This window comes from Pseudomonas sp. yb_9, assembly GCF_043103635.1.
GTDB lineage: Bacteria > Pseudomonadota > Gammaproteobacteria > Pseudomonadales > Pseudomonadaceae > Aquipseudomonas > Aquipseudomonas monteilii.
Genome location: NZ_JBICKA010000112.1, coordinates 54835 through 162624, shown reverse-complemented (window position 1 = coordinate 162624; position 107790 = coordinate 54835). Strand labels below are relative to the sequence as shown.

Below are 107790 nucleotides of genomic sequence, written 5' to 3'. Positions count from 1 at the left end.
AATGGTTTGCCAACCCGCTGCTGGCCCTGGCCATCCTTGCCCATCGGCGGTTTCGCAGACTGGCCTTGCTGGCCGGGTTGGCAGCTGTGTACCTGGCCGCCAGCAGTTTCGGAATAGACCGCTTGCCGGACAACCAGAGCTACGCGTTCCATGAGCGGACCGGCTTTGGCGCCGGTTTTTACCTGTGGCTGGCGGCGATGGTGGTGTTTTGTGTAGGCCAGGCCTGGCATTGCTGTAAGGCACGCAGCGCCAACGACATGCCGGGTTGGAGCTGGCTTGATGTAGCGTTGATCGCAGCGTTGGCTGTGACGCTTTACGCGGCAACGCAGATGCCATCGTTGCGCTTCGAGCCGGGCAACGTACTGATGCCACCAGAGCAGCCGCAGACGCTTTGATACCCACAAGGAGGGGGCGCATGACCAAACATTATCTGACAGGCCTGGCACTGGCTTGTGTGCTGCCATTGGCAGTGGCGGACGACTACACGCCGGCCTACGGGCAGTGCATGGACAAGGCCTCCAGCACGGTGGCCATGAGTGCATGCATCCAGGCTGAAACACAGGTGCAGGACCAGCGTTTGAACCGGGTGTACAAACAGTTGATGGGCAAGCTGGAGACTGGGCAGCAGAAAAGCTTGCGTGATGTGCAGCGCAAGTGGATGGCCTACCGCGATGGCAATTGCCAGTTCCATGTGCAGGCCAGTGGCGGGACCCTGGCGCAGTTGGAAGGTGGGACGTGTGTGATGGCCATGACCCGCGACCGGGCGGCGGAGCTGGAGCGGGTGCTTAGCCCGGGGCAGTGAGGTTGCCTTTACCGGCCTCTTCGCGGGTTTACCCGCGAAGAAGGCGATGCGGTCTCAAGGATGACACTCGCGTAGCGCCCGGGCCTTGAGGTACTCGCGCACTTCCAAGGCATCCCCGGCAAACTCGATACGCTCAGCCTTCGCCGCACGCTGGTAGGCATACATCGGGTCGTAATACTCGTTCAACAAGCCTTCGATCCAGCCCCGGTGCAACTCCACCGCGCCGCTGCGCTGCTGTTCTTCCAGCGCCTGGGCCAGCAGTGTCGACAACCGCTGATATCGCTCGCCACCCAAGCGCTTGCAGATGTTGGCCATGCTTTGCAGCATGCGTTCGGCAAACAACCGGCGGCCTTCTTCCTCGCCATGCACAGCGGTGAACTCGGCACTCAGGTTGACCACGTAATCACGCAAGATGCGCTCAACGCGGTTGGCAAAACTGTCTTCCAGCCACACCAGCGGGTATTGCTGCATGCCCTGGTACAGCTCCAGCGGCACGGTGCAACTGCCGACAATGCGGCCTTCATCTTCCAGTACGAACTGTTCAATGCCTCGGTCGCGTTTCTTCAGTACGTCGATGGCCAGCTGGTTTTCGAAGTCGATCTGCGCCGGCTGCGCGGTGGCGCGTTTGCCGAAGCTGGAGCCGCGATGGTTGGCATGGCCTTCCAGGTCCAGCACGTTATCCAGCTGATGCAGCACGTCGGTCTTGCCAGTACCGGTAAGGCCGCCCAGCAGCACAAAATCGCACTGCGCCACCGCCTGTTGGGTGGTTTCCAGCAAGAAGGTCCGCATGGCCTTGTAACCGCCCTTGACGCGCGGGTACTGGATGCCCGCTTCATCACGCAACCAGCCCTGCACGATCTGCGAACGCAGGCCGCCACGGAAGCAGTACAGGTAGCCTTCGGGGTGGGCCTGGGTAAACGCCACCCAGGCGTCCAGCCGAGCCTGCCTAGTGGTGCCGCTGACCAGTTGGTGGCCAAGGGCGATGGCAGCTGTCTGGCCCTGCTGCTTGAAGCAGGTGCCGACCTTCTGCCGTTCCTGATCATTCATCAGCGGCAAATTGACTACGCCCGGAAAGGCGCCTTTGGAAAACTCGACGGGTGCCCGCATGTCCATCATCGGCACGTCGTCGAGAAACAGCTGGCGGAAATCGGTGCAGTCGGGGCGCATCAGATCACCTCGACCGCGTGGCTCTGTCGTTCGACCAGCTTGCCGATTGGCGACAGTTGCAGGCCCAGTTCGGCAGCGACTGCCAGGAACGCGTCTTCACCTTCAGGGCTGACCGCTACCAGCAGGCCGCCGCTGGTTTGCGGGTCGCACAGCAGGTGTTTCTGCTCGTCGCTGAGTGCGCCGAGTTTGTGGCCGTAGCTTTCGAAGTTACGCAGCGTGCCGCCGGGGATGCAACCTTCGGCCAAGTAATGCTCGACGCTGGGCAGTCGCGGTACGGCGGCGTAGTCCAGGTGCGCGGTAAGGCCGCTGCCTTCGGCCAGTTCCACCATGTGGCCGAGCAGGCCAAAGCCGGTGACGTCGGTCATGGCCTTCACCCCATCGAGTTTGCCGAAGCGGCTGCCGGGGGTATTGAGGGTGCACATCCAGTCTCGGGCCAGGCCCTGGTCCTGTGCACGCAACTTGGCCTTTTTTTCGGCTGTGGTAAGGATGCCGATGCCCAGGGGTTTGGTCAGGTACAGTTGGCAGCCGGCAGTGGCGGTGTCGTTGCGCTTGAGGTGGCGCTTGCTGACCACGCCAGTGACGGCCAGGCCGAAGATGGGTTCGGGGGCGTCGATGGAGTGGCCGCCAGCCAGCGGAATGCCGGCTTCGGCGCACACCGCACGGCCGCCACGAATCACTTCGCGGGCCACTTCCGGTGGCAGCACATTGACCGGCCATCCCAAAATGGCAATCGCCATCAGCGGGTCGCCGCCCATGGCGTAGATGTCGCTGATGGCGTTGGTGGCGGCGATGCGGCCGAAGTCGTACGGGTCATCGACAATCGGCATGAAAAAGTCGGTGGTCGAGACCACGCCGCGCTCGTCGTCCAGCGCATACACGGCAGCGTCGTCGCGCGAGGCGTTGCCAACCCACAGCTTCGGGTCCAGGGCCTGGGTGCCGCTTTCGGCAAGGATCACATCCAGCACCTTGGGGGAAATCTTGCAGCCACAGCCGGCACCATGGCTGTACTGGGTCAGGCGAATCGGCTCGCTCATACGCACCTCGGCAGGTCAGATTGTTGCGCGATTGTAGCAAAGCTGGCCTTTGGGCCTTGGCCTCTTATAATCCTTGGAGTCGACGGATTTGTCGGCATTTCCCCGCTATTGAACCGGAGAACACCCATGCTCAAACGCCCCTTGGCGCTCGCCGCCGGCCTTGTGCTGTCTTGCTGTGCCGTTGTCGTCCAGGCTGCTGAAGTGTTGCGAGTCAGCGCCATCCCCGACGAAGCACCCACCGAGTTGCAGCGCAAGTTCAAGCCGTTGGGCGAGTACCTGGCCAAGCAACTGGGCATGGACGTGAAGTTCGTACCGGTGGCCGATTACCCGGCTGTGGTCGAGTCGCTGGCCGCCGACCGGCTGGACCTGGCCTGGCTGGGAGGCTTCACGTTCGTTCAGGTGCACCTGAAGGATCCGACCGCCACGCCACTGGTGCAGCGTGAGCAGGACGCGCAGTTCACCTCCAAGTTCATCACCGCCAACCCCGACGTGAAAAGCCTGGCCGACCTCAAGGGCAAGTCGTTCGCCTTCGGCTCCATCTCGTCTACCTCGGGCAGCCTGATGCCGCGTTACTTCATGCTCAAGCAGGACAACATCAAGCCTGAAGAGTACTTCAGCCGTGTGGCCTACTCTGGCGCCCATGACGCTACCGTGGCCTGGGTGCAGGCGGGCAAAGTCGATGGCGGCGTGCTCAATGCCAGTGTGTGGCAGAAACTGGTGGATGCCGGCAAGGTCGATACCGCCAAGGTGAAAGTGTTCGCCACTACCCCGACCTACTTCGACTACAACTGGACCGTGCGCGGCAACATGGCACCGGCGCTGAAAGAAAAGATCAAAAAAGCGTTCCTCGACCTCGACCCGGCCAAGCCGGAGCACAAGGCCATCCTCGACCTGCAGGCCGCCAGCCGCTTCATCGAGACTAAGCCTGAAAACTATGTAGGCACCGAGCAAGCTGCGCGTGAGGCTGGCCTGCTCAAGTGACTGCTTCGAACGTGGCAATCCACCTGCACGGTGCCGGCCTGCGCCATGGCCAGGTACGCGCGCTTGACGCAATCAGCTTGCGCATCGCGCAGGGCGAGCGCGTCGCGATCATTGGGCCGTCGGGGGCGGGCAAGTCGAGCTTGCTGCACCTGATGGCTACGGCCATCCAGCCCAGCAGCGGGCGCGTGGAGTTGCTTGGTGAGCAGCCCTGGGCGTTGTCCGCCAGGGCACGCCAGCGCCTTCGGGCGCGGGTCGGCCTGGTGCATCAGGCACCGCCCTTGCCACCGCGCCAACGGGTGGTGACGGCAGTATTGGCCGGCCGACTGGGGCAGTGGGGGGTAACGCGTGGCTTGCTCAACCTGCTGTACCCCAGTGATGTGCCGGGGGCGCGCCAGGTGCTTGCAGAGCTGGGCCTGGCCGACAAGCTGTTCGTGCAGTGCGGGCAGTTGTCGGGTGGCCAGTTGCAGCGGGTGGGTATTGCCCGGGCCCTTTACCAGCGGCCACAGGTGCTGCTGACCGACGAGCCGGTGTCGGCCATGGACCCTGTGCTGGCCGACCACAGCCTGGCCTTGCTCAACCGCCATGCCCAGGCCAACGGCGTGACACTGGTGGCGAGCCTGCATGCGGTGGAGTTGGCGCTGGCGCATTTCCCCCGGGTGGTCGGTATCCGCGAGGGCCAGGTAGTGTTTGATTGCCCGGCAGAAGCGGTCACCGAACACATGCTGGAGGCGCTGTACGCGAATGAACAACTGGCTTCGCCGCCAACCCAGGGGCCAATTCTGACGGTGCAGATCCCGCGATGCTGAGGGCCGACACTCGCGACCCGGCCCTGCTGCCGCGGCTGCTGCTGGCTTTGCTGGGCGTGGCGATACTGTGGCCGGGTATCCAGTTGAGTGAGCTGAACCCCGGGGTGCTGCTGCAGGCAGAGAACCGACAGCAGATCGCCACTTTCACCAGCGCCTTCTGGCCACCTGCGCACGATGCCGATTTTCTCGTGTTGCTGTATGAAGCCACGCTACAGACCCTGGCCGTGGCCACCGCCGGCATGGCGTTGGCGTTGCTGCTGGCCGTCCCGGCGGGGCTGTTGGCCAGTCGCGCCTTGTCGTTGCGTGCTGCCTCCCGTGGTGGGCGTGCAGGGCTTTGGTCGCGTCTGCTGCGCCTGCCGGTGCGCGGGTTGCTGATTTTCCTGCGCAGCGTGCCGGAAATTGTCTGGGCGCTGTTGTTCGTGCGGGCCGTGGGGCTGGGGCCGACGGCGGGTGTGTTGGCCATCGCCATTACCTACAGCGGTATGCTGGGCAAGGTCTACGCCGAAATCTTCGAGTCGGTTGACCAGCGCCCGGCCCATGCCTTGTTGCAGGCGGGCAGTGGCCGGCTGACGGCGTTTCTCTACGGCATTCTGCCCAATGCGGCGTCCGAAGTGGTGTCCTACACCGTGTACCGCTGGGAGTGCGCGGTGCGAGCCTCGGTGGTGATGGGGTTTGTGGGAGCGGGGGGCCTTGGGCAGCAGATTGACCTGTCGATGCGGATGTTTGCCGGGGCGGAAGTGGCCAGCATGTTGCTCACCTTCCTGCTGCTGGTGATGCTGGCCGACTTGCTCAGCCGCCTGCTGCGCTGGAGGCTGGCATGAACCGGGTCATCAACCTGTTGCTGCTGGGCGCCATCGTGTTGGCGGTGTTGGCCTCGTTCGCATACCTGGAGTTGGACCTGCAAGCACTGGTCGGCAACGGTGGGCTGGGGCAGATGGGTGAGTACGCCGGGCGTTTCCTGCACCCGGACCTGTCTGCCGGGCACCTGAAGGCCGTGTGGCATGGGGCGCTGGAGACGCTGGCCATGTCTGGCCTGGGCACCTTGTTGGCGATGGTCATGGGGATGTTGCTGGCACTGCCGGCGGCAGGGCGATTCGGTTGGCCATTGCAGGGCGCGGCGCGGTTGCTGCTGAATGCCCTGCGCGCCATTCCGGAACTGGTGTGGGCTGCGCTGACAGTCCTGGCGGCCGGTCTTGGGCCCAATGCCGGCACCCTCGCGTTGGCGCTGCACACCGCTGGTGTTCTGGGGCGCTTGTTTGCCGAGGCGCTGGAGAATGCGCCGCCGGAGCCAGCGGCAGCGATTCGCTTGCAGGGCGGCAGCCAGGTGGCCGCGTTCTGTTTTGGTACCTTGCCCAACGTGTGGCCGCAGTTGCTGGCCTACAGTTTGTACCGCTGGGAAAACAATATCCGTATGGCCAGTGTGCTGGGCTTCGTCGGGGCGGGCGGCTTGGGGCAGATGCTGTACACCACGTTGAGCCTGTTCCAGGAGGCCCAGGCCAGCACGGTGATCCTGGGCATGCTGGTGCTGGTGTTGCTGGTGGATACGTTGAGTGATGTGTTGCGCCAGCGCTATGTGCGGGCCTAAGCGAGCTCCCCACACTGTGCTTCCCGTTGCATCGACTCCAGGTTCCGCTCGATCGTCTCGCAAATGGTGTCCATCTGGATCTGGTGCTCACTGAACTTGAACGGGCTCTGCAAATCCGTGCCGATCCGCTCGATGGCCAGCAACATGAACCCCACCACGGTCGAAGCCAGCGGCGTGAACCAGCCCAGCGACTCCACCAGCCCTACTGGCACGATCAGGCAGAACAGGGTGATGAACAGTCGCGGAAAATACACGTAAGGGTAGGGCAGCGGTGTATTGGCGATGCGCTCCATACCGCCTTGGGCATTGGACAGGTCCACCAGCGTCGATTCCAGCCGCGCCAGGCGAATGCTGTCCAGCCGCCCGGCCTGGTATTCCCGCGCCAGCAAGGCCGCCGAGCCACCGAGAATGTCATTGGCAAAGTTGTTCGAGCGGTTGCGCCGTTCGAACTCTGCCGGCGGGATGAAGGCCATCAGTTCATCCGGGCAGCTCTCACCCTTCAAGTGTGCAGCCAGGCAGTTCACATAGGCGATGTGCCGGCGCAGCAGGGTGGCCTTGACCGGGTTCAGGCCATCAGCCGGGTCATCGATCAGGTTTAGCGTCTGCCTTGCGAAGCTACGCGAACTGTTCACCAGCGCCCCCCACAACGTGCGAGCTTCCCACCAACGGTTGTAGGCGCTGCTGTTGCGAAAACTCACCAGCACTACCAGCGCCGAGCCCAGCAAGGTCAGGGGGATCAGCGGCAGGGTGAACTTGCTGTTGAAGAACAGCATGAAATCGATGGTGACCAGCACATCCCAGATCAGCAGCCAGAACAGCGACCAGCCGATGTAGCCGATGGTCTTCACGACCAGGCGGAACTTGCGGGTGATGATGTCTTTCACGCGGGGGGACCTCTAAGCGGGGGCATGCTGGATCGGACGTCGAGGGGCCTCGAAGGTTCGAATGCTGATTGTTGCAAGGGATTTTGCGACTGCAGCGACGCGAAAAATCTGACGACGTCATGGGATGTGCCTGAATTCCCAATGCAATTGAACACAGCCAAAGTGGTCCGCTTCAGCACTTGAATGGGCGTATCCATACGGATACGATGGGGCACCACTTGATGTATCTTGTTGAACAGACGGAGAGCTTTGCAGTTTGGCTATCCAGCTTGAGGGATTTGAAAGCCAAGCTTGCGATAGGTCGCAGGCTGGAGCGAGTTGCGATAGGCAACCTTGGTGACTTCAAGTGGCTTGGAGGCGGGCTAGGTGAGCTTCGCATCGACGTAGGTGCAGGCTATCGCGTCTATTTCACGCAAAAGGGGCACAGATTGGTTCTGCTGCTGGTTGGCGGCGACAAGTCCACTCAAGTCGCCGATATTCTCAAATCAAGAAAGCTGCTGAAGGAGATGATATGAGCGAAAAACTGATTCCGTTTGATATGGCAGCTTTGTTGAGTAGCGATGAGGCCATCAGTGAGTACCTTAGCCAGGTGCTATCAGATGGCGATACCGAAGAGATCATTCGAGCGCTCGGCCATATCGCGCGTGCACGAGGCATGACACACATAGCCATGGAGAGTGGTTTGGGCAGAGAAAGCCTCTACAAGGCCCTCAGCCCAGGCGCAAAGCCTCGTTTTGACACTGTGTTGAAGGTCATTCGAGCCTTGGGGGTAGACCTTCTCGTGCAGCCCCATGCGGTAGCCCGTTGATTCAAACGGGTTGAATCAGCACCTGCTTCATCTTTACCAGCGCCACCCGCGTGCCATCCCACCCCTGCCGTTCCTCGATTCCAAACGGCACAAAGCCCAACTGCGGATAAAGCAGCAAACCTGCGGTGTTGTGATTGAAGCATGACACCCATACTTCCCTGGCTGTGTATTGCTGGCGGGCGAGGGCGATCATGGTGGTAATCAGGTAGCGTGCTAAACCGTGACCCCGGGCGTTGGGCGCTACGACCACGTTGCCCAGGGCGCACACTCCGTCATGTTCAGCCTTGTAGAAGTTGGCGAAGGCCAAGATCTTGCCGTTGCCTTCCACTACCGTGGAGCCGCTGCGCTGGGCGATGGCATCGCTCAACTGGGCAGGGGTGAGGGGGTAGGTGGCTTTGGGGAACAGGTAGAACAGTTCGTCCGGGCTTTGCGGGAAGCTGCAGATGACGGGGATGTCGTCTGGCTGGACGGGGCGGTGGGTCAGGTGCATGGCAGGTCCTTCTTGCGCAGGTTGTCAGGGCCTCTCGCGGGTAAACCCGCTCCTACAGGACCTGCGCAGGTCCTGTAGGAGCGGGTTTACCCACGAAGAGGCAATCAGTCTCACATCATAAGCCGCTTTCCATCCACAAAACCCGACCCGCTCAAGGCTTGGCAGCAACCGCCACATAGCCTTTGACCGAAGCCGGTGCCTGAGGCTTGCCCTTGTGCGCCGTCAGGTACTGAAAGCGTCGCCATTCCTTGTCGATCTCGTTGAACGACATGAACACGCTGATCCGCTCCTTGCCAGCCAGGTCCGGGCGCTTGCCGGCATCGATCTCGCTGGTGGGGATGATGGCCACATTGATGCCGACCACCTTGCCGTCATCGGCGAACACAGGCCCGCCCGACATGCCCTTGGTGATCGGGCCGTCGTGCACCGAATAGAAGACGCTGCCTGGCGTGCCTTCAAGCCGCACCAGCGACGGCAGCGCATGGCCCTTGCCCTGCATCGGCATCATGAAACTGTTGAAACCCACCGCCGTCACGGCTTCGCCAGGCACATACTGGCGCCAATCCGGCACGTTGCTGGCCTTGTGCTTGAAGAACACCACATCACCGAGGCCCTCGTGGACCACGTTGCGCAGGAAGGGGGTGTGTTTGGCGGTTACGGCGTAATCCTCGTTCCACTGGATGGCACTGGCCATCAGCAACATGGGCAGCGGGGCACCGGAGGTGACCACGAAAGCCTGGCTGTAGACGGGATCGGAAACGTACGAGGTTGGCACTCCGTTGCACCCACTGAGCAGCATCATTGCCGCCATGCAGGGCGCGATTGTTTTCATGGGTCACACGGTGCGTGGTGAAAAGGGAGCGCAACTATGGCGAAGTGCCATTACGCTATCAATACTTTCGGCATATATCCGATGAATGACAGCTTAAGTAGTAGGAGACAGCATGGCTAATAGGCTTCATGCATGGCTGGAGGCCCCGCAGTCATTAGGGTGCCGTCAATTTTTACTTGTCACGGCGATAGGGCCAGCACAGGAATAATTGATCTGATAATCGTTATCATCTAAGGTGCCATCCTCGCCCGGAGGGATACCCGTGATTAACGACGATCTGAGTCAGGTCTATGCCGAGCACAATGGATGGCTCAAGCAGTGGCTATACCGCCGGCTGGGCTGTTCGGCACAAGCCGCCGACCTGGCTCAGGACACCTTCTTGCGGATCCTTCAGGCCCAGCAGAAGGCGGGTGCCAGCCTGAGCCTGCAGCGCCCCCGGGCCTACCTGGCAACGGTGAGCCGGCGGCTGGTCCATGACCATTTCCGCCGCCAGTCACTGGAGCGCGCCTACCTGGACATGCTCGCGCAATTGCCGGAGTTGTTCGCGCTGTCTGCCGAAGAACAGTGGGAAATGCGCGAAACCCTGCAGCAACTGGACGCACTGCTCGACACCTTCAAGCCGGTGGTGCGCTCGGTGTTCCTGCTGGTGCAACTGGAGGGCCTGACCTACATCGAAGTAGCCCGCCGCCTGGGCATTGGCGAGCGCACGGTCAAGCGGCACATGGCCAATGCCCTACAAGCTTGCATCCTGTTCGACGAAGACTTCTGATGCCCAGCCAGCAACCCCGCATCACGCCGGAAGTGGCCCGGCAAGCCGCCAACTGGCACATGCTGATGCTCGACGAAGCCGTCAGCCCGGCCCAGCGCGCTGCCTGTAGCCGCTGGCGCGCGGCGGCGCCCGAGCATGAGCGGGCCTGGCAGAAGGCGCTTCGGGTGCAGGCCCGGTTGGGCATGCTGCCGCAGCAACTGGCCATGGGCACCTTGAACCGTGAACGCCGGCAGGTGATGAAGCAGATGCTGGCGCTGGCCATCGTCGCGCCGCTCGGTTATGTCGGTTATCGCCAGCTTGTGCCGCAGACGGCTTATGCCACGGACGTTGGCCAGCATAAACAGATGACCTTGGCTGACGGCACGTTGCTGGACATGAACACCGATACCGCCGTGGACGTGGACTTCGACGCGCATCAACGGCTGATCAGCCTGCGCCGTGGCGAGGTGCTGGTCGACAGCGGGCCGGATGCCCACAGCACTGTTTACCGGCCACTGCGTGTTGCTACCGGGCAAGGCCTGATGGAGGCTCTGGGTACGCGCTTCATGGTCCGCCAGCGCGAAGGTACGACACAACTGGCCGTGTTCCAAGGGGCGGTACGGGTGACACCTGCCCGTGGGCCAGTGCAAATCCTTGAGGCCGGCCAGCAGCTGACCTTCGATGCCTCGGGGCAGGGTGCCTTGGTCGCAGCCCGTGAGCAGGACAGCCAGTGGACCCGTGGCCAGCTTGTGGTCGACGAGATGCCTCTGCGCGAATTCCTCAGCGAGCTGGGGCGCTACCGACCGGGCTGGCTACGCTGCCAGCCTGAAGTTGGGCATCTGTTGATCAGCGGCGCTTTCCAGCTGAAAAACACTGACGCCATTTTGGCCGCGCTGCCAGCCACATTGGCGGTGCAGGTGGACTACCGCACCCGCTACTGGGTAACGGTCAGCAAACGTTAATGAGAATTGGCCCGTTTTTGAAACTCGTCAGTCCTTATCTGTGGAACTGCCACACATAATAGGGACAACTTCTCAATGATCCACTCTTCTTCACCGGTCGCCACGACCGGCTTCGCCATGGTTCAACCACGCGTGCCCAGCTATCGTCGGATACTCGCCCTGAGCGCCCTGGCCATCGCCCTGCAAGGTGTTGGCGTGCACGCCCTGGCTGCACCTGTGCAGGCGCCGCAGGCCTACAGCATCGCGTCTGGCTCCCTGGCCCAGGTGCTTGCCCGGTTTGCCAGTGAAGGAGGGTTTACCCTGCAATACACCTCGGAGCTGACCCGTGGCCTCTCCAGCCCGGGGTTGCAGGGCCAGTATGGTGTCGAAGAAGGCTTGCAGCACCTGTTGGCCGGCACCGGTTTGCAGGCCGTGCGCCGGAGCAAAAACGTCTATGGCTTGCAACCCGTTCCCCTGAGTGCAGTGTCTGGCGGCGCCGCCTTGAACCTGGAGCCGCTGAACATCAATGGTGTTCAGGATGACGCAACCACCGAGGGCTCAGGCAGCTACACCGCCAACGCCGTCACCATTGGCAAGGGCACCCACCGCCTCAAGGACATTCCACAATCGGTCAGCGTGGTCACGCGCAAGGCCATGGATGACCAGCGCCTGGACACGTTGGATGAAGTGCTGGAAAAGACCACGGGCATTACCACCCTGCAAAGCCCGTCCGGCGGCAAGTACATCTATTCCCGTGGTTTCGAGGTAGAAACCATCCAGTACAACGGCGTGCCACTCGACCGCCGCTACTACGCCATCGGCAGCAGCTTCACGTCCGACACGCTGCTGTACGACCGCGTCGAAATCCTGCGCGGGGCCAACGGCCTGTTGCAAGGCAGCGGCAATCCCGGCGCAGCCATCAACCTGGTGCGCAAACGCCCGAAAGCCGAGCCGTTCTTGTCAGTGACTGCCAGCGCCGGCTCCTGGGACACCTATCGTCAGACCGTCGATGCCGGCGCCCCGCTCAATGCCGACGGCTCGCTTCGTGGCCGTGTGGTCGCCGGGCACGAAGACCAGAACTATTTCTACGACACCGCCGAAAGCCGCAAGAACGTGCTCTACGGCATCCTTGAATACGACCTCAGCGACGCGACGACGGTAGCGGCGGGCGCCAGTGTTGAAGACCTGCATTCAACGCCGTTCTTCAGCGGCCTGCCACGCAACAAGGATGGCAGCGCCTTGAACGTCAGCCGTTCCACCTACACCGGTGCTGACTGGAACACGTGGGACAACAAGCAGACCACCTACTTTGCCGACGTCACCCACGACTTCAACGAAGACTGGCGCCTGAAGGCTTCTGGCAGCTACATGCGCGAAACCAACTACATCCTCTACAGCTTCGGCCGTGGCGCTGTGGACCCGGCCACCGGCGACGGCATGCGCTCGCGTGCCTACATGTACGACTTCGAGAACATCAACAAGGGCGCGGACATCAACCTGACCGGCAAGTGGCGTGCCTTTGGCCGGGAGCACGAGGTGGTGGTGGGCGCCAACGCCAGTGACCTGCAGACCGACGACCTGCAAGGCGGTTTCCTGAACCTGGGCCCGATGAACATTTACGACCCTATCTCGCCACAGCGCCCGACCCAGGATCAACTGCTGGGCAACGGCACTACAAACACCTACCCCGGCACTTCCAAGGGCAAGATCCGCCAGAACGGGCTTTACGCGGTCACACGCTACAAGCTGGCCGACCCTGTGACTCTGGTAGTGGGCGGGCGCACCAGCAACTACACCTACGACTATGAACTGCACCGTTTCAATGGCGTGTCGCCAACCCCGGCCCACTCGCGTGAAAGTGGCGAGTTCACGCCTTATGGCGGCCTGATCTATGCGTTGAGCGACCAGTGGTCGGCCTACGTGAGCTACGCCGACATCTTCAAGCCGCAGACCGAGCTGAGCGTGGAGACCGCCCCGCTCAAGCCCATCGAAGGCGCCAACTATGAGTTGGGCCTGAAAGGTGAGCTGTTCGACGGTCGCGTGAATACCAGCTTCGCGCTGTTCCAGGTAGACCAGCAGAACCGCGCCCAGGCCGCCGAGTGCGGTACTGACGGTGGCGAAAACTGCTACGTGGCCGGCGGCAAAGTGCGCACCCAGGGCTTCGATGCGGAGATCAGTGGTGAAGTGCTGGACCGCATGCAGCTGTTTGCCGGCTACACCTACACCCACACCGAGTACCGCAACGACCCGGCCGATGGCGAGTCGCAGGCCGGAGGCACCTTCAACACCTACACACCCAAGCATCTGCTGCGCTTCTGGGCGGACTACAACCTGCCTGGCGAACTGGACCCATGGACCGTTGGCGCTGGCGCCAACATCCAGAGCCGCAACTACCACGGTAACTTTGGTGGGACAGACGGGGTAGGGAAGATCGAACAGGCCGGTTATGCGATCTGGAACGCTCGGGTGGCTTATCAGATCAACAAGAACTTCAGCGTGTCGTTGAACGGCAACAACCTGTTCGACAAGAAGTACTTCTCCAGCATCGGTTGGCTGTATGCGGCGAACTACTACGGGGATCCGCGTAATTACACCGTTACCCTGCGGGCGGATTTCTGAGGCCTACGCACGCACAGGTTGGGGTGGTTTGGTCATGATTGGCAACGTTCGTTGATTGCGCTACGGGGATGGTCGGCCCATACTGTGTATCCCATGGAATACATTTGAGCCGTGAAGACCATCCTCACAACCGATGATTTCGATGCTTGGTTTTCCAAGCTTAGCGATAAGCGATCTGCGATGCGCATCCAGGCGCGCATCGACCGTGCCGAAGCAGGGAATTTCGGTGATTGCCAAGCTGTGGGTGAGGGCGTCTCCGAGATGCGTATTCACTATGGGCCAGGATATCGTGTGTACTTCACCCAGCGCGGCCTTGAAATCGTGCTCCTGCTGGCGGGTGGCGATAAGTCCACTCAATCAAAAGACATCAAAACCGCCCTCGACATTGCACGACGGCTTTAGGAGGTACCCATGGGTAACGTCAAGTTGAAAAAATGGGACAGTGCCGAACACCTCAAGACGGACGAGGACATGGCGCTTTACCTCGAAGCTTGCATTGAAGAGGCGGGTGATGATGCGGCTTTTATCGCCAAGGCGCTCGGCACCATTGCGCGTGCAAAAGGCATGGCTCAGTTGGCCCGTGATACCGGGCTTGGGCGTGAAAGCCTGTACAAGGCGTTGTCCGGCGAGGGGAACCCAAGCTTCGCCACCATCCTGAAGGTGACCAGAGCGCTTGGCCTACAGCTTCATGCTGACGTTGCATCCACTCATACTGGCTAGCGTGAGCGGGCGGCAACCATGATCCCTAACGGTTAGGGTGCACAGAAAGTTACGTTATGTGTAACCTCTGTTGGGTGAAGGAAGGGCGGCTGTGCTGATGGCCGATCAACAGGCGAAAAAAAACCGACCATAAGGTCGGTTTTTTCCGGATCTTGGTGCCCGAGGGAGACTCGAAAAACATTGAATTCAAAGGGCTTGAGTGCATTGTTTTTCGGCCCCATACATGGGGCCATACAAGAATCTTTGCGCTGTGCCGGCCTAAGCTGCACCACGGGAATCCATCTGCACCTGAATCCATGCCTCGATTTCACCGAGCACAAAATACACCGCTGCCTGCCGCGTGACACCATCCTTGATCGGTCGCGGGAAGGTCGGGTCATTGTTCACTCGGCGGTTGACGGTCACCCGACTGACGCCGAGCAGCTTACAGGCCTCTTTCATGTGGATTAGGGTTCGAGCATTGGTCGTCATGTATGGGTCCTCAATCGACATTGTGATTCGATGCCTGACGCGTCAGGTTTTGGTTGTCACGCTGATCTGTTACGTCAGGTTCGTTTTGCTGGCGGCAGCGCAGGCTTCGACTCAATGAACGAACTGGCCGAGTGTTCGCCGCCAATGTGGCGGAAGTAGTCGATCTCAACCTTTGCGCTTTCAATCAGTACGCGGCTGATATCCGATACCGACTGGGCGCGCTGAACCTCCTTGGCCAGGGTGTCGTCATCGGCCTCCCGCACCGCTTCGAGCTGGGCGAACAGGTGGTCGCGAAGGTCGCTGAGCTTATTTTTCATTCCTGGTCTTCCTCTTGATCTCTTTTTTCAGTTCGTTTTGTAGGTGGAGAATGTCAACGATCTCCTCCGGCAAGCCTTTGTAGTGATGGTTGTTGCGCAACTGGTGCTCGGCACGTGTTCGTAGGCACAGATTGCTTAGGTCCGTGTTCTGCACGTCGCCGTCTTTGGCTGCCACAACCATCCCATCTGGAACAGGTCCGTTGATTTGCTCCCAGGTGTAGATATGAAGCGGTCTCCACACGTCGGGCTGCGCTACCTTGATCAGCGTGTACCTGCCCTTGCGGTGGGTGGCTCCAACCGGTCTTGGATCCTGGCCAATCTGGCCGCCTTTGGCCTCCAGCCTGGCAAGCAGGATTCGTCGATGCGTTTCCGATCTGTGGGCATCGGTCTTAACCAGCCCGAACAGGGCTGCCCGCAAGGTGATGGCTGTCTTTGTCCGCCCAGGCAGCAGCAGGCAAAGCTCCTTGTTGGTCTTGTTGGGATAGAGCAGGCGAAGGAGATCATCCTCTGCCTCGGTCCAACGCTTGACAGGCCCGCGTCTAGTCATGGCCCACTCCGGCCTGTAGCTCTCTGATCACCGATTGGATTCCGGCCACATAGCTCCCTGGGCGGCCTTCGGTAGCGCCGGCCAATCGCTCAATCACCACGTCGACCGGTGAGCCGCGCAGTGAGGCGACCAAGTCAATCGCCCAGTTCCTTGCTTCCAAGTACATGAAGCGGTTGATGGGGCCGGTGATGACTACCTCCAGGCTGCGCGGCTTGGCGTCTGGCGAAGGCGTGCTAATTTTCGGCGCCTTAGATGTAGGTGCTTTCGCTGGCTTCCCGCTGATCCGCCGGCGGGCGTGTTCAAGCGCCATTTCAGCGAGGCTGCCCATGGATGGCGCCCTCCGTGTCAACGACAGCCCGCAGGCGCAGCGTGATACCGCACTCACGGGCCAGCTGGTTGAGCCGGCCCACGCTGGTGGTGCTGTCCTGCAGCGCCTTGCCAAAACGCACCAGGCGCTCGCCCAGGTCTTCGAACTCGTTGCGGGCAGGCTTGAGCTTGGTCATGGCTGCTGCTCCTGCACCACCTGCTGCTCCAAGGCTTCCAGGCGCAGGGCGGTGTCGATCTCCTGATCTAGCTCTTCGGCGGAGAGCCAGTTGTCGCCGCGCACCACCAGCAGGTCTTCGTCAGGGTCTTCGATGCGCTCTCGGTCGCGCAGCCAGCGGTACCGGCGAGCATCGGCCACCAACTTGACGTGTTCGTCGATGCTGAAACCGGTCTCGGGGACGGATTTGTCCTTGTCGGCAGCCAGGGCTGGAGCGAGCCTTTCCAGCAATGGCCAGATATCGTCCAGCGCGGCGTGGTACTCGTCCCAAGCTTGTTCACTGGGCTCCATACCGTGATCAAGTGCTGCTGAAAGCCCGCCTACCTTGACGTTGATCAGGCGCAACAGGTCGTACATTTCGCGAGCGTGTGCCACCAGCAGCGGGTGCATGCCCAGGGCTCGCTCGCAGTACTCCATAGCCCAGCTATGCTGCTCCCGTTCAAGCCCAAGCTCGAAAAGCTTCTGCTCCAAGTACGCCTGCAGGTCTCCCTCGCTGGCGCCGGCGATCACAGCCAGGCCGCGACCGACATGGACGTGGGCGCCAAGCTGGGCGAACGGCAGGATCTGCTCCAGGCTTCCACCCTCGGGCGCTTTCAAGACCAAGGTGATGCGATCAGGCTGCGTCATGGCGAACTCCTTGGGCGGTGGCGGCCAGGGTCAGCGCATCAAGCAAAACGTTGGCGCGCTCGTTGCGGTCCAAGTACTCGCGGATCGCCTTCACGATCAGGCTGTTCATGCTGCGGTCGTCTGCTGCGGCCGCTGCCGCCACCTGGTCGCGCATGCCGTCGGGGAGACGTACAACGAATTTGTCGAGGCTGTGACTATCAAAGGCCATGGCGTGGCTCCTTCTGTTTGCGTTCGCGGATTTCTTCGCGGTCGACGGGAACACCTGCTGGCGCTTCAACACCGATGCGCACGATGCCGCCATTGATTTGCAATACCTGCACGGTGATTCCGTCACCGATGACGATGCGTTCGCCAATGCGGCGGGTGAGACAAAGCATGTTCAAACTCCTTTGGGTTAGGGGTGGTGATCGCCACCGCCCCTTTCTGTCATTGCGTCGTGCGCAGTTCGGTGCGTGGCACCCATCCGCTGTTGGTTCTCACCATGCAGCCAACATAGGGCGCGAACTTGGTCTGCCGCTCGGTCTGATAGCCGTACCACTGGCACGAACCCCAATTGAATGCCGCGCTCACTGCTAGGAAGGCCAGAGACACGGCCGCGATCAGCAGCACCGCCTTGCCGGGGTTGGCTCGACGGCGAGCGATCACAGGTAGTCCTTGAGGCGCAGGTTCAACTTGCCGGCGGCGCGCTCCAGCACTGCAACTTCGGCTGGCTCGATCTCACCGTCAGCCTCGGCGATGGTCAGCATGAAGTTGATCACCGTTTCTGCGTCACTCGGGGTGTGCGCCAGATCAGCCAGCTCGCGCTCGGCATTCATGCGGATGATGCGGGCGCCGCCCTCGTTGAAGTCAGCCTTAGCCTTGTCGATCAAGTTACCCAGCTCAGCGCCGAATCCTTGCAGCTTTGGCTCGTTGCGCAGCAGGCGGTCGATCTTGTCCAGCTCGGCCGGCTCGATCTCTCCGTCAGCGGCAGCAACATAGAAGCAGCCGTAGACAATGCCCTGGAGCAGGTCGCGGTTTTCCAGCTTGGCCATGGCCGCACGGGCTTCACGACCTTTACCGAACAGCTTTTTCAATCCGAACATGGGTGTTTCCTCTTGGTTGGTGGAGCTTTCTTCGGGCAAGCCGGTAGCCTGCCGAGTAACTTGGCTTTCGAGTGAAGCTGGGGGTGGTACTTGTTAGTTAGCGCAAACCATGTACATCCAGCAATTCGCACAATTCGTCGAACTTGCTTTCGTAAATATGAACTTGAACTTCAAGTTGGTTCTTCGGGTTCGTGACATTCTTGCCGTACTTCAATCCAGCATCGGTCAGCGACCAAAACTCCTTGATACCCTTGGTCTTGCTCGGGCGCTCTTTACGCTCGACTAGGCCGGCAGATTGCATACACAGGTACGCCTTGCGAGCGGTAGCCGGCAGGCCGGTCTTCTTGATCAGCGTGGCCAGGGCAGCAGTTGCGTGGCTGCTGGTGTCGCCATCCGGAGCGTCAATAGCATAGACAGGAAGCAAGTCAGCCTGACCGATCTTGGCGGCGTAGCGCTGATACATGCCGAGCGTGGCCGAAGCCGGCAGGTTCATGGTTCGCGCCATCGACTCGATCAGGATCGTCGCATCGTTCGCGCTCGGGAGTTGCTGCTGCTGGACCATCGAATAACTGCCGGTGCGGCGGATGGTTGGTAGTACCTCATGGGTCACCCAGCGCTTGAACGGCTTGGCTTCCGGTTTGCTACTCGTGAGGATCGCGGAGTAGAGGCCAGACTCATTGATCGTGGAAATTCCACGCCCGCCAGTGGCAGTACCCAAACCGGCGATTTGCCGGTTTGACTTCTCATCGTCATCCAGCTTTTTGGTCATCTCGTAGGCATCGCTGTAGCCCAGGACCTCAGCCACCTCCATCGCGATGAACCACGGTTCGCCGTTCTCATCCAGGATTACCTGGATCGAATGGCCGTTGAAGCTGCGTTGAATCAAGTTCATCTGGTATCTCCAAAAGGATGGGGTCGCGTTTCGCTACCCCATTCGCTCAGGCTTGGTCACCGCACAGGGCTCTCCCTGGAAAGCCCTCGACGCTGACCGGTCAATGTCAGCAGTACCCGTCCTTCTGCCGCGCTTCGACGATCTGGCGCACCTGGTCCTGGTCGAACACCAGCGCCGTTTGGAAGCCGCTGGACGCAGTACGCGCCCGCTTCGGCTCGTAACCCAGGCGCATCACGTAGCGACGAGCCGCACTGCGGTCCATCTTCAGGCGCTCGGCCAGCTCTTTCATGGTTGTCAGCTTCGGAGCTGAAATGCTTGGGGGAGGAGTGGCTGCCTGGGCGGTGATCCCGATCGTCAAACTGATCATGGTTTTGTCCTGATTTGGGTTGTGTGAGCTGGCGCTTACGCCGCCACCTGGAACTGTTGCTCGACCCGCCGTGCCGCAACGCGAAGCTCAACACGCTTCTCGCCACTCCCTCGACGAACCCGAAGTGCAACGTCATCAGCCATCAGGCCGTGGATCACCAAAAACAGAGCCAGGGCGGTTGCGGCGGGGCTGATGACGCCACGTTTGAATGCCTCAGCAACCAGGGCAGCGCGGCGGGTGACGCCCCACTTTGTACCCAGCGCGATCAGGCGCTTTTTCACGCCGTCTTCGCTGATGCCCAGGGCGCGGGCGGCTTCCTTGCCTGAGGCGCCACCAGCAATCGCCAGCAGGCACTCCAGCTCACGAGGGGCTGCGCCATGACCCAGAAGGCCTTGCCAGTTGCCTACGGTGATTGAGGTTGCGGGGGTCATGCTTGGAAGCTCCATTGCAAGTGCGATGGAATCAAGAGTACCAATTGGTAAATCTTTGTCAATCGAATGCCGAAAATTTACCAAAAAAAACCCGCCGTAGCGGGTTGTCTTGTTGATGTCAGCTATGTTCTTGATCCGCTCCAGATGTAGACGACACGCGCTACCACCGAGATTCGGTCCATCATGTCATGGGGTATGCGGACCTCTTTGAACTGCGGATTATCGGATAGGATACGGATCCCATCCATGTCCAACTGTATGCGTTTGATAGTGAGTACGCTGCCAATACGGACTACATAGACCGCATCGTATAGAGCCTCTGTCACCCCAACATCCACGACAAGGAGGTCACCATGCTTGATGGTTGGAGCCATACTGTCCCCGAGCCCTGTTGACATGCGTAGATTCGAGATGTCCGTCATGGACATGGATCTTCGCAGCCACGCCAGATCAAACACGGCAGTCCTAATAGGGGTTTCGCTTTCAGCGCCTTGCGCGTGTTTTCCCCAGCTTTCAGGGATCTCGAGCACGGGGATTGTGACGTTGTAGAACGGATACTCGTGGTCGTCAGTCGAGTCCCAGTTTCTCACGTCTATAGGCTCAGAGATTGCTGCAGCGCGGGATTGAGCGTCGTTTACCGCTGATATGGCCAGCTCCAAGCCCTTAGGATCATCTAACCATCCATTGGGCAAATGACACATGCCTTCAATCTGTCGCGCCAATGACTCCCCGATATTCCTTGAGTGCGCTGGATTGTCAGAAAACAGCCTGGCCACGTAGGAGGGAGAGCGCTCAATGGCTTCCGCGAAGGCTGATTGCTTTCCGCCAAAGCGTGTCAGCACGAGCTCCCGTAGCCGGAGCCTGCGTACATTTCTGATTTGGTTCGAGTCATTAGTGTCCATGCTTGACTGTACCTTTTATTTCCCTTTTGGAAAATTACCTTGAAATGGTGCATGAATCAGGTAGCCTGCGACATAAATGCACCAATAGGTAAATCTGAATGAACCTATCCGAGTACCTTTCGCAGCTCCCGCGGGGCGGCAAGAAAGTCCTTGCGCTCAAGCTTGGCGTTACAGCGTCGTATTTATCGAGGCTCGTCTCAGGCGACAGGGCGATCACTGCCGAAAGGGCTCTGCAGATTGAAAGCGCTACTGACGGCCTCGTAAGCCGCTGCGTACTTCGCCCGGATCTGCAGTGGGGGTTGACTCGCGATGAAGAGCAGCTTTCCAAGGCAAAGGCCCTGCCGACCTTGAACGCAAATGTACGCTCAAGATCACGGCCAAGTCAGTCCCCTGAAGTGGCTGGCGTTTTATCCAGTACCGGAGGTGCGCAGTGAGCAACGTAATTTCATTGCCATTCGAGGGCGAACCGGTGCAGTTCAATCTGGATGGCTGGATCAATGCTACCCGCGCCGCAGCACGATTTGGAAAGGTTCCGAATGAATGGCTGCGCCTTGCTTCCACCCGTGAATATCTCGAAAAGCTGGCCGCCAGGGCCTCAGCTAGTAATGCGGGGAAATCCCGCATTACGTTCGTGACCTCACGCCGAGGCAACTCCCCGGATAGCGGAACATGGATTCATCCACGGCTCGCTGTGAAGTTCGCACGATGGCTGTCCGTAGACTTTGAGCTTTGGGTTGACGAGCAGATCGACGCGCTTCTTCGGGGCAGCCTGTCTGCGATGGATGCCCTAAACCGCGCCTGCAAGAAATTTGACGATCACAAAGACGTAGCTAGTGCCGCCGGTCGTGCGCTGAATGCCTGGAAGCGTGCAAAACCAACCCTGATCGCTGAGGTCGAGCGCGGTCGTCAGTTGGTGCAAATGACCCTGGGCTTCGACGCCCCCAGTACCAATCTCAAAAAGCAGGCGCTGCCATGAAGGTCTGCCCATCCCAGTTTTTGTTGAGCGGCTAAATCGCGCGCAACAAAAAACCCGCCGTAGGAAGCGGGTTTCTCTAACCAGTCCACGCCAATGGACTTTTTGAATCTTCGTCGAAAGGAGACGAATTCATGCACCCCGAAAATAGCAAAACCAAACCAGCAGCGCAACTTCCTGCGTTGACTCCAATTGATTTCGGTTCATGCGAACCAGGCCTCTGCCACCTGTTCCGCATCCGCGAAGAAGGCTCGCTGGGCCACGGCCTGGAACTTGCGCAAGCGCTTTCCGAGGGCATGTATCAGCTCTCGAGCAGGGTGGCCGACTCGATCAATACCTTTGAGGATGTCAATCGGAGCGAGATTCGTGCCCTGGCGTTTCTGGCTGAAACCGTCGCTGCACTCACCTGCGGTGCACGACTCGCCATTGTTAAGGCTGGGGGTGCCCAATGACCGCACTTGTTACGCGTGCCGAAGGCTTCCTGATCTCCGGAGTAGGGCTGCAGGTTCTTCCTGGCACTAGCTGTTACGCCGCAATTGAGAGCGCTAGCTCAATTCTGTCCAGCGTGAATGCCTTGCTCGGGGCTCTTATGAGCGCGGCGCCTGATAACGGCGAGGAGATCTACGGCGTTTGGGTGCTGACGCAGCACTGTGAAGCGCTGCTCGACTCAGTGGCTCTTGCCATCCGCGAAGCCGAAGACCCCGCGCCACAAAACCTTACCTCTCCAGTTCGTGGCGCGGAGGTGCCCTCATGAGCCATCCCATGACCAAATTTTCCTCCCCAGCCAAGCGCGTAGAGGAGAGCCTTGAGTTGCTGGCCATCCTCTCGGAAGTGCTTGAGCACAATGGCGGCTTCAAGGGCAGCGAACCGGGCGAACACCCCGCAATGATCGGTGATCAGGGCGAGAACGGCATTGTCCGCGCCATGCGAGTAATCGCCTGGGCGGCTCACCGAGAGTTTTGTCAGATGGCTACGGACTTGGAGATCCCCCAATGAACCATATTGTCCCCGCGTGGAATCCAGATGGTTTGCATGGTGAGATCGTCCAGGGCGTAACCCTCACCGCCGCCGAAATCGCACGCTTCAACGAAGCCCGCGAGTCATTCAAATTGATCAAAGCCTTGTACTGGGCGCATGTCGTGCCTTCGCTCGGCGGATTCGGCAATCCTGTAACCGGGGAGCTTGAACGCCTGTTTGAGCGGGTCGTTTTCGACACCAGGAATTTCCTGTACCCGCACCGTAACGCAGCTGCCTTCCATGATGCAAAGGATGTGGGAGGTGCTGTATGAACCTGATCACCGCCACCGCACTCACTATGTCTTCTCGCGACATCGCGGACTTGGTTGGATCTCGCCACGACAAGGTGAAGCAGTCGATTGAGCGTCTTGTAGAGCGCCGCGTGATCGTCCAACCCCCAATGGGGGATGAACAGACTACCGATTCTCTTGGGCGCCCCCGTACCGAATCCGTCTACCACGTCAACAAGCGCGACAGCTTCGTTGTCGTCGCGCAGCTCTCACCCGAGTTTACCGCGGCGTTGGTCGACCGCTGGCAAGAGTTGGAAGCCCAGCTTACTGGTCGACCAATCGTTCCGCAGAGCCTGCCGGAGGCCCTGCGCCTTGCTGCTGACCTCGCCGAGGAGAAGGCAGTGCTGGCGCTGGAGAACCAGCAGCAGGCCAAGAAGATTGGAGCCCTGGAGAACCTGTTCATGCCCGGCGAGACGGTTCCGCAATTCGCTAAGCGGCTCAACGGCGTGAATTCCCAGCTGGTGCTGGCATTCCTGGCCGAGCTGAAGTGGATCTACAACGCCGAGACCGACCCAGACCATTCTCCCAAGTATCGCGTGTACGCCATGGCGCGTGACAAGCACCTGCTCACCGAGAAGCCATACAAAGTCAGCAGCGAGGGCATGACCGGTTTCATCCGGTACGCCCCGGTGATGCTGGAGAAGGGCGCACGGCGCCTGCACGACCTGTACATGGCCGGGAAACTGCCCATGAAGAAGACCTGGGACGGCCAGTTCCATTACGAAAAATTCACTCCGGAGAAGCCCCTGTGACGATCAAATCAACCAAGCACCAAGCGCGTGACCGGATCGTCCAGGCGGCAGTGGATGTGGTCGAGGCCGAGCACCACTTCCGCGCGGCCCGCGCCGAAATCAAGGCCATGTACGAGGTGTATTTCCGCGCCCACGGTCGCCCTGAAGGTGAGTTCCTGCCGTACACCGAAGCATGGGAAGGGGTGCGCCTTTTTACCGCTGCGGCTAATGACCGGCGCGCCAAGGCCCGTCGAGTGCTGCGCAATGCCCAGGCTCGTATGGAGCGTGCTGTGAATGCGCTGGAGCGTGCCCAATGAGCAAGGTGATCGAGTTCCCCCAGGCTCCAGAAGCCGTTGTCATCAACGAAGAGTTCTTCGAGAAGTTCGCCGACGCCGCGTTGCTGATGATGTGCTTTGAAAGCGTTGCCGATGCGGTCGAGGTGGTCGGGGAGGGCGTCAAGATCCACGATCGCGACGAGATCCACGTAAAGCTGATCGAGGCCTGCATGGCTCTCGCCGTTCTGTTCCGGCGCCGCACTGGTCACGACGTGCAGCAGGTATCTGCCGATCATCTCGACGAGGAGCGGCGTTGCCTGTTGGCCGGGGAGGTGGCGCGGTTACTCATCCCCATCAAGGCATCCCCTATCAACCCGCTGCCAGCCAGTGCTTTCGCCAGCCTGTCAGACCACGCGTTGGCACAGGTCAGCTTCAACTACGCCAGCAGGGTCAGCGACCACATCAAGGGCAATTGCCCCACGGTGATTGAGCTCGACCTCGCGCAGACCCACTCGATGGATGCCATGAATGCGCTCAGCGTGCTGATCTCCAGGCTCGCCCCAACGGCGCTGCAAGGCAAACCCGTGAGCGCGGACAAGATAAGCGTGCCTGGCCCGGAGACCCTGCAATGAACAACCCGTCTACCCCCCCCCAGGCGCTCCCGAAGCGCGCTGGAGCATTGATCGTGCCGAGTGGATGGCCTTGCTGCGATCTGTTCAAGTTGTTCCCGGAAAGCGCCCGCTGGCAGTTCTACGAATGGGCCAAACAGCAGCGTGCGTTTCTTGGGCTGCATGGCTGGATTTTCGAGGAGTCGTACGACCAGTACGTGCGCCGCGTTTGTGAGGAGTTGCAGCTGTGAGCAAGCCAGTGAATGTGGAGAAAGCTACCCCCACGACGTTCTACGCCAAGCAGGCGCCGTATAGCTCATTGAGCAACGACGTGGTGGCCATGATCGTCAACCCGGATGCCCTGGCCATTTGGACCTACCTGCAGACGCGCTCCAGCGACTGGAAGGTAATTGGCTCGCACCTGCAGGACAGGTTCGCAATCGGTCGTGAGCGCTATTCGAAGGCAATGGCCTGCCTCAAAGACTTGGGACTGGTTAGTCATGAGGTAGTGCGCGAAGAGGGCACCGGCAAGGTGCTCGGTCGTCGCGTGATTGTCCACTACGAACCGAACCTACAGGTTTCCGAATATTCGGTTAACCGAAGTGTGGGTTTACCGAACTGTGGGCAAACCGACAACTACTTAATAAAGGATTCTATTACTCAATCAATAGAGAAAAAACCAACGGTCGCTGACGCTCCCTGTCTGGTCGAGTTCGATAGTTTCTGGAGGCTCTACCCGCGCAAGGTGGGCAAGGTCAAAGCCGAGAAGGCCTGGGCGAAGCTCAAGGTGGACGCTGACCTGTTCAACCGCATGGGCATCGCTCTGGCTGCCTGGAGCAGGTCTCACGACTGGACCAAGGATGGCGGCCAGTTCATCCCGCACGCAGCCACTTGGCTGAACGGCAAGCGCTGGGAGGACGAATTGCCTGCCCCTGGCTTCGCCGCCCACGGCAGCGCATTCAACAACCTCCCGCAGCACACCGATGACATGTACGAGGAGAGCCACGATGGCCGAGCGAATTTCTGATCTGTTCCACCGCCGCCCAGCCATGCGGATCTACTCAGGCGAGTGTGCCGTACATGGCCAGGTCGACATGAGCGAGATTGAGCAACTGGACGGCTCCATGCTGGCGCGTGGCTGCAAGCGCTGTCACTGGGAGGCCCTGCACACGGCCCCGCGCGATTCTGAGGTGCACACCCAGGCCAACGCCCAGCGTAAGGCGGAAAACGTCATGGCGGCGCTGATAGGGGCTGGAATCACCCCGCGCTTTGCTGGCGCCACGTTCGACAGCTACCAAGCCGAGACTGATCCCCAGCGCAAGGCGCTGGCCAAGTGCCGGACCTATGCCGAGCAATTCCCCGAAAACTTCCGGGCCGGTCGCTCGCTGTTGCTGACCGGCAACGTCGGCTGCGGCAAGACGCACCTGGCTAGCGCGATTGTGCGCACCGTGGTGGCTGACGGCGCTGCCGCCCTGATCGTCCCGGCCGGGGAAATTGTGAGCATCGCCCGCGCCTCGATGGTTCCAGGCTCTGGTTACACCGACCGCGACGTGGTGGTTCACCTGGGAGGCCTGAACCTGCTGGTGATCGATGAGGTTGGTTGCCAGAAGGGCAGCGAGTACGAGCTGGGCCTGCTGCACAGCATCATCGACCGCCGGTACCAGGCGGTACTGCCCACCGTGCTGATCAGCAACCTGAGCGCCGAAAGCCTGAAGTCCTACATCGGCGACCGCGCCCTTGATCGCTTGCGGCAGAACGGCGGGCAACAGGTTGGCTTTACCTGGTCCTCGATGAGGGCAGCGGCATGACCGAGTTCTTCAGCATTCCCGCCGAGCAGGGCGTACTGGGCTCGATCATGCTGGCCAGCCTGCAGCAGGATACCGGTCTGGTCGAGGACATCATGGGCCAGCTCTCTTCGGTTGACTTCCACCATCCCGACCATGCTGCGCTCTTTGAGGCAATGAACGACTGCAAGGAACGCAGCATGCCCATCGACCCGGTTACCGTTGATGCAGTGCAGCGCCGTCTGCCAAGCGGCAACAACACATTGGCCTATGCCGCTGACCTGACCAAGAACACCCCGTCGCTGGCCAGCTGGAAGACCTACGTCAAGCACGTCAAGGACTGGAGTGTGCTGCGGCGCATTCTGGCCGTGCACGACGTTGCGGTTGAGATGGTAAGCGCCGGTGAGCCGACCGCCGATGTGATCGCCGCCGCCCAGCAGGCCATGGCCGACCTGCGGAACCTCGATGGCGAGCACAAGGAGTTCAAGCGCCTGGATCAGTGGATGGGTGATGCCGCTGACCTGATTGACCAGAAGCACCAAGGCGTGGCACCGAAGTGGCCCTCCACAGGCCTCGAAAGCCTGGACAAGCTAGTACGTGGCATTCGTCCGAAGAAGGTGACTGTGATTGCCGGCCTGCCAGGGAGCGGCAAGACCACCCTGGCCCTGCAGGTCGCCCAGTACAACGCTGTGAAGGAGCGGAAGCCCTGGCTGGTGTTCTCCATCGAAATGCCTGGTGAAGAACTGGGGCTGCGTGCCATCGCATCGCTGGGTGGCATCGACTTGGCCAAGCTGGACGAGCCGGATCGCATGCGAGAAGAGGATTGGGCGAAGTTGTCTGGCTCTGTAGCCATCGCTCTGGATGCGCCGCTGTTTGTCTGCGATGACCCAGTGCAAACCCCGGCGACCATTCGGGCCACAGCCAGGCGCTGCCAGCGTGAGCACGGCCTGGCCGGGATCGTGGTCGATTACCTGACCTTGGTGCGTAGCGAGCGTGGCGGCCGATCTCGCACCGAGGAGGTGGGCAAGATCAGCAAGGCCCTGCTGCAGCTAGCCAAGGAAATGGGTATCCCGGTCATCGAGTTGGCCCAGCTGAACCGAGACTCGACCAAGCGCCCCGGGAAGAAGCCCCAGTCCAGCGACCTGCGCGACTCGGGCGAGATCGAGGCCGACGCCAGCTGCATTCTGATGGTCCACCGCGACATGGATACCGAGCACGGCAAGAACGGCTTGACCGAGATCCTGATGACCAAGTGCCGCCATGCGAAGGTCGGCAGCTGCGTTCTGCAGCAGGAGGGCCAGTACAGCCGATTCGCAAACTTCGAAGGCTCTATGCCGACTGACGATGATGTCGAAATGGGGCGAGAGAGCTATGCCCAGCGCCATAAGGGGAGCAAACGCCATGAAACTTTCTGATCTGTGGCCAGGCCGCAAGCCGCCAGCCCGTACGCCTGCAAAGCCGGTCGTCTCGGTGATCGTGACCAAGCGTGCTGGCGCCGAGCAGCCTGTTGCCACTGGCAATACCCCTGCGCCAGCTGCTGCCCAGCGCGGCCCTATCGAGCTGCCCGCCACCCTTGCCGAGTGTGAAGCCCTGCATGAGCAGCTGGTCACTGAAGCCATCCGTCTGGAGCTGGCGCTCGATCAGGCGCAGGCTGATGCTGCCCAGGGAATCCCCTACAACCGTAGCTGGTACAACCGGGCCAAGGCAGCGCTCAAGCACATCAACCATGACCGCGCCCGCCTGCTTTACCGATGCGGCCAGCTGCGCAAGGAGGCCAAGACGCACGCCCAGCAGCACATGGACCGGGTCATCCTCGACGTGATCAAAGAGTCGCTGCCGGCTGACCAGTTCATGGGCTTCGTTCGAATTGCAGAGGCCCGTGCGGCCCAAGGGGTAGCCCGATGAGTAACGTGACTGCGGCACTGCCGCGCAAAAGCCTTCAGGAGCATGAGCGCCAGTTCCTGAAGATCGCAGGACAGCACTTGGCTGAAGAGAAACTTGGTGGCGCGGATGCCATGGCCTGCCTGCTCGACATGGTGGCCAGCTGGCACGCGACGCGGATCAACATTGAGTTCGGGGAGTACTGCAAGCGCTGGGTCATGGAAGGCAACGCCAAGAGCAAGCTTGCCGACCGACTGCTGCGCGACCTGCTGGGCCTGGATGACAACCCACCGCCACGTCGCATTCGGAGGGCTGCATGACGGTCTATCGTGACGCCGAGCACGGCGTAGTCAGGGCCATGACGCTCGACGCAATATCGCTGCACAAGGGCCAGGCCTGGCAGGGCAAGTACCAGCCGCCGGGCTCGCAGCCAGGGAAGGGTGACAACCCGTGCCCTCTAGATCGTTTTGACCAGCTCACCCAGGACGCCATGACCCGTTCTCTGTTGCACAGGGTGCTTTCGCCGCTGCACTGGAACATGCTTGAGGCGTTCTACAAGGTCGACAACAGCAAGTCGCTGCAGCAGGAAAGAGCGCTCGCAATCCAGTATGTGGCCAGGGCGGCACCGGGCAAGGCGCATTGGCTGTTCCGGCAGAAGTGCGTTACAGCGTGGGCTGTCGCCAACCTGCCGGAGGGGTTCATGGTGATTCACGCCTGGGATAATCTAGACTCGCCCACGCCGGAGAAGACGCTTTACCGCTGGAGATCGGATATGCGGCGGTGGCTCAAGCAGGAGATGGACAAAGCGTTCGTTTCGGCGGCGGTGATTCTTGGTGAGGCGGGCCTCATTGCAGAAGCCACTTGACGCGGTGAGAAAATGAGAATCTAATTACCCACATTGCGGTTCTGCGTCTTCTGAATGAGAACCACCAAAAGCCCTGGCCATCACAGCCGGGGCTTTTGCGTTTCTACCGCCCCAGTTTTTCCATAGCTGCATCAGCCAGGAACGACGACCGGCTCTTCACGTTGTGATCCCGCACGTAGCGGTCGATCTGCTGGATGACGAATCCCGGCAGCGTGACGTTGACCTTCTCGGTCTTGCCCAGGTACGGGGTGATATCGATCTCCAGCATGCCCCACCCCATGTCGGCGAAGTCCGGATTGTTCCGGTGCGCTGCCGCGCTGGTCGGCATTGGGATGGCCTGGCCACTGCCGGCGATCTCTTCCAGCATGATGTGGGCAACCTCGACGGCCGAAGAGTAGGCCTCCTCGAAGGTGTCGCCCGCAGTTACGGCACCTGGAATGTCGGGGATCTGGATTCCTACTGCGGTGGTTTCGTTGCCCCACTCGATACAGATTGGGTATTGCATGGTTTCTCCTTCAGGGGTGCCAAGGGTGAGGCCGGGTTAAATCAACCCGGCTCGTTCCTTGATGCTCTTTACCGTGCCGATCGGTAGGTCTTTCTTAGGGTGTGGCACTGGTATCGAGTTAGGGTTGTTGGGGTGTTTGAAGATGTGGTGGCTTCCGGTGACTCGCTTTAGAACCCATCCTGCGGCTTCAAGCTCCTTGATCAACTGCCTGCTCTGCACCTCCGTCTCCTTGTGTGGTTGACGCGACAATCATAACTCTAGGCGCATGATTTCCACAACTTAAAAGATACGCCTAGAGTTACTTTTACGCGGATGACACGCCCAGGCAGCTGGGCTAAGTCGGTAGTGGCGTCGATCAAAGCCGTGCGCTCCCTGATCGGCTACGCGATGAGAGTCTGGGGTACGCGACCCAGCGATCCAGACCACCAAGCCGGATACGCGCCGGCCCTCCGCAACTTATTCCAAGGCCTCGCCATTTCGCGGGCGCCTTTAATTTCTGACGATCTCCCGATGCCAGTTATCCATTCTCGATTTTTTGCGATAAGCCTAAAATTGTGAGTGGCCATGCCGATACCCTAGGCTCGAATAACCGTTAGGCGTGAAAAAGAGACAATGCGCGACCAGTTTGAGGCTTCCAGGCCTGAACATTTGCTTGCCCGGTTGAATGAAGGCTATTTGGATGCGTCTACCAACCTCGAATGGACTATCTGGCAGCGGGCATGGCAAGCCGCACTAGAACATAAATCATCAATGCTCGCGGAGCATTCCCCGAAACGAGGTCTGACTGCTGATGAGTTTGAATTTATCAGGCAGTTGTTCGATGTTTCCGAAGCGCAAGGACATGCGAAACTACTTTAGGGTTTGGGCGTGATGATCGAGCGAACTATTTCAAGCCTCGGCATTTGCCGGGGCTTTTCGTTTCTGGAGCATCACCTATGGCCGAGCCGAGTACCGGCGCCCTTGCAGTGACCGGCGTACTTGCCAGCGTTGGCCTGGGTATCCCGATATAGCTATTTATCCCCCTCAATGCGTACATCCGAGATGCCCAAATCGGCGACCGCACTGCGCAATTCATTGTGTGATAAGCGGCACGGTGGACGCACCTCGGAAAGGGCGTCAGTGGGGGCATGCAGGCGGAGGAGAGCGGTGAGTACATTGTCTTCGCTCGGCCTAGTAGACCAATCGCAGATCCAAAACCTGGTATGGCCTCTGAGGTTGTAGTCAATGCGGTACTTCATAGGGTGGCTGACCTCCGCCATTGGACGTCGGTTATGCCGAAGCGCTCAGCAACAGGTCGAGAGACCTTCCTGATATCCGAAGCAGTGAATTTAGGAATGACTCCTACGCCAGCTTCGCAGGCCGCCCAGTGCCAAGCCTCAGCGTTATTCATTCGCTCGGCGCGGACGATGAATTCGCGAGCCTCCCCGTGGAGCTTGTAAGCGATTACAAAAATGTCACTGATCGGCATTTATTAGTTCCCTCTAGTGAGGCCAGATCGGGCAACATTCCTTTTAGCCTCTAGGGGATTCCTAGGCAAGCATCCGACCGGTTTTACGTCGGTGCACGAATTTTCATTTACGGAGCAAGCAATGGCCCGACCGACCTCGGCCCAGGCGCAGCCACCTCGCTGGGCATAAGGCTCCTCTACTGTTCTCGCTGGGTGGTTGGTCGCCCCAGCCTTCCGCACCCACTCCTGGGCTCGCCACAACGGCGGGCCTTTTCTATTTCCGCTCCCCGAAACGGGAGGAATCGAGATGCCGAACATGCCCGAGAAGGATCCTGGCCTGTGGGCCGCAGTGCTCGCCTGGCTGGTGGCTCATCAGCCACAGCTGTACACGGGTGGTACAGCCGCGGCCGTGGCTATGTGCCGGGTCATCTACGGTGGCGGTGGTCGCCGCAAGGTCATCCTCGAAGGAATCCTTTGCGGGCTGATTGGCACCAGCCTGATGCCGGTGCTGGAGTACTTCTCGCTCCCTACCAACCTGGCGGTCTTCGCGGGCTGCATGGTTGGCTTCATCGGAGTTGAGAAGTTGCGTGACTACTCCGACCGCTTCATGAGCCGGAAGGTAGAAGGGTAATCCGCGCCACAAAATCAAGGTGCGCCGTTTCGTGGCGCACACGGAGACACCCATGCCCATACACACCGCCGCTGGCTCGAGGATCGTCCTCAAGTCGGCTGATCCATTTCCGCCAACTCACCCAAATTCGGAGAGCGCAATGAGCCAAGCCAATAGCAAGGCTGAGTACTACCAACTCAAGGGCCTGGTCAGCGAGATGCCGAAGGACGAACAGGAAGCGGTAGCCAAGGCCGAGGCTGAAGTTCTCGCGCTCGCGGCCAGTTCGCCGGCTGCACTGATCGGCGCGACGATGGCGATGATCAAGCTCAGCCTTGAGGTGTGAAGGATGGCCAGCAACTCACCCTGGCATCACCTCTACAACACCAAGCGGTGGTACCGGCTGCGCTGGAAGCAACTCCAAGCTGAACCGCTCTGCAGGCTGTGCGCTGCGTTGGGCAAGGTTGTTGCTGCCACGGTCGTTGACCACATCAAGGCGCACAAGGGTGATGAGGCGATTTTCTATGACGCCTCCGGACTTCAGTCACTCTGCAAGCACTGCCACGACTCGATCAAGCAGCGGCAGGAGAAGTCTGGCCACCTGGTTGGACACGATCTGTCCGGCCTTCCGCTCGACCCGAACCATCACTGGAATGTCGATTGAAGCACGTCGCTGCCCCGTTCTGGGCACGCCGGGACCCCAGGGGGGGGTAAAAAGTAGGGATTCTCATCTAGCAAGACCGCCTCCGACCCTCTCCTTTCATTAATTCGTAGTTTTTTTGGGAAAAACGATGGCAGTTCGAGGCAAAAAATCGGTTGCCTCCATGGCTGTCGCCTCGCCGGTTGGCGTCGACAATCGGTTGGCGCCGCCGTTTCACCTGACCCCGGCACAGAAGGCCGAGTGGATCCAGATCGTCAACGCCCGGCCGGCAGACTGGTTCGGTCCCGAGCACGCCGCGATGCTGGTGCAGTACTGCCGGCACAAGGTGCAGTCAGACCTCATTGCCCAGCAGGTCGAAGAGTTCGAACCCGAATGGCTTCTCGAAGATGAAGGCCTGAAGCGCTTCGACAAGCTCGGCGCAATGCTCGAGCGAGAAACCCGCGCAATGAATGCGCTGCTGCGTTCGATGCGCCTCACCCAGCAAAGCTTGGTCCGAGCGGACAAGGCAGTAGCTACACAGAAGGGACGTAAGCCATGGCAGTCAAACGACGACTGAGTCGGGGCGAGCGGAACATCAAGTGGATCGAAGACTTTTGCTGCATCCCTGAAGGGCGCCTTGTGGGTCAGCGGGTGAAGCTGACCAAGCACCAGAAGAAATGGATCAAGCGAATCTACGACACGCCAACCAGGACCTTCATCCTGTCCATGGCGCGAAAGAATGCCAAAACGGCGCTGTCGGCTTTCATCCTGCTGCTTCACATTTGCGGCCCAGAAGCTCGGCCCAACTCCCAGCTCTATAGCGCAGCGCAGTCGCGGGACCAGGCGGCGATCCTTTTTGAATTGGCGGCCAAGGTCGTCAGGATGAGCCCAGACCTTTCCGAGTACGTGAATATCCGGGACACAGCCAAGGAGCTGCTGTGCGGTGAGCTGGGTACCTTCTACAAGGCGCTCAGTGCGGACGCGGCCACCAAGTTCGGTCTCAGCCCTGCCCTGGTCATTCATGACGAGCTGGGGCAGGTGGTCGGGCCTCGGTCGCAGTTGTACGAAGCGCTGGAAACCGCCAGTGCTGCGCAGGAGCAGCCGCTGTCGATCATCATCAGTACGCAGGCCCCGACAGACGCTGACCTACTCAGCTTGCTGATCGATGACGCACTGACTGGCGCCGACCCGCGAAACAAGGTCGAGCTGTGCACCGCCTCAATGGATATGGACCCCTTCAGCGAGGAGGCGATCCGCCAGGCAAACCCGCACTTTGATGACTTCATGAACAAGGATGAGGTGTTTCGCCAGGCCTCAGACGCCAAGCGGCTGCCGAGCCGAGAGCCGGCCTACCGAAACCTGATCCTCAACCAGCGGGTTGAAGCGCGCAGTCCGTTCATCCCTCGGGCCATCTGGCAGGAGAACGGTGCGGTACCGGATTGCCTGGAGGGGCAGGCAGTTTATGGTGGCCTCGACTTGTCCAGCGTGAGCGACCTGACGGCGCTGATCCTGGTGGGTGAGCAAGGCGACGTTGATTCGACGTTCTGGCTACCTGAGGAAGGTCTGGCCGAGAAGTCGCGTAACGACCGCGTGCCTTATGACCAGTGGGCCAGGGACGGGTATTTGCAGACGACTCCGGGCCGAGCGATCGAATACGAATTTGTTGCTGAGTACCTGCGCGGAGTATTCGACCGCTATGACGTCCAGTGCCTCAACTTCGATCGATACAACATGAGATTCCTCAAGCCCTGGTTGGAGCGCGTTGGTTTCAGCGAGGAAGAGTTGGGGCGGTTCAAGGAATTCGGCCAGGGCTTCGTGAGCATGTCGCCAGCACTGCGTGAGCTTGAGTCGCGTTTGCTTGCGAAGAAGCTCAAGCACGGCATGCATCCAGTTCTGGCGATGTGTGCGGCCAACGCTGTTGCCGTCAGTGATCCAGCTGGCGGGCGCAAGTTCACCAAGGCCAAGGCCAGCGGTCGGATCGATGGAATGGTTGCTCTGGCTATGGCTGTAGCAGCTAGCACTGATGCACCAGAGGTTGTCAGCAGCCTTTCGGACCACATAACCAAACACGGAATCAGAACCCTATGACTCCTGAACAACAGACGCCTCGTGAAGATGAGGTGTCGGCCCTCGCTCGCCTGCGCGAAAGCCTGCCGGATGTGGTCGGCATGGTCGGCTTTGGCCTACTCGCGCGCGGTCTATGGGTTGGCTTTGGTGAGGCCGTAGCGCTTTCGGTGTGCGGGGTGATCCTCATGTCACTGTCGGCCTATGCCGTAATCCGAGGAGGGAGCTGATGTTTAAGGCCCTGCTTGGGAGAAAGAACAATCCGCTGGCCATCGACACACCGGAGAAACTGGCCCAGGCGATGGGCTCCGGCTACGAAACATCGTCAGGACAGCGCGTGACGACCTCCAGCGCTCTGCAGCAGTTGGTGGTCTTCAACTGCGTGCGCGTGCTGGCCGAGTCGATTGGCATGCTGCCGTGCCGTCTGATGAAACAGACGGACAAGGTACGCTTGCCGGCCACCGGCCACCGGCTTTTCCCGCTGCTGACCATGGCGCCGAACGGCTACATGACCTCCCAGGAATTCTGGGAAATGCTGGTCGCCTGCCTATGTCTGCGCGGCAACTTCTACGCCTACAAGGTCGAGGCCCTCGGCAATGTCGTCGAGCTGCTCCCACTCAATCCCGACATTGTCCAGCCGAAGCTAAACGACGACTGGACGGTTGAGTACAAGGTCGACTTCAAGAGCGGGCAGAAGACCCTAACGCAAAAAGAGATCTGGCACGTCCGCCTGTTTACGTTGGATGGTCTGAATGGTCTGAACCCGATCGCCTACGCCCGTCAGACTCTTGGCCTGGGCCAGGCGATGGACGCTCACGCCGGCAAGCTGTTCACCAACGGCGCGGTAACCAGCGGCGTGCTGCGCACCGAGCAAACCCTGACCGACGAGGCGTTCGCCAGGCTGAAGGAAGAGTTCCAAGGCGAGCACATGGGGGCGGCGAACGCCTACAAGCCCATGATTCTGGAGATGGGTCTGGACTGGAAGCCGATCAGCTTGAACGCCCAGGACACCCAGTTCATCGAGTCCAAGCGCATGACCGAGGCGCAGATTTGCGGCCTCTTCCGCGTGCCGCCGCACCTGGTGGCGAACATGGAAAAGATGACGCTCAACAACGTTGAGCAGATGGGCATGAACTTCGTGAACTACTCACTGGTGCCGATCATCACGCGCGTGGAGCACCGGATACGGGTCGGCCTGCTCAGTGAGAAAGATCGCCTCACCCACTACGCCAAGTTCAACGCTGGCGCCTTGATGCGCGGCGACCTCAAGGGGCGCTACGACTCCTACGGCAAGGGCATTCAGTGGGGAATCCTGAGCCCGAACGATTGCCGTGAGCTGGAGGACGAGAACCCTCGCGAAGGCGGCGACATTTACCTGACCCCAATGAATATGACTACCAAACCAGAGGCTGACGACGATGCAGACAAAGCAGCGCCTTGATCTGCCGTTGACCATCAAGTCGGTCAGCGATAGCGGCGAGTTCGAGGGCTATGGCTCGGTGTTCGGCGTCGAAGACAGCTACGGTGACGTGGTTGTTCGTGGCGCCTTCGCGGCGAGCCTTGCCAAGTGGAAGGAAAAGGCCCGGCTTCCAGCCATGCTCTGGCAACACCAGATGAGCGAGCCGATCGGCGTGTACACCGAGATGCGCGAGGACGACGTTGGCCTGTACGTGAAAGGCCAGCTGCTAACGGAGGCTGATCCGCTGGCCAAGCGCGCCCATGCGCACATGAAGGCCGGGAGCCTCACCGGCATGTCAATCGGCTACATGCTCGATGACTACGAGTATGACAAGGAGAAAGGCATCTGGCTGCTGAAGGCGATCGACTTGTGGGAAGTCTCCCTGGTCACCTTCCCGGCCAACGATGAGGCCCGGATCACCGATGTGAAATCTCTGCTGGCCCGCGGCGAGACCCCGCCGCCCAGCAAAGTGGAGCGAGCCCTGCGAGAGGTAGGGTTTTCTGGCTCCCAGGCCAAGGCCTTTATGGCCAAAGGCTACAGCGCAGTTTCACCGCGAGAGGCGGGTGTGGGCGAAGCGCTTGATTCCCTCAAATCCATTTTCGACAAACTCTGAAAGGGGGCACCCATGCCTGTAGATATTCAAGATGTGAAACAGGTCGCCGAAGAGCTCGGCGGTAAGTTCAACGAGTTCAAGGAGAAGAACGACAAGCGCATCGATGCGCTGGAGGCGGAGAAGGGAAAGCTTTCCGGCCAGGTCGACACCCTGAACGAGAAGCTGGGCGAGCTTGATGAACTCAAGACGTCGCTCGAGCAGGAACTGGCCGCGCTGAAACGCCCCGACGGCTCCGGCACCAAGGCTGCGAGCGAGCACAAGACCGCATTCATGCAGTTCGTTCGCAAGGGCATCGACACCGGCCTCGGCGACCTGCAGGCCAAGGCGCTGCAAATCGGCAGCGATGCCGACGGCGGCTACGCAGTGCCGGAGGAACTGGACCGCAGCATCATCGAGCTGCTGAAAGACACCTCGCCAATGCGCCAGGTGTGCAACCAGATCACCGTTGGCACGCCAGACTACAAGCGTCTGGTCAGCCTGGGTGGCGCCGGCTCCGGCTGGGTTGGCGAGACTGCTGCACGTCCCGCGACCGGCACTCCGACCCTGGGCCAGATCGCCGCGTTCATGGGTGAGATTTACGCCAACCCGCAGGCAACCCAGACCAGTCTGGACGACATCTTCTTCAACGCTGAGGCCTGGCTGAATGGCGAGGTCGCGCGCGAGTTCTCGGAAAAAGAGGGCGCAGCCTTCACCAGCGGCGATGGCGTGAACAAGCCAAAAGGCTTCCTGGCCTACGATCTGGTCCTGGACGACGACAAGACCCGCGCCTTCGGCAAGCTGCAGAAGCTGATCTCGGGTACCGCCGGCGGCTTCAATGGCGACAAGATCATCGACTTGATCCATTCGCTGAAAGCAGGCTACCGAGCCAATGCCCGCTTCATGATGACCAACCTGACCGTCGCCTATGTCCGCAAGCTGAAGGACAGCCAGGGCAACTACCTGTGGCGTCCAGGCCTCGAGGCAGACAAGCCGTCCACCTTGCTGGGCTATGGCATCGTGGAGAACGAGGACGTGCCTGATGTCGCCGCCGACGCCAACGCCATCTCCTTCGGCGACTTCCAGCGTGGCTACACCATCGTGGATCGCATCGGCACCCGCGTGCTTCGCGACCCCTACACCAACAAACCTTACGTTGGCTTCTACACCACCAAGCGCGTCGGCGGCATGCTCGTCGACTCCCAGGCGATCAAGGTTCTGACCCTGAGCGCTGCCTGATCGAGCAGGCGCCTTCGGGCGCCCTCTCTGCGGAGGATGTATGCCGAAGATTTCCGTTGAAACGTCGTTCAAGTTCGCTGAGGGCGGCAACGAGGTGATCGAGGTTGAGGTTGGCGAGCAGGATGTATCCGAACGCTGCGCTCTGGTAGCTGTAGAGCACCTGGGAGTGGCCACCTACCTTGACGGCTCGGGGGCGGTGGAAACCGACCCACTGAAAATGAACGTGCCGGAGCTGAAAGAGTGGCTGACGGCGAAGGGTATCGCCTTCGACGCCGCGGCGAAAAAGCCAGAGCTGCAAGCCCTGGTGCCGAAAAATGATTGACCTCGCCACGGTGAAAGCCCACTTGCGCGTTGATCACGACGAGGAGGACGCCCTGATTCAGGGCTACTCCGATGCGGCCATCAGTGCCTTCGAGTTGTGGACCAATCGCAAGCTGATCGCCGAAGGTGAACCGCTTCCTGATCCGGTAGGTAATGCCTTGGGCATTACGAAGGCGATTCGGCAAGGCGCCTTGCTGCTGATCGGGCATTGGTACGCCAGTCGGGAGACCGTCGCCATCGGAGTTACCGTGATCGAACTGCCCATGGCCACCAATGCCCTGTGGCTACCGCACCGCTGGGTGAATATATGAGAGCCGGCCCAATGCGTCATCGCCTCACTCTGCAGCGCGGGGTCGAGACCCGTGTCAGGGGCGGCGGGGCCGAAGTCGAGTGGCAGGACCTGGGCAAGGTCTGGGCGGAAATCACCTTGCCCAGTGGGCGCCTGGCGCCGGTCGCCGAAGGCATCCAGACCCTGGTGACTGCCGAGATCCGCATTCGTCCGCGCACGGATGCTGTCGCGGGCTGTCGCCTGGTGGAGACCGTCCGCGGCGTCAGCACCACCTACCTGATTGAAGCAGCGCTGCTGGACAACGCGAACAGCATGCTCCGCCTGCTCTGCTCCAACGTCATCAATCCTTGAGGACATCACCATGCGAGTGAAAGCTCTGGCCAGCATTTCTGGCCCAATGGGCCGCAAGGCCGCGGGCGACACATTTTCGGTACCGGACGATGAGGGGGCTGTCCTCCTCCTCCAGGGCGTTGTCGAGGAGGTCGTTGAACCTACCCACGATGAAATCCCTGTGCCGGCAGCGAAGCCGCCCAAGTCGCGGAAGACCTGACCATGGCTCGTCGGTCGAGGTTGTCCGGTGACTTCAAGCTGCGCCGGACGCTGCGCAACATTCACCAGACGATGGACAACGAGGTGAAGGTCGCCATGCAGGATGGCGCAGACCGCATTCTGGAGAGCATGCGCGAGTTCGTTCCTAAGGACACAGGCGAAGGGGCTGCTGCACTGAGCGCCTTTGTGTCGAAGAGCGGCCTGGATGCGCAGATCGGTCTGCGTGGGAAGAAGGCCAACAGGAAGTATTACTACCTAAGGTTTATCGAGTACGGCACTAAGGGATACACCGAGGGCAAGCGCTCCGGAGGGCGCAATAAGCGGGTCACCAACAAGTCCGACGGCAAAAGCTTCTTCGGCAAGTATCCGGACATTCCGGCTCGGCCGGCGCATCCCTGGCTGCGGCCGGCGCTCGACGTGAATCGTGAATTCGTCCTGGCCAACATCCGCGCGGCTGTGGCCCGCACGCTCAGGAAGGCCAGCGAGGGGGCAAGCGATGGCTGATCCATCCGTTGCATTACAGATCGCCCTGGCTGATCGTCTGGAAGCCGGCCTGGCTTCACTGAACTGCCCGGTTTACGACGGTGCACCGCTCAACGCGCAGATGCCTTATGTGTCGATCGACAACGAGATCATCAACGCCGCCGACTTCCTGGCCAGCCGCATGGACGAGCGCTTGCTGTACCTGAGCGTCTGGAGCAACGCCAAGGGCCAGCTTGAGGTGAAACGCATCATGGCGGCCATTGACGAACTGCTGAACGAAAAGCCGTTGTCAATCAAACCTGGGCGCGTCGTTTCTGTTCGCGTCCTGCGCAAGCAGTCAAAACGCGAACCGGACGGCGTCACCTACCAGGGTGCCGTGACCCTACGCATTTACACCCAGCACTGATTTTTCACTGAACCACTGCCGCGCTGCGGCTCAATCACCTGTCCTCGGGAGGACTGCTTATGTCTATCAATACCGGCGCCGGCACGCGAATCTACATCGCCCCGCGCCTCACCGCCGACCTGCCGGCAGACCACGCCGCTGCCATCACCCTGCTTTCTGGCCTGACCTATGTCGAGATCGGCGAGGTCGAGAGCATCGGCGACTACGGCGACACCATCAACGACGTGACCTTTGCGGGCTTGGCTCAAGGGCGCGCCAAGCACCTGAAAGGCCTGGCCGACGCCGGCACCTCCGAACTGGTGGTCGCCTTCGACGCAGGCGATGCCGGCCAGATCAAGCTGGTCGAGGCTTTCTTGGATCGCTCGCGTTTCGACTACCCGTTCAAGGTTGAGTATGTCGATGGCAACGTCGACTACTTCGCCGCCAAGGTGATGAGCAACAAGAAGTCCGGCATCACCGTCGAGGGCGTGCTCAAGCGCAACGTGACCCTCGGCATCAACTCCGAGATCTACGAAGTCGTCACGCCGTAACGATCCGCCCATAGCGCCCTGGTGTGCGGCCAACCTGGCCGCACGCTTCTTCTCTTTCCCCAAGGAACCCTTCCATGTCCAAGACTACCCACGGCATCACCCTCGTCACCGTCGGCGAAGAAACCTTCGAGCTGAAACCGACCCTCAAGGCTGTACGCGGTATCGAGGCTCGCTTCGGCGGCATCGGCCCGGCCATCGGCGAGCTGAACCAGCTGAAAACCAGCGCTATCGCGGCGGTGCTGCTGATTGGCTCCGGCAAAGACTTCAAGCCGAAGGATATCGAGGCGCTGGAAGAAAAGGTCTTCGAAGCCGGTATTGCCGAGATCAACCCACAGGTCATCCCTTACGTTGTCGCGCTGCTCAATCCAGGCGGCAAATCGAAGGATGAGCTGGAGGCCGAGGCCGCAAAGGGAAACGAGTAGCGCGGCCTGGCAACGGCAGCTACGTCGATGAGCTGTACGAGCTTGCCACCGGCTGGCTCGGCTGGTCGCCCCGCGATGCCTGGGAGACACCCATCATCGAAATCCTCATGGCCTGGGAGGCCAAGATGAAGTTCCTGCGGGCGAGCAACCCATTCGGCAGTGGCGAACAGGCCAAGCCGGACAAGGCCGTTGCCGCCAAGGAGCTCCGCATGGGCCTGCGCGTGGCGGCGATGGGGCGATCAAAAGAAAAGTGATGTGACACGACCCGCTTCGGCGGGTTTTTGCGTTCAGTGGAGGGGCTATGGCCGACGGCGACATTCAGGGCATGCTGGTTCGGATCGAGGCGACCACGGCACAGCTCCGTCAGGAGGTGGCACGCGGTGAGTCTGCCGTTGCCAATGCCGCTGGCAGGATCGACGGCAACCTGGGGCGGATCGACAGCGCGTTCGACCGGACCGAAAAGAACGCGACGACCCTGCAGCAGGCCATCAGTAGCGCATTCACCGGGATTGGCGCGGCCTCTGCCGCTGCGGTGGCCGGCCTGGTGGCGATCACTAGCCGGACGACCGAGTATGCCCAGGAGGTGAAGAACCTCGCGGCCTTGTCGAACACCTCGGTTGATGACTTCCAGCGCCTGGCTGCCGGCGCCAAGACCGTCGGCATCGAGCAGGAAAAGCTGTCCGATATCTACAAGGACATGAACGACCGCGTCGGTGAGTTTCTGGCCCGTGGCGGTGGCGAGATGGCCGATTTCTTCAAGGAGATCGCGCCGCAGGTCGGTGTCACCGCCGACATGTTCGCCAAGCTCTCCGGTCCCCAGGCGCTGCAGCTGTATTACAGCTCGCTTGAAAAGGCCGGGCTGAGTCAGCAGCAAATGACCACCTACATGGAGGCGGTTGCCGACGAAGCGACGGCGCTGATCCCGCTGCTCAAGGACAATGGACAGGGCTTCCGAGACTTCGGCGAGCAGGCCGAGAAGGCGGGCCGCGTCCTGAGCCAGCTCGAAATCGACCGGCTGGTCGAGGTGCGCCAGTCCATCGTCAACCTGCAGGGCGCTTTCGACGGCGCCTCTCGCCAGTTGGTGTCGGGCATGCTGCCCGGCATGGAGGGGCTGGCCGATCTGTTCGACCGCCTCTCGGGCGGCGGTGCTGCTGAAGCGTTGGGCCAGGCGATTGGCTTTCTTGCCGAGAACCTGAACGTCCTGGCGGCCGTGATGGGTGGGAAAGTCGCGGCAGCATTCGTGGGATACATCCAGACAATCGGCGAATCAGCGTCGGCCTCCCTGCAGGCACGGACTGCGAACATCACTCAGGCCGCGAGTGCTGTCGAGGTGGCCAAGGCCAACCAGATTGCCGCGCAGTCGGCTGTGGTGCGCGCGGAGAAAGAAGCCATCGCAGCGCGCGGTACGGCGGTGCAGACGCAGATGTCCATCCAGCTGGCAGAGGCGCGGCTGGCTGAGCGCGCCGCCACTGCACAGCTGGCCGCCGCTCAGGCCGGCTTGAAAGCTGCGTCGGGTGGCGTTCTGGCCCTGCTGGGCGGCCCGGCTGGTATCGCCGCGCTGGCTGTAGGCGCTGGCATTGCGTTCCTTACCATGCGTGACAATACGTCCACGCTGGAGAGGAAGCTCGGCGATCTCGCAGATCCGCTAGATAAGCTCATCGAGCGCTTCAGCAAGCTGAACAGGGCAACCCAGGCTGTCACGCTGCGAGAGCTCCAAACCAAAATCGATGAGACTCAGCGCAAGCTGAACGAAACAACGGGCGCTATTGCTGACCGCTTCGAAAGCGATCTGCGTAACTTGGGGGCGGCTGGCGCTGACGGGCTGATGGCGGGCCTGGCGCCGCTTCCAGAAGACGTACAGGCGGCATTGGACCAGGTGCGCAAAGCAGCCCAGGATTCGGCTGCAGGTATGGCGGTCGATTGGAAGGCGGTGGCCGATGAGGTGCGCAAGGTTCCAGGTGTATCCGAGTCGATGGCGCAAGCCATCGAGGAGGGGCAGATTCGCGCCTCTGATCTCGGCGTTACGCTGCAAAAACTCAACGGTGACTTGAAAGCGCTGACTGCCTCTATCAAGGAAGACACGGTCGCAACCCACGAGAACAACGCCGCCAAGGGCGGCATGTCGGCCACCGAAGAAACCTACCTGCAAGCCCTGCAGAAGCGCAGTGCCGCCCTGGAGGACGGCAACAGCGAGACGAAGAAGGCCACCCGCTGGCTGAGCGAGCAGAAGAACGTCACCGAGGAAGGTCGCAAGGCCATCCTGGCTGAGGCTGAGGCCGCGGATAAGCAGCGTGAGGCCAAGGAGGCAGCAACCAGGGCCGCGCAGGCGGCTTCGAGCGCCGGTAAGCAGGCTGCTACCGAGGCCAAGAACCAGGCCAAGGCGTTGGCCGACCTGCAGGCGCAGGCCGAGATCGCGGTCCGCAGTGCCCAGGGCCTGGCGGCTGCGTATCTGGACGGCACCGACAAGTCGCGCGAGTTCGGCATTCAGCAGAAGGTGGAGGAAGCGCTGCTTAAGGCTGGTGCCGGGGCGCGCAAGGAAGTGGAGGCCGCGATCCGTGGCCAGGCAGACGCCGAGGATCGGCTCGCTGTTGCAAAGTCCGCCTACGACTTGGGCAAAGAGACCGAGGACATCCTCGCCCAGGCGACCGCCACTCTACAAGGCACGGCTGCACTGGAGGCGTATAACGTCCAGAAGGCGATGCAGGTCGCCCTGGCCGGGAAGAACGTCGCTGTCGGCAGCCAAGAGTATGAGCAGCTGCTGGCCGCGACCAAGGCCCAACAGGAGGCGGTGAAGATCGCCAAGCAGGCATCGGATGCGGGCAGCATCATGGATCGCCTGTACCCCGAGAAGAAGCTGCTGCGCGAATACACCGAGGCTCAGGCGGCCCTGAACAAGGCCATGGAGCTGGCTCCGGACAAGGCTGCCGAGTACCAGGATGCCCTGCGCCTGTTGGGTCTTGAATACGAGCAAAACAAGAACGCGGCGACCGCCTGGGGTCAGTTCACCGAAGGCGCGCTGGACCGTGTCGATGGCGCCTTCGCGGACGCCTGGAAGAACATTGGTGACGGCTTCGACGGCTTCGCCACCAGCCTGAAGGATGGCTTCAAGCAGCTGCTGGCTGAGCTGGCACACATGGCCATCACCCGCCCGATCGTTATGCAGATCGGTGCGGCGCTGGGTGTTGGCGGACTGTCCGCGCAATCTGGCGGGCTATTCGGCGGCGGCGGTGGCAGCGGTGGCCTGGGCCTGTTTGATATGGCTTCCAAGGCCTACGGCGTGGCCACCTCCGGCTTTGGCAGCGCTGTCTCTGCTGGCTGGAGTGCTGGCGAAGGCTTCCTCGGCGGCATGCAAGGCGCGATCAGCGGCGGCTACAACTACATCAGCAGTGGCCTGAGCGGGTTGTTTGGTGGCGGCGCTGCATCCAGCCTGGCAGGAGGCGCAGGCAGTAATGTCGGCTACGGCCTTGGTCAGAGTCTGGTTGGCGGCAGCGTGGGATCGGCCTCGTATGCGGCCAGCAGCGGTTTCATGGGTAGTGGCCTGAGCGGCCTTGGCACGGCAGGTTACGGGATCGGCGGCGCCCTGTATGGCTACCAGCAGTCCGGCCTCAAAGGCGCGGCCACGGGCGGCCTGGGTGCGGCGGCCGGTGCAATGCTTGGCAACATGGTGCTACCTGGTATCGGTGCCATTATCGGCGGTGCGTTGGGCGGCATGCTTGGCGGCTCGCTGTTCGGCGGCGACTGGGTCACCAAGGACACCGGCCTTTCGCTGGCAGTTGAAGATGGCGACTTTCTCGGTAAGCGGTACGAGTACCAGAAGAAAAAAGGCGGCCTGTTCGGCAAGAACAAGAAGCGCACCCGCTATTCGGCGCTTGATCCGGAAACCCAGGCCGCCCTGGACGCGACCTATGACGCCACAGAGGGCTCGGTCCTCGATCTGTTCGACCGTCTCAATGTCGAGCTGAATGATGGCGTGCTCGATGGCTTGAATATCGGCGCGCAGAAGATCAGCACGAAGGACAAAACGGCTGAGGAGATCCAGGCCGAAATCGCCAAGTGGTTCGGCGGTGTGGCCGACTCGATGGTTTCTGCTGTCGATGCTGCTACAGCAGCTGGCCTTGGCGGCTACAACTTCGAAGGCCTCACCGCGTTCGTGCAGAACCTGGAGGGCGTCAACGAGGTTGTACGCTACTTGAACGTCGGCATGTACGACATGTCCGTGGCGGGCGGCAAGCTGGCTGAGCAGCTGACGGCGATTGCGGGCGGGCTGGATGTGTTGCAGAGCAATGCTGCGACCTATTACGGCGCGTTCATCGGCGAGTCGGAGCGCATGGACGACACGCTCGATGCCGTCACCCGGGCGTTTGTTGCAGCGAACCAGACGCTGCCAGAAACCCGTACCGGCTTCCGCGACATGGTCGAGTCGATCGACACGACAACGCAGGCCGGCATGCAGATGTTTTCAACGCTCATGGCGTTGTCTGGCCAAGCCTCTACGTACTACGACATTCTGGAACAGCGTGCGAGCAACGGCGTGAATGCAGCATTCGCGGCTCTGCAGCGGTCCATCGCGGCGCAGCAGAAGGCGATCAACAAGTCGCTGACTGATGCAAACAGCCGCATCAGTGATTTGACCGCCATCAGCAGCGCACTGGGCAGTGCACTGAAGCAGTTGCGCGGTACCGGTGACGATGCCGTGCGCATGCTCCGCAGCCAGGCCCAGGCCACGCTGCAGTCGGCGCTGGCGATCGCCAAGGCAGGCGGCAGCTTGTCCGGGTTTGCCGGGCTGACGGATGCCCTGGACGTGCTGGGCTCCAACAATACCGACCTGTACGGGTCGCTGGAGGAGTTCAACCGGGACCAGGGCCGCACTGCGAACGCCGTCGCGGAGCTGAACAAGCTGAACGGCAAGCAGCTGTCTGCCGCTGAGAAAAGCGCTCTGGCAATGCAAGCCCAGCTGGATGCACTGGACGCCCAGCTCGAGTTCGCTCAGGCCCAGGTGGATGCGCTCAACGGTATCGACAACTCGGTGAAGTCGGTTGCCGATGCAGTCAAGGAAATGAACGCGGCAGTTGTCGCGGCCATCGCCTCAATCAGCGGCAAGTCAACACCTCAAAATGCTGGAGTACTGATCGACAGTATTTACAAGGATCAGCTCGGTCGGGACGCAGACGCAGAGGGCAAGCAGTACTGGGTAGATCAGTTGGCCAGTGGCGCGCTGAACAATCAGAACATCGTCGGGGCCATCACGAACGCTGCGGCAATCGAAGCTGCCTATAAAGCAGCAGGCATCGCAATGAATGAGGGCGTCAGCTACTGGGCTGGCCAGCTCGACTCCGGTGCGCTGACTGCTGCACAGCTCCAGGAGGCAGTCCGCAACGCAGCCAAGGCCAACGGGTCAATCCCTGCCTTCGCCACGGGCGGCTTGATCACTGGGCCCGGCACCGGAACCAGCGACAGCATTCTGTCTCGCCTTTCCAACGGCGAGTTCGTGATGCGTGCCGCTGCGGTGAATGCCTACGGCGCGGACTTCATGAGTCAGCTGAACAACCTGCAGATTCCGGCATTCGCTGCCGGCGGGCCGATCGTGTCGATTCCCAAGTTGGGCCAGGCCAAACCGGCTGGCAGTTCTTCCAACGACGCCGTTAGCCAGAAGCTGGACCGGCTTGCCGGGCTGTTGCAGCAGATCCTCGACCCTCTGGGCGACATCAAAGACGACTCACAGAAGGGGCGGAAGATGCTCGAAAAATGGGACCGTTTGAGCGTGCCCGTCACGTCGGAGGCTTGATATGCAGTTCATCAAGCCTCTCGGCATCACCTCGGCGATGGTGGTGAGTTCGAACATTCCAGCGGCTGACTATGCGCTGTGGGTGAGCACGAGCACCTACGCCAAGGACGAAAAGCGCACCTGGAAGGACCACAACTGGCAGGCTCTGGGGGCTGTGCCCGCCGGCACCGAGCCTGGCAACGAAACGGTCACCACCGAGAACCCGCTGAAATGGCTGGACCTCGGCGCGACCAATCGCATGGCCATGTTCGATGAAGTGGTCGGCACCAGGTCAGTCCATGCGGACTCGGTGACGATCACCGTCCGCCCAGGCTCGGTCGTGAATTCGATCGCACTGCTGAATCTCGCCGGTCAGTCGGTCACGGTGACGATGACGGACTCGGTCGATGGGGTGGTTTACCAGCGCACCACAACGCTCATCGATGCCGGCGTCGACAACTGGTACGACTGGTTTTTCGCGGATATCGACACCCGAACCTCCATGGTTCTGCTCGACCTGCCGGCGTATGGCACCGCCGACATCACGGTCACGGTCAACTCCAGCGGGACCGCCGCCATCGGCGCGCTGGCCATGGGCAAGCTGACAACTCTCGGAATCACGACATACACGGCGCGCGTCGGGATCGACGACTACTCGGTGAAGAAAAAAGACGACTTCGGCAACTATTCAGTGGTCGAGCGCGCCTTTGCCGACAACGGCGACTTTCCTGTGGTCGTCGAGACCGCGCTCGTCACGAAGATCAAACGCCTGCTTACCGAGATACGGGCCAAGCCGGTCGTCTGGATCGCCGAGTCAACGTATGAGGCCACGATCATTTACGGCTTCTACACGACGTTCGACATCACCTACGGCGACGACAGCAATTCCAACATGCAGATCACCATTGAGGGGCTCACCTGATGGCAGTACCAACACCGATTCCTGAACTACCGGTGCCACCCGTCCGATCAGACGGTCCGGCGGACTTTACGGCGAAGGCCGACACCTTCGCCGCTGCGCTGCCGCCTCTGGTCGTGCAGATCAACAGCACTGCCGGGTGGATCGGCGGACAGGTCGCGGCGGTCGAGGGCTACAAGACTGCCGCTGCGGGCTCCGCATCTGCTGCTGCCGACTCCGCCGGCGCGGCCGACGCCGCCAAGCTGGCCGCGCAGAAAGCTGTGACCGATGCCGAGCAGGCCGGCGCTGCCCAGGTCAAGCTGGCGCAGGATCAGGCCGTAGCTGCGAAGCAGCAGGCGGACAGCGCAAAGGCATCCGCCGAAGCGGCCGGCGCGGCGGCCGGGCTTCCAGTGGACCGCAAGCCGTTTGACGTTTTGCAGATCGGTCCAGACAACAGCATTCGATGGGCATCGACCAATCAGATTGGCGACGTTATTCTGTCCGCCCGTAATCCGGGTGAACAATATCTAGCTGCTGATGGCGCTGTGTATCTAAATTCGGCGTATCCATTGCTTTCTCAAGCAGTAGGCAAGATAAGCAATCCCCCTGGTAATGTTTGGGTGACTACTGCTTACAGCCCGCAAACTAGTACAAACGCAGGGTTAGGCACGGACGGCAAAGGTGTTTGGATGTTTGGTGGTAGCCGCAGCGTAGATAACGGGGTTACTTTTACGCCAGTGGGTGGTTCCTTACAGGGCGAATTATCTCAATGTCCTGCGATACTAAGTGACGGAAAAGGGACTTGGGTTGCACACATTCGTGGCCGTATATCTCGGAGCGTTGACAACGGGGTTACATGGACTCAGGTCGTCACAAGCGTTCAAACCGGCGCTTCCGAAGGCGCTCAATTAGCCACCGACGGAAACGGAACCTGGATGGCATGGGCGTATAGTAACTATTTCGCAATTTCAAAAGATAACGGCTTAACTTGGACAAGCAAAAGCCCACCTCAAGGCGCACAAGGTGCTTGTTATATCGGCGATAACACTTGGATAACGACAAACGGGTATAGAAGTGTAGACGGCGGACTTACGTGGAGTCTGTACGGAGCATCCGCCGGTAATCCGTTAGCGGGCGGTTTCATGCTGTACCTCGGGAATAATATCGTAATAGCACAAACGAGTAGCGGTTTAAAAAGAAGCATGGACGGCGGTTTCAGTTGGCAGTCGCTAGGCGTGGGGAATAGCAACAGCATAGGCGTAGGTGGCATTACCACTGATGGGAAAGGTACTGTCTACGCGGTAAGTGGTACAGATAAGCTTATCAGTAAGGACTACGGAGTAACTTGGCAGCTTATGCAAGTTCCCATGGCGGCAGGAATCAGCGCAGGCATGATTGCGTATGGCATGGGTAAAGTTATCATAACGAATAAAAAAGGAACGGAGGCTATTGGGTATTCGTCGAGTGTCGAAACCTTCGATTATGACCCGAACACGCAATTTAAATTACCGAGTCTGCAAAAGCTCGACGGTGTGAAGTATTACATCAAAGCCAGAGAGGCGGCTTAACAAATGAAAATGTATCGTTGGAACGAAAGCGGTATTTTCTTCGGAGAAATTGAAGTCGACCCCGCAGGGGCGATGCCACTGCGCAGCACTCCCACTGCCCCGCCGAAGTTGACCGGCACGCAGGTTGCACGCTGGACCGGGTCAGGCTGGGAAAAGCTGGCATCCGCGCCGGTTCCCGGGCCGTCCGCCGAGCCCGATTGGCTGTCGTTGATCGCCGCCCGACGCTACCAGGCCGAGATCGGTGGCATCGAACTCGCCGGCCTGCCCATCGCCACCGATGACCGGAGCAAGCTGCTCATCAACGGCGCGGCTGCCCGCGCGGCGCGAGACAGCGGCTACACGCTCAAGTGGAAAACGGAAGAAGGGTTCATCGACCTGCCGGCCGATCAGGTGCTGGCAATGGCTGATGCGGTGGCCGATCACGTCCAGGCCTGCTTCGATCGCGAGGCCGAACTTCAGGCAGCGGTGGCTGACGGGTCGATCACCGCCGAAATGCTGGAGCAAGGGTGGCCGTAACAGCCTCGACCTGACGCAACCATCCCCGACCGCCTTGAGCGGTTTTTTTTCGCCTGGAGAAAACCCATGCTGCAACAAATCCGCGCCTCGGCAATTGCCCCGGCGCTCAAACTGCTGCCCGCGAAAATGTCGGGCCGGCGTGCTGAGCAGATGCTGCTGAGCATCGGGCTACAGGAAAGTCGACTGATCCATCGCCGGCAGATCGGCGGCCCGGCCCGAGGCCTCTGGCAGTTCGAAAAGGGCGGCGGTGTCTGTGGCGTGCTTGAGCATCCCGCCACCCAGACCCTGGCGCGCTCCGTATGCCAGGCCAGGGGCGTGCCGGTGACCGACGCCGCTGTCTATGCCGCGCTGGAGCACGACGATGTGCTTGCTGCCGCGTTCGCCCGGCTCCTGCTGTGGACCGATCCAGCGCCGCTGCCCGCCTTGGGCGAGGTTCAGCAGGCATGGGCCTTGTACCTGCGCACCTGGCGCCCAGGCAAGCCACACCGGCAGACCTGGGACGCCCTGTATGCCCAGACAATGGAGGAGGTGGCATGAAGAAAGCCATTCTGCTGGCCGTCGTGATCCTGCTCCAGGGCTGCGCTGTCCAGGCCCTGAGCTACGCCGCCAACGCCTACTGCGCGACTCCAGTGGATGTGCGCGCCGCCAACCGCATCCTGGTCAACGCCTCGATCGCGCCGAATCGTGTCGAAGTCACCTGCGGCGGTGCGCCATGACTGGCCGCTTCCTCGATCCGCTGCTGCTGCGGGCGTACGACAAGGGGGAGTGGGTGCTGACTGACGACTTCCGGTACCAGGCGCTCGACGGCACGGTCTACACGGCGCCGCGGTACTTCATCACCGACCTGGCTTCAGTGCCTTGGATCGTCAAGCCGCTGTTCCGCGACATCGAGGACCGCGAGGCCGGGGTCATCCATGACTGGATTTATTGCGAGAACCAGCTACCCCGCGCCGTGTGCGATGCGCTGTTCTACGAGATGCTGCTCGCCCTGGGCGCAGACAAGCGACGGGCTGGCTTGATGTACGCCGGTCTGCGGGTCGGCGGTGGGTCGCGCTATGCGGCGTGCAAGGGTGGGGTGAAGGATGAGGATATGGCTTGGGCGCTGATGGGGGAGGGGGCGTTGCAAAAGCGTATGACCGAGTCCGGATAGTGCGGCTGGCCTGTGAGGCGGCCTATACTGCCTTGACCAAACGACAGGGGCAGGGCATGAAGACCTTGGCAGGAATCGTCGAGGCGGGAGAGCCGCTGGTTCAGCAGGCCATTGATGCAATGAGGCACTACTACGAGGCCAAAGACCTTAAAGATCCACCAGAGGTGGTCGAGCGCCTTCGGCGGGAGGCTGAGTCGCTGATGCAGGCGTTGCAGCAGTATCAGCAGCGAGCGCTGGGCGGGGTTGCTGCGACTCTTCATTGAGTGGATTGTCTTGGGACGGCAGAACGTCGGAGGTGGGAGCGGAGCTCTACGTCTCGGCAGGACCATTGAAGTCAGGGAATGCCCTTAGTTCGTTCGTAATGAGGGCTAGTTCTCATGTTTTTATGATGTCTACTTGCCATTTTGTATCATTGAAGGTACAGTGTTCTCGACTATCTCCAATAGTCGATGTTGACACGAAAACCCCCGTACCTTGACGAAGGTACGGGGTTTTTTTTGCCTGCTAAAACGTGATTATCTGACTTGCTAGCTCATGTGGCTGAACTAGCGGAAATAAAAAACCCGCCTTTTTAGGGGCGGGTTTCTTTGAAATCAGCCTGCGATGAGCCGAAGCCCATCGCAGCTATCAATCACGAAGCAATTAAGCTACGTGGCTGATAACGCCGTTGGAGAAGGACAGCTGAGCTACATCGGTAACACCGGTCAGGGTGATGATGGCGGCAGTGTCGGTAGCGTTAGCGGTATCGGTTACAACACCGGTAGTAGCGTTGGTGGTGGTGTTGGTCGAACCAGCAACGGTGGACTCGATAACAACTTGAACGCCGTTGCCGCCTTTGATGAAGAAGACTTCTTTGACGTTGTTGTTGCCAGCGCTCAGAGCGCCCGAGTTGAAGGTGTAGCCTTCACCGATGTACAGAGCGTCGCCTTTGGTGAACAGGCTGCTAGCGTCGCCTGCGGTACCAATGGTGAAGTCGTTGGTGTGAGTGGTGCTGGTGAAGTAGAACAGGTCAGCTTTGGCAGTACCGTTCACGGTAGCAGCGTCAGCGGTATCTTCCACCTTGCTAGCGTAGGTCAGTTCAGTAACTGCCTTCTGAGCGTCTTTGGTCACATCTTTAACTGCAGTGTAAGCGTTAGTTTCAGCAGTACCTTCAGCAACCAGAGCGTCAGCAGCTTTGACGTCAGCCAGTTTCTTGGCAGCAACAACGCTTGCCTTGGCAGCAGCGACGTAAGCAGCACCCACTTTGTTTTCAGCTTCGGTCAGAGCTTCGGTGGAAGCAGTCTTGGCAGCCTTAGCTACACCGTCAGCACGTACATCGGCGTAGGTGGTAGTGAAAACACCAGTGTTGAAAGCAGCATCGATCTTAGCCAGAGTGGCGGCGTCAGCAGTGCTGATAGCAGCGTACAGAGCATCAGCGTTAGCGATGGCGGTGCCACCGGCGGCAACATAAGCGCTGCTGGCTGCGTTGAAAGCAGCGGTGTTCGCGGTTGTTGCATCGATGATGCCTTGCAGAGCGCCGGTATCGGTGTCGATTTTGTCCTTGGTAGGAGCAGTCAGTTTGTTGTCAGCAACAACAGCAGCGTTGTAGGCATCGATGTTCTTGACAGCGTCAGCTTGAGTGTTGACCAGCTTGGCACGCTCGTCAGCAACTTTGTCAGCAGCTTGTTTAGCGTTCAGCTCAATTTGAGCGGTAGTAACGTTTGCACCGCCAGCGATGTCATTACGCAGCAGAGTGGCGTTGTTGATAGCTACTTCAGCTTCTGCGTAGTCGATGGTTTTGTTGTTATCGGCACCGTCTTTGAAAGGTGCCAGAGTGACGTTGTAGTCAGCGTTCAGGGCGACCACTTTGTCATTCAGAGCTTGCAGCGAAGCAACCTTGGAGGTTTCGTAAGCAGTCTGAGCAGCTTCAGCAGCAGCTTGTGCTTTGATGGTAGCCACGCCAGCAGGAATAGCGATACCAGCCAGGGTGCCATCGGACAGCTTGTCCAGAGCAGCAGTCACGCTACCAGCAGTGCTGTCAACGTCGGCCAGAACTTCTGCTGCATCAGCTTGGGTGTAGCTATCAGCGGCGGTAGAGGTGTAAACCTCGGAAACCAGAACCTTGTTAGCTACGGTTTTGGCGTCGGTAGCGGAAGCACCGTTGATGAAGGCAACCAGCAGCTGGTCAGCGGAAACGGAAGCGCCGCCGCCAGTGGTCCAGTAGGCCAGGCCAGCAGCGTCAGCAGGACGACCGAACAGGTTCAGGTAGATCTTGGAAACGGTTTCGGTACGGTTCAGACCACCGTAGGCAGCGGCGTACTCAGGCTGCTCGTTGACGAAGTTGGCACGAACCTGCTCCAGAGTGATGGTGGCAGGATTAGCGTTCAACTCGCCCAGCCAGTAGTCCAGGCCAGCCTTGTCGGCAGCGCGGCCCAGGTAAGCAACGTACAGCTGTTGAACTTGTGCAGAAGTAATAGCCATTACGGTTTCATCTCCAATATGAGTCGATATTCCAATTCAGGCATCCACCTTGGATAGAAGGTCGCGTGACCTCCTGCCTGATTGCCCCACCTCCGCCCAAAGGCAGAGGTGGCAATTTTGCTAGGCAACCTTAGTCGCCGACAGTTCCGTCGCGATGTGTTCTAGGTCACGTTTAACCTTAATCAAGCACACAGCAGACAGTTGCTCGCGGATCATACATGGCCATATGGTTGCAAAACAATAGGCAAACGCCACCTGTGTGAGCCGCTCCCCCTTTTATCGTCCGGCAGCGACCAAACTAAAGGGCGGGCATCAGAAAAACTAAGCTTGCTCTAAGGTAGGCAGGGGTTTGCTGGTTGCAGGCGCTCGCAGGCCGGGTTAGAGCGGGCGGTAGAGTAGGCAAGTTCACCCGGGCCGACATTACCGCAGGGAGCCGACTGCTGCGGGAGAGGTCGGGTGGCTCGATCCACGACGAGGAGATAGGGGTGTGACTATTTTTGGGGCGGGCCTGCCCGGCTACTAAGAAGGTATAAAAATCTCTGGAGGACCCATGGTTAACGGGCTTGAGGCTGGCGACCAGGGGGGGGCGGCAGGTCTGGCGGAAAGTGCTGGTGCGGCGAAATGCTGCAGGCACGGCAGAGCCTGGCGGTGAGCAAGCGTTTCTGTGAGGACGGGATCTGTCAGCGGAGCGCCGGCAGCGAATCAGATATGGAAGGAGTTGAGGCGGCAGCGTCCGTCTGCCACTAACCTCACCTCAAAAAGAAGAAAATTGAGTCGAAAATCCGCTTTAAGAACTCTGGCGGCTACTCTTTTGGCCTGTCGCTTAGGGTTCCAGCGCTCTGCGCTTGAATTGCTCTCGATGCTCTTCTGTCATGCCTGCTTCAAGCGCGTCAAGGAAGTCCGCATACCATTGCATCATCCTCCGGCGTTGGCGCAGGTATGCCGCCTTGTTGTAGACGCCGGAAACCCCCGCCTCCTTGTGGGCCAATTGCGCCTCGACGAAATCCTTGTGCCATTCATGCTCGCGAAGCAGGGTGCTCGCGGTGTGGCGTGTGCCGTGCCCCACAAGCCTTCCTTTATAGCCAGCGCTGGCGAACACCTTGCCGATGGTGTTCTCGCTGATAACCGGCGTTGATGAGCCGATCCCTGGGAACAGCCATTTGCTCCTGCCGGTCAGTTCGCTAAGTTCCCTCAATGCGGCGACCAGTTGCGTGCACAATGGCACGACATGGTCGCGCCTCATCTTCATCTTCTCTCCCGATATCGACCAGACGCCTGCCTCAAGATCGATATCCGCCCATTCCGCATATCTCACCATTCCCGGCCGGCTCGCTGTCCACAGCGTCATCCAGGCCGCAGTGCGCGCGATCAGCCTGCTGGTCGACCTGCGCATAGCGCGCATGAACTCTGGCAGCTCGGGCTCAAGCAGGTGAGGGTACTGCTGGGTCGCAGGCGCTGGAGCCGCGACTACCAGTAGTTCACTGGCCGGATTGTTCTCGGTTAGGCCGCTGGCGATCGCGAAGCTGAAAATCTTGTTCAGCCAGCCGCGGGCTTTCTTCGCCACATTGTGGGCGTCGCGTCTTTCGAAGGATTGTTGCAGGGCGGCGCAGTCGCGCCTGGTGATCTCGTCCAGCTGTTTGTCGCCGAGGGCTGGCAGGATGTCCTTGTCCAGGTAGGTTCGGACTTTGCCAAGGGTGCCTTCGGCCAATCCCTCCTTTGACTTCTTGTCGTACCAAGATTCGGCTGCAGCACGGAAGGTGGTATGGAGGGATTTGGCTGCGTGCTCAACGTCGCTGACCTTCTTCTCGACGGGGTCGACGCCCTGGTCGATCAGGGTAATGGCCTGGCCAGCCTTCTCTCGGGCCTTCTTTGCCGACACTTCGGGGTATCCGCCCAGGCCCATGAAGGACCACTTGCCGTTAGCCTTTTTGTAGCGGAGCTCCCAGCGCTTCCGGCCATTGGGTGAGACGACAAAGTAGATTCGGTCGACGCCGTAGGTTTCGCGGTACTCCTTGGCCTCTGGCTCCAGGGACGCGAGCACTGTGTCGGCCAGCGGCCGGCGCTTGATGTCTGTGCGTTTCATGGCTTCTGTGTATGGGAAAGTTCGAGAATAAATCGACCATACACCTGGCCATACACGGCTTCAAGATTCATGGTGTTTTATGGCGCACCATGCAGAAACAAAAAAACCGCCTAAGTAGGCGGTTTTATTGAGTTTCCTGGCCATGCTGCTGCATGAGGAAACATGCGGTTGGTGCCCCGAGGGAGACTCGAACTCCCACTCCTTTCGAAAACGGATTTTGAATCCGCCGCGTCTACCAATTCCGCCATCAGGGCGTGTGGCGCGCAGTATAGAGAGCTGCCGCTAGTCGGTCAATCGGCTTTCATGGTCAATTTTCACACATTGGGCTAAACTTCCTGGCCCTGCCGAACCGAACATCATCATGCGCGTCGCCGATTTCTCCTTCGAACTCCCTGATTCCCTGATCGCCCGCCACCCGTTGGCAGAGCGCCATGGCAGCCGTCTGCTGGTGCTCGATGGGCCAACCGGCGCGCTGTCGCACCGGCAATTCCCCGACTTGCTCGACCACCTGCGCCCCGGCGACCTGATGGTGTTCAACAACACTCGGGTGATCCCGGCGCGGTTGTTTGGCCAGAAAGCCTCCGGCGGCAAGCTGGAAGTGCTGGTCGAGCGCGTGCTCGACAGCCACCGGGTGCTGGCCCATGTACGTGCCAGCAAGGCGCCGAAAGAAGGCGCGGTCATCCTCATCGATGGCGGTGGCGAGGCCGAAATGGTCGCGCGCCATGACACGCTGTTCGAGCTGCGTTTCACCGAAGAGGTGCTGCCACTGCTCGACCGCGTCGGCCATATGCCGCTGCCGCCCTATATCGACCGCCCGGACGAGGGTGCCGACCGTGAGCGTTACCAGACCGTGTATGCCCAGCGTGCCGGTGCGGTTGCAGCGCCCACAGCGGGCCTGCACTTCGACGAGGCGCTGCTGGAAAAGATCGCCGCCAAAGGCGTGGAGCGGGCCTTCGTGACCCTGCACGTGGGCGCGGGTACCTTCCAGCCGGTGCGGGTCGACAAGATCGAAGACCACCACATGCATAAAGAGTGGCTCGAAGTGGGCCAGGATGTGGTCGATGCCATCGAGGCCTGCCGCGCACGTGGCGGCCGGGTGATCGCGGTTGGCACCACCAGTGTGCGTTCGCTGGAAAGCGCGGCGCGTGACGGCGTGCTCAAGGCGTTCAGCGGCGACACCGATATCTTCATCTACCCGGGCCGGCCGTTCCATGTGGTTGACGCCCTGGTCACTAACTTCCACCTGCCGGAGTCCACGCTGCTGATGCTGGTCTCGGCATTCGCCGGCTACCCCGAGACCATGGCTGCCTACGCGGCGGCGGTCGAGAACGGGTACCGCTTCTTCAGTTACGGTGATGCCATGTTCATCACCCGCAATCCGGCGCCGCGCGGCCCCGAGGATCAAGCATGAGTCGCACCTGTCGAATGTCCTTCGAACTGCTGGCCACCGACGGCAAGGCCCGTCGTGGTCGCATCACCTTCCCTCGTGGCACCGTGGAGACCCCGGCGTTCATGCCGGTGGGCACCTACGGCACGGTCAAGGGCATGCTGCCACGCGATATCGAGGCCATTGGCGCCGAGATGATCCTGGGCAACACCTTCCACCTGTGGCTGCGCCCGGGCACCGAGGTGATCAAGAAGCACAACGGCCTGCACGACTTCATGCAGTGGAAAGGCCCGATCCTCACTGACTCGGGTGGCTTCCAGGTGTTCAGCCTGGGTGCCATGCGCAAGATCAAGGAAGAGGGCGTGACCTTCGCATCGCCAGTCGATGGCTCGAAAGTGTTCATGGGCCCGGAAGAGTCGATGCAGGTGCAGCGTGACCTGGGCTCGGACGTGGTGATGATCTTCGACGAGTGCACCCCGTACCCGGCCGAGCACGACGTGGCGCGCACCTCCATGGAGCTGTCGTTGCGCTGGGCCCAGCGCTCGAAGAACGCCCACGCCGACAACACCGCGGCACTGTTCGGTATCGTCCAGGGCGGCATGTACCAGGACTTGCGCATGCGCTCGCTGGAAGGCCTGGAGAACATCGGCTTCGACGGCCTGGCCATCGGCGGCCTGTCGGTGGGCGAACCCAAGCACGAAATGATCAAGGTGTTGGATTACCTGCCGGGCCAGATGCCCGCTGACAAACCTCGTTACCTTATGGGGGTAGGCAAACCGGAAGATCTCGTTGAGGGTGTGCGCCGCGGCGTCGACATGTTCGACTGCGTGATGCCGACGCGTAATGCGCGCAACGGCCATCTGTTCGTCGATACAGGGGTGATCAAGATCCGCAACGCGTTCCATCGCCACGATGAATCGCCGCTGGATCCGACCTGTGACTGCTACACCTGCACCAACTTCTCCCGCGCCTATCTGCACCACCTGGACAAGTGCGGCGAAATGTTGAGCAGCATGCTGAATACCATCCACAACTTGCGCCATTACCAGCGCTTGATGGCCGGTTTACGCGAGGCTATTCAACAGGGTAAATTGGCCGCCTTTGTCGACGCCTTCTACGCCAAGCGCGGGCTTCCCGTACCGCCCCTGGACTGACTGTTCGCACACATTATTAGAAAATTACATTAGGAGTGCCCAATGAGCTTCTTGATCCCCGCCGCATACGCGGACGCAGCAGCACCTGCCGCCGGCCCAGCCGGTACCGGCTTCGAGTGGATTTTCCTGGTCGGTTTCCTGGTCATCTTCTACCTGATGATCTGGCGCCCGCAGGCCAAGCGCGCCAAAGAGCAGAAGAACCTGCTGAGCAACTTGCAAAAAGGTGACGAAGTTGTCACCAACGGCGGCATCGCCGGCAAGATCGTCAAGGTTTCCGATGACTTCGTGGTACTGGAAGTGTCCGACACTGTCGAGCTGAAGTTCCAGAAGGGCGCCATCGCGGCAACCCTGCCAAAAGGTACGCTCAAGGCTATCTGAGTTACCGGTTTTATTTTCCAGTCGGGGCGCGCAACGCGCCCCGCGTCTTGAACGGGCGGCGTGATGCTGAACAAATACCCTCTGTGGAAATATGCACTGATCGTGCTGGTACTGGTGGTCGGTTTCATTTATTCCGCTCCCAACCTCTACCCGGATGACCCGGCGGTGCAGATCAGCGGTGCCAGCTCGGCGCTGCAGGTGAACCAGGCCGACCTCGATCGCGTCAGCAAGGCGCTGGTCGATGCCAAAATCGCCGTCAAGGGCGCAAGCCTGGGCGAGAAGGGCAGCGGGCTGATCCGCCTGACCAACCAGGAAGACCAACTGCCAGCCAAGGATGTCGTGCGCAAGGCGCTGGGCGATGATTACGTCGTGGCCCTGAACCTGGCCCAGACTACCCCGCAATGGCTGCGCAACCTGGGTGCAAGCCCGATGAAGCTGGGCCTGGACCTGTCCGGTGGTGTGCACTTCCTGCTGGAAGTGGACATGGACAAGGCCATGACGGCCCGCATGAAAGTCTACGAAGGCGAGGTCAAGACCTTGCTGCGCAAAGAGCGCGTCCGCTACCGCAGCCTGCCTCAGCAGGATGGCGGCATCATGCTGGGCTTCGCTGACGATGCTACCCGCGAACAGGCACGTGCCCTGATCCGCAAGAATTTCAATGATTTCGACCTGACCACCACCGAGCGCAACGAGCTTGCGGTGCTGCGTCTGGCGCTGACCCAGGCAAAAGTTGCCGAAATCCGCGAATACTCGATCAAGCAGAACCTCACCACCGTGCGCAACCGCGTGAACGAGTTGGGCGTGGCCGAGCCGCTGGTACAGCGCCAGGGCGCCAACCGTATCGTGGTCGAGCTGCCAGGCGTGCAGGACACTGCCGAAGCCAAGCGTATTCTCGGTAAAACCGCCAACCTTGAGTTCCGCTTCGGTGCCGAGCCGGGCGCGTCCAAAGCCACTACCGAGGTGTTCGAGTTCCGCGAAGGCGGCCGCTCCGCCCCTGTAGAGCGCGGCCTGATCATCACCGGTGACCAGGTAACCGACGCCCAGGCCAGCTTCGACGAACACGGCCGCCCACAAGTGAACATCCGCCTGGATGGCCACGGTGGCGAGCTGATGAGCCGCGCTACCCGTAGCAACGTTGGCCGCAGCATGGCGGTGATCTTCATCGAGCAGAAGCCGGTCACCCGCTACGTGAAGCAGACGGTCGACGGCGTCGAGAAGGACGTTGCCGTACAAAGCTTTGTGGAAGAGAAGAAAATCATCAGCCTGGCGACCATCCAGTCGCCGCTGGGCAGCCAGTTCCGCATCACCGGCCTGAACGGCCAGGGCGAGTCGTCCGAACTGGCCCTGCTGCTGCGTGCCGGTGGTCTGGCCGCGCCGATGTACTTCGCTGAAGAACGTACCATTGGCCCAAGCCTGGGTGCCGACAACATCACCAAGGGTATCGATGCGTCGCTGTGGGGCATGCTGTTCGTCTCGCTGTTCATCATCGCCATCTACCGCGGCTTCGGCGTGATCGCCACCATCGCCCTGGCGGGCAACATGGTGCTGCTGCTGGCCCTGATGTCGCTGCTGGGCGCCACCCTGACCCTGCCGGGTATTGCCGGTATCGTGTTGACCATGGGTATGGCGGTAGACGCCAACGTGCTGATCTTCTCGCGTATCCGCGAAGAGCTGAAAGCCGGCATGTCGGTACAGCGCGCCATCCACGAAGGCTTCAATCGCGCCTACACCGCGATCATCGACGCCAACCTGACCAGCCTGCTGGTCGGCGGCATCCTGTTCGCCATGGGTACCGGCCCGGTCAAAGGCTTTGCGGTCACCATGTCCCTCGGGATTTTCACCTCGATGTTCACCGCCGTCATGGTGACCCGCGCAATGGTCAACCTGACCTGCGGCGGGCGTGACATCAAGAAGCTGTGGGTTTGAGGGAGCTGCGATGAAAACCATCAACTTCATGGGCGTGCGCAATGTCGCGTTCGCCATTACCGTGCTCCTCACCGTGCTGGCGCTGTTCAGCTGGTGGCAGAAGGGCCTCAACTTTGGCCTGGACTTCACCGGCGGTACGCTGATCGAGCTGACTTACGAGCGCCCGGCCGACCTCAAGGCGGTGCGTGCCGAGCTGGTCAATTCGGGCTTCCACGAGGCCGTGGTACAGAGCTTTGGCGCTACCACCGACCTGCTGGTGCGTATGCCGGGCGATGACCCGCAACTGGGTAACAAGGTAGCCGCTGCTTTGCAGAAGGCTGGCGGCGATAACCCAGCCACGCTCAAGCGTGTCGAGTTCGTTGGGCCGCAGGTGGGTGAAGAGCTGCGCGACCAGGGCGGCATGGGCATGCTCCTGGCCCTGGGCGGCATCCTTATCTACCTGGCCTTCCGCTTCCAGTGGAAGTTTGCCGTGGGTGCGATCATCTCGCTGATTCACGACGTAGTGGTCACCCTGGGTATCCTGTCGTTCTTCCAGATCACCTTCGACTTGACGGTGCTGGCAGCGGTGCTGGCGATCATCGGTTACTCGCTGAACGACACCATCGTGGTATTCGACCGGGTGCGTGAAAACTTCCGTGTCATGCGCAAGGCCTCGTTGATCGAAAACATCAACGTTTCCACCACCCAGACCCTGCTGCGTACCGTCGCCACCTCGGTTTCGACCTTGCTGGCCATTGCCGCACTGCTGTTCTTCGGTGGTGATAACCTGTTCGGCTTCTCGCTGGCCCTGTTCATCGGCGTCATGGCCGGTACCTACTCGTCGATCTACATCGCCAACGTGGTGCTGATCTGGCTGAACCTGAACAGCGAAGACCTGATCCCGCCGACCAAGGCGGAAGGTGTGGACGAGCGCCCATAAGGGCTTGTCTCACGCCGTTTGGCTGCCCGAAAGGCGCGAGTATTGAACTCGCGCCTTTTTTTTTGCTCCAAGGCTGGGAGAAGGCGGGCTAACCCCCGCGGGTATGATCAGGAGGTTCATGTGAACAAATCAATGCTGGTGGGTGCGGTACTGGGTGCTGTCGGTGTAACTGCCGGAGGTGCTGTGGCGACCTACAGCTTGGTCAACAAGGGGCCTGAGTATGCGCAGGTCACCGACGTGCAACCGATCAAACAACAGGTAAAAACCCCGCGCGAAGTCTGCAAGGACGTCGCTGTGACGCGTCAGGCGCCGGTCAAGGACCAGCACCAGATCGCCGGTACTGTGGTGGGTGCAATCGCCGGTGGTTTGCTGGGTAACCAGATTGGCGGCGGCACCGGCAAGAAGATCGCCACCGTGGCCGGTGCGGTCGGTGGTGGTTATGCCGGTAACAAGGTGCAGGAAGGCATGCAGGAGCGTGACACCTACACCACCACGCAAACTCGCTGCAACACGGTGAATGACATCAGTGAGAAGGTGGTGGGCTACAACGTGACCTATTCCATTGGCGATCAGGTCGGCAAGGTGAAGATGGATCGCGAGCCGGGGTCGACCATTCCGCTGGACAAGAATGGCAAGCTGATCCTGAGCGATGCTGCGCAGTAATTTGTGTTGCCTGTGCTGGCCCTTTCGCGGGTAAACCCGCTCCCACAGGTGCTGCGCTGCCTTTGAGGTTGGTGCTATCCCTGTGGGAGCGGGCTTGCCCGCGAAGAGGCCGGTACAGGAAATGCAAAACCTGCAGGCATAAAAAAAGCACCCCGCGGGGTGCTTTTTGTTTTCAGGCAATCCGCGCTTAGCGCTTCATGCTCTCTGGCAGGTGCGGTTGGATGGCCGTCAGGACTGCCTTGAAGCACTTGATGTTGCCCGCAACGATATGGCCTTTGTCGAGGAAGTCGTGGCCACCGTTGAAGTCGCTCACCAAACCACCGGCTTCCTGTATCAGCAGCACGCCGGCTGCCATGTCCCACTCGGATAGGCCTGACTCCCAGAAGGCGTCGAAACGGCCAGCGGCCACGTAGGCCAGGTCCAGGCTGGCGGAGCCGGCGCGGCGGATGCCGGCGGTCTGGCCAGTCAGGGCGCGGAACATGCCCAGGTAGTTGTCCATGTCAGCCATCTGGTTGTCACGGAACGGGAAGCCGGTACCCAGCAGGGCACCTTCCAGGCTGGTGCGCGAGCTGACGCGCAGGCGGCGGCCATTGAGTTGGGCGCCACGGCCACGGCTGGCGGTGAATTCTTCCTGGCGAACCGGGTCGACGATCACGGCGTGCTCAAGGCGGCCACGGTATTTGCAGGCGATGCTGACGGCGAAGTGCGGGATGCCACGCAGGAAGTTGGTGGTGCCGTCCAGCGGGTCGATGATCCACAGGTAATCCTTGCCTTCTTCGCCGCTACCCGCGTGCAGGCCGGTTTCCTCGCCCTGGATGGAGTGGTTCGGGTAGGCCTTGCGCAGGGCGTTGACGATGCTCTGCTCGGCGGCGCGATCAACCTCGGAAACGTAGTCCTTAGCCTCTTTCTCGTCCACCTTGATGCTATCCAGGCGTTCGATGGAGCGGAAAATCAGTTCACTGGCGCTGCGAGCGGCGCGCAGGGCGATATTCAGCATAGGCTGCATGGGCGGGTCACCTGGAGATGTTAAAGAAGAAAGCCGATCATTCTAGCAGAAAACTTTGGCGGCAGAAGTGTCACATTTGCTTTCATGGCGTTACGTCTGTCGGTTCTGTAAGATCGAAGGCCCTGATTCCTGCATCTGTGAGCACAACACCTTGCTGCAAAATATTCGTGTTGTTCTGGTCAATACCAGCCACCCCGGCAACATCGGCGGCGCTGCGCGTGCCATGAAAAACATGGGCTTGTCGCGTCTGGTGCTGGTGCAGCCGAAAGAATTCCCCGCCGTGGATGCCAGTGCCCGTGCCTCGGGCGCCGACGATGTGCTGGATAACGCCCAGGTGGTCGACAGCCTTGAACAGGCGCTGGTCGGCTGCAACCTGGTGATGGGCACCAGCGCCCGCGAGCGCAGCATCCCGTGGCCGTTGATCGGCCCGCGCGAGTGCGGTGCCAAGGCGGTGGAGCATGCCAATGGCGGCGAAGAAATCGCCCTGGTGTTCGGGCGCGAACACGCCGGCCTGACCAACGAAGAACTGCAGCGATGTCACTTCCACGTGCACATTCCCTCCAACCCCGACTTCAGTTCGCTGAACCTGGCCGCTGCCGTGCAGGTGCTCTCTTATGAGGTGCGCATGGCGTGGCTGGCTGGCGGTGCAGCGCCGGAAAAAGTCGAGAAGGTTGACGCCAGCGAGCTGGCGACCATGGACGAAATGGAGCTGTTCTACGACCACCTGGAAAAAACCCTGGTGGGCATCGGCTTCCTCGACCCGGAAAAACCCAAGTACCTGATGCCGCGCTTGCGCAGGCTGTATGGGCGGGTGGCGGTCGAACGTTCGGAAATGAGCATTTTGCGCGGCATCCTTACCGAGACCCAGAAAGTGGTCCGGGGCGAGCCGCATAAACGGAAGGACTGACAGATGTTCGAACGCCTGCGTGAAGATATTCAAAGCGTATTCCACCGTGACCCGGCGGCGCGCAATGCCTTCGAGGTGCTCACCTGCTACCCCGGCATGCATGCCATCTGGTTGCACCGCCTCGGCAACGCCTTGTGGAAGCGTGATTTCAAGTGGCTGGCCCGGCTGGTGTCCAACTTCGGCCGCTGGTTGACCGGTATCGAGATCCACCCGGGCGCCACCATCGGCCGGCGCTTCTTCATTGACCACGGCATGGGTATCGTCATTGGCGAAACCGCCGAAATCGGCGACGACGTCACGCTTTATCAGGGCGTGACCCTGGGCGGCACCAGCTGGAACAAAGGCAAGCGCCACCCCACCCTGGAGAACGGCGTGGTGGTAGGGGCGGGGGCCAAAGTGTTGGGCCCGTTCACCGTCGGTGCCGGCGCCAAGATTGGTTCCAATGCAGTGGTGACCAAGGCGGTGCCAGCGGGCGCCACGGCGGTGGGCATCCCGGGGCGGATCATCGTCAAGAGCGAAGACAACGAAGTCGAGGCCAAGCGCAAGGCCATGGCCGAGAAGATCGGCTTCGATGCCTACGGCGTCAGTGGTGACATGCCCGACCCGGTGGCGCGCGCCATCGGCCAGATGCTCGATCACTTGCAAGCGGTCGACGAGCGGCTGGAGGGTATGTGTGGCGCCCTGACCAAGATGGGTAGTGACTACTGTGCCAAGGAGCTGCCAGCCCTGCCGGAAGACGATTTTGCCGAGGAGGCCAAGGTGGCCCAGCGCGACACTCAGTCGCATTGATTGCGCCGCACTGAAATCATAGTGACATACGGGGCGTGTGCTCACGCCCCTCGTCTGCTACACTCGCGCCCGCCTCCCCGATGCAAACCCGACTAAAGCACTAGGTCTTATAGTTGACTTAAATGCTCGGGAATCGCATACTCGCACACATCCCGAAACTCCCGTGGTACCCAATAGCCATGCGACTGACTACCAAAGGCCGATACGCCGTGACCGCCATGCTTGACCTGGCGTTGCACGCGCAGCATGGGCCGGTGTCTTTGGCCGATATTTCCGAGCGCCAGGGCATTTCCCTCTCTTATCTGGAACAGCTGTTCGCCAAGCTGCGCCGCAGCAGCCTGGTTTCCAGCGTGCGCGGTCCAGGCGGTGGCTACCAGCTGTCGCGGGGCATGGAAACCATCCAGGTGGCCCAGGTCATCGATGCGGTCAACGAATCGGTCGATGCTACCCGTTGTCAGGGCCTCGGGGACTGCCATGCCGGTGATACCTGCCTGACCCACCACCTGTGGTGCGACCTCAGCCAGCAGATCCATGAATTCCTCAGCGGCATCAGCCTGGCCGACCTCGTCATGCGCCGTGAGGTGCAGGAAGTCGCCCAGCGCCAGGACTTGCGACGTGTCGCAGGCCGAACCGCCCAGCTGGACAAGATTGAGACGTCCGCCGTCGATTGATCCCCCAGGGACGATGAGCGACGCCACCGCCTGATAGGAGAGACAAATGAAGTTGCCGATCTACCTCGATTACTCCGCGACCACTCCGGTCGACCCACGCGTGGCCCAGAAGATGGCCGACTGCCTGCTGGTCGACGGGAACTTCGGTAACCCGGCTTCGCGCTCCCACGTCTTCGGCTGGAAGGCCGAGGAAGCGGTCGAGAACGGTCGTCGCCAGGTTGCCGAGCTGATCAACGCTGATCCGCGCGAAATCGTCTGGACCAGCGGTGCCACCGAGTCCGACAACCTCGCACTGAAAGGCGTCGCGCACTTCTATCAGACCAAGGGCAAGCACATCATCACCTCCAAGATCGAGCACAAGGCGGTCCTGGATACCGCTCGCCAGCTGGAGCGTGAAGGTTTCGAAGTCACCTACCTTGAGCCAGGCGAAGACGGCATCGTCACCCCGGCCATGGTAGAAGCGGTGCTGCGCGACGACACCATCCTGGTCTCGCTGATGCACGTGAACAACGAAGTCGGCTCGATCAACGACATCGCCGCCATCGGTGAACTGACCCGCTCGCGCGGCGTCCTGTTCCACGTCGATGCCGCCCAGTCGGCCGGCAAGGTCGAAATCGACCTGCAAAAACTGAAAGTCGACCTGATGTCGTTCTCGGCGCACAAGGTCTACGGCCCTAAAGGTATCGGCGCGCTGTACGTCAGCCGCAAGCCGCGTGTACGCCTGGAAGCCATCATTCACGGCGGTGGCCATGAGCGCGGCATGCGTTCGGGCACCCTGCCAACTCACCAGATTGTCGGCATGGGCGAAGCGTTCGCCATCGCCAAGCAGGAAATGGTCGCAGAGAACGCGCGCATCAAGGCCCTGAGCGACCGCTTCTTCAAGCAGGTTTCGGACCTGGAAGAGCTGTACGTCAACGGCAGCCAGACCGCCCGCGTGCCGCACAACCTGAACCTGAGCTTCAACTACGTCGAAGGCGAATCGCTGCTGATGTCGCTGAAGGACATCGCCGTTTCGTCCGGTTCGGCCTGCACCTCCGCGTCGCTCGAACCTTCGTACGTGCTGCGCGCCCTGGGCCGCAACGACGAGCTGGCGCACAGCTCGATCCGCTTCTCTTTCGGCCGTTTCACCACTGAAGAAGAAGTCGACTACGCCGCGCAGAAAGTCTGCGAGGCCGTCAACAAACTGCGTGAGCTGTCGCCGCTGTGGGACATGTACAAAGACGGCGTTGACATCTCCAAGATCGAGTGGGCCGCCCACTAAGCAGTCGCCGGCAAGAGCGGCTCCCTGATGAGGAAGGAATTGCACCATGGCATACAGTGAAAAGGTCATCGACCACTACGAAAACCCACGCAACGTCGGCAAGATGAATGCTGAAGACCCAGACGTTGGCACCGGCATGGTCGGCGCCCCGGCGTGCGGTGACGTAATGCGTCTGCAAATCAAGGTCAACGAGCAGGGCGTTATCGAAGACGCCAAGTTCAAGACCTACGGCTGCGGTTCGGCCATCGCTTCCAGCTCCCTCGCCACCGAGTGGATGAAGGGCAAGACCCTGGACGAAGCCGAGACCATCAAGAACACCCAGCTGGCCGAAGAGCTGGCGTTGCCGCCGGTCAAGATCCACTGCTCGGTACTCGCTGAGGACGCCATCAAGGCAGCCGTACGCGATTACAAGCAGAAGAAAGGCTTGATCTAAGCCGCCTGTTGCGAGGTAAGGAGTCCTGATGGCTATCAGCATGACAGAAGCCGCCGCCAACCACATTCGCCGCTCCCTCGACGGGCGCGGCAAGGGTGAGGGCATTCGCCTGGGCGTGCGCACCACCGGTTGCTCGGGCCTGGCCTACGTGCTGGAGTTCGTTGACGAACTGGCGGACGAAGACCAGGTGTTCGAGAACCATGGCGTGAAGGTGATCATCGATCCCAAGAGCCTGGTCTACCTCGACGGCACCGAGCTGGATTTCGTCAAGGAAGGGTTGAACGAAGGCTTCAAGTTCAACAACCCCAACGTGCGCGGTGAGTGTGGCTGCGGCGAAAGCTTCAACGTTTGAGGCTGGCTGTGGGTACTCCTTGTCATTACGCATTGTTTGACCTCCAGCCAAGCTTCCGCCTGGACCTCGACAAGCTGGCCACTCGCTACCGCGAGTTGGCCCGGGAAGTCCATCCCGACCGCTTTGCCGACGCCTCCGAGCGTGAGCAGCGTGTAGCGCTGGAAAAGTCCGCAGCCCTCAACGACGCTTACCAGACACTGCGCAGTGCGCCACGTCGCGCCCGCTACCTGCTGGCCATCAGCGGCCATGAAGTGCCCCAGGAAGTCACGGTCCACGACCCGGATTTCCTGTTGCAGCAGATGCAGTGGCGTGAAGAGCTCGAAGAGTTGCAGGACGAAGCCGACCTTGACGGCGTGGGTGTATTCAAGCGGCGCCTGAAGGCTGCCCAGGACACCCTGAACGAGGACTTTGCCGCCTGCTGGGATGCCCCAGGCGAGCGCGAAAAGGCCGAGCGCCTGATGCGCCGCATGCAGTTCCTCGACAAGCTCGCCCAAGAAGTGCGCCAACTGGAAGAGCGCCTCGACGATTAACCCGGTGTCGCCCGTGATGGCACCTAAGGTATTCAGATAAGCATGGCCCTACTGCAGATTGCCGAACCCGGTCAAAGCCCTCAGCCGCACCAGCGCCGCCTGGCGGTGGGGATCGACCTGGGTACCACCAACTCTCTGGTCGCCGCGTTGCGCAGCGGCCGTAGCGAGCCCCTGCCTGATGCGCAGGGTAACGTCATTCTGCCGTCCGCGGTGCGCTACCTCGAAGGGCGCAACGAAGTGGGGCAGGCCGCACGTGATGCCGCTTCCAGCGACCCGCTGAACACCGTGCTGTCGGTCAAGCGCCTGATGGGGCGCGGCCTGGCCGACGTCAAGCAACTGGGCGAGCAGCTGCCATACCGCTTTGTGGGTGGCGAGTCGCACATGCCGTTCATCGACACGGTGCAGGGGCCGAAAAGCCCGGTGGAAGTGTCCGCCGATATCCTCAAAGTGCTGCGCGAACGCGCCGAAGCGACCCTGGGTGGTGAGCTGGTAGGCGCGGTGATCACCGTGCCGGCCTATTTCGACGACGCACAGCGCCAGGCCACCAAGGACGCTGCGCGCCTGGCAGGCCTGAACGTGCTGCGCCTGCTCAACGAGCCGACCGCGGCAGCCGTGGCCTATGGTCTGGACCAGAACGCCGAAGGCGTGGTGGCCATCTATGACCTAGGCGGCGGTACCTTCGATATTTCCATCCTGCGCCTGACCGCTGGCGTGTTCGAAGTGCTGGCCACCGGTGGCGATACCGCCCTGGGTGGTGACGATTTCGACCACGCCATTGCCGGCTGGATCATTGAGCAGGCTGGCCTGTCGTCCGACCTGGACCCGGCCACCCAGCGTGCGTTGCTGCAAACAGCATGCGCCGCCAAGGAAGCCCTGACCGACGCCGATGTGGTCAGCGTCAGCCATGGCGCCTGGCAGGGCGAACTGAGCCGCGCCGCCTTCGAAGCCATGATCGAGCCGCTGGTTGCCCGCAGCCTCAAGGCCTGCCGCCGCGCCGTTCGCGACAGTGGCGTGGAGCTGGAAGAAGTCAGTGCGGTAGTCATGGTGGGTGGCTCGACCCGCGTTCCGCGCGTGCGCGAAGCCGTGGGCGCGCTGTTCGGCCGTACCCCGCTGACCTCGATCGACCCTGACCAGGTGGTGGCCATCGGTGCCGCCATTCAGGCCGACACCCTGGCCGGCAACCGCCGCGAAGGTGGCGAGCTGCTGCTGCTCGATGTCATCCCGCTGTCGCTGGGTCTTGAGACCATGGGCGGGCTGATGGAGAAGGTGATCCCGCGCAACACCACCATTCCGGTGGCGCGTGCCCAGGAGTTCACCACGTATAAAGATGGCCAGACGGCCATGATGATCCACGTCCTGCAGGGCGAGCGCGAGCTGATCAGTGACTGCCGCTCGCTGGCCCGTTTCGAGCTGCGCGGCATTCCGGCCATGGTTGCCGGTGCGGCGAAAATCCGCGTCACCTTCCAGGTGGATGCCGACGGCCTGCTCAGCGTTGCCGCCCGCGAACTGGGCTCGGGGGTGGAAGCCAGCATCCAGGTCAAACCGTCCTACGGCCTGACCGATGGCGAAATCGCCCGCATGCTGAAGGACTCCTTCGAACACGCAGGTTCCGACAAGCACGCCCGCCAGCTGCGCGAGCACCAGGTGGACGGCGAGCGCCTGCTGGAAGCGGTACAGGGCGCCCTGGACGCCGACGGTGAGCGCCTGCTCAGCAGTGACGAGCGCGAAGCCATCGAATTCCAGATGCAAGAACTACGTGATTTGCTGGCCGGCACCGATGGCGCAGCCATCGAGCAACAGACCAAGCGTCTGTCGCAGGTGACCGACGCATTTGCCGCCCGTCGCCTTGATTCGACGGTCAAAGCCGCACTGGCCGGGCGCAACCTGAATGAGATCGAGGAGTAACCGATGCCGCTGGTGACATTCCTGCCGCATGAGAAGTTCTGCCCCGAGGGGCTGACCGTGGAGGTGCCGACCGGGACCAACATCCTGGAACTGGCCCACGACCATCACATCGAGATGGAAAGTGCCTGCGGCGGCGTCAAGGCCTGTACCACTTGCCACTGCATCGTGCGCAAGGGTTTTGACTCGCTGGAAGAAGCCGACGAGCTGGAAGAAGACATGCTGGACAAGGCCTGGGGCCTGGAAGCGCAGTCGCGGCTTGGTTGCCAGGTGGTCGTCGCTGACGAAGACCTGACCATCGAGATCCCCAAGTACTCGCTCAACCACGCCGCTGAAGCGCCGCACTGAGGTTTGCACCATGAGCCTGAAATGGATTGATGTACTTGAGATCGCCATTCAGCTTGCAGAAAGCAAGCCTGAGGTCGATCCTCGTTATGTGAATTTCGTAGACCTGCACCGCTGGGTGCTGGCATTGCCAGAGTTCAGCGACGATCCGTCACGCGGCGGTGAGAAAGTGCTCGAGGCCATCCAGGCTGCCTGGATCGACGAAGCCGACTAAGCGTCACTTGCAGGTTAGGCAATCCCCCGGAACCCGCGTATAATTCGCGGGTTTAATTTTTCGTGTCACTCATATTCTGGAGTTTTCCATGGCTGTTCAACGTACTTTCTCGATCATCAAGCCTGACGCCGTTGCCAAAAACGTCATCGGCAAGATCACCACTCGCTTCGAAGAAGCCGGCCTGAAAATCGTTGCCTCGAAAATCAAGCAACTGTCCAAAGCCGAAGCCGAAGGCTTCTACGCTGAGCACCGCGAGCGCGGCTTCTTCGGTGACCTGGTTGCGTTCATGACTTCCGGCCCGGTTGTTGTTCAGGTTCTGGAAGGCGAAAACGCCATCGCTCTGAACCGTGAGCTGATGGGCGCTACCAACCCTAAAGAAGCTGCTCCAGGCACCATCCGTGCTGACTTCGCCGAGTCGATCGACGCCAACGCCGTTCACGGTTCGGACTCCGAAGCTGCTGCTGCTCGCGAAATCGCTTACTTCTTCGCTGCTACCGAGGTAACCACTCGCTAAGCGAAAGCTTACGGGTGAGGGTGAATCCATGACGACATCTACTGGCAAAATCAACCTGTTGGGTCTGACCCAGCCGGAAATGGAACAATTCTTCGACTCGATCGGGGAAAAACGCTTCCGTGCCGGCCAGGTGATGAAATGGATTCACCATTTTGGCGTGTCCGACTTTGCGGCCATGACCAACGTAGGCAAGGTCTTGCGCGAAAAGCTCGAGGCCGTTGCCGAGATTCGGCCTCCGGAAGTGGTCAGTGAAGACATTTCCGCCGACGGTACCCGCAAGTGGGTGATCCGCGTTGCCTCCGGCAGCTGCGTCGAGACCGTCTACATTCCTACCGACGACCGCGGCACCTTGTGCGTATCGTCGCAAGCCGGCTGTGCCCTGGACTGCAGTTTCTGCTCCACCGGCAAGCAAGGCTTCAACAGCAACCTCACTGCCGCCGAAGTGATCGGCCAGGTGTGGCTTGCCAACAAATCCTTCGGGACTGTCCCTGCCAAAGTCGACCGCGCGATTACCAACGTGGTGATGATGGGCATGGGCGAGCCCTTGCTGAACTTCGACAACGTCATCGCCGCCATGAAAATCATGATGGATGACCTGGGCTATGGCATTTCCAAGCGTCGCGTCACCCTGTCCACCTCGGGCGTGGTGCCGATGATCGACGAACTGGCCAAGCACATCGACGTGTCGCTGGCCCTGTCGCTGCACGCACCGAACGACGAGCTGCGCAACAAGCTGGTACCGATCAACAAGAAGTACCCGCTGAAAGTGCTGCTGGAATCGTGCATGGGCTACATGTCCACCCTGGGTGGCAAGCGCGTGCTTACTGTCGAGTACACCCTGCTCAAGGACGTCAACGACCAGCCTGAGCATGCCGCACAGATGATCGAGTTGCTGCGCGACGTGCCGTGCAAGATCAACCTGATCCCGTTCAACCCGTTCCCGCATTCGGGCTACGAGCGGCCAAGCAACAACGCCATTCGTCGCTTCCAGGACCTGCTGCACCACGGTGGCTTCAACGTGACCACGCGCACCACCCGTGGTGACGATATCGATGCTGCCTGCGGTCAGCTGGTCGGCCAGGTCAACGACCGCACCCGCCGTAGCGAGCGCTACATTGCCGTGCGCCAGCTTTCCGCGGACGTCGAGCTGCAAGACAGCGCCGCCAGCCACTGACCGGGACCTTGCCCATGAGCCTGCGCGCCGCGCTGTCGATCCTTGCGCTCTCGCTGCTGGCCGGCTGTGTGTCGGGCGGTGCGAGCGACCCCCTGGCCAGCCGCCAGGGCAGGGCGGAGGCGGGGCGGGCTTATGTGCAACTGGGCCTGGGGTATTTGCAACAGGGTTTGACCGAGCAGGCCAAGGCGCCACTGGGCAAGGCCCTGGCCCTCGACAGCACTGATGCCGACGCGCACGCGGCCCTGGCGCTGGTGTTCCAGGCCGAAGGTGAGCCGGCGCTCGCTGAAGCCCACTTTCGCAAGGCCTTGCAAGCGCGCGCCGGCGACACGCGAATGCGCAACAATTACGGCAGTTTCCTTTATGCTCAGGGGCGATTTGCCGAGGCCGAGCAGATGTTTCGCCTGGCCAGCGCCGATACCCTGTATCCTGAGCGCTCACGCGTGTACGAGAACCTGGGCCTGACTGCCCTGAAGCTCGATCGCCGCGACCAGGCGCATGCTTATCTGCTGAAAGCGTTGCAACTCAACCGGCGGCAACCGAAAGCGTTGCTGGAAATGGCTGAGTTGTCCTACGAAAACAGGCATTATGTGCCGGCCCGGGACTACTACGATCGTTTCAGCCAGTTGAGCGACCACGATGCCCGTAGCCTGCTGCTGGGCAGCCGCCTTGCCCGGGTGTTCGACGAGCAGGGCACACTGGCCGAGATGGGCCAGCAATTACAACGACTTTATCCCGGTACGCCGGAATATCAGCAATACCTGTCGGAGCAACGATGAACGCCGCGCATCCCGAAGTAGCAGTAGCGCCTGGCCAGAACCCCGGTGAGCTTTTGCGCCTGGCCCGTGAGAAACGGGACTGGTCTCAAGCCGAGGTGGCCCGCAAGCTCAACCTCACTGTCAGTTCGTTGAACCATGTGGAAACTGGCGCCTTCGACAAGCTGCCCGGTCATACCTTCGCCCGTGGCTATATCCGCGCCTATGCCAAATTGATGGACCTGGACCAGGCCACCCTGGTAGAGGCCTTCGACCGCTACACCGGTACCCACGCCAAAGGCAGCGATGTGCACTCGCTGGGCCGTATCGAAGAGCCGGTACGCCTGTCGCATAACATCCTGCGCGGCGTCAGCCTGCTGTTGCTGGTGGCGGTGGTCGGCGGTGGCTTTGTCTGGTGGCAGGACCAGGGCAGCCTGCGTGGCAAGGACCTGGCCAAGATTGCTTTGGAGCACGTCGAAGTCGAGAGCGCCGACGGCACCACCCAGATTCACCCGCTTGACGAGCCTGAAGATCAGGCCGTGACCGCTGGGCAGCAGCCTGAAAGCGCGCCGCTGGCACTGGACCAGGGCACTGCCGAACAGCCTGCCGCTACTGCCGAACAGGCCCCGGCAACCCCGGCGCCAACGGCTGCCGCACCCGCCCAGCAGGTGCCTGCGCAACCTGCGGCCAGCGCAGCGCCTGCTCAGGTCGCACCGGTTACCCCTGCACCGGCCGCCGTTGCGCCTGTAGCGCCAGCCGCCGTGGCCGCTGCCGAGCCAGCCGCAGTGCCGGCAGGTAGCGCCAAGGTCGCCATCCAGTTCACCGCCGATTGCTGGACCCAGGTCTCGGATGGCAACGGCAAGGTGCTGTTCAGCGCCGTCAAGCGCAAGGGGGACAACCTCGAGCTGACCGGCAAGCCGCCGTTCGCGGTACGCCTGGGCTTTGCCCGTGGCGCCCAGGTCAGCTACAACGGCCAGGCCGTCGATGTTGCCCCGTTCACCAGTGGCGAGACTGCTCGCCTGAAGTTGGGACAGTAAGTCATGCACGGCGAATCTCCGATCAAACGTCGCGAATCCCGCAAAATCTGGGTCGGCAATGTGCCGGTGGGTGGTGATGCACCTATCGCGGTGCAGAGCATGACCAACACCGACACCAACGATGTCGCCGCGACCGTGGCGCAAATCCAGCGCCTGGTCGATGCCGGCGTGGACATCGTGCGGGTTTCGGTGCCGGACATGGACGCGGCCGAGGCGTTTGGCAAGATCAAGCAACTGGTCAGCGTGCCGCTGGTCGCTGACATCCACTTCGACTACAAGATCGCACTGCGCGTAGCCGAACTGGGCGTCGATTGCCTGCGTATCAACCCGGGCAACATTGGTCGTGAAGACCGTGTACGCGCCGTGGTCGATGCTGCCCGCGACCGTGGCATCCCGATCCGTATCGGCGTAAACGCCGGTTCGCTGGAAAAGGACCTGCAGAAGAAGTACGGCGAACCGACCCCGGCGGCGCTGGTGGAGTCGGCCCTGCGCCATGTCGAGCACCTCGACCGCCTGGACTTCCAGGACTTCAAAGTCAGCGTCAAGGCGTCTGATGTGTTCATGGCCGTCGAAGCCTACCGCCTGCTGGCCAAGCAAATCGTGCAGCCGCTGCACCTGGGCATCACCGAAGCCGGTGGCCTGCGTTCAGGGACGGTGAAATCCGCCGTCGGCCTCGGTATGCTGCTGGCCGAGGGCATTGGCGATACCATCCGTATCTCGCTGGCGGCCGACCCGGTCGAAGAAGTGAAAGTCGGCTACGACATCCTCAAGTCGCTGCACCTGCGTTCGCGTGGCATCAACTTCATCGCCTGCCCGAGCTGCTCGCGGCAGAACTTCGATGTGGTCAAGACCATGAACGAGCTGGAAGGGCGCCTGGAAGACCTGCTGGTGCCGCTGGACGTGGCGGTAATCGGTTGCGTGGTCAACGGCCCGGGCGAAGCCAAGGAAGCCCATGTAGGCTTGACCGGCGGCACGCCGAACCTGATCTACATCGATGGCAAGCCTGCGCAGAAGCTGACCAATGACAACCTGGTCGATGAGCTGGAAAAACTCATCCGCCAGAAAGCGGCCGAAAAGGTCGAGGCCGACGCGGCGCTGATCGCCCGTGGCTGACACACAGAATTCGTAAGGACTATTCGTGAGCAAATCGCTGCAAGCCATCCGTGGCATGAACGACATCCTGCCAGAACAGTCGCCACTGTGGCGCTACTTCGAAGGCACCGTGGCCGGTCTGCTGGATACCTACGGGTACAGCCAGATCCGCACGCCGATCGTCGAGTTCACCGAGCTGTTCAAGCGCTCGATCGGTGAAGTGACCGATATCGTCGAAAAAGAGATGTACACCTTCGAGGACCGCAACGGCGATTCGCTGACCCTGCGCCCTGAAGGCACCGCCGCGTGCGTGCGTGCCGTGCTGGAGCATGGCATCACCGGCAACGGCCAGGTACAGAAACTGTGGTACATCGGCCAGATGTTCCGCCACGAGCGCCCGCAGAAGGGCCGCTACCGCCAGTTCCACCAGATTGGCGTGGAAGTGTTCAACCTGGACGGCCCGGACATCGATGCCGAGCTGATCATGCTGACCTGGCGCCTGTGGGGCCTGCTGGGCATCCAGGACGCGGTCAAGCTGGAGCTCAACAGCCTGGGCACCAGCGAAGCCCGTGCACGCTACCGTGATGCGCTGGTCGAGTTCCTCTCGGCGCGCCTGGAGCAACTGGACGAAGACAGCCAGCGCCGCCTGAAGAGCAACCCGCTGCGCATTCTCGACAGCAAGGACCAGAACACCCAGGCGGTGCTGGTGGGGGCGCCGAAGCTGGAAGACTACCTGGACGAAGCGTCCCGCGTGCACTTCGAAGGCCTGAAGGCCCGCCTGGACGCAGCCGGCATTCCGTTCGTGATCAACACCAAGCTGGTGCGTGGCCTGGACTACTACAGCAAGACCGTGTTCGAGTGGGTCACCGACAAGTTGGGCGCCCAGGGCACCGTGTGTGCCGGCGGCCGCTACGACGGCCTGGTCGAGCAGATGGGCGGCAAGCCGACCACCGGCGTTGGTTTCGCCATGGGTATCGAGCGTCTGATCCTGCTGCTGGAAACCCTCGGCAAGGTGCCGGAGTCCATCAGCCGCCAGATCGACGTCTACCTGTGCGCCTTTGGCGAGCAGGCCGAGCTGGCTGGTTTGCGCCTGTCCGAAGGCCTGCGTGACCGCCTGCCAGGCCTGCGCCTGGCGGTAAACGCCGGTGGTGGCAGCTTCAAGAGCCAGTTCAAGAAAGCCGACAAGAGTGGCGCGCTGTTCGCCCTGATCCTGGGCGACGACGAGCTGGCCAAGCAAGAAATCGGCTTGAAGCCCCTGCGTGGCCAGGGCGAACAACAGAACATTGCCTGGGATGCTCTGGCAGAGCACCTGGAAACCGCGATCGCGCAGGCGTAACGCGGTTCAACAACGAATAGGCGAAAAGGAGTATTGGGGTGTCGAGTACCGATGATGATGATCTGGCAGGCGTCAAGGACTGGTGGAACCGCAACGGCAAGCCGCTGCTGACCGGCGCATTGCTGGCCGGCGTGGTGGTGTTGGGTTGGAATACCTGGCACAAGTACCAGAACAACCAGTCGCAAGGTGCCTCGCAGCTGTATCAGGCGTTGCTTGAGACCAGCCTGACGCCGACTGGCCAGCCAGACGCCTCCAAGGTCGCGGAACTGGCCGGCAAGCTCAAGAGCGAGTTCGGCGGTACTGCTTACGCCCAGTACGGCAGCCTGTTCGTGGCCAAGGTGGCAGTCGAGAGCGGCAAGCTCGACGACGCCGCTGCCGAGCTGAAAAGCGTGCTGGACAAGCCGGCCGACGTGACCTTGGGCGAGATTTCGCGCCAGCGCCTGGCTCGCGTGCTGGCCGCCCAGAACAAGGCCGAAGACGCCCTCAAGCTGCTCGACGGCGACGCCGACAAAGCCTTCCTGGCCAGCCGTGAAGAGTTGAAAGGTGACCTGCTGGTGCAACTGGGCCGTGCCGCCGACGCACACAGCGCTTACGAAAAAGCCAAGGCTGCGCTGTCCGATGACGCGGCAGTCGGTGGCCTGCAATTGAAGCTGGATGACCTGGCTAAAGGGGACGCGTAAGTGATCGGTTGGAAACATGCAGCAGTGCTGACCCTGGCCGTACTGGCCGCAGGTTGCAGCAGCAACAGCAAGAAGGAACTGCCTCCGGCCGAGCTGACCAAGTTCACCGAGGAAGTGGTGCTGAAGAAGCAGTGGAGCCGTTCGATCGGTGACGGCCAGGGTAAGACCTACAACACCTTGGTGCCGGCCATCGAGAACGACCGTATCTACGCCTCCGACGTCAACGGCGAAGTGTTCGCCCTGGACCGCATCACTGGCGATGTCGTGTGGAAGAAGGACCTGGAGCTGCAGGTTTCCGGCGCAGTTGGCGTGGGCTACGGCCTGGTCATGCTCGGCACCCTCAAGGGTGAAGTCATTGCTCTGGATTCCAGCACCGGTGAAGAGCGTTGGCGCTCCCGCGTGACCAGCGAAGTGCTAGCCCCACCCGCCAACAACGGTGACGTAGTGGTAGTTCAGACCCAGGACGACCGCCTGATCGGCCTGGATGCCGCCACCGGCGACCGCCGCTGGATCTACGAAAACTCCCCGGCCGTGCTGACCCTGCGTGGCACCGGCGCGCCGATTGCCACCAACCGCCTGGCCGTGGCCGGCCTGTCTACCGGCAAGGTGGTCGCGGTGGACATCAACAATGGCGTTCCCGTGTGGGAAAGCCGTGTGGCCATCCCCAAGGGCCGCTCCGAGCTGGACCGTGTGGTTGATATCGACGGCGGCTTGCTGCTGTCTGGTGGTACCCTGTACGTCAGCACCTACCAAGGCCGTGTAGCGGGCCTGGACCTGGAAAGCGGTCGCGAGCTGTGGCAGCGCGATGCTTCCAGCTATGTGGGCGTTGCCCAGGGCTTCGGTAACGTCTACGTCAGCGAAGCATCGGGTACCGTGGAAGGCGTGGACGAGCGCTCTTCCAGTGCCCTGTGGAGCAACGACAGCATGGCTCGCCGCCAGTTGACCGCGCCTGAAGTGTTCAGCAGCTACGTGGCAGTGGGTGACTTCGAGGGTTACCTGCACCTGCTGAGCCAGGTGGACGGCCGCTTCGTAGGCCGTGAGCGTATCGACAGCGATGGCCTGCGCGCCCGCCCACTTGTGGTCGGCGACACCATCTACGTCTTTGGCAACAGCGGCAAGCTCGAGGCACTGACCATCCGCTGAAGCTATGCTTGAAGCCTTGGCGGGCTTCAAGCCGCGGCGTAGGACACGCCGCCCGTACTCCGGCCGCTGCCTTGCAGCGGCCTTTGCATTTTCAAGAATTCGAGAGTGGAGAGCCGATGGTTCCCGTAATTGCCCTGGTGGGCCGCCCGAACGTCGGCAAATCCACCATGTTCAACCGCCTGACCAAAACCCGCGATGCCATCGTCGGTGACTTGTCGGGCCTGACCCGTGACCGCCAGTATGGCGATGCCAGCTGGCAGGGTCGTTCCTTCATTCTGATCGACACCGGTGGTATTACCGGTGACGAAGTGGGCATGGACGAGAAAATGGCCGAGCAGTCGCTCATGGCCATTGAAGAAGCCGACTATGTGCTGTTCTTGGTCGATGCCCGCGCCGGCATGACCGCCGCTGACCAGATGATTGCCGAGCACCTGCGCAAGCGCAACAAATCGGCGATTCTGGTTGCCAACAAGATCGACAACATCGACGCCGACGTCGCCCGCGCCGAGTTCTCGCCGCTGGGCATGGGCAACGCCATTCCGGTGGCGGGCTCCCAGGGCCGCGGTATCAACGCGCTGATGGAGGCCGTGCTCGGCCACCTGCCGCGCGACCAGGTCGAAGAAGCCCTGGATGCCGAAGTCGCCGAAGGCGAAGAGGCCGTGCGCATCCCTGGCCCGAGCGAGAAAGATGGCATCAAGATCGCCATCATCGGCCGCCCGAACGTGGGTAAATCCACCCTGGTCAACCGCATGCTCGGTGAGGAGCGCGTGGTGGTCTACGACCAGCCGGGCACTACCCGCGACAGTATCTACATCCCGTTCGAGCGTGATGGTGACAAGTACACCTTCATCGACACAGCCGGGGTGCGCAAGCGCGGCAAGATCCACGAGGAAGTCGAGAAGTTCTCGGTGGTCAAGACGCTGCAGGCGATCAAGGACGCCAACGTGGTGATCTTCGTCATGGACGCCCGCGAAGGCGTGGTTGACCATGACCTCAATCTGCTGGGCTTCGCCCTCGAAGCTGGCCGCGCCATCGTCATCGCGCTGAACAAGTGGGATGGCATGGAGCCGGGTGAACGTGCCTACGTGAAGACCGAGCTGGAGCGTCGGCTGTTCTTCGTCGACTTCGCCGATATCCACTTCATCTCCGCCTTGCACGGCACCGGCGTGGGCAACCTGTACAAGTCGGTGCAGGCCGCGTTCACCTCGGCGGTGACCCGCTGGCCAACCAGCCGCCTGACGCAGATCCTCGAAGATGCTGTCAGCGAGCACCAGCCACCACTGGTCAACGGCCGCCGCATCAAGCTGCGCTATGCTCACCTCGGTGGTGCCAACCCGCCGCTGATCGTGATCCACGGCAACCAGACCGAGAGCATTCCGAAGTCGTACTCCCGTTACCTGGAGAACACCTATCGCCGGGTGCTGAAGCTGGTCGGTACGCCGATCCGCATCGAGTACAAGGGCGGCGAGAACCCGTACGAGGGCAAGAAGAACACCCTCACCGACCGCCAGGTCAACAAGAAGCGCCGCCTGATGTCGCACCACAAGAAGGCCGAGAAAAAGCGCCGCGACAAGCGCTGATTCCGCGTCTGCCTCTTCGCGGGTAAACCCGCTCCCACAGGTACTGCACGGTTTTCGAAATCTGTGGTGTCCCTGTGGGGCGGCTTTAGCCGCGAAGAGGCCCGTTGATCCAGCGCAATGCCCCTAATGTTTCAACCTTTTTCCTGACCGCTCGATCCGCTATGCTCGGACTCCACCCCGTGCCGGATACACCCCAGGAAAGAGGGCTCCATGATCCGCAGCAAACTGCCGAATGTCGGCACGACCATCTTCACCACCATGTCCCAGCTCGCCGTGCAGACCGGCGCGCTCAACCTGTCGCAAGGCTTCCCCGATTTCAACGGCCCGCAGGCCCTGCTCGATGCAGTAGGCCGGCATGTGGCTGCCGGGCATAACCAGTATTCGCCAATGACCGGCCTGCCGGCGCTGCGCCAACAGGTGGTGGCCAAAGTCGAGCGCCTGTACGGCGCCAGGGTGGATGCCGACCAGGAGGTGACCATCACCCCCGGTGCCACCGAGGCGATCTTCTGTGCCATTCAGGCCGTGGTGCATGCCGATGACGAGGTCATCGTCTTCGACCCTTGCTACGACAGCTACGAGCCGTCCGTGGAACTGGCCGGTGGCCGCTGCGTGCATGTGCAACTCAGCGACGGCGACTTCCGCATCGACTGGCAGAAGTTCAGCGATGCCTTGAGCCCGCGCACGCGCATGGTCATCCTCAACTCGCCGCACAACCCCAGCGGCGCGCTGATCACTCGCGAAGACCTTGACCAGCTGGCAAAGCTTATTGCCGACCGCGATATCTACCTGGTCAGCGATGAAGTCTACGAGCATCTGGTGTACGACGGCGTGCGCCATGCCAGCGTGCTGGCCCATGAGCAGTTGTACCAACGCGCCTTCGTGGTCAGCTCGTTCGGCAAGACCTACCACGTTACCGGCTGGAAGACCGGCTACGTGATCGCCCCTCCGGCGCTGAGTGCGGAGCTGCGCAAGGTGCACCAGTACGTCAACTTCTGTGGCGTGACGCCATTGCAGTGCGCACTGGCCGACTTCATGGCCGAACACCCCGAGCACATCGATGAACTGCCGGCCTTCTACCAGGCTAAGCGAGACCTGTTCTGCGGCTTGCTGGACGGTTCGCGGTTCAGCTTCACCCGCACGGCGGGTACCTATTTCCAGCTGGTGGACTACTCGCAGATCCGCCCGGACCTGAACGATGTCGACATGTCGCTGTGGCTTACCCGCGAGCACGGGGTGGCGACCATTCCGGTGTCGGTGTTCTACCAGCAACCCATTCCCGAGCAACGCCTGGTTCGCCTGTGCTTTGCCAAACGAGAGGAGACGCTGCGTCAGGCAGCGGAACGACTATGCGCGATCTGAGCACACTGCCGAACCTGAAAGTCGCCCTGGTGCAAACCACCCTGGCCTGGCACGACCGTGAGGCCAACTATGCGCACTTCGAGGTGCTGCTGGAGCAGGTGGGCGAGGTGGACCTGGTAATCCTGCCGGAAATGTTCACCACTGGTTTTTCAATGCAATCGGAAAGCCTGTGCGAGCCGGAGAATGGCCCGACCTACAAGTGGTTGAAGACTCAGGCGAAGAAGTGCAACGCGGTGATTACCGGTAGCGTGATCATCCAGGCCGCTGACGGCAGCCACCGCAACCGCCTGCTGTGGGCGCGGCCGGACGGCGAAATCCTGCATTACGACAAGCGCCACCTGTTCCGCATGGCCGGTGAGCACAAGCACTACACCCCGGGCGAGCGCCAGGTCCAGTTTGAGCTCAAGGGCTGGCGAATTCGCCCACTGATCTGCTACGACCTGCGCTTCCCGGTGTGGAGCCGCGATGCCCAGGACACCGACCTGCTGCTGTACACCGCCAACTGGCCGGCTGCGCGCCGCCAGCATTGGAACCGGCTGCTGCCGGCGCGGGGGATCGAGAACCTGTGCTATGTGGCGGCGGTTAACCGGGTGGGGACGGACGGCAAGGGCTTTGCGTATTCGGGGGACAGCCAGGTGCTGGACTTCCAGGGCGAGAGCCTGCTCAGTGCCGGGGAGGCGGACGGGGTGTTTACCGCAGTGTTGAGCGCGGCGGAGCTGTCGGCTTACCGGGCCAAGTTTCCGGCCAACCTGGATGCCGATACCTTCGAGCTGCACTGACAGCCTGAACCGGCCTCTTCGCGGGCAAGCCCGCTCCCACAGGTACCGCACAGTATTCGAAATCTGTGTGGACCCTGTGGGAGGGGGCTTGCCGCGAAGAGGCCGGCACCGGCTAAATCAATATCTGATCAGTACACATCCCGCCGATACCGCCCATCCTCGATCAGCTGCTGTACAGCCGCTTCCCCAAGCATGCCGTTGAGCGCTGCATCCACCCCCGCAGCCATGCCTTGCAGGCTGCCGCAGACGTACACGCATGCGCCGTCAGCCACCCAGCGCTTGAACGCCTCGGCCTGCTGCAGCAACACATCCTGCACATACACCTTCTCGGCCTGATCTCGCGAGAACGCCAGGTCCAGCCGTGCCAGATCACCGCTTTCCAGCCAGCCTTGCAGCTCTTCGCCACACAGCAGGTCATGCGCCCGGTTACGCTCGCCGAACAGCAGCCAGTTACGCTGCTCGCCAGCATTCACCCGCGCCCGGATCAGGCTACGCAGACCGGCCAGACCGGTGCCGTTACCGATCAGAATCATCGGTGCAGCACTTTCCGGCAGGTGGAAGCCGCTGTTACGCCGTAGGCGCAGGCTCAAGGTGCCGTTCAGCGGCAGGTACTCGGTCAGCCAGCCCGAGCCCAGGCCCAGGTGGCCATCGGCATGGCGTTCCTGGCGCACGATCAGCTCCAGCACGCCATCGCTGGCGATCGAGGCGATGGAGTATTCGCGGCTGCCGATCGGCACCAGTGCATCGATCAACGCCTGCGGCTGCAAGCCGATCAAGTGATCACGGCGTGCCGGCAACTGGCGGCCAGCGAGGGCCAGGGCCAGGGTTTCGCTCAGGCCATTCACCTGTACCTTGGCACTGGCGTCTAGCGCCAGGCCATTGAGGAAAGCGTCGACACGGGGCTGGCCATTGAGTGGCAGGATCTCCACCAGGTCGCCGGCCTCCCAGCTGGCAGGCGCTTGCGGTTGCAAGCCAAGCAGGTACACCGGCTGCCCCTGGCTGCCAGGGTTCAACAGGTCGCGGCGCACCAGTGACCAGTTGCCAAAGCTCGGCGGCTGCCAGGCGGCCACCGGCTGGGCGCCGGTCAGCTGCGCCAGTTCTTGCTGCCACTGCTGCAGCGCTGCCTGGTCGGCATTGTCCACTTCCACCGGGCTGAACGCGCTGCTGGCGCCGCGCTCACCCAGCCATGCCTGCAAGCGGCGGGCGAAGCCGCAGAAGTGCGGATACTGGCGGTCGCCGAGGGCGAGTACAGCGTAGCTGAGGTTGTTCAGCGCCCAAGGTTGGCCAAGCACCTTGCGCTCGAAGGCGCGGGCGCTGTCGGGGGCTTCGCCGTCGCCGAAGGTGCTGATCACGAACAGCGCGCGGCGGGCTTGGCGAAGGTCGTTTTCACCCAGTTCGGCCAGGGCGCGCACCTGTACCGGCATGCCAGCTGCTTGCAGCTGCCCGGCGCTCTGCCAGGCCAGCTGCTCGGCAAAGCCGCTTTGGCTGGCAAAACCGATCAGCCAGCTTTCGCCGCTGCCATCGTTGCTGGCCACGTTGCCTCGTGCCTCGCGCACCTGGCGCTTCTTGCGGCGGCGGTCGAGGTACAGCAGCCAGCCGGTGACGAAGAACAGCGGCATGGTCAGGCTGGCGAGGGTGACGATGATGCGGCCCAGCAGGCCGAAGTATTCGCCAACGTGCAGGGCGTAGACGCTCTGCAGCAGCTGGGCCTTGAAGGACTTGTCGGTGTAACGGTCGTGGTTTTTCACCTGGCCGGTGGCCGGGTCCAGCACCAGGGTGTTGAAGGCGCGTGGGTGGGCGGAGTCTTCCAGCAGGTAGAACAGGTTGGCCGGCTGGCCGCCAACCGCTGGCAGGCGCAGGTTGTAGGCGGCAAGGCCTGGGCCGGCAGCGTTTTTGAGGTTGGCCCAGATTGCGTCGTAGTCGACCACCAGCGGCGGGGCGTTCTTGTCGACTTTCTGCGGCCCGTGGCGGCCACGGCCTTCGCCGCGTTTTTGTTGCTGGCCGGCCGCCGGCGCGTCGGCCAGCAGCTTGTTCAGGCCTTCGCGGTACCATTCATAGGACCAGAACAGCCCGGTCAGGGCGAACAGCAGATAGAACAGCAGGCACCAGGTACCGGCCACGGCGTGCAGGTCCCAGTTGAAGGCTCGGCCTTTCTTGGCCCAGTCGAAGGTCAGCCAGGTGCGCCAGTCCAGTGCCTTGCGCGGCCAGCGCAGGTACAGGCCGGAGAGGCAGAAGAACACCAGCATCAGGGTGCAGGCACCGGTAATCTGCCGGCCGGTGTCGCCCATGGCCAGGAAACGGTGCAGGTTGAGCATGAGGTTGAAGAAGCCTTGCCCGGCCACTTCGCCCTTCAGTTCGCCGGTATAAGGGTCGGCATAGCGCAGCTCGCCACGGCGTTCGCCCGGTGGCGGCATGAAGAAGACCCGCGCGGCGTTACCTTCACGCACGTCGACCCACAGCATCGACACCTTGTCGTGTTGTTGGGCCTCTACACGCTGCACCAGTTCGGCTGGCGGCAGCACGCCTTCGGCGCGCACCTCTACCTTAAGCACATCGGCATTGAATGCGCGCAGCAGTTCTTCCTGGAACGAATACAAGGCCCCGGTGATGCCCATCAAGGCCAGCACCAGGCCAGCGGTGATGCCAAAGAACCAGTGCAATTGGAACAGCGTCTTCTTCACCACGTCTCTCACCTTGTGTTGCTGCCGCTACCTGCGCGGCGCGCATTATGCCTTGATACGCAAAAGCCCCGCTCACTGGAATGAACGGGGCTTAGGGTTGCTGCTTTAGAAGTGAACGCTGGTGGTCAACAGTGCAGTCCGCCCGGCCGCCTGGTTGGCGAAGTGAGTGGAGAAGGCCTTGTCGTAGTACACCTCGTTGGTCAGGTTCTGCACGTTCAGCTGCAGGTCGACGTTCTTGGTCAGTTTGTAGGCCGCCATGGCGTCGTAGCGTACATAGCTGTCGACCATGGTGGTGTTGGCCACGCTGCCGTACACGTCATCCACGTAGAACGCACCACCACCGATGGTCAGCTTCGGTGTGATCGCGTAAGTGGTCCACAGGCTGGCGCTGTTGTTTGGCGTGTTGGGCAGTTGGTTGCCGTCGTTGGCCTTGCCCAGCGGGCCGCCGTCGATCTGGCGGGCCTGCATGTAGGTGTAGCCGGCGAACACCTGCCATTTGTCGGTCAGCTTGCCGCTGGCAGACAGTTCAATACCTTGCACGCGGGTTTCACCGACGTTCTCGTAGGTGTTGGTGTTGACCTGTACCCGGGCGTTTTCTTTCTCGGTGCGGAACAGCGCCGCCGCCAGAGACAGGCGCTCGTCAAGCAGGTTCCACTTGGTGCCGATCTCGTAGTTGGTGGTTTCTTCCGGCTCCATATCGCTGGCCAGCAGATTCCCGTTGCGGTCAGGTGTGCCACCCAGCGGGTTGCCTTCGGTACCTTCGCCGAGCATGGCGCCTGGTGGCGTAGCGGAGGTGGCGTAGGACACGTAGATGCTGCCGTTTTCGGCCGGCTTCCACACCAGACCCAGTTGGCCGGTCACGAACTCGCTGACGTCGTTGCCTTTGGCAGTGGTGGTGCCAGCGGCGTTGTAGGTTTTGTAGTCGGTGTCGAAGTGGTCGTATCGCAGGCCCATGTTGACCAGCCACTCGGGGGTCAGCTCCAGGGTATCGAACACGTAGATCGCACGGGTCTTGCTGTTGGTGGTGGTGCCAGCGTAGTTGCGCGAGATGGTGCCGTTCCACGGATCATCCGGGTTCGGGTTGCTCAGCGAGGTGCAGTTGTAGTCGCTGGTGGCGCCGATCATGCCCGGGGTGCAGTTGGTATTGGCGCTGCCACCTGGGACGGTGTCGGTGTCAACGGTGTAGCTGGAGCGCTCGCTTTCTTCACGGCTCAGTTCGATACCGGTGGAGAAGCTGTTCTTAAGGCCACCGACGTAGAACTCGCCAAACAGGTCGGTCTGGTTGGTGGTGGTAGCGGTGTTGCCCACACGGGTGTTGGCCCGGCGCCATACGCTGCCGTTATTGACGTTGCCCTTGCTGTCGTCAGGCTGGGTCAGGATGTAGTCCTGCATGCTGTTGCCGTGACGCAGGGTGTTCTTGATGGTCAGCGCGTCGGTCAGGTCGTGCTCGATGGCCAAGGTGGCGATGTCCACGCGGGTCTTGCGGAAGTCGCGACCGGTCAGGCCGTAGAAGTTATCGCTGTCGCCGCCGTCATCCGGTTTGCTCGGGTGCGCCGAGGTGCGCCCGCCGCTGCCATTGGTCGGGATGGTGTACGGAATGCCCGAATCCGGCAGGTCGTCGCTTTCCAGGTGGTAGTAGTCAAGGTTGACGCGGGTTGGCGTGCCCAGGCCGAATGCCAGCGACGGGGCGATACCCCAGCGGTCGTAGTTGACCTTGTCGCGGCCGGCGACGTTGCTTTCGTGGGTCATCAGGTTCAGGCGGCCGGCAACGGTATCGCTGAACTGGTAGTTGCCATCGAAGGTGTAGCGCTGGGTCTGGTCGCTGCCCCAGGTCCAGGCGCCGTCCAGCGAGTTACCCAGATGCGCACGCTTGCTCACCAGGTTGATGGTACCGCCGGCAGCGCCACGGCCACCGATGGCCGAGTTAGGGCCCTTGGCCACTTCCACCGACTCGATGGCGAAGATTTCGCGGGTTTGAGCGCCAGTGTCTCGCACGCCGTCCAGGTAGGTATCGCCCTGGGCGTCGAAGCCACGGATGAACGGACGGTCGCCTTGCGGGTTGCCGCCTTCGCCGGCACCGAAGGTAATGCCCGGCACAGTGCGCAGTGCGTCCTGCAGGGTCAGGGCATTGGTGTCCTTGATCACTTGCTGCGGGATCACGGTAACCGAGCGCGGGGTGTCTACCAGCGGCGCGGTGTACTTCTGCGAGGAGGCCTTTTCGACCTTGTAATCGGTGCTGGCTTGTTCAGCCTTGCCATTGACGCTGGTGGCGTCGAGGGTAATGGCGCTGTTCGCGGCAGGGTCGGCGGCGTAGACCGACGTGGCGCTAAGGGCGACACCGATGGCAGACACGATCAGGCGTGGCGAACTCACAGCAGATGGTACGGACTGGCGCATTGCTAAGGACCTTCCCCAAGGTGTTGAGGCGGCGGATCTTAATGTAAGCAATTGTGACTCACAATTGAGAGTCGTTACCATTCGTGAAGAATTTACAATCTTTACAATTTGCCTTTACGGTTTCATACAGCTGAAACGTCTTAAGCGGCGAATGGGACTTGTGCAGCGCAAAAGGGAATCAATATCATTGCCACCTTTACACTTCCTAACGGTGCTGCTGCCATGCTGCTTCACATCCCAGGCCTGTTCGACGCTGATGAGCTGGCCCGTATTCGCGAGGCGCTGGAGCAGGCCGACTGGGCTGATGGCAAGGCTACGGCGGGTTACCAGTCGGCCAAGGCCAAGCACAACCTGCAGTTGCCGGAAGGGCACCCGCTGGCCAAGGAGATTGGCAGCGCGCTGATCGACCGGCTGTGGAAAACCCCGCGCTTCATGTCGGCGGCCTTGCCACACAAGGTGTTCCCGCCGCTGATCAACTGCTACCGCGAAGGCGGCAATTTCGGCTTCCACATCGACAACGCCCTGCGCCAGCCCAAGGGCAGCGCCGAGCGGGTGCGTACCGACCTCTCTTCCACGCTGTTCCTCAGCGACCCGAACAGCTACGACGGTGGCGAGTTGGTGATTCAGGACACTTACGGCGTGCAGCAGGTAAAGTTGGCCGCCGGAGACCTGGTGCTGTACCCCGGCACTAGCCTGCACAAGGTCAACCCGGTAACCCGTGGCCAGCGTTACGCCGCTTTTTTCTGGACCCAGAGCCTGGTGCGTGAGGACAGCCAGCGGGCGCTGTTGTTCGAGATGGATAACGCTATCCAGCAATTGACTGCCGATGTGCCGGACCATCCGTCGCTGCTGCAACTGACCGGCACCTACCACAACCTGCTGCGCCGCTGGGCCGAGGTCTGAGCCGTGTCCTACCAGTTGCGACGTGAGGAAGTGGTGGATGTGGCCGGTTTGCAGGCCATGCTGGAGGAAAGCCCCGGCAAGGCCGCGCAAGCGATTCTGGCGGCGGCGGGGCAGGGCGCGGTCGAGGCGCAGTTGCTGTTGGGGCAAATCCTGCTGGATGGCCGCGGTATCGAAGAAGACGCCACCGTGGCCCGGCGTTGGTTCGGCATCGCCGCACAGGGTGGCAGTGCCATGGCGCACAACATGCTCGGGCGTTGCCTGGAGCATGGTTGGGGCGGTGAGCCAAGCCTGACGCAGGCGGCTATCCACTATGCTCGCGCGGCCGACGCCGGGCTGGATTGGGGCCTGTACAACCTGGGTAATCTGCTGGCTACCGGGCGCGGTGTACCGGCCAATCAGGGACAGGCCCTGATGTGCTACGAGAAGGCTGCGCAGATGGGGCATGCCAAGTCGATGAACTTGTATGGGCGTTACCTGGAGCAGGGCATTGCCACGGCACCCAGCCCGGCGCGGGCAGTGCGCTGGTATCGACGCTCGGCCGAGGCGGGCGATTTTCGCGGGATGTTCAGCCTGGCACTGGTGCTGGTCGAGCGTGGGCAAATGGCGGAGGCCGGGCAGTGGCTGGAGCGGGCGCGGGTTGAGGGGAACATCAATTTCCTGCGTGCTGCGTTGGTGACCTTGCAAGGCGCTGGACCGGTGTTGATGGCCTTTGCGGAGCGGTATGCCGAAGAGATTGAACGGCGCGAAGCTTGAGTTGACTGTGCCCGCGAAGAGGCCGGCACTGACAGCACACAAATGAAAACGGGGCCTTGCGGCCCCGTTCTGCATTACAGGTAGTAAGCCTTCAGCGGCGGGAAACCGTTGAATTCCACCGCGCTGTAGCTGGTGGTGTAGGCGCCGGTCGACAGCCAGTACAGGCGGTCACCGATGGCCAGGTTCAGCGGGAGGCCGTACTTGTAGTTTTCGTACATGATGTCGGCGCTGTCGCAGGTTGGGCCGGCGATGACCACTTCTTCGGCTTCGCCTTTCTTCTCGGTCCAGATCGGGAACTTGATGGCTTCGTCCATGGTTTCGATCAGGCCGGAGAACTTGCCCACGTCGGTGTAGATCCAGCGCTCGACGGCGGTACGCGACTTGCGCGCCACCAGCACCACTTCGCTGACCAGGATACCGGCGTTGGCAATCAGCGAACGGCCTGGCTCCAGGATGATTTCCGGCAGCTCGTCACCGAAGTCTTCCTTCAGGAAGCGGATGATTTCTTCAGCGTAGGTTTCCAGGCTGTTGGTACGGGTGATGTAGTTGGCCGGGAAGCCGCCACCCATGTTGATCAGCTTGAGCTCGATGCCGTCTTCTTCCTTCAGGCGCTCGAAGATCACCTTGACCTTGGCAATGGCAGCATCCCATACGCTGATGTCGCGCTGCTGCGAGCCCACGTGGAAGGAGATGCCGTAAGGCACCAGGCCCAGGTCGCGGGCAAGGATCAGCAGGTCCATGGCCATGTCGGTCTGGCAGCCGAATTTACGGGACAGTGGCCAGTCGGCAGTGGTGGAGCCTTCGGTCAGGATACGCACATACACTTTCGAACCCGGTGCGGCCTTGGCGATGTTGCGCAGGTCGGCTTCGGAGTCGGTGGCGTACAGGCGCACGCCCTTCTCGTAGAAGTAGCGGATGTCCTTGGACTTCTTGATGGTGTTGCCGTAGCTGATACGGTCGGCGCTGACGCCACGGCCCAGCACTTTGTCCAACTCGTAGATCGAGGCGATGTCGAAGCTCGAACCTTTCTCTTTGAGCAGGTCGATGATTTCGACGGCCGGGTTGGCCTTGACCGCGTAGTACACCTTGGCGAATTCGAAACCGGCGCGCAGGTCGTCATAGGCCTGGCTGATCATCTGGGTATCGATGAGTACGAACGGGGTTTCCTGCTTGTCGGCGAATGCCTTCATTTTCTGGAAGGTGTCACGCGCGAAATAGTCTTCGACCTGGATCGACATGCTCAGGGACTCCATGGGCAAACTGAAAGAATAAGTGGCTGCAAACTGAACGTCCTCCGTATCCCCACTTTGGTTCGCCTACTCAGTACTTGAGCCGGATGGATCGTTTCCAGCATGGACGTTCGGCGCGCACTTTAGGGCGTGAAGAATGCAGAATCAACAGGTAATCCGGGCGTGATCGGCGTGGATCGACGACCAGCCATTTGAATAACCGACCCATGTGACCGGCTGATGTTCCCCACGATGTTTCAAGCGTTAAATATTGTGGAATAGACCGTATTGGCTCCTTCGCGGGCGCGCCCGCTCCCACAGGCATCGCGCGCTTTCTGGGGGAGCGGGCGTGCCCGGGAAATGGCTTCAGGTGTTCATATTTATGGCCACATTTTCCTGGCACCCACGTACAGGAAATTGCTCATAAATTTTTTGTTACCGAATGGCGGATTTGCTGGTTTTGATGAGAAACATTACTATTCGCACCCTTATCTGCCTCCCTGATGACCCCCGACCATGAGCTGATCGGCACCTGGACGCGCAAACTGCGCAGTCGTCAGCAGGCCGAGGACCTCACCCACGATGCCTTTGTCCGGGTACTGGCGATGCGCAGCAGAGTGTGGTGCAGAACCACCCCGGCGCGCGCACCGTGGTACGCCGCGAGGCGATGGTGGAGAAGGGCGCGATGAACGTGCGCGATGTGCTTCGCGGCATCCCGGGTGTGCAGGTGCAGGATTCCAACGGCACCGGCGGTAGCGACCTGTCGCTGAACGTGGCCGTGCGCGGCCTCACCTCGCGCCTGTCGCCGCGCGCCACCGTGTTGATCGACGGCATCCCGGCCGCGTTCGCGCCGTATGGCCAGCCGCAGCTGTCGATGGCGCCGATTTCCTCGGGCAACCTCGACAGCATCGACGTGGTACGTGGTGCAGGCTCGGTACGCTATGGCCCGCAGAGCGTGGGCGGGGTGATCAACTTCGTCACCCGGGCGATTCCGGAAAAACCTTCCGCAGAGTTGTCCACCACGCTGGAAACTTCCCAGCACGGCGGCTGGAAGCACACCGAGTCGGCCTTCGTCGGCGGCACGGCAGACAACGGCATGGGTGTGGCGCTGCTGTACACCGGGCTCAACGGCAACGGCTACCGTGAAAGCAACAACGGCAACGATATCGACGACGTTATCCTCAAGACCCACTGGGCGCCGACCGATGTCGACGAGTTCTGGCTCAACTTCCACTACTACGATGGCCGTGCTGACATGCCCGGTGGCCTGAACCAGGCCCAGTACGACAGCAACCCGTACCAGTCGCTGCGCGACCACGACTACTTCGCCGGTCGGCGCAAGGACGTGTCGTTCAAATGGCAACGCCAGCTCGACGATGCCACCCAGTTCGAAGTGCTGACTTATTACACCGACAGCTTCCATGGCAGTGCCATCGCTTCGCGTGACATGAAGACCCTGTCGTCGTACCCGCGCAACTACCACACCTTCGCCATCGAGCCGCGTGTGTCGCGCATCTTCTTTGCCGGCCCGACCACGCAGGAAGTCAGTGTGGGTTACCGCTACCTGAAGGAAGCGATGCGTGAGCAGTCGACGCGCCTGGCGCTGATCGACAACGTCCCCACCGTGACCCCGACCTCCGACGGCCATGTGTTCCAGGACCGCAGCGGTGGCACCGAGGCCAGTGCCTACTACATCGACGACAAGATCGACGTGGGCAACTGGACCATCACCCCGGGCATCCGCTTCGAGCACATCAACACTGACTGGCGCGACCGCCCGGTGCTGGATGCCAACAACCGCTCGGTGGCGGAGAAGAAACGCAGCATTACCAGCAACGAGCCGCTGCCGGCGCTGAGCGTGATGTACCACATCTCCGACGCGTGGAAAGTGTTCGCCAACTAGGAAACTTCGTTCGGCAGTTTGCAGTACTTCCAGCTGGGGCAGGGCGGGACAGGCAACAGCACGGCCAATGGCCTGGAGCCGGAAAAGGCCAAGACCTACGAAATTGGCACGCGTTATGACGATGGCGGTTTTGCCGGTGAGCTGACGGCGTTCTACATCGACTTCGATGACGAACTGCAATACATCAGCAACGACGTGGGCTGGACCAACCTGGGTGCGACCAAGCACCAAGGGGTCGAGGCTTCTGTGCGCTATGACCTGGCCGGGCTGGACCCGCGCCTGGATGGCTTGTCGGTGAGCGGTGGCTACACCTTTACCCGTGCAACCTATGAAGGTGAGATCCCGGGCTTCAAGGGCCGTGACTTGCCGTTCTATTCACGTCAGGTGGTCACTGCCGGCGTGCGCTACGCGGTCAACCGCTGGACCTGGAACCTGGATGCCTACGCCCAATCCAAGCAGCGTGCGCCGGGCACCGGGATCAATGCCGACGGGGGTGAAGAACCTGTTCGACAAGCAGTACTTCACCCGTTCCAGCGACAACAATGCCGGCATTATGTGGGGGAGCCGCGAACCTTTTATGTGCAGGCCAGTGTAGGGTTCTGATCTGAGATCGCCGGGGGCGCAAAGCGCCCCCAGCGATTACGAAACCACCGCCTCAGCGGGCGAGACAATGCTGGTCTTCGCTCCGCGCGACCTGCCCGAACTCAGGTAAGCCGCAATCGACTCTTGCGTCACCTCGCCCAAAAACACCTGCTCCGCATCCAGCACCGGCAACCACGCCCTATTAAACTCGTACATCCGCGACAGCAGGATGCGCAAATGCTCATCATGCGACGCCGTGGCATTGAACGGCCGCAGGAATTCACCACAGGTGCCCTGCTGGCGGTGCATGTCACGCCGGCGCACATAGCCCAGCGCCTTGTTCTGTGTATCGGTCACCACCACGTAGCGGCGGTCGTGCTCATCCAGCAGCTCCAACGCATCGCTCACAGGCGTTTCCGGGCTCACCGACGGCGCGTTGTCCGCCGCATCCTCGGCACGCACCAGCAACAGGCGTTTGAGGGTGCTGTCCTGGCCAACGAAGTTGCTGACAAACTCATCCGCCGGGTGCGCCAGCAGGGTGTCCGGGTGGTCCAGCTGCAACAGTTTGCCGGCACGGAAGATGGCGATCTTGTCGCCCAGCTTGATCGCCTCGTCGATGTCGTGGCTGACCATGATCACCGTCTTGTTCAGCGCCCGCTGCATCTCGAAGAACTCGTTCTGGATCATCTCGCGGTTGATCGGGTCGACCGCGCCGAACGGCTCGTCCATCAGCAGCACCGGCGCTTCTGCCGCCAAGGCGCGGATCACGCCGATGCGCTGCTGCTGGCCACCGGACAGCTCGCGCGGGTAGCGCTGCAGGTACTGCTTGGGCTCGAGCTTGATCATGTGCATCAGCTCGCGCGCACGCTCGTGGCACTTTTGCTTGTCCCAGCCGAGCAGGCGCGGGACCACAGTGATGTTCTCTTCGATGGTCATGTTGGGGAACAAACCGATCTGCTGGATCACATAGCCGATGTGCCGGCGCAGGGTCACTTCGTCCAGCCCGGTGGTGTCTTCGCCATTGATGAACACCTGGCCCGAGGTGGGCGTGATCAGGCGGTTGATCATTTTCAGCGTGGTGCTTTTGCCGCAGCCCGAGGGGCCGAGGAACACGCAGATTTCCCCTTCGTTGACGGTGAGGTTGACCGCGTCGACGGCTTTCACGTCCTTGCCGTTGACGTTGAAGGTTTTGCTGAGGTTCTTCAGTTCGATCATGAGCGCAGTCCTTCTGGAGTCAGGGCACGTTGCAGGGTTTGCAGGAGCAGGTCGGCAATGATTGCCAGCAGGCTGACCAGCACGGCGCCGACCAGCAGCATCGACATGTCGCTGCGGCTGATGGAGGTGAGGATGAGCACACCCAGGCCGCCGGCACCGATGGTGGCGGCAATGGTCATGACGCCGATGTTCATGACCACGGCGGTGCGCACGCCGGCGAGGATCACCGGCACGGCAATGGGCAGCTCGACCATGCGCAGGCGCTGGCCGAAGGTCATGCCGATGCCGCGTGCGGCTTCACGGATGCCGGGCTCGACGTTGGTCAGGGCCAGGTAGGTGTTACGCATGATCGGCAGCAGCGAATAGAGGAACACGGCAGTGATCGCCGGGAGTGGTCCAAGGCCTTGGCCGAATTTGGAGTAGAACGGCAGCAGAAGGCCGAACAGGGCGATGGAGGGGATGGTCAGCAGCACCGTGGCGCTGGCCTGCAATGGGCCTGCGAGGGCCGGGAAGCGCGTCATCAGAATGCCCAGCGGCACCCCGACGAGGATCGCCAGGCCCACTGCGATGCCCACCAGCATGATGTGCTGCCAGGTTAGTTGCAGCACCTGGGCCCAGTCCAGGTGGCTGAAGGTATCGATCAGGTTCATGGCTGGCCCTCGCTGTTCAGTGGGTGCTCACGCAGGAAGGCGGCGGCAACGGCGGTCGGGTTCTGGTGCTCGACGTCGACCTTGGCGTTGAGCTGGCGCATGGTTTCGTCATCCAGCTGCTCGGCCAGCGGCTTGAGCAGGCTGGCCAGTTGCGGGTTGGCGTCGAGCACGGCTTTGCGCACCACCGGGGCGGCGGTGTAGTCCGGGAAGTAGTGCTTGTCGTCTTTCAGCAGCTTGAGGTCGAAGGCGTTCAGGCGGCCATCGGTGGTGTACACCAGGCCGGCGAACACCTGGTTATTGCGCATGGCCGTGTAGACGAGGCCGCCGTCCATCTGGCGAATGTTGCGACGGTCCAGCGGCAGGCCGTACATCTCGCGCAGGCCGACCAGACCATCGGGGCGGTTGGCGAACTCGGTGTCCAGCGCCACCAGGTGGGTACGCTGGCTTTCGTCACGCAGCACCTGGTTGAGGTCGCTGATGGTGTTGACCTGCGGGTAGGCTTCGGCCACTTGGCGGGGCAGGCCCAATGCATAAGTGTTGCTGAACTTCGACGGGGTCAGCCAGATCAGGTCCTTTTTCGCATCCAGCGCCTTCACCCTGGCGAAGGTGGCTTCGGCATTGGGCATGCGCTCGTCGATATGGTTGTACGAGACCAGCGACACGCCGGTGTATTCCCACATCAGGTCGAGCTGGCCGGTCTCCTGGGCCTGGCGTGCGATGTTGCTGCCAAGGCCGGTGGTGACGCGCACGTCGAAGCCATTGGCACGCAGGTATTGCGCGGTGATTTCGGCGAGCACGGTCTGTTCGGTGAACACCCGCGCGCCGATGCGCACCAGCGGTTTTTCCGCTGCCTGGGCAAATCCTGCGAACAGCAGGGCCGCGCCCAGCAGCAAGGCGATTCTTTTCTTCATACGTTCCCTATCCTTATTGGGCCAGGCCACGTTCCAGCCAGCGCTTGCTGGAGAAACTCACCGCTGCGTCCAGCACCAGGGCCAGCAGCGCGGTGCACGCGGCGCCCAGCAGCAGCTGTGGCTGGTTGTTCAGGGCGATGCCGGGGAAGATGAGGCTGCCCAGGCTGTTGGCACCGATCAGAAAAGCCAGGGGGGCGGTGCCCACGTTCAACGCCAGGGCCACGCGAACACCGCCGACGATGATCGGCACGGCGTTGGGCAATTCCACCTGCCAGAGTTGCTGGCGCGGGGTCATGCCGATGCCGGTGGCGGCTTCCTTGAGCGAGGCGGGGACGTTTTTCAGGCCTTCGTAGGTGTTGCGCACGATGGGCAGAAGAGAGGCGAGGAACAGTGCGAAGATCGCAGGCCCGGCGCCAATGCCCAGGATACTGAGCGCGATGGCCAGAACGGCCAGGGGAGGGATGGTGTTGCCAACGTTGAAGAACTGCATGAAGCGCTCGGCTTTGTCGACCCGGTGCGGTCGACTGAGCGCAATGCCGGCGGGGATGCCCACGGCCAACGCCGCCGCCATCGAAGCCAGCACCAGTACCAGGTGCGCTTGCAGGTAGAACCCCAGATCATCGCGATAACGCGTGATCGTGTCGATGCCGATCCAGTGGATCAGCAGGGCCAGGATGACGAGCACGGTGGCGCATCCCAACAGCCCTTTTCCGTAGCGTTTAGCCACAGGCGGACTCCTTGTGTTGTCGGCGAGCACACTTCTTTTTTGCCGGCCAGTGCTGGCGGCGAATGGTGTGTTCGCGAGTAGCAGCTTGATACACGCCGAAGGCTGCGATCAGGCCATGAGCCGAACCCCGTCGGGCCCGAAAATGCTGATGAAATCAGTCCCCAACCGAAGCGGGTTGCAGGGGAGGGGACGTCTCCGTGGGCGTAAAGGTTCCCATCTGAAGCGGCATTTGGCCAGCGTTAATCACTGGGGGCTTGAATTTTTGGCGAGAAAAAACAGCAGCTTAATGCGGCACAGGCGTTGATATCACTGCGCTTTGGCTATTTGTGGTGATAAAGCGATTGCCTGATGAATAGGTTGCTATTGGTCTGGCCCTATCGCCGGCGAGCCAGCTCCCACAGGTACTGCGCAAGGCGTTAATGCTGTGGAGGTCCTTGTGGGCGCTGGCTTGCCGGCGATGAGGCCGGAACAGGTGCCGCTGGTTCACTAGATTTTGGTCCCCGCCCAACTTCAGGTATGATATCGCCCCTTTTTAATCCCCCAGTCAGGCGATTTCCCATGACCAACCAGGCCGCCGAAGTCGCGAAGCGCCGCACTTTCGCAATCATTTCCCACCCCGACGCCGGTAAGACCACCATCACCGAGAAGCTGCTGCTGATGGGCAAGGCCATTGCCGTCGCCGGTACCGTGAAGTCGCGCAAGTCCGACCGCCACGCCACCTCCGACTGGATGGAAATGGAGAAGCAGCGCGGCATCTCCATCACCACCTCGGTGATGCAGTTCCCGTACCGCGAGCACATGATCAACCTGCTCGACACCCCCGGCCACGAAGACTTCTCGGAAGACACCTACCGCACCCTGACCGCAGTGGACTCGGCGCTGATGGTGCTCGACGGTGGTAAAGGTGTTGAGCCGCGTACCATCGCCCTGATGGACGTGTGCCGCCTGCGCGATACGCCGATCGTCAGCTTCATCAACAAACTCGACCGTGACATCCGTGACCCGATCGAACTGCTGGACGAGATCGAAGCCGTACTGAAGATCAAGGCCGCGCCGATCACCTGGCCGATTGGTTGCTACCGCGACTTCAAAGGCGTGTACCACCTCACCGGCGACTACATCGTGGTGTACACCCCTGGCCACGGCCATGAGCGCACCGAAGCCAAGATCATCCAGAAGCTGGACTCGGACGAAGCCCGCGCACACCTGGGTGACCAGTACGATTCGTTTGTCGAGCAGCTGGAACTGGTGCAGGGTGCCTGCCATGAGTTCAACCAGGAAGAGTTCATCAACGGTCAGCTGACCCCGGTGTTCTTCGGTACGGCACTGGGCAACTTCGGTGTGGATCACGTGCTCGACGCCGTGGTCGACTGGGCGCCGCGCCCGCTGGGCCGCGTTGCCCACGAGCGTACCGTCGAGCCTGTGGAAGAGAAGTTCACCGGCTTCGTGTTCAAGATCCAGGCGAACATGGACCCGAAACACCGCGACCGTATCGCCTTCATGCGCATCTGCTCGGGCAAGTACGAGAAGGGCATGAAGATGCGCCACGTGCGTCTGAACAAGGACCTGCGTATCGGCGATGCGCTGACCTTCTTCTCCTCCGAGCGTGAACAGCTGGAAGAGGCCTTTGCCGGTGACATCATCGGCCTGCACAACCACGGCACCATCCAGATCGGTGACACCTTCACCGAGGGCGAAGCGCTGGGCTTCACCGGTATCCCGCACTTCGCCCCGGAGCTGTTCCGTCGCGTGCGCCTCAAGGACCCACTGAAGTCCAAGCAGCTGCGCCAAGGCTTGCAGCAGCTGGCTGAAGAAGGTGCCACCCAGGTGTTCTTCCCGGAGCGCAGTAACGACATCATCCTCGGTGCGGTCGGTGTGCTGCAGTTCGACGTGGTCGCCAGCCGCCTGAAGGAAGAGTACAAGGTCGAGTGCGCCTACGAGCCGATCACCGTGTGGTCGGCCCGCTGGATCAACTGCGACGACAAGAAGAAGCTCGAGGAATTCCAGACCAAGGCCATGGAAAACCTGGCCATCGACGGTGGTGGTCACCTGACCTACCTGGCGCCTACCCGGGTCAACCTGTCGCTGATGGAAGAGCGCTGGCCGGACATCAAGTTCCGCGCTACCCGCGAGCATCACTGATTGCTTGATTGGGGCCGCAAAGCGGCCCCTTTCAGTTTCCGGCCTTGATACTGGTCCAGATCCGTGTGCGAATGCGGTCGATCTTCGCCGGCATCGCCTCCAGCGCATACAGCTTGCCCATCACATCCTCGCTCGGGTAAATCATCGTATTACCCTTCATCGCCGGGTCCACTAGCCCGTCCGCCCTCAGGTTGCCATTGGCGTACTGCACATGGTTGCTGATGTTGGCCATCACGTCCGGCTGTAGCAGGTAGTTCATGTAGGCATACCCGGCTTTTTCATCCGGAGCATCCGCCGGCATGGCCACCATGTCGAACCACATGGGCGCGCCTTCCTTGGGGATCGAGTAGCCCACCTTCACCCCGTTCTTCGCTTCTTCGGCACGGTTCTTCGCCTGCAACACATCCCCCGAGAAGCCCACCACCACGCAAATGTCGCCATTGGCCAGGTCGCCGGTGTACTTCGATGAGTGGAAGTAGCTGATGTAAGGGCGTACCTGCATCAGCAATGCCTTGGCCTTGTCGTAGTCCGCCGGGTTCTGGCTATGGTGTGGCAGGCCCAGGTAGTGCAAGGCAATCGGCAGCAGTTCAGGGCCGTTGTCCAGCACCGCAACGCCGCAGCTTTTCAGCTTGCTCATGTACTCGGGCTTGAAGATGAGGTCCCACGAATCAACCGGCGCATTGTCGCCGAGCACCGCCTTCACCTTGTCGATGTTGTAGCCGATGCCGGTACTGCCCCACAGGTAAGGGAACCCGTACTGGTTGCCTGGGTCGTTCACTTCCAGCGCCTTGAGCAGTACGGGGTTGAGGTTTTTCCAGTTGGGCAACTGCGACTTATCCAGGCGCTTCAGGGCCTTGCCCTGGATTTGCCGGGCCATGAAGTGGTTGGAGGGGAACACCACGTCGTAGCCGGAGTTGCCGGTCATCAGCTTGCCGTCGAGGGTTTCGTTGCTGTCGTACACGTCATAGGTGGGCACGATGCCGCTGGCTTGCTGGAAGTTCTTCAGCGTGTCGGGGGCGACATAGCTGGACCAGTTGTAGATCTTCACTGTTTCGGCGGCGCCGGCCACGCTGGCGGCCAGCATCAGGGGTGCAAGAAGGAGCGTGCGCATGTCGGGGTTACCTTGCTTTGTCTGTTGTTATCGAAGGCAGGCGATCAGCGGATCAGAAGATAAGGACGTAGGTCTTGCGCACGGTCTCCTGGATGTCCCAGGTGCCAGTGCTGTTGGCCGGTAGCATCAATGCGTCTCCGGCTTCTATGACCAGGGGTTCGCCACCGTCGGGGGTGAAGGTGCAGCGGCCCTTGATGAAATGGCAGAACTCCTGCTGCACGATCTGCCGGCGCCAGCGCCCGGGGGTGCATTCCCAGATGCCGGTTTCCACGCCGTCGCTGCGCTCCACGCAGGTGACCGACGTCACCGCTACGGGTTCGCCAAGCGGTACCGCGACCGGGTTGCTGCTGTCGAGCACGGCGCTGTCAGTGTTCTTGAACTGGGTGATGCTCATGACCGGTGGATCCTGTGTAGGGGAAAAGGAAGTCAGTGCATGAAGCCTTCCATGAAGTCCGCAAGCGAGCTGGCCAGGCGCCGCCTCCAGGGCGCGCTGGCGGGGTTGGCGAGGGTCCGGTCCTCGTGGACGAAGCTTTGGATGATGGCGTTGTAGCCCAGCCAGCGGCAGGGTTCGGGTGGCCAGCTGGCCAGGCTGGAAACCGCGCGGTTGTCGAGCACCCAGGGCTGCGCGGTCAGTTCGTTGTGCTGGTTGAGGATCAATGCTGCAAGCGTGCGCCCGCCCAGGTTGGTGGCGCCGACACCTTCGCCGCCGTAGCCGCCAGCCAGGGCAATGCCACGCTGGCGGTCGCACAGCATGTGCGGGCGGAAGCGTCGGGCCATGCCCAGGTTGCCCCCCCAGGAGTGGGTGATGCGTACGTGTTTCAGTTGCGGGAAAAGCTCGCTAAACAGGTAACGGCGCAGTTCGATTTCATGCGCGTCGAGGTTGAAGTTTTCGCGCAGTCGGCCGCCGAAGCGATAGCCTCCGCGGGCACCGAATACCAGGCGGTTGTCGGCGGTGCGCTGGCCATAGGTAACCTGGCGGCTGCTTTCGCTGAAGGCCTGGCCTTGGCTCAGGCCGATCTGCTCCCAGGTTGAGTCCGGCAGCGGCTCGGTGGCCACCAGCAGGCTCTGTACCGGCAACTGATGTTTGCCCAGTGGCGGCAGGCTGGCAGCGTAACCTTCCACGGCAGGCACTACCCACTGGCAGCGAATCCGTGCCAGCGGCGTGCGCACCTCGCCGGGCTGCCAATCGATGGCCGGCGTGTTTTCATAGATTGGTACGCCCATCGCCTCCACTGTCCGAGCCAAACCGCGCACGAGTCTGGCCGGCTGGATGGTCGCGGTGTGCGGGCTGTAGATGGCGCCAAAGGCATTGCTGACCCGCAGTTGGGCGTCCAGTTGCTCGGGGCGCAGCCAGCGGTAGTCGTCTTCGGTCATGCCTTGGCGATACAGATCGTCCAGGTAGGCGCGCAGGCTGCGTTCCTGCTCGGGGTAGCGTGCGGCGCAGTACAGCACGCCGCCTTTGCGGTAGTCGCAGTCGATGCCTTCGCGTTGCAGCACACGCTGTACTTCATCGGGAATGCCGTGCAGCAGGTCGATGCTGGCCCGGCGCTGTTGGGGCGACAGGGTGGCCAGCAGGCGGTCTTCGCCCAGCAGGTTGCCCATCAGCCAGCCGCCGTTGCGCCCGGAGGCGCCGAAACCGGCGATGTTGGCGTCGATCACCGCGACGTTCAGCTGCGGGGCTTGGCGCTTGAGGTAGTAGGCAGTCCACAGTCCGGTGTAGCCGGCACCGATGATGCACACATCCGCAACCAGGTCTTCACGCAGGGCCGGGCGAGCGCACAGTGGCTCGTCGAGCTGGTCCATCCACAGGCTGAGCGTGCGCAGGGGTTGCATCGGGTCGGGCTCCACATCCGTCAAGGTCTGTGGGCGATCCTAGTGGGGTGTGCGGGCGGCTGTCTTACGTGCGTGCACGCAGGGAAATTTGCTTCAGGTACGCCTTGGGCGTGAGGCCGGTGTGTTCCCGGAAGCACTTGTAGAAGGCTGACAGTGAGTTGAAGCCGGCGCTGAATGCCAACTCGTCAATCGTCGCCTCGACGCTGTCGTTGTCCAGGCTGGCCATTAGGTGTTGCAAGCGCGCCTGGTTGACGTAGCGGTAGAAGCTTTGCCCAAGCACCTGGTTGAGCAGGTAGGAAATCTGGTTGCGGCTATAGCCGCTGGCATCGGCCACTTGCTGCAGGTCCAGCTCCGGGTCCAGATAGGGGCACTGGCGCTGGAAGTAGTGTTCCAGGTCCTGGGCCATGGTCGACAGTTGCCGTGGTGACAACCCCAGGCGGCTGGTGGCAGGGCGCGGGCCGGTACTGGCGTGCCCGCTGCTGTTCTGGCGAACCAGCGTGGCGTATTCGTTGACCCGCCAGATCAGGCCATCCTTGACGGTGATCGCCTCGCTGGACTGGAACGCCACCAGGCCATCGCCACCCTGGACCGTGACCTGGTACTGGATGAATGCGGTGCAGCCATCGACGCGGATGCGGTCACTGTGAACGATGTCTTCGCCGGCTTCATGGGGCAGGCAGGCGCGTACGTAGTCGCGCATCTCAACGTAGCCAAGCACCCGGTTCTGGAAAAAGTCGTGGTACTGGATGTCGGGGTGGTACAGCGCTATGACCCCGTCCAGGTCACGATGCTTCCAGCACAGGTGGTAGCGCAGCACGGTGTCAGCGGTGAGCGGGGTCTGGGCGGAGTCGTCAGGGAGCGTCATTGCCAGATCATGCCTCGCCGGCGTAAAGGCCACAATATTGCAGAACACCTGATGCCGGAGCGCCACTCGCGCTTTTTGCACGATTCTTAAATCGAAGAATTCACTAACGATCTGATTTTTATGTAATTAATTTTTTGTAATGAATGGCACAGCCTCTGCAACGGTTACTGCGCGAATGGACTTCTCGCTACCAACATACATAGGCGCACATATCATGATCCCCTCTGCCGACTCCTCCGTTTTCGATACTCAAGGCCGCTCAGGTGTTTCCTGGGCGGCCATCTTCGCGGGTGCTGCTGCGGCGGCCGCTTTATCCTTGATATTGGTGGTGCTGGGTGCGGGCTTGGGCTTTGCCGCCACTTCACCTTGGGCCAACGAGGGCGCGAGCGCGAAAACGCTGGCGGTTTCCACCATCATCTGGCTGTTGCTGACGCAGATCATCGCTTCTGGCCTGGGCGGGTATATCGCCGGCAGGCTGCGTGTGAAGTGGGCCAACTTGCATGGCGATGAAGTGTACTTCCGCGACACCGCCCATGGGTTCCTGTCCTGGGCAGTCGCCACCTTGGTAGCTGCGATGCTGGTCCTGGGTACGGCGGGCAACCTGGTAGGTGCTGGAGCCAGCGCGGCGACGCAAGTGGTTGGCATGAGTGCTGCTGCCGGTGGCGCGGCGGCTGCCAATGCCGATAAGGATTCGATGGGGTATTTCGTCGACAGCCTGTTCCGTGGTGACGGCCCTGCGCCGGTGAGCGAGGACGCTGCCAATGGGGTAGCGGCGCGCATTCTGGCCAAGGGCCTGGCAGGTGACGGTGCACTTGCGCCTGAAGACCGCGCTTACCTGGCGCAGTTGGTGGCGCAACGCACCCGCTTGACTCAACCCGAAGCAGAGGCCCGCGTCGACCAGGTGATGGCCCAGGTGCAACAGCTCAAGCTGCAGGCCAAGCAAGCGGCTGAGGCTGCCGCGAAGGCTGCTGCATGGACCGCGCTGTGGACCTTTGTAGCACTGCTGTGTGGCGCCTTCTTCGCCAGCCTTGCAGCGCTTTATGGTGGTCGCCGTCGTGACCAGGTGCAGTGGCTGGAAGGCGAATACGTCGCCCATCGCACCATTCAACGTTAAGCAAGGAGAACCGACATGCGCTCGATACTGCTCTGGATGCTTGGGGTACCAATTCCGGTCATCATCCTGATCGCCATTTTCATGCATTGACCGAAAGAGCCGCTTTGCTGCCCTTTCGCAGCACAAGGCTGCGCCTACAGACGACCGCGATATCCCCTGTTATCGCGATCCCCTGTAGGCGCAGCCTTGAGCTGCGAACGGGGCGCAAAACGCCCCGGTCATCTACAGAAACTGCTCCGCATAATGGCAAGCCACCTGTCGCGTACTCACCTGCCGCAAAGCCGGCACCTCCTTGGCACACCGCTCCGTCGCATACGGGCACCGCTTGTGAAACGCACACCCATCCGGCGGGTTGAGCGGGTTGGGCAGTTCCCCGGCAATGCGGATCTTCGGCTTCAGCGGGTCCGGGTGAATAGTGGGAGTTGCCGACAGCAACGCCTGGGTATACGGGTGCAACGGCCTCTCGTAGATATCCTCTTTCGGCCCCATTTCCGCCGGTCGCCCGAGGTACATCACCAGCACCTGATCGGCCACATGTCGCACCACCGCCAGGTTGTGCGAGATGAACACGTAGGCGGTGTTGAATTCCTTCTGCAAGTCCATGAACAGGTTCAGTACCTGCGCCTGGATCGACACGTCCAGCGCCGAGGTCGGCTCGTCCGCTACCAGCACCTTCGGTTGCAGCATCATCGCTCGGGCCAGGGCGATACGCTGGCGCTGGCCACCCGAGAACATGTGCGGATAGCGCTGGTAGTGCTCGGGGCGCAGGCCCACCTGCTCCATCATCTTCTGCACTTTGTCGCGCCGTTCGGCCTTGCTCAGTGACGTGTTGATCAGCAGGGGCTCGGCCAACTGGTCGCCAATCTTCTGCCGTGGGTTGAGCGAAGCGTAGGGGCTCTGGAACACCATCTGCACGTCGCGGCGCAGTTGCTTGCGCTCAGCCTTGCTGGCGCCTTTCACCTCGGTGCCGGCGATTTGCAGCGAGCCGGAAGAAGGCTCTTCGATCAGGGTCAGTGCGCGGGCCAGGGTCGATTTGCCACAGCCGGACTCGCCAACCACGGCCAGGGTCTTGCCGGCTTCCAGTTCGAACGACACACCATTCAGCGCACGGACCAACGCATGGCCTTTGAACAGCCCGCGGGAGACTTCGTAATGCCGGGTCAGCTCCCGGGCGGATAGAACGACGGTCATTACGCCACCTCCTGGTTCAGCGGGTAGAAGCAGCGCACCAGGCTGTGAACCTGGGGATCAAGGGGCGGGCGTTGGTGGCGGCAGTTGTCCCGCACATAGGGGCAGCGCGGCGACAACAGGCAGCCGACAGGGCGGTCGTAACGGCCGGGGACGATGCCGGGCAGGGTGGTCAGGCGTTCGGCGCCGATGCTGTGCTCGGGGATGGCCGCCAGCAAGGCTTCGCTGTAAGGGTGGGCGGGAACGTCGAACAGCTCCGGTACCTGGCCTACTTCCACCGCCTGGCCGGCGTACATCACGCACACGCGCCTGGCCGTTTCGGCGACCACGGCGAGGTCGTGGGTGATCAGAATGAGCGCCATGTTGCGCTCCTTCTGCAGGTTGACGAGCAGTTCCATGATCTGCGCCTGGATGGTCACATCCAGCGCGGTGGTCGGCTCGTCAGCGATCAGCAGCTTGGGCTCGCCGGCAATGGCCATGGCAATCGCCACGCGCTGGCTCATGCCGCCAGACAGCTGATGCGGGTAAGCATCCAGGCGGCTTTCCGCTGCCGGGATCTCGACCTTTTTCAACAGCTCAAGGGCGCGCTGGCGCGCGGCCTTGCCCTTCAGGCCCAGGTGCTGGCGCAGCACTTCCTCGATCTGGTAGCCCACGGTGTAGCTGGGGTTGAGCGCGGTCATCGGGTCCTGGAAGACCATGGCGATGTCCTTGCCCACCACCTTGCGCCGCTGGCGGCCGCTCAGCTTGAGCATGTCGGTGCCATCGAAGGTGAGGGCGTCGGCGGTGATGCGCCCGGGGGCGTCGATCAGGCCCATCAAGGCCATCATGGTGACCGATTTGCCCGACCCGGATTCGCCGACGATGGCCAGGATTTCGCCGGCTTCTACCGTCAGGTCCAGGCCGTCGACCACCGGTACCGCCGTGGCGTCGCCGAAGCGCACGTTCAGGTTGTTGATCTGCAACAGTGACATGGCGTTCTCCTCAGACGGCGTTCTTGAGTTTCGGGTCCAGCGCATCGCGCAGGCCGTCGCCCATCAGGTTGATTGCCAGCACACTGAGCAGAATGGTCAGGCCAGGCAGGCTCACCACCCACCAAGCGCGCTCGATGTAGTCGCGCGCCGAAGCCAGCATGGTGCCCCATTCCGGGGTCGGCGGTTGCACGCCTAGGCCGAGGAAACCCAGGGCGGCCGCGTCAAGGATCGCCGAGGAGAAGCTGAGGGTGGCCTGCACGATCAGCGGCGCCATGCAGTTGGGTAACACAGTGACGAACATCAGTCTTGGCAGACCGGCACCGGCCAGGCGTGCAGCGGTGACATAGTCGCGGTTCAGTTCGCCCATCACGGCGGCGCGGGTCAAGCGAACGTAAGAGGGCAGTGAAACGATGGCGATGGCGATCACGGTATTGATCAGGCCAGGGCCGAGGATAGCGACAATGGCTACGGCCAGCAGCAGCGAGGGCAGGGCCAGCATCACGTCCATCAGGCGCATGATCGACGGGCCGAGCAACTGCGGGAAAAAGCCGGCCAGCAGGCCCAGCAGGATGCCCGGGATCAGCGACATCACCACTGACGACAGGCCGATCAGCAGCGACAGCCGCGCGCCCTGGATCAAGCGCGAAAGCAGGTCGCGGCCCAGCTCGTCAGTGCCGAGGATGAATTGCCAAGTGCCGCCCTCCAGCCACACGGGCGGTGTCAGCAGGAAGTCGCGGTACTGCTCGCTGGGGTCGTGCGGGGCAACCCAGGGTGCAAATAGCGCGCAGAACACCACCAGGCTCATGAAGGCCAGGCCCATCACAGCGCCTTTGTTGCGCGCGAAGGCTTGCCAGAATTCTTTGTACGGCGAGGGGTAGAGCAGGCTCTGGTCCACCGGGCTGGCCGGCGACACGGGTTTGGGAATCGGGCTAGTCATGGCAAGGGCCTCAGCGCTGATGACGGATGCGTGGGTTGGCCAGGCCGTAGAGAATGTCCACGACGAAGTTGACCAGGATCACCAGGCAGGCGATCAACAGGATGCCGTTCTGGACCACGGGGTAGTCACGGGCGCCGATGGCTTCGATCAGCCATTTGCCGATGCCCGGCCAGGAAAAGATGGTTTCGGTCAGCACCGCACCGGCCAGCAATGTGCCGACCTGCAAACCGAACACGGTCAGCACCGGGATCAAGGCATTGCGCAGGCCATGCACGAACACCACGCGCCCTGGCGAGAGGCCTTTGGCGCGGGCGGTGCGGATGTAGTCTTCGCGCAATACTTCGAGCATCGACGAGCGGGTCATGCGGGCGATGACCGCCAGCGGGATGGTGCCGAGCACGATGGCCGGCAATATCAGGTGCATCACCGCGTCCTTGAACGCGCCTTCTTCGTCGCTGAGCAGGGTGTCGATGAGCATGAAGCCGGTTTTCGGCTCGATGTCGTAGAGCAGGTCGATGCGCCCGGACACCGGGGTCCAGCCCAGGCTCACCGAGAAGAACATGATCAGGATCAGGCCCCACCAGAAGATCGGCATCGAGTAGCCGGCCAGGGAAATACCCATCACCCCATGGTCGAACAGCGAACCGCGCTTAAGCGCGGCGATCACCCCGGCCAGCAGGCCGACGATGCCTGCGAACAGCAGGGCGGCGAAGGCCAGTTCCAGGGTGGCCGGGAACAAGGTGAGAAACTCGCGCCACACGCTTTCGCGGGTACGCAGCGATTCACCCAGGTCACCTTGGGCGAGCTTGCCGACGTAGTCCAGGTACTGGAGCGGCAGTGGTTTGTTCAGGCCCAGGCGTTCCATGGCCTGGGCATGCATTTCGGGGTCGACCCTGCGCTCGCCCATCATGACTTCCACCGGGTCGCCGGGGATCAGGCGTATGAGCGCGAAGGTCAGCAAGGTGATGCCGAAAAAGGTCGGTATCAGCAGGCCCAGGCGCCGGGCAATAAAGCTCAACATTGTCGGGGTTACCTCTTCAGACCGTGGGGCCAGCAGCACGCCACGGCAGTGCCGCCGGTTCCCGTGTGGGTTGCCGGCGGTCGTTGTTGTTCTACTTCACCTTGGTGGTGGCGAAGTTATTTTTGGTCAGAGGGCTGATCACGTAGCCCTCCACGTTGTCACGCATGACCACGAACACCTTGGGGTGGGCCATGCTGATCCAGGGTTGGTCGTCATCGTACACCTTCAATGCCTCGCTATAGAGCCTTGCACGTTCGTCGTCATTGATCACTTCGCGGGCGCGGGTGATCAACTCCTGGAATTTCGGGTTGCACCAGCGGGCGTAGTTTTCGCCGTTCTTCGCCGCTTCGCAGCTCAGCAGCGGGGTGAGGAAGTTGTCGGGGTCGCCGTTGTCGCCGGCCCAGCCGGTGGACACCAGGTCGGCTTCGCCCTTTTTGGCGCGGCGCAGCATTTCGGCCCATTCCATTACGCGAATATCCAGCTTCAGGCCGATCTGTTTCAGGTCAGCCTGCAGCATTTCGGCGGACAGCCTCGGGTTGGGATTGGTCATGCCGCCGCCGTTGCGTGTGAACAGGGTGATGACCGTACCTTGTGGTACGCCAGCTTCCTTGAGCAAGGCGCGTGCCTTGTCGAGGTCTCGCGGCGGGTTCTGGTTGCTGGTGTTGTAACCGATCATGGTCGGTGGGTAAGGGTTCACCCCGACCAATGCATTGCCCTTGCCAAAAAGCTGGTCAACATGGGCCTGGCGGTCGAAGGCCATGTTGATGGCTTTACGCACGCGCACATCGTTGAGGTACTTGTGCTCGGTATTCATGGCGATGTAGCCGGTGACCAGCGCTTCGGTCTCTGCCACCTTGAGTTTGGCGTCGGCCTTGATCGCCGGCACGTCTTCCGGCTTGGGGTAGAGCGCAACTTGGCATTCATTGGCGCGCAGTTTTTGCAGACGCACGTTGCTGTCGGTGGCGATGGCGAAAATCAGTGCATCGGCCGGTGGCTTGCCGCGGAAGTAGTCCGGGTTGGGCTTGAAGCGCACCTGGGCGTCCTTGTTGTAGCGCTGGAAGATGAACGGGCCGGTGCCGATCGGCTTGCTGTTCAGCTCGGCGGTTTTACCGGCCTTGAGCAACTGGTCGCCGTATTCGGCGGAGTAGATCGACGTGAAGCCCATGGCCATGTCCCGCAGGAACGGTGCTTCGGGGCGGGTGAGGGTGATCACGACGGTGCGGTCGTCGGTCTTTTCCACCGACTTGAGCAGGCTTTTGAAGGCCATGCTTTCGAAATACGGGTAACCGACGCTGGTCTTGTCATGCCACGGGTGAGCAGGGTCGAGCTGGCGGCGTAGGCTCCATAGCACGTCATCAGCATTGAAC

General features: G+C 61.4%; 127 protein-coding genes, 1 tRNA gene and 2 pseudogenes (2 of these 130 cut by a window edge). 88 read left to right on the top strand and 42 right to left on the bottom strand.

Annotated features, from left to right (window positions below):
- Together ACF8MI_RS28035 and ACF8MI_RS28030 are read left to right on the top strand one after the other, a co-directional pair.
- Positions 1 to 395 carry the 3' portion of a hypothetical protein gene (locus ACF8MI_RS28035; protein WP_060499959.1) on the top strand. The gene continues 145 nt to the left of window position 1, outside the view, so only the last 395 of its 540 coding nucleotides appear in the window; the start codon falls outside the window, past its left edge; the stop codon is at positions 393 to 395.
- A gap of 20 nt (positions 396 to 415) precedes the next feature.
- Positions 416 to 802 (top strand): lysozyme inhibitor LprI family protein, encoded by a 387-nt coding sequence (locus ACF8MI_RS28030; protein ID WP_182408669.1) that lies wholly within the window; start codon positions 416 to 418, stop codon positions 800 to 802.
- A 54-nt stretch (positions 803 to 856) separates the two neighbouring features.
- On the opposite strand, the gene mnmH is transcribed toward ACF8MI_RS28030, so the two are convergent.
- Together mnmH and selD are read right to left on the bottom strand one after the other, a co-directional pair.
- Positions 857 to 1969, bottom strand: coding sequence for a tRNA 2-selenouridine(34) synthase MnmH (gene mnmH, locus ACF8MI_RS28025; RefSeq protein WP_060499957.1), 1113 nt, complete (start codon positions 1967 to 1969; stop codon positions 857 to 859).
- The gene (gene selD, locus ACF8MI_RS28020) at positions 1969 to 3003 is read right to left on the bottom strand and encodes a selenide, water dikinase SelD (RefSeq protein WP_060499956.1); all 1035 of its coding nucleotides are present in this window, start codon (positions 3001 to 3003) and stop codon (positions 1969 to 1971) included. The genes mnmH and selD overlap by 1 nt, the downstream gene beginning before the upstream one ends.
- 126 nt (positions 3004 to 3129) lie before the next feature.
- Here selD and ACF8MI_RS28015 point away from each other — a divergent pair, with 126 nt between their 5' ends.
- Genes ACF8MI_RS28015 through phnE form a run of 4 tightly spaced genes read left to right on the top strand, consistent with a single transcriptional unit; the run spans position 3130 to position 6375 of the window.
- Positions 3130 to 3984: a putative selenate ABC transporter substrate-binding protein gene (locus ACF8MI_RS28015; RefSeq protein ID WP_060499955.1), complete on the top strand. Its 855-nt coding sequence runs from the start codon at positions 3130 to 3132 to the stop codon at positions 3982 to 3984.
- Entirely contained in the window at positions 3981 to 4790 is an 810-nt protein-coding gene (locus tag ACF8MI_RS28010) for a phosphonate ABC transporter ATP-binding protein (RefSeq protein WP_182408667.1), read from the top strand. Before ACF8MI_RS28015 ends, ACF8MI_RS28010 begins: the two co-directional genes overlap by 4 nt.
- Entirely contained in the window at positions 4784 to 5611 is an 828-nt protein-coding gene (locus tag ACF8MI_RS28005; RefSeq protein ID WP_060499953.1) for an ABC transporter permease, read from the top strand. Before ACF8MI_RS28010 ends, ACF8MI_RS28005 begins: the two co-directional genes overlap by 7 nt.
- Entirely contained in the window at positions 5608 to 6375 is a 768-nt protein-coding gene (gene phnE / locus ACF8MI_RS28000) for a phosphonate ABC transporter, permease protein PhnE (RefSeq protein ID WP_060499952.1), read from the top strand. Before ACF8MI_RS28005 ends, phnE begins: the two co-directional genes overlap by 4 nt.
- Here the strand turns inward: phnE and ACF8MI_RS27995 are convergent.
- On the bottom strand, positions 6372 to 7259 hold the full coding sequence (locus ACF8MI_RS27995; protein WP_060499951.1) for a bestrophin family protein: 888 nt from the start codon (positions 7257 to 7259) through the stop codon (positions 6372 to 6374). The genes phnE and ACF8MI_RS27995 overlap by 4 nt on opposite strands.
- A 221-nt stretch (positions 7260 to 7480) precedes the next feature.
- Here ACF8MI_RS27995 and ACF8MI_RS27990 point away from each other — a divergent pair, with 221 nt between their 5' ends.
- Positions 7481 to 7774 carry a type II toxin-antitoxin system RelE/ParE family toxin gene (locus ACF8MI_RS27990; RefSeq protein WP_082426425.1) on the top strand — a complete coding sequence of 98 codons (294 nt, stop codon included), beginning with the start codon at positions 7481 to 7483 and terminating at the stop codon, positions 7772 to 7774.
- Complete coding sequence (locus ACF8MI_RS27985; protein ID WP_182408666.1) at positions 7771 to 8067, top strand: addiction module antidote protein; 297 nt, start codon at positions 7771 to 7773, stop codon at positions 8065 to 8067. The genes ACF8MI_RS27990 and ACF8MI_RS27985 overlap by 4 nt, the downstream gene beginning before the upstream one ends.
- A 1-nt stretch (position 8068) precedes the next feature.
- On the opposite strand, the gene ACF8MI_RS27980 is transcribed toward ACF8MI_RS27985, so the two are convergent.
- Positions 8069 to 8557, bottom strand: coding sequence for a GNAT family N-acetyltransferase (locus tag ACF8MI_RS27980; RefSeq protein ID WP_104833975.1), 489 nt, complete (start codon positions 8555 to 8557; stop codon positions 8069 to 8071).
- 151 nt (positions 8558 to 8708) lie between these two features.
- Complete coding sequence (locus ACF8MI_RS27975) at positions 8709 to 9356, bottom strand: trypsin-like peptidase domain-containing protein (RefSeq protein ID WP_060499948.1); 648 nt, start codon at positions 9354 to 9356, stop codon at positions 8709 to 8711.
- 295 nt (positions 9357 to 9651) lie between these two features.
- Here ACF8MI_RS27975 and ACF8MI_RS27970 point away from each other — a divergent pair, with 295 nt between their 5' ends.
- From ACF8MI_RS27970 to ACF8MI_RS27950, 5 genes are all read left to right on the top strand, one after another.
- Positions 9652 to 10158: a sigma-70 family RNA polymerase sigma factor gene (locus ACF8MI_RS27970; protein WP_060499947.1), complete on the top strand. Its 507-nt coding sequence runs from the start codon at positions 9652 to 9654 to the stop codon at positions 10156 to 10158.
- Positions 10158 to 11099 carry a FecR domain-containing protein gene (locus tag ACF8MI_RS27965; protein ID WP_200928792.1) on the top strand — a complete coding sequence of 314 codons (942 nt, stop codon included), beginning with the start codon at positions 10158 to 10160 and terminating at the stop codon, positions 11097 to 11099. The genes ACF8MI_RS27970 and ACF8MI_RS27965 overlap by 1 nt, the downstream gene beginning before the upstream one ends.
- 75 nt (positions 11100 to 11174) lie before the next feature.
- Positions 11175 to 13697, top strand: coding sequence for a TonB-dependent receptor (locus ACF8MI_RS27960; RefSeq protein WP_200928791.1), 2523 nt, complete (start codon positions 11175 to 11177; stop codon positions 13695 to 13697).
- 111 nt (positions 13698 to 13808) lie between these two features.
- On the top strand, positions 13809 to 14099 hold the full coding sequence (locus ACF8MI_RS27955; RefSeq protein WP_200928790.1) for a type II toxin-antitoxin system RelE/ParE family toxin: 291 nt from the start codon (positions 13809 to 13811) through the stop codon (positions 14097 to 14099).
- Positions 14100 to 14108: 9 nt separating this feature from the next.
- A complete protein-coding gene (locus ACF8MI_RS27950; RefSeq protein ID WP_060499944.1) occupies positions 14109 to 14417 on the top strand; it encodes an addiction module antidote protein in 309 nt (102 codons plus the stop codon).
- A 258-nt stretch (positions 14418 to 14675) separates the two neighbouring features.
- Here ACF8MI_RS27950 and ACF8MI_RS27945 read toward each other — a convergent pair whose 3' ends face one another.
- The 14 genes from ACF8MI_RS27945 to ACF8MI_RS27880 all read right to left on the bottom strand — a co-directional run bounded on the left by ACF8MI_RS27945 (position 14676) and on the right by ACF8MI_RS27880 (position 20594).
- Complete coding sequence (locus ACF8MI_RS27945) at positions 14676 to 14888, bottom strand: AlpA family transcriptional regulator (protein ID WP_274118935.1); 213 nt, start codon at positions 14886 to 14888, stop codon at positions 14676 to 14678.
- Positions 14889 to 14962: 74 nt separating this feature from the next.
- Positions 14963 to 15205: a hypothetical protein gene (locus ACF8MI_RS27940; RefSeq protein ID WP_253152280.1), complete on the bottom strand. Its 243-nt coding sequence runs from the start codon at positions 15203 to 15205 to the stop codon at positions 14963 to 14965.
- Entirely contained in the window at positions 15195 to 15752 is a 558-nt protein-coding gene (locus ACF8MI_RS27935; RefSeq protein ID WP_392518193.1) for an HNH endonuclease signature motif containing protein, read from the bottom strand. The genes ACF8MI_RS27940 and ACF8MI_RS27935 overlap by 11 nt, the downstream gene beginning before the upstream one ends.
- Complete coding sequence (locus ACF8MI_RS27930) at positions 15745 to 16080, bottom strand: hypothetical protein (protein ID WP_392518192.1); 336 nt, start codon at positions 16078 to 16080, stop codon at positions 15745 to 15747. Before ACF8MI_RS27930 ends, ACF8MI_RS27935 begins: the two co-directional genes overlap by 8 nt.
- Positions 16064 to 16255, bottom strand: coding sequence for a hypothetical protein (locus ACF8MI_RS27925; RefSeq protein WP_392518190.1), 192 nt, complete (start codon positions 16253 to 16255; stop codon positions 16064 to 16066). Before ACF8MI_RS27925 ends, ACF8MI_RS27930 begins: the two co-directional genes overlap by 17 nt.
- Entirely contained in the window at positions 16252 to 16920 is a 669-nt protein-coding gene (locus ACF8MI_RS27920) for a hypothetical protein (RefSeq protein ID WP_392518188.1), read from the bottom strand. Before ACF8MI_RS27920 ends, ACF8MI_RS27925 begins: the two co-directional genes overlap by 4 nt.
- On the bottom strand, positions 16907 to 17128 hold the full coding sequence (locus ACF8MI_RS27915; RefSeq protein WP_016715554.1) for an Arc family DNA-binding protein: 222 nt from the start codon (positions 17126 to 17128) through the stop codon (positions 16907 to 16909). The genes ACF8MI_RS27920 and ACF8MI_RS27915 overlap by 14 nt, the downstream gene beginning before the upstream one ends.
- Positions 17118 to 17297: a carbon storage regulator gene (locus ACF8MI_RS27910; RefSeq protein WP_016715555.1), complete on the bottom strand. Its 180-nt coding sequence runs from the start codon at positions 17295 to 17297 to the stop codon at positions 17118 to 17120. Before ACF8MI_RS27910 ends, ACF8MI_RS27915 begins: the two co-directional genes overlap by 11 nt.
- A gap of 49 nt (positions 17298 to 17346) precedes the next feature.
- Complete coding sequence (locus ACF8MI_RS27905) at positions 17347 to 17565, bottom strand: hypothetical protein (RefSeq protein ID WP_392518186.1); 219 nt, start codon at positions 17563 to 17565, stop codon at positions 17347 to 17349.
- Positions 17562 to 18002 carry a tellurite resistance TerB family protein gene (locus ACF8MI_RS27900; protein WP_367903823.1) on the bottom strand — a complete coding sequence of 147 codons (441 nt, stop codon included), beginning with the start codon at positions 18000 to 18002 and terminating at the stop codon, positions 17562 to 17564. The genes ACF8MI_RS27905 and ACF8MI_RS27900 overlap by 4 nt, the downstream gene beginning before the upstream one ends.
- 97 nt (positions 18003 to 18099) lie before the next feature.
- Positions 18100 to 18894: a Bro-N domain-containing protein gene (locus ACF8MI_RS27895; protein WP_392518185.1), complete on the bottom strand. Its 795-nt coding sequence runs from the start codon at positions 18892 to 18894 to the stop codon at positions 18100 to 18102.
- A 106-nt stretch (positions 18895 to 19000) separates the two neighbouring features.
- A complete protein-coding gene (locus tag ACF8MI_RS27890) occupies positions 19001 to 19261 on the bottom strand; it encodes a hypothetical protein (RefSeq protein WP_137188595.1) in 261 nt (86 codons plus the stop codon).
- Between the two features lie 35 nt (positions 19262 to 19296).
- Positions 19297 to 19692, bottom strand: coding sequence for a LuxR C-terminal-related transcriptional regulator (locus tag ACF8MI_RS27885; protein ID WP_392518183.1), 396 nt, complete (start codon positions 19690 to 19692; stop codon positions 19297 to 19299).
- 122 nt (positions 19693 to 19814) lie between these two features.
- On the bottom strand, positions 19815 to 20594 hold the full coding sequence (locus tag ACF8MI_RS27880; protein WP_182408850.1) for a S24 family peptidase: 780 nt from the start codon (positions 20592 to 20594) through the stop codon (positions 19815 to 19817).
- Between the two features lie 98 nt (positions 20595 to 20692).
- Here ACF8MI_RS27880 and ACF8MI_RS27875 point away from each other — a divergent pair, with 98 nt between their 5' ends.
- The 16 genes from ACF8MI_RS27875 to ACF8MI_RS27800 all read left to right on the top strand — a co-directional run bounded on the left by ACF8MI_RS27875 (position 20693) and on the right by ACF8MI_RS27800 (position 29018).
- On the top strand, positions 20693 to 21028 hold the full coding sequence (locus ACF8MI_RS27875) for a YdaS family helix-turn-helix protein (protein WP_236166430.1): 336 nt from the start codon (positions 20693 to 20695) through the stop codon (positions 21026 to 21028).
- Positions 21025 to 21570 (top strand): KilA-N domain-containing protein, encoded by a 546-nt coding sequence (locus tag ACF8MI_RS27870; protein WP_047594891.1) that lies wholly within the window; start codon positions 21025 to 21027, stop codon positions 21568 to 21570. The genes ACF8MI_RS27875 and ACF8MI_RS27870 overlap by 4 nt, the downstream gene beginning before the upstream one ends.
- Before the next feature lie 131 nt (positions 21571 to 21701).
- Positions 21702 to 22019 (top strand): hypothetical protein, encoded by a 318-nt coding sequence (locus tag ACF8MI_RS27865; RefSeq protein ID WP_256806539.1) that lies wholly within the window; start codon positions 21702 to 21704, stop codon positions 22017 to 22019.
- Positions 22016 to 22321: a hypothetical protein gene (locus ACF8MI_RS27860; RefSeq protein ID WP_019752337.1), complete on the top strand. Its 306-nt coding sequence runs from the start codon at positions 22016 to 22018 to the stop codon at positions 22319 to 22321. The genes ACF8MI_RS27865 and ACF8MI_RS27860 overlap by 4 nt, the downstream gene beginning before the upstream one ends.
- Before the next feature lie 8 nt (positions 22322 to 22329).
- Positions 22330 to 22563, top strand: coding sequence for a hypothetical protein (locus ACF8MI_RS27855; protein WP_029380708.1), 234 nt, complete (start codon positions 22330 to 22332; stop codon positions 22561 to 22563).
- On the top strand, positions 22560 to 22856 hold the full coding sequence (locus ACF8MI_RS27850) for a hypothetical protein (protein ID WP_392518182.1): 297 nt from the start codon (positions 22560 to 22562) through the stop codon (positions 22854 to 22856). Before ACF8MI_RS27855 ends, ACF8MI_RS27850 begins: the two co-directional genes overlap by 4 nt.
- On the top strand, positions 22853 to 23626 hold the full coding sequence (locus ACF8MI_RS27845) for a Rha family transcriptional regulator (protein ID WP_392518181.1): 774 nt from the start codon (positions 22853 to 22855) through the stop codon (positions 23624 to 23626). The genes ACF8MI_RS27850 and ACF8MI_RS27845 overlap by 4 nt, the downstream gene beginning before the upstream one ends.
- On the top strand, positions 23623 to 23922 hold the full coding sequence (locus ACF8MI_RS27840; protein ID WP_392518179.1) for a hypothetical protein: 300 nt from the start codon (positions 23623 to 23625) through the stop codon (positions 23920 to 23922). Before ACF8MI_RS27845 ends, ACF8MI_RS27840 begins: the two co-directional genes overlap by 4 nt.
- Entirely contained in the window at positions 23919 to 24512 is a 594-nt protein-coding gene (locus tag ACF8MI_RS27835) for a hypothetical protein (RefSeq protein ID WP_392518177.1), read from the top strand. The genes ACF8MI_RS27840 and ACF8MI_RS27835 overlap by 4 nt, the downstream gene beginning before the upstream one ends.
- Positions 24509 to 24739, top strand: coding sequence for a hypothetical protein (locus tag ACF8MI_RS27830; protein ID WP_392518176.1), 231 nt, complete (start codon positions 24509 to 24511; stop codon positions 24737 to 24739). Before ACF8MI_RS27835 ends, ACF8MI_RS27830 begins: the two co-directional genes overlap by 4 nt.
- On the top strand, positions 24736 to 25515 hold the full coding sequence (locus ACF8MI_RS27825) for a hypothetical protein (RefSeq protein ID WP_392518174.1): 780 nt from the start codon (positions 24736 to 24738) through the stop codon (positions 25513 to 25515). Before ACF8MI_RS27830 ends, ACF8MI_RS27825 begins: the two co-directional genes overlap by 4 nt.
- Positions 25496 to 26296, top strand: coding sequence for an ATP-binding protein (locus ACF8MI_RS27820; RefSeq protein ID WP_161551443.1), 801 nt, complete (start codon positions 25496 to 25498; stop codon positions 26294 to 26296). The genes ACF8MI_RS27825 and ACF8MI_RS27820 overlap by 20 nt, the downstream gene beginning before the upstream one ends.
- Complete coding sequence (locus tag ACF8MI_RS27815) at positions 26293 to 27687, top strand: DnaB-like helicase C-terminal domain-containing protein (RefSeq protein WP_161551442.1); 1395 nt, start codon at positions 26293 to 26295, stop codon at positions 27685 to 27687. The genes ACF8MI_RS27820 and ACF8MI_RS27815 overlap by 4 nt, the downstream gene beginning before the upstream one ends.
- Entirely contained in the window at positions 27674 to 28177 is a 504-nt protein-coding gene (locus ACF8MI_RS27810; protein ID WP_392518172.1) for a hypothetical protein, read from the top strand. The genes ACF8MI_RS27815 and ACF8MI_RS27810 overlap by 14 nt, the downstream gene beginning before the upstream one ends.
- Positions 28174 to 28473: a hypothetical protein gene (locus ACF8MI_RS27805; protein ID WP_256806553.1), complete on the top strand. Its 300-nt coding sequence runs from the start codon at positions 28174 to 28176 to the stop codon at positions 28471 to 28473. The genes ACF8MI_RS27810 and ACF8MI_RS27805 overlap by 4 nt, the downstream gene beginning before the upstream one ends.
- The gene (locus tag ACF8MI_RS27800) at positions 28470 to 29018 is read left to right on the top strand and encodes a hypothetical protein (RefSeq protein ID WP_256806554.1); all 549 of its coding nucleotides are present in this window, start codon (positions 28470 to 28472) and stop codon (positions 29016 to 29018) included. Before ACF8MI_RS27805 ends, ACF8MI_RS27800 begins: the two co-directional genes overlap by 4 nt.
- Positions 29019 to 29121: 103 nt before the next feature.
- Here the strand turns inward: ACF8MI_RS27800 and ACF8MI_RS27795 are convergent, their stop codons facing one another.
- Both ACF8MI_RS27795 and ACF8MI_RS27790 read right to left on the bottom strand, forming a co-directional pair.
- Positions 29122 to 29523, bottom strand: a complete 402-nt coding sequence (locus ACF8MI_RS27795) for a type II toxin-antitoxin system HicB family antitoxin (RefSeq protein WP_256806555.1) — start codon at positions 29521 to 29523, stop codon at positions 29122 to 29124.
- Positions 29524 to 29559: 36 nt separating this feature from the next.
- Positions 29560 to 29742 (bottom strand): type II toxin-antitoxin system HicA family toxin, encoded by a 183-nt coding sequence (locus ACF8MI_RS27790; protein ID WP_256806556.1) that lies wholly within the window; start codon positions 29740 to 29742, stop codon positions 29560 to 29562.
- A 393-nt stretch (positions 29743 to 30135) separates the two neighbouring features.
- Between ACF8MI_RS27790 and ACF8MI_RS27785 the strand changes: the two genes are divergently transcribed.
- A complete protein-coding gene (locus ACF8MI_RS27785) occupies positions 30136 to 30381 on the top strand; it encodes a hypothetical protein (RefSeq protein ID WP_104833994.1) in 246 nt (81 codons plus the stop codon).
- 376 nt (positions 30382 to 30757) lie between these two features.
- On the opposite strand, the gene ACF8MI_RS27780 is transcribed toward ACF8MI_RS27785, so the two are convergent.
- On the bottom strand, positions 30758 to 30991 hold the full coding sequence (locus ACF8MI_RS27780) for a DUF6555 family protein (RefSeq protein WP_104833996.1): 234 nt from the start codon (positions 30989 to 30991) through the stop codon (positions 30758 to 30760).
- Positions 30992 to 31286: 295 nt separating this feature from the next.
- Here ACF8MI_RS27780 and ACF8MI_RS27775 point away from each other — a divergent pair, with 295 nt between their 5' ends.
- The 25 genes from ACF8MI_RS27775 to ACF8MI_RS27655 all read left to right on the top strand — a co-directional run bounded on the left by ACF8MI_RS27775 (position 31287) and on the right by ACF8MI_RS27655 (position 50727).
- Positions 31287 to 31601: a phage holin, lambda family gene (locus ACF8MI_RS27775; protein ID WP_392518170.1), complete on the top strand. Its 315-nt coding sequence runs from the start codon at positions 31287 to 31289 to the stop codon at positions 31599 to 31601.
- Positions 31602 to 31740: 139 nt separating this feature from the next.
- On the top strand, positions 31741 to 31923 hold the full coding sequence (locus ACF8MI_RS27770; RefSeq protein ID WP_274118960.1) for a hypothetical protein: 183 nt from the start codon (positions 31741 to 31743) through the stop codon (positions 31921 to 31923).
- A 3-nt stretch (positions 31924 to 31926) separates the two neighbouring features.
- Positions 31927 to 32241 (top strand): HNH endonuclease, encoded by a 315-nt coding sequence (locus ACF8MI_RS27765; protein WP_289717714.1) that lies wholly within the window; start codon positions 31927 to 31929, stop codon positions 32239 to 32241.
- A 127-nt stretch (positions 32242 to 32368) separates the two neighbouring features.
- The gene (locus ACF8MI_RS27760) at positions 32369 to 32794 is read left to right on the top strand and encodes a hypothetical protein (protein WP_104834000.1); all 426 of its coding nucleotides are present in this window, start codon (positions 32369 to 32371) and stop codon (positions 32792 to 32794) included.
- Positions 32773 to 34305, top strand: a complete 1533-nt coding sequence (locus ACF8MI_RS27755) for a terminase TerL endonuclease subunit (RefSeq protein ID WP_324725315.1) — start codon at positions 32773 to 32775, stop codon at positions 34303 to 34305. Before ACF8MI_RS27760 ends, ACF8MI_RS27755 begins: the two co-directional genes overlap by 22 nt.
- Positions 34302 to 34511: a hypothetical protein gene (locus ACF8MI_RS27750; RefSeq protein ID WP_046786662.1), complete on the top strand. Its 210-nt coding sequence runs from the start codon at positions 34302 to 34304 to the stop codon at positions 34509 to 34511. Before ACF8MI_RS27755 ends, ACF8MI_RS27750 begins: the two co-directional genes overlap by 4 nt.
- Positions 34511 to 35722, top strand: coding sequence for a phage portal protein (locus tag ACF8MI_RS27745; protein WP_164525043.1), 1212 nt, complete (start codon positions 34511 to 34513; stop codon positions 35720 to 35722). Before ACF8MI_RS27750 ends, ACF8MI_RS27745 begins: the two co-directional genes overlap by 1 nt.
- Positions 35700 to 36353 carry an HK97 family phage prohead protease gene (locus ACF8MI_RS27740; protein ID WP_164525042.1) on the top strand — a complete coding sequence of 218 codons (654 nt, stop codon included), beginning with the start codon at positions 35700 to 35702 and terminating at the stop codon, positions 36351 to 36353. Before ACF8MI_RS27745 ends, ACF8MI_RS27740 begins: the two co-directional genes overlap by 23 nt.
- Before the next feature lie 12 nt (positions 36354 to 36365).
- Positions 36366 to 37568: a phage major capsid protein gene (locus ACF8MI_RS27735; RefSeq protein WP_367904325.1), complete on the top strand. Its 1203-nt coding sequence runs from the start codon at positions 36366 to 36368 to the stop codon at positions 37566 to 37568.
- A gap of 40 nt (positions 37569 to 37608) precedes the next feature.
- The gene (locus ACF8MI_RS27730) at positions 37609 to 37890 is read left to right on the top strand and encodes a HeH/LEM domain-containing protein (RefSeq protein WP_324725303.1); all 282 of its coding nucleotides are present in this window, start codon (positions 37609 to 37611) and stop codon (positions 37888 to 37890) included.
- Entirely contained in the window at positions 37883 to 38200 is a 318-nt protein-coding gene (locus ACF8MI_RS27725; RefSeq protein ID WP_164525040.1) for a head-tail connector protein, read from the top strand. Before ACF8MI_RS27730 ends, ACF8MI_RS27725 begins: the two co-directional genes overlap by 8 nt.
- A gap of 11 nt (positions 38201 to 38211) precedes the next feature.
- Positions 38212 to 38529, top strand: coding sequence for a phage head closure protein (locus tag ACF8MI_RS27720; RefSeq protein ID WP_392518166.1), 318 nt, complete (start codon positions 38212 to 38214; stop codon positions 38527 to 38529).
- 201 nt (positions 38530 to 38730) lie between these two features.
- Complete coding sequence (locus ACF8MI_RS27715) at positions 38731 to 39231, top strand: HK97-gp10 family putative phage morphogenesis protein (protein WP_046786670.1); 501 nt, start codon at positions 38731 to 38733, stop codon at positions 39229 to 39231.
- A complete protein-coding gene (locus tag ACF8MI_RS27710; protein WP_274118969.1) occupies positions 39224 to 39616 on the top strand; it encodes a DUF3168 domain-containing protein in 393 nt (130 codons plus the stop codon). Before ACF8MI_RS27715 ends, ACF8MI_RS27710 begins: the two co-directional genes overlap by 8 nt.
- A gap of 59 nt (positions 39617 to 39675) precedes the next feature.
- On the top strand, positions 39676 to 40146 hold the full coding sequence (locus ACF8MI_RS27705; protein ID WP_392518164.1) for a phage tail tube protein: 471 nt from the start codon (positions 39676 to 39678) through the stop codon (positions 40144 to 40146).
- A 74-nt stretch (positions 40147 to 40220) separates the two neighbouring features.
- Positions 40221 to 40568, top strand: coding sequence for a hypothetical protein (locus tag ACF8MI_RS27700; protein WP_274118971.1), 348 nt, complete (start codon positions 40221 to 40223; stop codon positions 40566 to 40568).
- A 107-nt stretch (positions 40569 to 40675) separates the two neighbouring features.
- On the top strand, positions 40676 to 40822 hold the full coding sequence (locus ACF8MI_RS27695) for a hypothetical protein (RefSeq protein WP_274118972.1): 147 nt from the start codon (positions 40676 to 40678) through the stop codon (positions 40820 to 40822).
- Positions 40823 to 40869: 47 nt separating this feature from the next.
- Complete coding sequence (locus tag ACF8MI_RS27690; protein ID WP_392518162.1) at positions 40870 to 46353, top strand: DUF4214 domain-containing protein; 5484 nt, start codon at positions 40870 to 40872, stop codon at positions 46351 to 46353.
- Between the two features lies 1 nt (position 46354).
- Positions 46355 to 47254, top strand: coding sequence for a hypothetical protein (locus ACF8MI_RS27685; RefSeq protein ID WP_392518161.1), 900 nt, complete (start codon positions 46355 to 46357; stop codon positions 47252 to 47254).
- Positions 47254 to 48798, top strand: a complete 1545-nt coding sequence (locus tag ACF8MI_RS27680) for a WD40/YVTN/BNR-like repeat-containing protein (protein WP_392518159.1) — start codon at positions 47254 to 47256, stop codon at positions 48796 to 48798. Before ACF8MI_RS27685 ends, ACF8MI_RS27680 begins: the two co-directional genes overlap by 1 nt.
- Before the next feature lie 3 nt (positions 48799 to 48801).
- The gene (locus ACF8MI_RS27675) at positions 48802 to 49314 is read left to right on the top strand and encodes a DUF4376 domain-containing protein (RefSeq protein ID WP_392518158.1); all 513 of its coding nucleotides are present in this window, start codon (positions 48802 to 48804) and stop codon (positions 49312 to 49314) included.
- Positions 49315 to 49380: 66 nt separating this feature from the next.
- Positions 49381 to 49851, top strand: a complete 471-nt coding sequence (locus tag ACF8MI_RS27670; RefSeq protein WP_392518157.1) for a hypothetical protein — start codon at positions 49381 to 49383, stop codon at positions 49849 to 49851.
- Positions 49848 to 50030: a hypothetical protein gene (locus ACF8MI_RS27665; RefSeq protein WP_324725141.1), complete on the top strand. Its 183-nt coding sequence runs from the start codon at positions 49848 to 49850 to the stop codon at positions 50028 to 50030. Before ACF8MI_RS27670 ends, ACF8MI_RS27665 begins: the two co-directional genes overlap by 4 nt.
- Entirely contained in the window at positions 50027 to 50464 is a 438-nt protein-coding gene (locus tag ACF8MI_RS27660; RefSeq protein ID WP_392518156.1) for a DUF1353 domain-containing protein, read from the top strand. The genes ACF8MI_RS27665 and ACF8MI_RS27660 overlap by 4 nt, the downstream gene beginning before the upstream one ends.
- Before the next feature lie 56 nt (positions 50465 to 50520).
- Complete coding sequence (locus tag ACF8MI_RS27655; RefSeq protein ID WP_392518155.1) at positions 50521 to 50727, top strand: hypothetical protein; 207 nt, start codon at positions 50521 to 50523, stop codon at positions 50725 to 50727.
- Between the two features lie 379 nt (positions 50728 to 51106).
- Here the strand turns inward: ACF8MI_RS27655 and ACF8MI_RS27650 are convergent, their stop codons facing one another.
- From ACF8MI_RS27650 to ACF8MI_RS27640, 3 genes are all read right to left on the bottom strand, one after another.
- Entirely contained in the window at positions 51107 to 52924 is a 1818-nt protein-coding gene (locus tag ACF8MI_RS27650; protein WP_392518153.1) for a hypothetical protein, read from the bottom strand.
- A gap of 823 nt (positions 52925 to 53747) precedes the next feature.
- Positions 53748 to 55007: a tyrosine-type recombinase/integrase gene (locus ACF8MI_RS27645; protein WP_392518152.1), complete on the bottom strand. Its 1260-nt coding sequence runs from the start codon at positions 55005 to 55007 to the stop codon at positions 53748 to 53750.
- Positions 55008 to 55176: 169 nt separating this feature from the next.
- A tRNA-Leu gene (locus ACF8MI_RS27640) sits at positions 55177 to 55261 on the bottom strand.
- 107 nt (positions 55262 to 55368) lie between these two features.
- Here ACF8MI_RS27640 and queA point away from each other — a divergent pair.
- From queA to ACF8MI_RS27610, 6 genes are all read left to right on the top strand, one after another.
- Positions 55369 to 56418 carry a tRNA preQ1(34) S-adenosylmethionine ribosyltransferase-isomerase QueA gene (gene queA / locus ACF8MI_RS27635; RefSeq protein ID WP_104834019.1) on the top strand — a complete coding sequence of 350 codons (1050 nt, stop codon included), beginning with the start codon at positions 55369 to 55371 and terminating at the stop codon, positions 56416 to 56418.
- Between the two features lie 14 nt (positions 56419 to 56432).
- Positions 56433 to 57548, top strand: coding sequence for a tRNA guanosine(34) transglycosylase Tgt (gene tgt / locus ACF8MI_RS27630; protein ID WP_014589748.1), 1116 nt, complete (start codon positions 56433 to 56435; stop codon positions 57546 to 57548).
- 42 nt (positions 57549 to 57590) lie between these two features.
- Complete coding sequence (gene yajC, locus ACF8MI_RS27625) at positions 57591 to 57926, top strand: preprotein translocase subunit YajC (RefSeq protein WP_008092587.1); 336 nt, start codon at positions 57591 to 57593, stop codon at positions 57924 to 57926.
- A 63-nt stretch (positions 57927 to 57989) separates the two neighbouring features.
- Complete coding sequence (secD, locus tag ACF8MI_RS27620) at positions 57990 to 59852, top strand: protein translocase subunit SecD (RefSeq protein ID WP_060501849.1); 1863 nt, start codon at positions 57990 to 57992, stop codon at positions 59850 to 59852.
- Between the two features lie 10 nt (positions 59853 to 59862).
- Complete coding sequence (secF, locus tag ACF8MI_RS27615) at positions 59863 to 60771, top strand: protein translocase subunit SecF (protein WP_060501847.1); 909 nt, start codon at positions 59863 to 59865, stop codon at positions 60769 to 60771.
- A 120-nt stretch (positions 60772 to 60891) separates the two neighbouring features.
- Entirely contained in the window at positions 60892 to 61434 is a 543-nt protein-coding gene (locus ACF8MI_RS27610) for a glycine zipper 2TM domain-containing protein (protein ID WP_060501846.1), read from the top strand.
- Positions 61435 to 61621: 187 nt separating this feature from the next.
- Here the strand turns inward: ACF8MI_RS27610 and suhB are convergent, their stop codons facing one another.
- Positions 61622 to 62440, bottom strand: a complete 819-nt coding sequence (suhB, locus tag ACF8MI_RS27605) for an inositol-phosphate phosphatase (RefSeq protein ID WP_016713212.1) — start codon at positions 62438 to 62440, stop codon at positions 61622 to 61624.
- A gap of 151 nt (positions 62441 to 62591) precedes the next feature.
- Here suhB and trmJ point away from each other — a divergent pair, with 151 nt between their 5' ends.
- From trmJ to ACF8MI_RS27500, 21 genes are all read left to right on the top strand, one after another.
- Positions 62592 to 63347, top strand: coding sequence for a tRNA (cytosine(32)/uridine(32)-2'-O)-methyltransferase TrmJ (gene trmJ / locus ACF8MI_RS27600; protein ID WP_060501844.1), 756 nt, complete (start codon positions 62592 to 62594; stop codon positions 63345 to 63347).
- 3 nt (positions 63348 to 63350) lie between these two features.
- Complete coding sequence (gene cysE, locus ACF8MI_RS27595) at positions 63351 to 64136, top strand: serine O-acetyltransferase (RefSeq protein WP_016713210.1); 786 nt, start codon at positions 63351 to 63353, stop codon at positions 64134 to 64136.
- Positions 64137 to 64315: 179 nt separating this feature from the next.
- Positions 64316 to 64807: a Fe-S cluster assembly transcriptional regulator IscR gene (gene iscR / locus ACF8MI_RS27590; RefSeq protein WP_008092572.1), complete on the top strand. Its 492-nt coding sequence runs from the start codon at positions 64316 to 64318 to the stop codon at positions 64805 to 64807.
- A gap of 46 nt (positions 64808 to 64853) precedes the next feature.
- On the top strand, positions 64854 to 66068 hold the full coding sequence (locus ACF8MI_RS27585; protein WP_012270592.1) for an IscS subfamily cysteine desulfurase: 1215 nt from the start codon (positions 64854 to 64856) through the stop codon (positions 66066 to 66068).
- A gap of 46 nt (positions 66069 to 66114) precedes the next feature.
- Positions 66115 to 66501: a Fe-S cluster assembly scaffold IscU gene (gene iscU / locus ACF8MI_RS27580; RefSeq protein ID WP_003248539.1), complete on the top strand. Its 387-nt coding sequence runs from the start codon at positions 66115 to 66117 to the stop codon at positions 66499 to 66501.
- Between the two features lie 28 nt (positions 66502 to 66529).
- Complete coding sequence (iscA, locus tag ACF8MI_RS27575) at positions 66530 to 66853, top strand: iron-sulfur cluster assembly protein IscA (RefSeq protein ID WP_003248536.1); 324 nt, start codon at positions 66530 to 66532, stop codon at positions 66851 to 66853.
- Positions 66854 to 66861: 8 nt separating this feature from the next.
- A complete protein-coding gene (hscB, locus tag ACF8MI_RS27570; RefSeq protein ID WP_060501842.1) occupies positions 66862 to 67383 on the top strand; it encodes a co-chaperone HscB in 522 nt (173 codons plus the stop codon).
- Positions 67384 to 67425: 42 nt separating this feature from the next.
- Positions 67426 to 69288 (top strand): Fe-S protein assembly chaperone HscA, encoded by a 1863-nt coding sequence (gene hscA, locus ACF8MI_RS27565; RefSeq protein WP_104834021.1) that lies wholly within the window; start codon positions 67426 to 67428, stop codon positions 69286 to 69288.
- Positions 69289 to 69291: 3 nt separating this feature from the next.
- Complete coding sequence (gene fdx, locus ACF8MI_RS27560; RefSeq protein ID WP_012270595.1) at positions 69292 to 69633, top strand: ISC system 2Fe-2S type ferredoxin; 342 nt, start codon at positions 69292 to 69294, stop codon at positions 69631 to 69633.
- 10 nt (positions 69634 to 69643) lie between these two features.
- On the top strand, positions 69644 to 69844 hold the full coding sequence (gene iscX, locus ACF8MI_RS27555; protein ID WP_016713204.1) for a Fe-S cluster assembly protein IscX: 201 nt from the start codon (positions 69644 to 69646) through the stop codon (positions 69842 to 69844).
- A gap of 88 nt (positions 69845 to 69932) precedes the next feature.
- Positions 69933 to 70358, top strand: coding sequence for a nucleoside-diphosphate kinase (gene ndk / locus ACF8MI_RS27550; protein WP_060501837.1), 426 nt, complete (start codon positions 69933 to 69935; stop codon positions 70356 to 70358).
- 28 nt (positions 70359 to 70386) lie between these two features.
- Positions 70387 to 71532, top strand: a complete 1146-nt coding sequence (rlmN, locus tag ACF8MI_RS27545; protein ID WP_012270596.1) for a 23S rRNA (adenine(2503)-C(2))-methyltransferase RlmN — start codon at positions 70387 to 70389, stop codon at positions 71530 to 71532.
- Positions 71533 to 71546: 14 nt separating this feature from the next.
- Positions 71547 to 72308 carry a type IV pilus biogenesis/stability protein PilW gene (gene pilW / locus ACF8MI_RS27540; RefSeq protein ID WP_060501835.1) on the top strand — a complete coding sequence of 254 codons (762 nt, stop codon included), beginning with the start codon at positions 71547 to 71549 and terminating at the stop codon, positions 72306 to 72308.
- Entirely contained in the window at positions 72305 to 73321 is a 1017-nt protein-coding gene (locus ACF8MI_RS27535; protein ID WP_156867113.1) for a RodZ domain-containing protein, read from the top strand. The genes pilW and ACF8MI_RS27535 overlap by 4 nt, the downstream gene beginning before the upstream one ends.
- A gap of 3 nt (positions 73322 to 73324) precedes the next feature.
- A complete protein-coding gene (ispG, locus tag ACF8MI_RS27530) occupies positions 73325 to 74434 on the top strand; it encodes a flavodoxin-dependent (E)-4-hydroxy-3-methylbut-2-enyl-diphosphate synthase (protein WP_156867112.1) in 1110 nt (369 codons plus the stop codon).
- Positions 74435 to 74459: 25 nt separating this feature from the next.
- On the top strand, positions 74460 to 75749 hold the full coding sequence (gene hisS / locus ACF8MI_RS27525; RefSeq protein ID WP_016713198.1) for a histidine--tRNA ligase: 1290 nt from the start codon (positions 74460 to 74462) through the stop codon (positions 75747 to 75749).
- A 38-nt stretch (positions 75750 to 75787) separates the two neighbouring features.
- Positions 75788 to 76429 carry a tetratricopeptide repeat protein gene (locus ACF8MI_RS27520; protein WP_060501832.1) on the top strand — a complete coding sequence of 214 codons (642 nt, stop codon included), beginning with the start codon at positions 75788 to 75790 and terminating at the stop codon, positions 76427 to 76429.
- Positions 76430 to 77572, top strand: coding sequence for an outer membrane protein assembly factor BamB (gene bamB / locus ACF8MI_RS27515; protein WP_060501830.1), 1143 nt, complete (start codon positions 76430 to 76432; stop codon positions 77570 to 77572). It begins immediately after the preceding gene.
- Positions 77573 to 77688: 116 nt separating this feature from the next.
- Complete coding sequence (gene der / locus ACF8MI_RS27510) at positions 77689 to 79152, top strand: ribosome biogenesis GTPase Der (protein ID WP_104834022.1); 1464 nt, start codon at positions 77689 to 77691, stop codon at positions 79150 to 79152.
- A 210-nt stretch (positions 79153 to 79362) separates the two neighbouring features.
- A complete protein-coding gene (locus tag ACF8MI_RS27505) occupies positions 79363 to 80511 on the top strand; it encodes a pyridoxal phosphate-dependent aminotransferase (protein ID WP_156867111.1) in 1149 nt (382 codons plus the stop codon).
- Positions 80499 to 81290 (top strand): amidohydrolase, encoded by a 792-nt coding sequence (locus ACF8MI_RS27500; protein ID WP_060501824.1) that lies wholly within the window; start codon positions 80499 to 80501, stop codon positions 81288 to 81290. Before ACF8MI_RS27505 ends, ACF8MI_RS27500 begins: the two co-directional genes overlap by 13 nt.
- Before the next feature lie 128 nt (positions 81291 to 81418).
- On the opposite strand, the gene ACF8MI_RS27495 is transcribed toward ACF8MI_RS27500, so the two are convergent.
- Positions 81419 to 83974 (bottom strand): sulfite reductase flavoprotein subunit alpha, encoded by a 2556-nt coding sequence (locus tag ACF8MI_RS27495; protein WP_200928789.1) that lies wholly within the window; start codon positions 83972 to 83974, stop codon positions 81419 to 81421.
- 102 nt (positions 83975 to 84076) lie between these two features.
- The gene (locus ACF8MI_RS27490; protein WP_182408660.1) at positions 84077 to 86368 is read right to left on the bottom strand and encodes a TonB-dependent siderophore receptor; all 2292 of its coding nucleotides are present in this window, start codon (positions 86366 to 86368) and stop codon (positions 84077 to 84079) included.
- Between the two features lie 222 nt (positions 86369 to 86590).
- Here ACF8MI_RS27490 and ACF8MI_RS27485 point away from each other — a divergent pair, with 222 nt between their 5' ends.
- Positions 86591 to 87271 (top strand): Fe2+-dependent dioxygenase, encoded by a 681-nt coding sequence (locus ACF8MI_RS27485; protein ID WP_060501818.1) that lies wholly within the window; start codon positions 86591 to 86593, stop codon positions 87269 to 87271.
- Between the two features lie 3 nt (positions 87272 to 87274).
- Positions 87275 to 88024, top strand: coding sequence for a tetratricopeptide repeat protein (locus ACF8MI_RS27480; protein WP_060501816.1), 750 nt, complete (start codon positions 87275 to 87277; stop codon positions 88022 to 88024).
- Between the two features lie 74 nt (positions 88025 to 88098).
- On the opposite strand, the gene ACF8MI_RS27475 is transcribed toward ACF8MI_RS27480, so the two are convergent.
- The gene (locus ACF8MI_RS27475; RefSeq protein ID WP_016713187.1) at positions 88099 to 89262 is read right to left on the bottom strand and encodes a type III PLP-dependent enzyme; all 1164 of its coding nucleotides are present in this window, start codon (positions 89260 to 89262) and stop codon (positions 88099 to 88101) included.
- 494 nt (positions 89263 to 89756) lie between these two features.
- Here ACF8MI_RS27475 and ACF8MI_RS27470 point away from each other — a divergent pair.
- Positions 89757 to 89855: pseudogene (locus ACF8MI_RS27470) on the top strand (RNA polymerase subunit sigma-24); the annotation flags it as partial.
- Positions 89855 to 91759 (top strand): annotated as a pseudogene (locus ACF8MI_RS27465) (TonB-dependent receptor family protein); the annotation flags it as partial. The pseudogenes ACF8MI_RS27470 and ACF8MI_RS27465, both read left to right, overlap by 1 nt.
- A 36-nt stretch (positions 91760 to 91795) precedes the next feature.
- Here ACF8MI_RS27465 and ACF8MI_RS27460 read toward each other — a convergent pair.
- From ACF8MI_RS27460 to ACF8MI_RS27445, 4 genes are read right to left on the bottom strand one after another with little or no spacing between them, the layout of a single operon-like run.
- The gene (locus tag ACF8MI_RS27460; protein ID WP_060501814.1) at positions 91796 to 92953 is read right to left on the bottom strand and encodes a betaine/proline/choline family ABC transporter ATP-binding protein; all 1158 of its coding nucleotides are present in this window, start codon (positions 92951 to 92953) and stop codon (positions 91796 to 91798) included.
- Positions 92950 to 93603: an ABC transporter permease gene (locus ACF8MI_RS27455; RefSeq protein WP_016713182.1), complete on the bottom strand. Its 654-nt coding sequence runs from the start codon at positions 93601 to 93603 to the stop codon at positions 92950 to 92952. Before ACF8MI_RS27455 ends, ACF8MI_RS27460 begins: the two co-directional genes overlap by 4 nt.
- Positions 93600 to 94514: a glycine betaine ABC transporter substrate-binding protein gene (locus ACF8MI_RS27450; RefSeq protein ID WP_060501812.1), complete on the bottom strand. Its 915-nt coding sequence runs from the start codon at positions 94512 to 94514 to the stop codon at positions 93600 to 93602. The genes ACF8MI_RS27455 and ACF8MI_RS27450 overlap by 4 nt, the downstream gene beginning before the upstream one ends.
- Positions 94515 to 94527: 13 nt before the next feature.
- Positions 94528 to 95241, bottom strand: coding sequence for an ABC transporter permease (locus ACF8MI_RS27445; RefSeq protein WP_028698933.1), 714 nt, complete (start codon positions 95239 to 95241; stop codon positions 94528 to 94530).
- A 558-nt stretch (positions 95242 to 95799) separates the two neighbouring features.
- Between ACF8MI_RS27445 and ACF8MI_RS27440 the strand changes: the two genes are divergently transcribed.
- Entirely contained in the window at positions 95800 to 97383 is a 1584-nt protein-coding gene (locus ACF8MI_RS27440; RefSeq protein ID WP_200928788.1) for a peptide chain release factor 3, read from the top strand.
- 31 nt (positions 97384 to 97414) lie between these two features.
- Here the strand turns inward: ACF8MI_RS27440 and ACF8MI_RS27435 are convergent, their stop codons facing one another.
- From ACF8MI_RS27435 to ACF8MI_RS27420, 4 genes are all read right to left on the bottom strand, one after another.
- Positions 97415 to 98494, bottom strand: coding sequence for a polyamine ABC transporter substrate-binding protein (locus ACF8MI_RS27435; RefSeq protein ID WP_060501809.1), 1080 nt, complete (start codon positions 98492 to 98494; stop codon positions 97415 to 97417).
- A 52-nt stretch (positions 98495 to 98546) separates the two neighbouring features.
- Positions 98547 to 98888, bottom strand: a complete 342-nt coding sequence (locus tag ACF8MI_RS27430) for a cupin domain-containing protein (RefSeq protein ID WP_016501370.1) — start codon at positions 98886 to 98888, stop codon at positions 98547 to 98549.
- Positions 98889 to 98920: 32 nt separating this feature from the next.
- Positions 98921 to 100327, bottom strand: a complete 1407-nt coding sequence (locus tag ACF8MI_RS27425) for an FAD-binding oxidoreductase (RefSeq protein WP_060501807.1) — start codon at positions 100325 to 100327, stop codon at positions 98921 to 98923.
- Positions 100328 to 100391: 64 nt separating this feature from the next.
- Positions 100392 to 101192 carry a nuclear transport factor 2 family protein gene (locus ACF8MI_RS27420; RefSeq protein ID WP_104834027.1) on the bottom strand — a complete coding sequence of 267 codons (801 nt, stop codon included), beginning with the start codon at positions 101190 to 101192 and terminating at the stop codon, positions 100392 to 100394.
- Positions 101193 to 101406: 214 nt separating this feature from the next.
- Between ACF8MI_RS27420 and ACF8MI_RS27415 the strand changes: the two genes are divergently transcribed.
- The gene (locus tag ACF8MI_RS27415) at positions 101407 to 102306 is read left to right on the top strand and encodes a hypothetical protein (protein WP_025753800.1); all 900 of its coding nucleotides are present in this window, start codon (positions 101407 to 101409) and stop codon (positions 102304 to 102306) included.
- A gap of 222 nt (positions 102307 to 102528) precedes the next feature.
- Here the strand turns inward: ACF8MI_RS27415 and ACF8MI_RS27410 are convergent, their stop codons facing one another.
- From ACF8MI_RS27410 to ACF8MI_RS27390, 5 genes are all read right to left on the bottom strand, one after another.
- On the bottom strand, positions 102529 to 103497 hold the full coding sequence (locus ACF8MI_RS27410; protein ID WP_164525018.1) for a peptide ABC transporter ATP-binding protein: 969 nt from the start codon (positions 103495 to 103497) through the stop codon (positions 102529 to 102531).
- Positions 103497 to 104465 carry an ABC transporter ATP-binding protein gene (locus tag ACF8MI_RS27405; RefSeq protein ID WP_060501802.1) on the bottom strand — a complete coding sequence of 323 codons (969 nt, stop codon included), beginning with the start codon at positions 104463 to 104465 and terminating at the stop codon, positions 103497 to 103499. Before ACF8MI_RS27405 ends, ACF8MI_RS27410 begins: the two co-directional genes overlap by 1 nt.
- Before the next feature lie 10 nt (positions 104466 to 104475).
- The gene (locus tag ACF8MI_RS27400) at positions 104476 to 105402 is read right to left on the bottom strand and encodes an ABC transporter permease subunit (RefSeq protein ID WP_156867108.1); all 927 of its coding nucleotides are present in this window, start codon (positions 105400 to 105402) and stop codon (positions 104476 to 104478) included.
- Between the two features lie 10 nt (positions 105403 to 105412).
- The gene (locus tag ACF8MI_RS27395; protein ID WP_060501798.1) at positions 105413 to 106423 is read right to left on the bottom strand and encodes an ABC transporter permease subunit; all 1011 of its coding nucleotides are present in this window, start codon (positions 106421 to 106423) and stop codon (positions 105413 to 105415) included.
- 91 nt (positions 106424 to 106514) lie between these two features.
- Positions 106515 to 107790, bottom strand: partial view of an ABC transporter substrate-binding protein gene (locus ACF8MI_RS27390; protein WP_182408657.1) — the 3' portion only. 335 nt of this gene lie beyond the right edge of the window; the window shows 1276 of its 1611 coding nt (coding positions 336-1611); the start codon falls outside the window, past its right edge — the gene reads right to left on this strand; it ends in the stop codon at positions 106515 to 106517.

Coding starts and splice junctions, on each gene's coding strand:
- ACF8MI_RS27505 (WP_156867111.1), top strand. CDS start 79,363: ATGATCCGCAGCAAACTGCCGAATGTCGGCACGACCATCTTCACCACC.
- ACF8MI_RS27860 (WP_019752337.1), top strand. CDS start 22,016: ATGACCGCACTTGTTACGCGTGCCGAAGGCTTCCTGATCTCCGGAGTA.
- ACF8MI_RS27430 (WP_016501370.1), bottom strand. CDS start 98,888: ATGAGCATCACCCAGTTCAAGAACACTGACAGCGCCGTGCTCGACAGC.
- ACF8MI_RS28030 (WP_182408669.1), top strand. CDS start 416: ATGACCAAACATTATCTGACAGGCCTGGCACTGGCTTGTGTGCTGCCA.
- fdx (WP_012270595.1), top strand. CDS start 69,292: ATGCCGCTGGTGACATTCCTGCCGCATGAGAAGTTCTGCCCCGAGGGG.
- ACF8MI_RS27795 (WP_256806555.1), bottom strand. CDS start 29,523: ATGCAATACCCAATCTGTATCGAGTGGGGCAACGAAACCACCGCAGTA.
- ACF8MI_RS27655 (WP_392518155.1), top strand. CDS start 50,521: ATGAAGACCTTGGCAGGAATCGTCGAGGCGGGAGAGCCGCTGGTTCAG.
- ACF8MI_RS27895 (WP_392518185.1), bottom strand. CDS start 18,894: ATGAACTTGATTCAACGCAGCTTCAACGGCCATTCGATCCAGGTAATC.
- ACF8MI_RS27450 (WP_060501812.1), bottom strand. CDS start 94,514: ATGAAGAAAAGAATCGCCTTGCTGCTGGGCGCGGCCCTGCTGTTCGCA.
- ACF8MI_RS27475 (WP_016713187.1), bottom strand. CDS start 89,262: ATGTCGATCCAGGTCGAAGACTATTTCGCGCGTGACACCTTCCAGAAA.
- ACF8MI_RS27420 (WP_104834027.1), bottom strand. CDS start 101,192: ATGACGCTCCCTGACGACTCCGCCCAGACCCCGCTCACCGCTGACACC.
- ACF8MI_RS27715 (WP_046786670.1), top strand. CDS start 38,731: ATGGCTCGTCGGTCGAGGTTGTCCGGTGACTTCAAGCTGCGCCGGACG.
- iscA (WP_003248536.1), top strand. CDS start 66,530: ATGGCTATCAGCATGACAGAAGCCGCCGCCAACCACATTCGCCGCTCC.
- ndk (WP_060501837.1), top strand. CDS start 69,933: ATGGCTGTTCAACGTACTTTCTCGATCATCAAGCCTGACGCCGTTGCC.
- pilW (WP_060501835.1), top strand. CDS start 71,547: ATGAGCCTGCGCGCCGCGCTGTCGATCCTTGCGCTCTCGCTGCTGGCC.
- yajC (WP_008092587.1), top strand. CDS start 57,591: ATGAGCTTCTTGATCCCCGCCGCATACGCGGACGCAGCAGCACCTGCC.
- ACF8MI_RS27815 (WP_161551442.1), top strand. CDS start 26,293: ATGACCGAGTTCTTCAGCATTCCCGCCGAGCAGGGCGTACTGGGCTCG.
- secF (WP_060501847.1), top strand. CDS start 59,863: ATGAAAACCATCAACTTCATGGGCGTGCGCAATGTCGCGTTCGCCATT.
- ACF8MI_RS27645 (WP_392518152.1), bottom strand. CDS start 55,007: ATGAAACGCACAGACATCAAGCGCCGGCCGCTGGCCGACACAGTGCTC.
- ACF8MI_RS27910 (WP_016715555.1), bottom strand. CDS start 17,297: ATGCTTTGTCTCACCCGCCGCATTGGCGAACGCATCGTCATCGGTGAC.
- ACF8MI_RS27885 (WP_392518183.1), bottom strand. CDS start 19,692: ATGACCCCCGCAACCTCAATCACCGTAGGCAACTGGCAAGGCCTTCTG.
- ACF8MI_RS27900 (WP_367903823.1), bottom strand. CDS start 18,002: ATGTTCGGATTGAAAAAGCTGTTCGGTAAAGGTCGTGAAGCCCGTGCG.
- ACF8MI_RS27535 (WP_156867113.1), top strand. CDS start 72,305: ATGAACGCCGCGCATCCCGAAGTAGCAGTAGCGCCTGGCCAGAACCCC.
- selD (WP_060499956.1), bottom strand. CDS start 3,003: ATGAGCGAGCCGATTCGCCTGACCCAGTACAGCCATGGTGCCGGCTGT.
- ACF8MI_RS27680 (WP_392518159.1), top strand. CDS start 47,254: ATGGCAGTACCAACACCGATTCCTGAACTACCGGTGCCACCCGTCCGA.
- ACF8MI_RS27775 (WP_392518170.1), top strand. CDS start 31,287: ATGCCCGAGAAGGATCCTGGCCTGTGGGCCGCAGTGCTCGCCTGGCTG.
- ACF8MI_RS27770 (WP_274118960.1), top strand. CDS start 31,741: ATGAGCCAAGCCAATAGCAAGGCTGAGTACTACCAACTCAAGGGCCTG.
- ACF8MI_RS27740 (WP_164525042.1), top strand. CDS start 35,700: ATGCAGACAAAGCAGCGCCTTGATCTGCCGTTGACCATCAAGTCGGTC.
- phnE (WP_060499952.1), top strand. CDS start 5,608: ATGAACCGGGTCATCAACCTGTTGCTGCTGGGCGCCATCGTGTTGGCG.
- ACF8MI_RS27660 (WP_392518156.1), top strand. CDS start 50,027: ATGACTGGCCGCTTCCTCGATCCGCTGCTGCTGCGGGCGTACGACAAG.
- ACF8MI_RS27410 (WP_164525018.1), bottom strand. CDS start 103,497: ATGACCGTCGTTCTATCCGCCCGGGAGCTGACCCGGCATTACGAAGTC.
- ACF8MI_RS27435 (WP_060501809.1), bottom strand. CDS start 98,494: ATGCGCACGCTCCTTCTTGCACCCCTGATGCTGGCCGCCAGCGTGGCC.
- ACF8MI_RS27985 (WP_182408666.1), top strand. CDS start 7,771: ATGAGCGAAAAACTGATTCCGTTTGATATGGCAGCTTTGTTGAGTAGC.
- ACF8MI_RS27690 (WP_392518162.1), top strand. CDS start 40,870: ATGGCCGACGGCGACATTCAGGGCATGCTGGTTCGGATCGAGGCGACC.
- ACF8MI_RS27990 (WP_082426425.1), top strand. CDS start 7,481: ATGTATCTTGTTGAACAGACGGAGAGCTTTGCAGTTTGGCTATCCAGC.
- ACF8MI_RS28015 (WP_060499955.1), top strand. CDS start 3,130: ATGCTCAAACGCCCCTTGGCGCTCGCCGCCGGCCTTGTGCTGTCTTGC.
- ACF8MI_RS27975 (WP_060499948.1), bottom strand. CDS start 9,356: ATGCTGCTCAGTGGGTGCAACGGAGTGCCAACCTCGTACGTTTCCGAT.
- ACF8MI_RS27810 (WP_392518172.1), top strand. CDS start 27,674: ATGAAACTTTCTGATCTGTGGCCAGGCCGCAAGCCGCCAGCCCGTACG.
- ACF8MI_RS27980 (WP_104833975.1), bottom strand. CDS start 8,557: ATGCACCTGACCCACCGCCCCGTCCAGCCAGACGACATCCCCGTCATC.
- ACF8MI_RS27950 (WP_060499944.1), top strand. CDS start 14,109: ATGGGTAACGTCAAGTTGAAAAAATGGGACAGTGCCGAACACCTCAAG.
- ACF8MI_RS27935 (WP_392518193.1), bottom strand. CDS start 15,752: ATGACTAGACGCGGGCCTGTCAAGCGTTGGACCGAGGCAGAGGATGAT.
- ACF8MI_RS27940 (WP_253152280.1), bottom strand. CDS start 15,205: ATGAAAAATAAGCTCAGCGACCTTCGCGACCACCTGTTCGCCCAGCTC.
- ACF8MI_RS27765 (WP_289717714.1), top strand. CDS start 31,927: ATGGCCAGCAACTCACCCTGGCATCACCTCTACAACACCAAGCGGTGG.
- ACF8MI_RS27960 (WP_200928791.1), top strand. CDS start 11,175: ATGATCCACTCTTCTTCACCGGTCGCCACGACCGGCTTCGCCATGGTT.
- ACF8MI_RS27400 (WP_156867108.1), bottom strand. CDS start 105,402: ATGACTAGCCCGATTCCCAAACCCGTGTCGCCGGCCAGCCCGGTGGAC.
- der (WP_104834022.1), top strand. CDS start 77,689: ATGGTTCCCGTAATTGCCCTGGTGGGCCGCCCGAACGTCGGCAAATCC.
- ACF8MI_RS27730 (WP_324725303.1), top strand. CDS start 37,609: ATGCCGAAGATTTCCGTTGAAACGTCGTTCAAGTTCGCTGAGGGCGGC.
- ACF8MI_RS27490 (WP_182408660.1), bottom strand. CDS start 86,368: ATGCGCCAGTCCGTACCATCTGCTGTGAGTTCGCCACGCCTGATCGTG.
- ACF8MI_RS27725 (WP_164525040.1), top strand. CDS start 37,883: ATGATTGACCTCGCCACGGTGAAAGCCCACTTGCGCGTTGATCACGAC.
- ACF8MI_RS27805 (WP_256806553.1), top strand. CDS start 28,174: ATGAGTAACGTGACTGCGGCACTGCCGCGCAAAAGCCTTCAGGAGCAT.
- ACF8MI_RS27720 (WP_392518166.1), top strand. CDS start 38,212: ATGCGTCATCGCCTCACTCTGCAGCGCGGGGTCGAGACCCGTGTCAGG.
- ACF8MI_RS27785 (WP_104833994.1), top strand. CDS start 30,136: ATGCGCGACCAGTTTGAGGCTTCCAGGCCTGAACATTTGCTTGCCCGG.
- ACF8MI_RS27800 (WP_256806554.1), top strand. CDS start 28,470: ATGACGGTCTATCGTGACGCCGAGCACGGCGTAGTCAGGGCCATGACG.
- ispG (WP_156867112.1), top strand. CDS start 73,325: ATGCACGGCGAATCTCCGATCAAACGTCGCGAATCCCGCAAAATCTGG.
- ACF8MI_RS27925 (WP_392518190.1), bottom strand. CDS start 16,255: ATGACCAAGCTCAAGCCTGCCCGCAACGAGTTCGAAGACCTGGGCGAG.
- ACF8MI_RS27945 (WP_274118935.1), bottom strand. CDS start 14,888: ATGACGACCAATGCTCGAACCCTAATCCACATGAAAGAGGCCTGTAAG.
- hscA (WP_104834021.1), top strand. CDS start 67,426: ATGGCCCTACTGCAGATTGCCGAACCCGGTCAAAGCCCTCAGCCGCAC.
- ACF8MI_RS27440 (WP_200928788.1), top strand. CDS start 95,800: ATGACCAACCAGGCCGCCGAAGTCGCGAAGCGCCGCACTTTCGCAATC.
- ACF8MI_RS27415 (WP_025753800.1), top strand. CDS start 101,407: ATGATCCCCTCTGCCGACTCCTCCGTTTTCGATACTCAAGGCCGCTCA.
- ACF8MI_RS27665 (WP_324725141.1), top strand. CDS start 49,848: ATGAAGAAAGCCATTCTGCTGGCCGTCGTGATCCTGCTCCAGGGCTGC.
- mnmH (WP_060499957.1), bottom strand. CDS start 1,969: ATGCGCCCCGACTGCACCGATTTCCGCCAGCTGTTTCTCGACGACGTG.
- ACF8MI_RS27920 (WP_392518188.1), bottom strand. CDS start 16,920: ATGACGCAGCCTGATCGCATCACCTTGGTCTTGAAAGCGCCCGAGGGT.
- tgt (WP_014589748.1), top strand. CDS start 56,433: ATGTCCTTCGAACTGCTGGCCACCGACGGCAAGGCCCGTCGTGGTCGC.
- ACF8MI_RS27455 (WP_016713182.1), bottom strand. CDS start 93,603: ATGAACCTGATCGATACCTTCAGCCACCTGGACTGGGCCCAGGTGCTG.
- rlmN (WP_012270596.1), top strand. CDS start 70,387: ATGACGACATCTACTGGCAAAATCAACCTGTTGGGTCTGACCCAGCCG.
- ACF8MI_RS27405 (WP_060501802.1), bottom strand. CDS start 104,465: ATGTCACTGTTGCAGATCAACAACCTGAACGTGCGCTTCGGCGACGCC.
- ACF8MI_RS27880 (WP_182408850.1), bottom strand. CDS start 20,594: ATGGACACTAATGACTCGAACCAAATCAGAAATGTACGCAGGCTCCGG.
- ACF8MI_RS27700 (WP_274118971.1), top strand. CDS start 40,221: ATGTCCAAGACTACCCACGGCATCACCCTCGTCACCGTCGGCGAAGAA.
- ACF8MI_RS27735 (WP_367904325.1), top strand. CDS start 36,366: ATGCCTGTAGATATTCAAGATGTGAAACAGGTCGCCGAAGAGCTCGGC.
- ACF8MI_RS27745 (WP_164525043.1), top strand. CDS start 34,511: ATGTTTAAGGCCCTGCTTGGGAGAAAGAACAATCCGCTGGCCATCGAC.
- ACF8MI_RS27835 (WP_392518177.1), top strand. CDS start 23,919: ATGAGCAAGGTGATCGAGTTCCCCCAGGCTCCAGAAGCCGTTGTCATC.
- ACF8MI_RS27760 (WP_104834000.1), top strand. CDS start 32,369: ATGGCAGTTCGAGGCAAAAAATCGGTTGCCTCCATGGCTGTCGCCTCG.
- ACF8MI_RS27750 (WP_046786662.1), top strand. CDS start 34,302: ATGACTCCTGAACAACAGACGCCTCGTGAAGATGAGGTGTCGGCCCTC.
- ACF8MI_RS27425 (WP_060501807.1), bottom strand. CDS start 100,327: ATGCAACCCCTGCGCACGCTCAGCCTGTGGATGGACCAGCTCGACGAG.
- iscU (WP_003248539.1), top strand. CDS start 66,115: ATGGCATACAGTGAAAAGGTCATCGACCACTACGAAAACCCACGCAAC.
- ACF8MI_RS27930 (WP_392518192.1), bottom strand. CDS start 16,080: ATGGGCAGCCTCGCTGAAATGGCGCTTGAACACGCCCGCCGGCGGATC.
- ACF8MI_RS27855 (WP_029380708.1), top strand. CDS start 22,330: ATGACCAAATTTTCCTCCCCAGCCAAGCGCGTAGAGGAGAGCCTTGAG.
- ACF8MI_RS27500 (WP_060501824.1), top strand. CDS start 80,499: ATGCGCGATCTGAGCACACTGCCGAACCTGAAAGTCGCCCTGGTGCAA.
- ACF8MI_RS27965 (WP_200928792.1), top strand. CDS start 10,158: ATGCCCAGCCAGCAACCCCGCATCACGCCGGAAGTGGCCCGGCAAGCC.
- iscR (WP_008092572.1), top strand. CDS start 64,316: ATGCGACTGACTACCAAAGGCCGATACGCCGTGACCGCCATGCTTGAC.
- ACF8MI_RS27845 (WP_392518181.1), top strand. CDS start 22,853: ATGAACCTGATCACCGCCACCGCACTCACTATGTCTTCTCGCGACATC.
- ACF8MI_RS27875 (WP_236166430.1), top strand. CDS start 20,693: ATGAACCTATCCGAGTACCTTTCGCAGCTCCCGCGGGGCGGCAAGAAA.
- ACF8MI_RS27460 (WP_060501814.1), bottom strand. CDS start 92,953: ATGATCGAACTGAAGAACCTCAGCAAAACCTTCAACGTCAACGGCAAG.
- ACF8MI_RS27820 (WP_161551443.1), top strand. CDS start 25,496: ATGGCCGAGCGAATTTCTGATCTGTTCCACCGCCGCCCAGCCATGCGG.
- ACF8MI_RS27485 (WP_060501818.1), top strand. CDS start 86,591: ATGCTGCTTCACATCCCAGGCCTGTTCGACGCTGATGAGCTGGCCCGT.
- ACF8MI_RS28005 (WP_060499953.1), top strand. CDS start 4,784: ATGCTGAGGGCCGACACTCGCGACCCGGCCCTGCTGCCGCGGCTGCTG.
- ACF8MI_RS27705 (WP_392518164.1), top strand. CDS start 39,676: ATGTCTATCAATACCGGCGCCGGCACGCGAATCTACATCGCCCCGCGC.
- ACF8MI_RS27710 (WP_274118969.1), top strand. CDS start 39,224: ATGGCTGATCCATCCGTTGCATTACAGATCGCCCTGGCTGATCGTCTG.
- ACF8MI_RS27890 (WP_137188595.1), bottom strand. CDS start 19,261: ATGATCAGTTTGACGATCGGGATCACCGCCCAGGCAGCCACTCCTCCC.
- queA (WP_104834019.1), top strand. CDS start 55,369: ATGCGCGTCGCCGATTTCTCCTTCGAACTCCCTGATTCCCTGATCGCC.
- ACF8MI_RS27685 (WP_392518161.1), top strand. CDS start 46,355: ATGCAGTTCATCAAGCCTCTCGGCATCACCTCGGCGATGGTGGTGAGT.
- ACF8MI_RS27395 (WP_060501798.1), bottom strand. CDS start 106,423: ATGTTGAGCTTTATTGCCCGGCGCCTGGGCCTGCTGATACCGACCTTT.
- ACF8MI_RS27780 (WP_104833996.1), bottom strand. CDS start 30,991: ATGCCGATCAGTGACATTTTTGTAATCGCTTACAAGCTCCACGGGGAG.
- cysE (WP_016713210.1), top strand. CDS start 63,351: ATGTTCGAACGCCTGCGTGAAGATATTCAAAGCGTATTCCACCGTGAC.
- ACF8MI_RS27830 (WP_392518176.1), top strand. CDS start 24,509: ATGAACAACCCGTCTACCCCCCCCCAGGCGCTCCCGAAGCGCGCTGGA.
- ACF8MI_RS27675 (WP_392518158.1), top strand. CDS start 48,802: ATGAAAATGTATCGTTGGAACGAAAGCGGTATTTTCTTCGGAGAAATT.
- iscX (WP_016713204.1), top strand. CDS start 69,644: ATGAGCCTGAAATGGATTGATGTACTTGAGATCGCCATTCAGCTTGCA.
- ACF8MI_RS27650 (WP_392518153.1), bottom strand. CDS start 52,924: ATGGCTATTACTTCTGCACAAGTTCAACAGCTGTACGTTGCTTACCTG.
- ACF8MI_RS27850 (WP_392518182.1), top strand. CDS start 22,560: ATGAACCATATTGTCCCCGCGTGGAATCCAGATGGTTTGCATGGTGAG.
- suhB (WP_016713212.1), bottom strand. CDS start 62,440: ATGCAGCCTATGCTGAATATCGCCCTGCGCGCCGCTCGCAGCGCCAGT.
- ACF8MI_RS27670 (WP_392518157.1), top strand. CDS start 49,381: ATGCTGCAACAAATCCGCGCCTCGGCAATTGCCCCGGCGCTCAAACTG.
- secD (WP_060501849.1), top strand. CDS start 57,990: ATGCTGAACAAATACCCTCTGTGGAAATATGCACTGATCGTGCTGGTA.
- ACF8MI_RS27585 (WP_012270592.1), top strand. CDS start 64,854: ATGAAGTTGCCGATCTACCTCGATTACTCCGCGACCACTCCGGTCGAC.
- ACF8MI_RS27755 (WP_324725315.1), top strand. CDS start 32,773: ATGGCAGTCAAACGACGACTGAGTCGGGGCGAGCGGAACATCAAGTGG.
- ACF8MI_RS27915 (WP_016715554.1), bottom strand. CDS start 17,128: ATGGCCTTTGATAGTCACAGCCTCGACAAATTCGTTGTACGTCTCCCC.
- ACF8MI_RS27695 (WP_274118972.1), top strand. CDS start 40,676: ATGGCCTGGGAGGCCAAGATGAAGTTCCTGCGGGCGAGCAACCCATTC.
- ACF8MI_RS27865 (WP_256806539.1), top strand. CDS start 21,702: ATGCACCCCGAAAATAGCAAAACCAAACCAGCAGCGCAACTTCCTGCG.